The organism is Caldimonas hydrothermalis (assembly GCF_056746695.1).
The window spans coordinates 1-115343 of sequence record NZ_JBWQXA010000005.1; the positions used below are offsets into that span (position 1 = coordinate 1).

General features: G+C 67.9%; 99 protein-coding genes and 2 tRNA genes (1 of these 101 running past the window's edge). 51 read left to right on the forward strand and 50 right to left on the reverse strand.

Annotated features, from left to right (window positions below):
• From AC1ECW_RS07985 to AC1ECW_RS08000, 4 genes are all read right to left on the reverse strand, one after another.
• A partial coding sequence (locus AC1ECW_RS07985; RefSeq protein WP_481201585.1) for a methyl-accepting chemotaxis protein occupies positions 1–993 on the reverse strand: 993 nt, incomplete at its 3' end.
• 53 nt (positions 994–1046) lie between these two features.
• Positions 1047–3206, reverse strand: coding sequence for a chemotaxis protein CheA (locus AC1ECW_RS07990; RefSeq protein WP_481201586.1), 2160 nt, complete (start codon positions 3204–3206; stop codon positions 1047–1049).
• 60 nt (positions 3207–3266) lie between these two features.
• A complete protein-coding gene (locus tag AC1ECW_RS07995) occupies positions 3267–3629 on the reverse strand; it encodes a response regulator (RefSeq protein ID WP_409704402.1) in 363 nt (120 codons plus the stop codon).
• Positions 3630–3698: 69 nt separating this feature from the next.
• Entirely contained in the window at positions 3699–4157 is a 459-nt protein-coding gene (locus AC1ECW_RS08000) for a hypothetical protein (protein WP_409704400.1), read from the reverse strand.
• A gap of 166 nt (positions 4158–4323) precedes the next feature.
• On the opposite strand from AC1ECW_RS08000, the gene AC1ECW_RS08005 reads away from it, so the two are divergent.
• The gene (locus AC1ECW_RS08005) at positions 4324–5493 is read left to right on the forward strand and encodes a hybrid sensor histidine kinase/response regulator (protein WP_409704398.1); all 1170 of its coding nucleotides are present in this window, start codon (positions 4324–4326) and stop codon (positions 5491–5493) included.
• A complete protein-coding gene (locus AC1ECW_RS08010; RefSeq protein WP_481201587.1) occupies positions 5490–6119 on the forward strand; it encodes a response regulator in 630 nt (209 codons plus the stop codon). The genes AC1ECW_RS08005 and AC1ECW_RS08010 overlap by 4 nt, the downstream gene beginning before the upstream one ends.
• Positions 6120–6158: 39 nt before the next feature.
• On the opposite strand, the gene AC1ECW_RS08015 is transcribed toward AC1ECW_RS08010, so the two are convergent.
• From AC1ECW_RS08015 to fliF, 15 genes are all read right to left on the reverse strand, one after another.
• On the reverse strand, positions 6159–7232 hold the full coding sequence (locus AC1ECW_RS08015; protein WP_409704394.1) for a response regulator: 1074 nt from the start codon (positions 7230–7232) through the stop codon (positions 6159–6161).
• On the reverse strand, positions 7229–10414 hold the full coding sequence (locus AC1ECW_RS08020; RefSeq protein ID WP_481201677.1) for an MHYT domain-containing protein: 3186 nt from the start codon (positions 10412–10414) through the stop codon (positions 7229–7231). The genes AC1ECW_RS08015 and AC1ECW_RS08020 overlap by 4 nt, the downstream gene beginning before the upstream one ends.
• Before the next feature lie 187 nt (positions 10415–10601).
• On the reverse strand, positions 10602–11360 hold the full coding sequence (gene fliR / locus AC1ECW_RS08025; RefSeq protein WP_481201588.1) for a flagellar biosynthetic protein FliR: 759 nt from the start codon (positions 11358–11360) through the stop codon (positions 10602–10604).
• A gap of 18 nt (positions 11361–11378) precedes the next feature.
• Complete coding sequence (fliQ, locus tag AC1ECW_RS08030) at positions 11379–11648, reverse strand: flagellar biosynthesis protein FliQ (protein WP_409704390.1); 270 nt, start codon at positions 11646–11648, stop codon at positions 11379–11381.
• A gap of 16 nt (positions 11649–11664) precedes the next feature.
• Positions 11665–12459, reverse strand: coding sequence for a flagellar type III secretion system pore protein FliP (gene fliP / locus AC1ECW_RS08035; RefSeq protein WP_409704388.1), 795 nt, complete (start codon positions 12457–12459; stop codon positions 11665–11667).
• Entirely contained in the window at positions 12459–12791 is a 333-nt protein-coding gene (locus AC1ECW_RS08040) for a FliO/MopB family protein (RefSeq protein ID WP_481201589.1), read from the reverse strand. The genes fliP and AC1ECW_RS08040 overlap by 1 nt, the downstream gene beginning before the upstream one ends.
• Positions 12792–12931: 140 nt before the next feature.
• A complete protein-coding gene (gene fliN, locus AC1ECW_RS08045; RefSeq protein WP_409704384.1) occupies positions 12932–13381 on the reverse strand; it encodes a flagellar motor switch protein FliN in 450 nt (149 codons plus the stop codon).
• Entirely contained in the window at positions 13371–14378 is a 1008-nt protein-coding gene (gene fliM / locus AC1ECW_RS08050) for a flagellar motor switch protein FliM (RefSeq protein ID WP_409704382.1), read from the reverse strand. Before fliM ends, fliN begins: the two co-directional genes overlap by 11 nt.
• 37 nt (positions 14379–14415) lie before the next feature.
• On the reverse strand, positions 14416–14988 hold the full coding sequence (locus AC1ECW_RS08055) for a flagellar basal body-associated FliL family protein (protein ID WP_409704380.1): 573 nt from the start codon (positions 14986–14988) through the stop codon (positions 14416–14418).
• A 150-nt stretch (positions 14989–15138) separates the two neighbouring features.
• Positions 15139–15597, reverse strand: coding sequence for a flagellar hook-length control protein FliK (locus AC1ECW_RS08060; protein WP_481201590.1), 459 nt, complete (start codon positions 15595–15597; stop codon positions 15139–15141).
• Between the two features lie 718 nt (positions 15598–16315).
• Complete coding sequence (gene fliJ / locus AC1ECW_RS08065) at positions 16316–16789, reverse strand: flagellar export protein FliJ (protein WP_481201591.1); 474 nt, start codon at positions 16787–16789, stop codon at positions 16316–16318.
• A 27-nt stretch (positions 16790–16816) separates the two neighbouring features.
• Entirely contained in the window at positions 16817–18235 is a 1419-nt protein-coding gene (gene fliI / locus AC1ECW_RS08070; protein WP_481201592.1) for a flagellar protein export ATPase FliI, read from the reverse strand.
• A complete protein-coding gene (locus AC1ECW_RS08075; RefSeq protein WP_481201593.1) occupies positions 18232–18945 on the reverse strand; it encodes a FliH/SctL family protein in 714 nt (237 codons plus the stop codon). Before AC1ECW_RS08075 ends, fliI begins: the two co-directional genes overlap by 4 nt.
• Positions 18946–18962: 17 nt before the next feature.
• Positions 18963–19958: a flagellar motor switch protein FliG gene (fliG, locus tag AC1ECW_RS08080; RefSeq protein WP_409704370.1), complete on the reverse strand. Its 996-nt coding sequence runs from the start codon at positions 19956–19958 to the stop codon at positions 18963–18965.
• A 37-nt stretch (positions 19959–19995) separates the two neighbouring features.
• Positions 19996–21696 carry a flagellar basal-body MS-ring/collar protein FliF gene (gene fliF / locus AC1ECW_RS08085; RefSeq protein ID WP_409704368.1) on the reverse strand — a complete coding sequence of 567 codons (1701 nt, stop codon included), beginning with the start codon at positions 21694–21696 and terminating at the stop codon, positions 19996–19998.
• A gap of 228 nt (positions 21697–21924) precedes the next feature.
• Here fliF and fliE point away from each other — a divergent pair, with 228 nt between their 5' ends.
• On the forward strand, positions 21925–22257 hold the full coding sequence (fliE, locus tag AC1ECW_RS08090; RefSeq protein ID WP_409704366.1) for a flagellar hook-basal body complex protein FliE: 333 nt from the start codon (positions 21925–21927) through the stop codon (positions 22255–22257).
• Positions 22258–22289: 32 nt separating this feature from the next.
• Here fliE and AC1ECW_RS08095 read toward each other — a convergent pair whose 3' ends face one another.
• The 7 genes from AC1ECW_RS08095 to AC1ECW_RS08125 form a co-directional block, all read right to left on the reverse strand.
• Positions 22290–22919, reverse strand: a complete 630-nt coding sequence (locus AC1ECW_RS08095) for a protein phosphatase CheZ (RefSeq protein ID WP_409704364.1) — start codon at positions 22917–22919, stop codon at positions 22290–22292.
• Between the two features lie 8 nt (positions 22920–22927).
• A complete protein-coding gene (gene cheY, locus AC1ECW_RS08100) occupies positions 22928–23320 on the reverse strand; it encodes a chemotaxis response regulator CheY (RefSeq protein ID WP_409704362.1) in 393 nt (130 codons plus the stop codon).
• A 40-nt stretch (positions 23321–23360) separates the two neighbouring features.
• Positions 23361–24326, reverse strand: coding sequence for a flagellar motor protein MotB (gene motB / locus AC1ECW_RS08105; protein WP_409704360.1), 966 nt, complete (start codon positions 24324–24326; stop codon positions 23361–23363).
• Positions 24327–24338: 12 nt separating this feature from the next.
• Positions 24339–25202 carry a flagellar motor stator protein MotA gene (gene motA / locus AC1ECW_RS08110; protein WP_409704358.1) on the reverse strand — a complete coding sequence of 288 codons (864 nt, stop codon included), beginning with the start codon at positions 25200–25202 and terminating at the stop codon, positions 24339–24341.
• A gap of 201 nt (positions 25203–25403) precedes the next feature.
• Entirely contained in the window at positions 25404–25937 is a 534-nt protein-coding gene (gene flhC, locus AC1ECW_RS08115; protein ID WP_481201594.1) for a flagellar transcriptional regulator FlhC, read from the reverse strand.
• Positions 25938–25981: 44 nt separating this feature from the next.
• On the reverse strand, positions 25982–26311 hold the full coding sequence (gene flhD / locus AC1ECW_RS08120) for a flagellar transcriptional regulator FlhD (RefSeq protein WP_409703961.1): 330 nt from the start codon (positions 26309–26311) through the stop codon (positions 25982–25984).
• Positions 26312–26487: 176 nt separating this feature from the next.
• Positions 26488–31854 (reverse strand): glycosyltransferase, encoded by a 5367-nt coding sequence (locus AC1ECW_RS08125; RefSeq protein WP_481201595.1) that lies wholly within the window; start codon positions 31852–31854, stop codon positions 26488–26490.
• 490 nt (positions 31855–32344) lie between these two features.
• Between AC1ECW_RS08125 and AC1ECW_RS08130 the strand changes: the two genes are divergently transcribed.
• From AC1ECW_RS08130 to AC1ECW_RS08195, 14 genes are all read left to right on the forward strand, one after another.
• Complete coding sequence (locus AC1ECW_RS08130; protein WP_409703991.1) at positions 32345–33280, forward strand: flagellin N-terminal helical domain-containing protein; 936 nt, start codon at positions 32345–32347, stop codon at positions 33278–33280.
• Between the two features lie 200 nt (positions 33281–33480).
• Positions 33481–34419, forward strand: a complete 939-nt coding sequence (locus AC1ECW_RS08135) for a flagellin N-terminal helical domain-containing protein (RefSeq protein WP_409703965.1) — start codon at positions 33481–33483, stop codon at positions 34417–34419.
• A gap of 107 nt (positions 34420–34526) precedes the next feature.
• A complete protein-coding gene (fliD, locus tag AC1ECW_RS08140) occupies positions 34527–35915 on the forward strand; it encodes a flagellar filament capping protein FliD (protein WP_409703967.1) in 1389 nt (462 codons plus the stop codon).
• Positions 35916–36063: 148 nt separating this feature from the next.
• Positions 36064–36465: a flagellar export chaperone FliS gene (gene fliS / locus AC1ECW_RS08145; RefSeq protein ID WP_409703969.1), complete on the forward strand. Its 402-nt coding sequence runs from the start codon at positions 36064–36066 to the stop codon at positions 36463–36465.
• A 65-nt stretch (positions 36466–36530) separates the two neighbouring features.
• Positions 36531–36833, forward strand: coding sequence for a flagellar protein FliT (locus tag AC1ECW_RS08150; RefSeq protein ID WP_409703971.1), 303 nt, complete (start codon positions 36531–36533; stop codon positions 36831–36833).
• 53 nt (positions 36834–36886) lie between these two features.
• Complete coding sequence (locus AC1ECW_RS08155) at positions 36887–37657, forward strand: flagellar brake protein (RefSeq protein WP_409703973.1); 771 nt, start codon at positions 36887–36889, stop codon at positions 37655–37657.
• 115 nt (positions 37658–37772) lie between these two features.
• Complete coding sequence (locus AC1ECW_RS08160) at positions 37773–38936, forward strand: EscU/YscU/HrcU family type III secretion system export apparatus switch protein (RefSeq protein WP_409703975.1); 1164 nt, start codon at positions 37773–37775, stop codon at positions 38934–38936.
• Entirely contained in the window at positions 38936–41038 is a 2103-nt protein-coding gene (gene flhA / locus AC1ECW_RS08165; protein WP_409703977.1) for a flagellar biosynthesis protein FlhA, read from the forward strand. Before AC1ECW_RS08160 ends, flhA begins: the two co-directional genes overlap by 1 nt.
• Entirely contained in the window at positions 41035–42588 is a 1554-nt protein-coding gene (gene flhF, locus AC1ECW_RS08170; protein WP_409703979.1) for a flagellar biosynthesis GTPase FlhF, read from the forward strand. The genes flhA and flhF overlap by 4 nt, the downstream gene beginning before the upstream one ends.
• The gene (locus AC1ECW_RS08175) at positions 42581–43390 is read left to right on the forward strand and encodes a MinD/ParA family ATP-binding protein (RefSeq protein WP_409703981.1); all 810 of its coding nucleotides are present in this window, start codon (positions 42581–42583) and stop codon (positions 43388–43390) included. Before flhF ends, AC1ECW_RS08175 begins: the two co-directional genes overlap by 8 nt.
• 17 nt (positions 43391–43407) lie before the next feature.
• Positions 43408–44121 (forward strand): RNA polymerase sigma factor FliA, encoded by a 714-nt coding sequence (locus AC1ECW_RS08180; RefSeq protein ID WP_409703983.1) that lies wholly within the window; start codon positions 43408–43410, stop codon positions 44119–44121.
• A 43-nt stretch (positions 44122–44164) separates the two neighbouring features.
• Entirely contained in the window at positions 44165–45520 is a 1356-nt protein-coding gene (locus tag AC1ECW_RS08185) for a methyl-accepting chemotaxis protein (protein ID WP_409703985.1), read from the forward strand.
• A 38-nt stretch (positions 45521–45558) separates the two neighbouring features.
• The gene (locus AC1ECW_RS08190; RefSeq protein ID WP_409703987.1) at positions 45559–45720 is read left to right on the forward strand and encodes a hypothetical protein; all 162 of its coding nucleotides are present in this window, start codon (positions 45559–45561) and stop codon (positions 45718–45720) included.
• A 115-nt stretch (positions 45721–45835) separates the two neighbouring features.
• Positions 45836–51814 carry an amino acid adenylation domain-containing protein gene (locus tag AC1ECW_RS08195; protein WP_481201596.1) on the forward strand — a complete coding sequence of 1993 codons (5979 nt, stop codon included), beginning with the start codon at positions 45836–45838 and terminating at the stop codon, positions 51812–51814.
• Positions 51815–51860: 46 nt separating this feature from the next.
• On the opposite strand, the gene AC1ECW_RS08200 is transcribed toward AC1ECW_RS08195, so the two are convergent.
• From AC1ECW_RS08200 to flgA, 3 genes are all read right to left on the reverse strand, one after another.
• Entirely contained in the window at positions 51861–52277 is a 417-nt protein-coding gene (locus tag AC1ECW_RS08200; RefSeq protein WP_481201597.1) for a hypothetical protein, read from the reverse strand.
• Positions 52278–52426: 149 nt separating this feature from the next.
• Positions 52427–52735, reverse strand: a complete 309-nt coding sequence (gene flgM / locus AC1ECW_RS08205) for a flagellar biosynthesis anti-sigma factor FlgM (protein WP_481201598.1) — start codon at positions 52733–52735, stop codon at positions 52427–52429.
• A gap of 94 nt (positions 52736–52829) precedes the next feature.
• Positions 52830–53585 (reverse strand): flagellar basal body P-ring formation chaperone FlgA, encoded by a 756-nt coding sequence (gene flgA / locus AC1ECW_RS08210; protein WP_481201599.1) that lies wholly within the window; start codon positions 53583–53585, stop codon positions 52830–52832.
• Positions 53586–53786: 201 nt separating this feature from the next.
• On the opposite strand from flgA, the gene flgB reads away from it, so the two are divergent.
• From flgB to AC1ECW_RS08280, 14 genes are all read left to right on the forward strand, one after another.
• Positions 53787–54200 (forward strand): flagellar basal body rod protein FlgB, encoded by a 414-nt coding sequence (gene flgB / locus AC1ECW_RS08215; protein ID WP_409704858.1) that lies wholly within the window; start codon positions 53787–53789, stop codon positions 54198–54200.
• Between the two features lie 11 nt (positions 54201–54211).
• Entirely contained in the window at positions 54212–54628 is a 417-nt protein-coding gene (gene flgC / locus AC1ECW_RS08220; RefSeq protein ID WP_409704856.1) for a flagellar basal body rod protein FlgC, read from the forward strand.
• Between the two features lie 23 nt (positions 54629–54651).
• A complete protein-coding gene (locus AC1ECW_RS08225) occupies positions 54652–55299 on the forward strand; it encodes a flagellar hook assembly protein FlgD (protein ID WP_481201600.1) in 648 nt (215 codons plus the stop codon).
• A 37-nt stretch (positions 55300–55336) separates the two neighbouring features.
• Entirely contained in the window at positions 55337–56689 is a 1353-nt protein-coding gene (flgE, locus tag AC1ECW_RS08230; RefSeq protein WP_409704852.1) for a flagellar hook protein FlgE, read from the forward strand.
• A 28-nt stretch (positions 56690–56717) separates the two neighbouring features.
• Positions 56718–57449, forward strand: coding sequence for a flagellar basal-body rod protein FlgF (flgF, locus tag AC1ECW_RS08235; RefSeq protein ID WP_409704850.1), 732 nt, complete (start codon positions 56718–56720; stop codon positions 57447–57449).
• 13 nt (positions 57450–57462) lie between these two features.
• Positions 57463–58245, forward strand: a complete 783-nt coding sequence (gene flgG, locus AC1ECW_RS08240; protein ID WP_409704849.1) for a flagellar basal-body rod protein FlgG — start codon at positions 57463–57465, stop codon at positions 58243–58245.
• Between the two features lie 19 nt (positions 58246–58264).
• Positions 58265–58939 (forward strand): flagellar basal body L-ring protein FlgH, encoded by a 675-nt coding sequence (locus AC1ECW_RS08245; protein ID WP_409704848.1) that lies wholly within the window; start codon positions 58265–58267, stop codon positions 58937–58939.
• Between the two features lie 43 nt (positions 58940–58982).
• Positions 58983–60116 carry a flagellar basal body P-ring protein FlgI gene (locus tag AC1ECW_RS08250; protein WP_481201601.1) on the forward strand — a complete coding sequence of 378 codons (1134 nt, stop codon included), beginning with the start codon at positions 58983–58985 and terminating at the stop codon, positions 60114–60116.
• Positions 60116–60973 carry a flagellar assembly peptidoglycan hydrolase FlgJ gene (gene flgJ, locus AC1ECW_RS08255; protein ID WP_409704844.1) on the forward strand — a complete coding sequence of 286 codons (858 nt, stop codon included), beginning with the start codon at positions 60116–60118 and terminating at the stop codon, positions 60971–60973. Before AC1ECW_RS08250 ends, flgJ begins: the two co-directional genes overlap by 1 nt.
• A gap of 9 nt (positions 60974–60982) precedes the next feature.
• Positions 60983–62872 carry a flagellar hook-associated protein FlgK gene (gene flgK, locus AC1ECW_RS08260; RefSeq protein WP_409704842.1) on the forward strand — a complete coding sequence of 630 codons (1890 nt, stop codon included), beginning with the start codon at positions 60983–60985 and terminating at the stop codon, positions 62870–62872.
• A 28-nt stretch (positions 62873–62900) separates the two neighbouring features.
• Positions 62901–64109 (forward strand): flagellar hook-associated protein FlgL, encoded by a 1209-nt coding sequence (gene flgL, locus AC1ECW_RS08265; RefSeq protein ID WP_481201602.1) that lies wholly within the window; start codon positions 62901–62903, stop codon positions 64107–64109.
• A 49-nt stretch (positions 64110–64158) separates the two neighbouring features.
• Positions 64159–65364: an EAL and HDOD domain-containing protein gene (locus AC1ECW_RS08270; protein ID WP_481201603.1), complete on the forward strand. Its 1206-nt coding sequence runs from the start codon at positions 64159–64161 to the stop codon at positions 65362–65364.
• 169 nt (positions 65365–65533) lie between these two features.
• Entirely contained in the window at positions 65534–69178 is a 3645-nt protein-coding gene (locus tag AC1ECW_RS08275; RefSeq protein ID WP_481201604.1) for a PAS domain-containing sensor histidine kinase, read from the forward strand.
• 84 nt (positions 69179–69262) lie between these two features.
• Complete coding sequence (locus AC1ECW_RS08280; protein ID WP_481201605.1) at positions 69263–69865, forward strand: ANTAR domain-containing response regulator; 603 nt, start codon at positions 69263–69265, stop codon at positions 69863–69865.
• Here AC1ECW_RS08280 and AC1ECW_RS08285 read toward each other — a convergent pair.
• Positions 69849–71606, reverse strand: a complete 1758-nt coding sequence (locus tag AC1ECW_RS08285; protein WP_481201606.1) for a sensor histidine kinase — start codon at positions 71604–71606, stop codon at positions 69849–69851. The genes AC1ECW_RS08280 and AC1ECW_RS08285 overlap by 17 nt on opposite strands.
• Positions 71607–71813: 207 nt before the next feature.
• On the opposite strand from AC1ECW_RS08285, the gene AC1ECW_RS08290 reads away from it, so the two are divergent.
• Genes AC1ECW_RS08290 through AC1ECW_RS08300 form a run of 3 tightly spaced genes read left to right on the forward strand, consistent with a single transcriptional unit; the run spans position 71814 to position 79255 of the window.
• The gene (locus tag AC1ECW_RS08290; protein ID WP_481201607.1) at positions 71814–75140 is read left to right on the forward strand and encodes a response regulator; all 3327 of its coding nucleotides are present in this window, start codon (positions 71814–71816) and stop codon (positions 75138–75140) included.
• An 8-nt stretch (positions 75141–75148) separates the two neighbouring features.
• Positions 75149–77389, forward strand: a complete 2241-nt coding sequence (locus AC1ECW_RS08295) for an EAL domain-containing response regulator (protein ID WP_481201608.1) — start codon at positions 75149–75151, stop codon at positions 77387–77389.
• A 12-nt stretch (positions 77390–77401) separates the two neighbouring features.
• Positions 77402–79255: a GGDEF domain-containing protein gene (locus tag AC1ECW_RS08300; protein ID WP_481201609.1), complete on the forward strand. Its 1854-nt coding sequence runs from the start codon at positions 77402–77404 to the stop codon at positions 79253–79255.
• A 43-nt stretch (positions 79256–79298) separates the two neighbouring features.
• Here AC1ECW_RS08300 and AC1ECW_RS08305 read toward each other — a convergent pair.
• Positions 79299–79386 (reverse strand) — tRNA-Ser (locus tag AC1ECW_RS08305).
• A 189-nt stretch (positions 79387–79575) separates the two neighbouring features.
• Here AC1ECW_RS08305 and AC1ECW_RS08310 point away from each other — a divergent pair.
• Genes AC1ECW_RS08310 through ftsH form a run of 3 tightly spaced genes read left to right on the forward strand, consistent with a single transcriptional unit; the run spans position 79576 to position 82744 of the window.
• The gene (locus tag AC1ECW_RS08310) at positions 79576–80556 is read left to right on the forward strand and encodes a DnaJ C-terminal domain-containing protein (protein WP_481201678.1); all 981 of its coding nucleotides are present in this window, start codon (positions 79576–79578) and stop codon (positions 80554–80556) included.
• Positions 80553–80858 carry a chaperone modulator CbpM gene (locus tag AC1ECW_RS08315; RefSeq protein WP_409710501.1) on the forward strand — a complete coding sequence of 102 codons (306 nt, stop codon included), beginning with the start codon at positions 80553–80555 and terminating at the stop codon, positions 80856–80858. The genes AC1ECW_RS08310 and AC1ECW_RS08315 overlap by 4 nt, the downstream gene beginning before the upstream one ends.
• A 26-nt stretch (positions 80859–80884) precedes the next feature.
• Positions 80885–82744: an ATP-dependent zinc metalloprotease FtsH gene (gene ftsH / locus AC1ECW_RS08320; protein ID WP_409710504.1), complete on the forward strand. Its 1860-nt coding sequence runs from the start codon at positions 80885–80887 to the stop codon at positions 82742–82744.
• On the opposite strand, the gene AC1ECW_RS08325 is transcribed toward ftsH, so the two are convergent.
• On the reverse strand, positions 82739–83575 hold the full coding sequence (locus AC1ECW_RS08325; protein ID WP_481201610.1) for a symmetrical bis(5'-nucleosyl)-tetraphosphatase: 837 nt from the start codon (positions 83573–83575) through the stop codon (positions 82739–82741). The genes ftsH and AC1ECW_RS08325 overlap by 6 nt on opposite strands.
• Positions 83576–83645: 70 nt before the next feature.
• Between AC1ECW_RS08325 and AC1ECW_RS08330 the strand changes: the two genes are divergently transcribed.
• Positions 83646–84980 (forward strand): hemolysin family protein, encoded by a 1335-nt coding sequence (locus tag AC1ECW_RS08330; protein WP_409709110.1) that lies wholly within the window; start codon positions 83646–83648, stop codon positions 84978–84980.
• An 88-nt stretch (positions 84981–85068) separates the two neighbouring features.
• Here the strand turns inward: AC1ECW_RS08330 and AC1ECW_RS08335 are convergent.
• The 6 genes from AC1ECW_RS08335 to AC1ECW_RS08360 all read right to left on the reverse strand — a co-directional run bounded on the left by AC1ECW_RS08335 (position 85069) and on the right by AC1ECW_RS08360 (position 92757).
• Positions 85069–85144 (reverse strand) — tRNA-Thr (locus AC1ECW_RS08335).
• 40 nt (positions 85145–85184) lie between these two features.
• Positions 85185–86201 (reverse strand): class 1 fructose-bisphosphatase, encoded by a 1017-nt coding sequence (locus AC1ECW_RS08340; RefSeq protein WP_409709107.1) that lies wholly within the window; start codon positions 86199–86201, stop codon positions 85185–85187.
• A 26-nt stretch (positions 86202–86227) separates the two neighbouring features.
• Entirely contained in the window at positions 86228–88903 is a 2676-nt protein-coding gene (pepN, locus tag AC1ECW_RS08345) for an aminopeptidase N (protein ID WP_481201611.1), read from the reverse strand.
• An 11-nt stretch (positions 88904–88914) separates the two neighbouring features.
• A protein-coding gene (gene prfB, locus AC1ECW_RS08350) for a peptide chain release factor 2 (RefSeq protein ID WP_481201612.1) occupies positions 88915–90019 on the reverse strand; the annotation gives its coding sequence in 2 pieces (ribosomal slippage) (positions 88915–89937 and positions 89939–90019; 1104 coding nt in all).
• 80 nt (positions 90020–90099) lie between these two features.
• Complete coding sequence (locus AC1ECW_RS08355; RefSeq protein WP_481201613.1) at positions 90100–91023, reverse strand: alpha/beta fold hydrolase; 924 nt, start codon at positions 91021–91023, stop codon at positions 90100–90102.
• Between the two features lie 3 nt (positions 91024–91026).
• On the reverse strand, positions 91027–92757 hold the full coding sequence (locus tag AC1ECW_RS08360; protein WP_409709154.1) for an ABC transporter ATP-binding protein: 1731 nt from the start codon (positions 92755–92757) through the stop codon (positions 91027–91029).
• Positions 92758–92910: 153 nt separating this feature from the next.
• Here AC1ECW_RS08360 and AC1ECW_RS08365 point away from each other — a divergent pair, with 153 nt between their 5' ends.
• Positions 92911–94638 carry an acetate--CoA ligase gene (locus tag AC1ECW_RS08365; RefSeq protein WP_481201614.1) on the forward strand — a complete coding sequence of 576 codons (1728 nt, stop codon included), beginning with the start codon at positions 92911–92913 and terminating at the stop codon, positions 94636–94638.
• Positions 94639–94660: 22 nt separating this feature from the next.
• On the opposite strand, the gene AC1ECW_RS08370 is transcribed toward AC1ECW_RS08365, so the two are convergent.
• On the reverse strand, positions 94661–95488 hold the full coding sequence (locus AC1ECW_RS08370; RefSeq protein ID WP_481201615.1) for a universal stress protein: 828 nt from the start codon (positions 95486–95488) through the stop codon (positions 94661–94663).
• Between the two features lie 172 nt (positions 95489–95660).
• Positions 95661–96479: an acyl-CoA thioesterase gene (locus AC1ECW_RS08375; RefSeq protein ID WP_409707923.1), complete on the reverse strand. Its 819-nt coding sequence runs from the start codon at positions 96477–96479 to the stop codon at positions 95661–95663.
• A gap of 315 nt (positions 96480–96794) precedes the next feature.
• On the opposite strand from AC1ECW_RS08375, the gene AC1ECW_RS08380 reads away from it, so the two are divergent.
• Complete coding sequence (locus AC1ECW_RS08380) at positions 96795–97232, forward strand: BON domain-containing protein (protein ID WP_409707920.1); 438 nt, start codon at positions 96795–96797, stop codon at positions 97230–97232.
• 57 nt (positions 97233–97289) lie between these two features.
• On the opposite strand, the gene AC1ECW_RS08385 is transcribed toward AC1ECW_RS08380, so the two are convergent.
• The 3 genes from AC1ECW_RS08385 to cspE all read right to left on the reverse strand — a co-directional run bounded on the left by AC1ECW_RS08385 (position 97290) and on the right by cspE (position 99640).
• Positions 97290–98324, reverse strand: a complete 1035-nt coding sequence (locus AC1ECW_RS08385; protein WP_481201616.1) for an NADP-dependent oxidoreductase — start codon at positions 98322–98324, stop codon at positions 97290–97292.
• A gap of 78 nt (positions 98325–98402) precedes the next feature.
• Positions 98403–99317, reverse strand: a complete 915-nt coding sequence (locus tag AC1ECW_RS08390; RefSeq protein WP_409707914.1) for a gamma-glutamyl-gamma-aminobutyrate hydrolase family protein — start codon at positions 99315–99317, stop codon at positions 98403–98405.
• A gap of 113 nt (positions 99318–99430) precedes the next feature.
• Positions 99431–99640, reverse strand: coding sequence for a transcription antiterminator/RNA stability regulator CspE (gene cspE, locus AC1ECW_RS08395; protein WP_409707911.1), 210 nt, complete (start codon positions 99638–99640; stop codon positions 99431–99433).
• Between the two features lie 226 nt (positions 99641–99866).
• On the opposite strand from cspE, the gene AC1ECW_RS08400 reads away from it, so the two are divergent.
• The 3 genes from AC1ECW_RS08400 (at position 99867) to AC1ECW_RS08410 (ending at position 102073) form a co-directional block, all read left to right on the forward strand.
• Positions 99867–100064, forward strand: coding sequence for a hypothetical protein (locus tag AC1ECW_RS08400; protein WP_409707908.1), 198 nt, complete (start codon positions 99867–99869; stop codon positions 100062–100064).
• Between the two features lie 8 nt (positions 100065–100072).
• The gene (locus AC1ECW_RS08405) at positions 100073–101272 is read left to right on the forward strand and encodes a glycerophosphodiester phosphodiesterase (RefSeq protein ID WP_481201617.1); all 1200 of its coding nucleotides are present in this window, start codon (positions 100073–100075) and stop codon (positions 101270–101272) included.
• Positions 101273–101344: 72 nt separating this feature from the next.
• Positions 101345–102073 carry a 2OG-Fe dioxygenase family protein gene (locus tag AC1ECW_RS08410; RefSeq protein WP_409707926.1) on the forward strand — a complete coding sequence of 243 codons (729 nt, stop codon included), beginning with the start codon at positions 101345–101347 and terminating at the stop codon, positions 102071–102073.
• Between the two features lie 4 nt (positions 102074–102077).
• Here AC1ECW_RS08410 and AC1ECW_RS08415 read toward each other — a convergent pair whose 3' ends face one another.
• From AC1ECW_RS08415 to AC1ECW_RS08430, 4 genes are all read right to left on the reverse strand, one after another.
• Positions 102078–104492: a putative bifunctional diguanylate cyclase/phosphodiesterase gene (locus tag AC1ECW_RS08415; protein WP_481201618.1), complete on the reverse strand. Its 2415-nt coding sequence runs from the start codon at positions 104490–104492 to the stop codon at positions 102078–102080.
• A gap of 105 nt (positions 104493–104597) precedes the next feature.
• A complete protein-coding gene (locus AC1ECW_RS08420; RefSeq protein ID WP_409710651.1) occupies positions 104598–105353 on the reverse strand; it encodes an SDR family NAD(P)-dependent oxidoreductase in 756 nt (251 codons plus the stop codon).
• A 21-nt stretch (positions 105354–105374) separates the two neighbouring features.
• Entirely contained in the window at positions 105375–105848 is a 474-nt protein-coding gene (locus AC1ECW_RS08425) for a protein-tyrosine phosphatase family protein (protein WP_409710654.1), read from the reverse strand.
• A gap of 130 nt (positions 105849–105978) precedes the next feature.
• Positions 105979–106905: a Tim44 domain-containing protein gene (locus AC1ECW_RS08430; protein ID WP_481201679.1), complete on the reverse strand. Its 927-nt coding sequence runs from the start codon at positions 106903–106905 to the stop codon at positions 105979–105981.
• 408 nt (positions 106906–107313) lie between these two features.
• Here AC1ECW_RS08430 and minC point away from each other — a divergent pair, with 408 nt between their 5' ends.
• The 3 genes from minC to minE are packed head-to-tail and all read left to right on the forward strand — an operon-like array spanning position 107314 to position 109182.
• The gene (gene minC, locus AC1ECW_RS08435; protein WP_409709498.1) at positions 107314–108057 is read left to right on the forward strand and encodes a septum site-determining protein MinC; all 744 of its coding nucleotides are present in this window, start codon (positions 107314–107316) and stop codon (positions 108055–108057) included.
• A 45-nt stretch (positions 108058–108102) separates the two neighbouring features.
• Positions 108103–108918, forward strand: a complete 816-nt coding sequence (gene minD, locus AC1ECW_RS08440) for a septum site-determining protein MinD (protein ID WP_409709479.1) — start codon at positions 108103–108105, stop codon at positions 108916–108918.
• 3 nt (positions 108919–108921) lie between these two features.
• The gene (gene minE / locus AC1ECW_RS08445) at positions 108922–109182 is read left to right on the forward strand and encodes a cell division topological specificity factor MinE (RefSeq protein ID WP_409709482.1); all 261 of its coding nucleotides are present in this window, start codon (positions 108922–108924) and stop codon (positions 109180–109182) included.
• Between the two features lie 32 nt (positions 109183–109214).
• Here minE and AC1ECW_RS08450 read toward each other — a convergent pair whose 3' ends face one another.
• A complete protein-coding gene (locus AC1ECW_RS08450) occupies positions 109215–109676 on the reverse strand; it encodes a CopD family protein (RefSeq protein ID WP_409709485.1) in 462 nt (153 codons plus the stop codon).
• Positions 109677–109842: 166 nt separating this feature from the next.
• On the opposite strand from AC1ECW_RS08450, the gene AC1ECW_RS08455 reads away from it, so the two are divergent.
• Positions 109843–110061 carry a hypothetical protein gene (locus tag AC1ECW_RS08455; protein ID WP_409709488.1) on the forward strand — a complete coding sequence of 73 codons (219 nt, stop codon included), beginning with the start codon at positions 109843–109845 and terminating at the stop codon, positions 110059–110061.
• Between the two features lie 85 nt (positions 110062–110146).
• Positions 110147–110467, forward strand: coding sequence for a hypothetical protein (locus tag AC1ECW_RS08460; RefSeq protein ID WP_481201619.1), 321 nt, complete (start codon positions 110147–110149; stop codon positions 110465–110467).
• A 6-nt stretch (positions 110468–110473) separates the two neighbouring features.
• Here AC1ECW_RS08460 and AC1ECW_RS08465 read toward each other — a convergent pair whose 3' ends face one another.
• The gene (locus AC1ECW_RS08465; RefSeq protein WP_481201620.1) at positions 110474–112531 is read right to left on the reverse strand and encodes a glutamine--tRNA ligase; all 2058 of its coding nucleotides are present in this window, start codon (positions 112529–112531) and stop codon (positions 110474–110476) included.
• Positions 112532–112679: 148 nt separating this feature from the next.
• Here AC1ECW_RS08465 and AC1ECW_RS08470 point away from each other — a divergent pair, with 148 nt between their 5' ends.
• The gene (locus AC1ECW_RS08470; RefSeq protein WP_409705102.1) at positions 112680–112814 is read left to right on the forward strand and encodes a hypothetical protein; all 135 of its coding nucleotides are present in this window, start codon (positions 112680–112682) and stop codon (positions 112812–112814) included.
• Positions 112815–112988: 174 nt separating this feature from the next.
• Positions 112989–113366, forward strand: coding sequence for a hypothetical protein (locus AC1ECW_RS08475; protein ID WP_481201621.1), 378 nt, complete (start codon positions 112989–112991; stop codon positions 113364–113366).
• Between the two features lie 189 nt (positions 113367–113555).
• Here the strand turns inward: AC1ECW_RS08475 and AC1ECW_RS08480 are convergent, their stop codons facing one another.
• Positions 113556–115064: a helicase HerA-like domain-containing protein gene (locus tag AC1ECW_RS08480; protein WP_481201622.1), complete on the reverse strand. Its 1509-nt coding sequence runs from the start codon at positions 115062–115064 to the stop codon at positions 113556–113558.
• Positions 115065–115181: 117 nt separating this feature from the next.
• On the opposite strand from AC1ECW_RS08480, the gene AC1ECW_RS08485 reads away from it, so the two are divergent.
• A protein-coding gene (locus AC1ECW_RS08485; RefSeq protein ID WP_409705111.1) for a YebC/PmpR family DNA-binding transcriptional regulator crosses the window boundary here: on the forward strand, positions 115182–115343 show its start. It continues 564 nt past the right edge of the window; 162 of the gene's 726 nt are visible here — the first part of the coding sequence; the start codon lies at positions 115182–115184; its stop codon lies off the right edge, out of view.

The window sequence follows — 115343 nt, forward strand, 5'->3', positions numbered from 1 at the left end:
GCGCTGGGCGACGCTGGATGCTCCTGCGGCGAGCTGGTTGGCCTGGCGGGCGGCGTCGGCGGAGTGTTTGACGGTGCCGGCGATTTGCTCCATGGACGAGGCGGTTTGCTGCAGGCTGCTGGCGGCCTGCTCGGTGCGGCTGCTCAGGTCCTGGTTGCCTTGCGCAATCTCGGCGCTGGCCGTGGCGATGCTGTCGGTGGACAGGCGCACCTGAGTCACGGTGTCGCGCAGCGCTTGCTGCATCTGTGCGAGGGCTTGCATCATCTGGCCGATCTCATCGGCACGGCCGCTGTGCACGGGGGTGGCCAGGTCGCCTTGCGCGATGTTGCGCGCAGCGGAAATTGCACGGTGCAGCGGATCGCGGATGGAGCGTACCAGCCACCACGTGCCGGCGGCCAGCAGGCTCAACACCAGCAGGGCGGCAATACCGGCCATTGCGATCGTGGCCTGGCGCTGCGCCTTGAACTCAGCCTTGAACTGGGCGGCCGAGGAGGCGATGGCCTTGAGCAGGGCCTGGTGGATGTCGTGGTTGCGGACGGCCGACGCCGCGATCTCGCCACCCAGCAGGCCGTCCAGGGCCGTGGCATCGCCGCCGGTGCGCAGCTGGACGACGCGCTCGCTCAGGCGGGCCAGTTGTGCATGGTGTTCGCGGGCCTGCTGCAGGGCTGCCCGCTCCTGCGCCGACAGCGTGGCGGCATCGAGCCGGGCGGCCAGGGCCTCGATGTCACGGTGGCTCGCACCGATGGCGGCCTGGAGGTCCTTGGCCTGGGGGGCTTCAGCCGGTGCGAGCGCCAGGGCCTGCAGGCGGGCCGCAAAGGCCTCGCGTTGCGCTTGCCACTGCATGGCCGCGTCGAGCTTGGCTTCATGGGCCGCCTGGTGGGTTTCGAAGAACTGCGTGGACGAGGCCGAGCGCACGCCCGAGACCGCCACGAGACCAAGCTGGCAGGTGGCGATGAGGGCCGTGGCGCACCACAGCTTGGTTCCGATCTTCATGGGGAGTGCGTCAACGTGAGGGAGCCCTGAGGGGGGCGCGGGGGGCGGGCGCGTCAGTGGCGCGAGCGCCGCACCAGGCTGCCCACGTCGAGGATGAGGGCCACACGCCCGTCGCCCAGGATGGTGGCGCCGGAGACGTCGGGCACTTTGCGGTAGTTGGCTTCGAGGTTTTTCACCACCACCTGCTGTTGGCCCAGCAGCTCATCGACCATCAGCGCCACGCGTCCGCCTTCGGCCTCGACCACCACCATGATGGAGCTCACATGCTCGAAGTCGAAGCGCGGAACCTGGAAGACCTGCTCCAGTTCGATGACGGGCATGTATTCGGAGCGCACTTCGACCACCCGGCCGCTGGTGCCCACAGTCTTGATCATGCCCGGCTCGACTTGGAAGCTTTCGACCACCGACGACAGCGGCAGGATGTAGCACTCATCGCCCACCCCAACGCTCATGCCGTCCATGATGGCCAGCGTGAGCGGCAGGCGCACCGAGACACGCATGCCGTAGCCCTCGGCGGAGTCGATCTCGACGGTTCCGTTGAGCGAGGCGATGTTCTTCTTGACCACGTCCATGCCCACGCCGCGGCCGGACACGTCGGTGACCTGCTCGGCGGTGGAAAAGCCTGGCTCGAAGATGAGGTTCCACACTTCCTGGTCGGTGAGCGTGTCAGGGGCATGGATGCCACGCTCGCGGGCCTTCTTCAAAAGCTTTTCTCGATTGAGGCCGCGACCGTCATCGCGCACTTCGATGACGATGGAGCCACCCTGGTGCGAGGCCGACAGCGTGATCGTTCCGGTCTCCGGCTTGCCGGCAGCCACGCGCTCGGCGGGCAATTCGATGCCGTGATCGCAGGAGTTGCGCACCAGGTGTGTCAGTGGATCGGTGATTTTTTCGACCAACCCTTTGTCCAGTTCGGTGGCTTCGCCGTGGGTGACCAGCTCGACTTTCTTGCCCAGTTTGTTGGCCAGATCCCGAAGCATGCGAGGGAAGCGGCTGAACACCGTGGACATGGGGATCATGCGGATCGACATCACGGCTTCTTGCAGGTCGCGCGTGTTGCGGTCCAAATCGGTCAAGCCGGCCAGCATTTGCTGGTGCAGCACCGGGTCCAGACCGCGGCTGGTTTGCGCCAGCATGGCCTGGGTGATGACCAGTTCGCCCACGAGGTTGATGAGCTGATCGACTTTTTCGACCGAGACGCGGATGGTGGACGCATCCAGCGAGGCGCTGGCGCGTCCTTCGCTGCGTGCGGCGGGCTGGCGCGGGCTTGCCGCGGGTTTGGCCGTTGCCGGCGTTGGGTTGGCCGAAGGGGCGCCCGGTGCGTTTTCGAAGAAGCCGTAGCCAGGATCGGCCGCAGCCGCGCGCGGCTGCGGCGCCCCGGGCGCGTCGTCGAAGAATCCGTATCCGGGGTCGGCCGATGCGCTCGCCGCCGGCGGCTGGGTGGCCGCTGGCTTGGCCGCTTCGCTCAGGGGGACAAAGCGCACATGCTCTTTCGAGACGTGGAACGTGAACAAATCCAACAGCTCGGATTCGGCGCTGCGGGTGACGACTTTGAAGCGCCGCACCCCCTCTTGCGCGACCCCGCCGTCCAGGGCTTCGATGTGACCCAGGTCGGTGATTTCCTTGAAGAGCTCGACCAGGTTGTCGGCCACCGAAGGGTCGGGCAAGGGGCCCACGCGCAGCTCCAGTGTGCGCTCGCCATCTGTGGGGGCGCTGGCCGGCGCCGGCGCAGCGGTCACGGCGGGCATCACAGCAACGGCCGGGGCCGTGACCACGGGCACCGGCGGGGCTTCGCCGGCGGCCATGGCCCGGATGTTGAACAACAGCTCGGTGGTGTCGACTTCGTCGCCGGCACCGGTCTGATGCCGGGCGATCTGCGCTTTGAGGGCGTCGCCCGAGGCCAGCAGCACATCGACCATGGCTGCAGTCGGTTGCAGTTCGTGGCGGCGCAGCTTGTCCAGCAGCGTCTCCATCTGGTGGGTCAGTTCGGCCACGTCGGAAAAGCCGAAGGTGGCCGCGCCGCCTTTGATCGAATGGGCGCAGCGGAAGATGGCATTGAGTTCCTCGTCGTCGGCCGCCTCGATGTCCAGGTCGAGCAGGAGCTGCTCCATGCGTTCGAGGTTCTCGGCGGCTTCTTCGAAGAAGACCTGGTAGAACTGGCTCAGATCGAAGCCGGCGCTCAGTTGGGAGCCTTCGGAAGTCATTTCGCCCACGGCGTACTCCTGATGCGGTCGGTTGGGTGAACGGGGGGCCCGAATGGGCGCGCGGCTGATTTACTTGATCACTTTCTGGATCACTTCGATCAGCTTGTTCGGGTCGAAGGGTTTGACCAGCCAACCCGTGGCCCCGGCAGCGCGGCCCGCTTGCTTCATCTGATCGCTCGACTCGGTGGTCAGAATCAGGATCGGCGTGCTCTTGAACTGGGGGTTTTCCCGCAGCTTGCGCGTCAGGCTGATGCCATCCATGCGCGGCATGTTCTGGTCGGTGAGCACCAGGTCGAAGCTGCGGCTGCCGGCCTTTTCATAGGCATCCTGGCCATCGACGGCCTCCACCACGTGGTAGCCGGCGTTCTTCAGAGTGAAGGCGACCATTTGGCGCATGGAGGCGGAATCGTCTACCGCAAGGATGGAATGCATGGCTTTCTCTCCGGGATGTCTGGCTGGGTATCGGTGCCTGGGGCGAAAACTTGAGCTCGGAATCAGGAATCAGAACAGTTCGATCGAGCCCGCGTCCATCTCGGACTGGGTGACCGGGTTGGGGCGAAGGGGGGGCTCCTCGACGACGGCTTGGCCGTCTTCGTCATCGCCCATGGACTCGCGCGCGATGCGATCGGCGCAATTGCGCAGACGGCGGTTGGTGTGGGCGATCAGCTGGGAGGCCATGTCCTGGAACTGCAGCGCCGTGACGGCCGCGCCCAGGTTTTGCAGCACGGGAGCCAGCTCGCTCGTTTGGATGCGATGGTCGCTGGCGGCGTGCATGAGCCCTTCCATCTGCTGTACGGCGGTCGAGAAACGCAGCATGAGGTTGTCGCAGGCGTCGGCCAGCAGACCCTGTAGACGCTCCAAGTCGTTGGTGGCCGTCATCAGATGGTCCTGCAAGTCGGCGGCCACCAGCAGGGGTAGGGCGGGGCTCGATTCGGAGCTGGGCGGTGGGTTCATCAGCATGGGGTCTCCATGGCTTGGACGAGGCGTGATGGCATTCATGAGGGCCGGCGCTAAAATTTTCGGCAGTCCATTGCACGACTTGAGCGCGGACCTGGCGGTCCGGACCTGTGTGCTTTTTCGGCCGCCCAGTGGTCCACTGTAGGTCTCGAGCGGGAAAACTTCTCACATGCCCACCTTGGAAATTCCGCGCTTGATCCGGGTTCTGCACATCGAGGACTCGCAGCTGGATCACGAGCTCATGCTGATTCAGATGCAACGCGCCGGCTTGACGGTGCAGGCGCGCCGCGTGGAGACGGCCGCGCAGTTCGAGGCGGCGTTGTGCGAGGGGGCGCCACCGTGCTGGGATGTGATTCTGTCGGACTACAGCCTGCCAGGCTTTTCGGGACTGGTGGCGCTGGAAATGCTCAAAGCCCGTGATGATTTGACACCGTTCATCATCGTTTCGGGCGAGATTGGCGAGGACACGGCGGTGCAGGCCATGCGCAACGGCGCGGCCGACTATCTGCTCAAGAACAACCTCGCGCGGCTGGTGCCGGCCATGCTGCATGCCATCGAAGCGCACCAGGCCCTGCGCGACAAGCGCCAGGCGGACGCGGCGCTGGCGCAGTCTCAGGAGCGCTTGCGCGAACTGGCCCAGCATCTGCAAACCAGCGTGGAGCGAGAGCGCGCGGCCATCGCCCGTGAAATCCACGACGACGTGGGCGGTTCCTTGACCGCACTCAAGTTCGACCTGGCCTGGATCGCCCGCCATGCCCAGGAGCCGGCCATCGTGCAACGCGCCCATGAGGCCCTGGAGACGGTGAGCCAGGCGCTGGAGTCCAGCAAGCGCATCATGCACAACCTGCGCCCGGCCATCCTGGAGCAGGGCCTGGTGGCCGCGCTGCAGTGGATGACGGCCACGTTCGAGAAGCGTACCGGGATTGAGACGCGTTTCCGTTCGAGCCAGGAGCAGCCGCGCCTGCCGGCCGGCGTGCCGTTGGTGGCCTACCGCACCGCGCAGGAGGCGCTGACCAATGTGGCCAAGCACGCCCAGGCCACGCGGGTGAACGTCGACCTGACGATCGCCGCCGGCGTGCTCTCCCTGGAGGTCAGCGACAATGGGCGGGGCCTGAGCCGCGCCGACCTGGCCAAGGCCCGCTCCTTCGGAATCCGCGGGCTGCACGAGCGGGCCGGCACGGTGGGGGGCTGGGTCGACCTCAGCAGCGGGCCGCACGGCACCACGCTGATCCTGTCGGTGCCTCTGCGGGGTGGGGCGGCCCGCGCGCACGAGGAAGACATGCCGCGTCTGCATGATGTACGCTCGGGCGAAGACCCGACCTTCTGGGGGGAACTGTGATTCAAGTGATCCTGTGCGACGACCACGCACTGATCCGCCGGGGGATCCGAGACACCCTGTCCGATGCCCCGGACATCGAGGTGGTGGGCGAGGCGGGCGATTACGGGGAGTTGCGTGCCCTGATGCGGCGCCAGGGCTGCGATGTGCTGGTGCTCGATATCAACCTGCCCGGACGCAGCGGGCTGGACGTGCTGCATGCGCTCAAGGAAGAGGGCTCGCCGGTGAAGGTGCTGGTGGTGTCGATGTACCCCGAAGACCAGTACGCCATCCGTGCCTTGAAGGCCGGGGCCTACGGGTACGTGAACAAGGGCGGCGACCCGGCCCAGCTCGTCGCGGCGGTGCGCATGGTGGCGCAGGGCCGCAAGTACGTCACGCCCGAGATGGCGCAGACGCTGGTGGAGAGCCTCACGGCCCCCACGACCGAGGCCCCACACGAGCGTTTGTCGGACCGGGAGCTGCAAACGCTGGTGATGATCGCCTCGGGCAAGCGCCTGTCCGACATTGCCGAGGAACTGACGCTCAGCCCCAAGACGGTGAGCGTGTACCGCGCGCGGGTGCTCGAAAAGCTCGGCCTGAACAACAATTCGGAACTGACGGTTTACGCCATCCGCAATGGGTTGGTGTGAGCACCGCCCAAGCGGGTGCTGCGGCGGGTCTCGAAGATCTCAAGTGGTTGGGCTGGAGGGTGTATCGCTCGGCGCGTCGGCCCATTCGATGGCGATCTGACGGCACGCCGATTCCTGACGCAGCAAGGCATCGATGGCCAGCGGCCAGAAGTGTTTTCCGCTTTGCTCTTGCAGCCATTGCAGGGCCTTTTCCCAGGGCCAAGCGGGTTTGTAGGGGCGTTGACTGGTCAGGGCGTCCAAAACGTCGGCCACCGCCACGATGCGAGCCTCGATGCTGATGGCGTCGCCGCGTAGCGCGCGGGGGTAGCCGCAGCCATCCCATTTTTCGTGATGCTCCAAGGCGATGCGCTTGGCCATTTGGATCAGATCGCTGGGATCGTCGCCCAAAATGTCTGCACCCATTTGGGGGTGTTGTCTCATCACCGCCCACTCGCGTTCATCGAGCTTGCCGGGTTTCAGCAAGATCTGGTCGGGGATGCCGATCTTGCCAATGTCGTGCATGGGTGCGGCCGCTTCCAGCAGCTCACAGTAGCGAGGTGGCGCGCCCAAGGCCTGGGCGATCAGGCGGCTGTAACGGGCCATGCGCAATACGTGTCGGCCTGTTTCGTTGTCTTTGAACTCGGCCGCCCGCCCCAAACGGTGGATGACGGCCAATCGGGTTTGCTCCAACTCTTCGCGTTGCACCAAGGCCAAATGAGTCGCGATGCGGCAGCGCAACACCGCTGGTGAGATCGGCTTGGTGACATAGTCCACCGCGCCCAAAGACAAGCCGTAAGCTTCGTCTTCGTCCTGACCCAAAGCCGTGCAGAACAGAACAGGGATGTGGGCCGTCGAAGGATCGCGCTTGAGTTCGATCAGGACTTCATGGCCGCTCATGCCCGGCATCATCACATCGAGCACGATCAGTCGCGGACGAGCCGTTCGCGCCAACTGCAGGGCCTGCGGTCCATTGCGAGCGAACGACAAGGGATACTGATCGCCCAACACCCGCTTGAGCAGTTGAAGATTGGCCGGTTCGTCGTCGACCAAGAGCAAGGGCGATTGCGGCTGCCATGCGGACCAGTCCACGTCTGCGGCTGGGTGCGCATGCATCGGCAGGTCGGACATCATCATGATCGGGCCTCCTTCGGCTCCAGAGCACTGCGCCAATCGGTCAGCATTTGCAGCGCAGCATCGAAGTCAAACGTTTCACAGGCTTGGCGCAGCGCATGGGCATGGCCGCTGCCGAGGGCGCACAGCGCCTCGAGGGCATCGTCGTCGATTTGACCCCTTTGCAAGGCTTTTTCCAAGCGGTCGATCCAGCGTGGAGCGTCTTCAGTGGAGACCACCGGCCCGCTGGGTGTCTGCGCGGCCGGCTCGGGGGCAAGTGGATCGTGCCGCTGTAACCATGTGCGCAGTTCGTCCCAGGCGTGGTCGATCAGCGTCAGATCGACATCGTGCCCCTGGGCGGCGCTTCGTTCGGCCTGGCGGGCGGCTAGCGTCAGGGCTGGCAGTGCCAAATTGGCGGCCACGCCGGCGATGCGATGCCACTGCGCATGTCCCCAGTGCTGCCGCTGCGGCCATTCGGCTTCGGTTTGGCGAACCCAGCGGCGCACCTGAGGCCGCCAGTCCTGCCCCCACAGCGACGTTCCCCGCCGCTCGTCAACCACCGCCGGCGGGGGGGAGGAGGCATCGTCACCTTGCGCGGCTGTGGGCCTGTCAAGCGGCGCGTGGGCGACGCGTGCGAGCGCCTCGTGCAAGGCGTCCACATTGATGGGCTTTTCGAGAAAGCCGTTCATCCCGCTGGCCTGGGCTTTGCGGCGGTCGTTGTCCATGACGCTGGCCGACAAGGCCAACACGGTGATGGCAGGCAATCCCTGCTCGCGCTCAAAGTCTCTGAGCAGCCGGCAGGTGTCGAACCCGTCGAGCTCGGGCATTTGCAAGTCGAGCAAGACGGCATCCCACGCGCCGGGGTCTTGGCGATACCGGGCCAGCAGCTCCTGGCCGCTGGCCACGATGCACGCCGTGTGGCCGCTGCGCGCAAGCAGGGTCTGCAACAAGTCCCGGTTCTGTGCGACATCGTCTACGCACAGCAGCCGCAAGCGGGGGAGGATCGGCCGTTGGGCTTCGGATGACCCGCTCGAGGAATAGTCGCCGGGGTCTTCTTCGGGCAATGGGGTCAAAGGCAGGTGAAGGCGCACCGTGGTGCCTTGTCCGGGCTGGCTGTGCAATTCGATGCGGCCACCCATGCGCTCGCAAAGCCCTTTGACGATGCTCATGCCCAGCCCGGTGCCGCCGTATCGCCGTGAGGTGCCGCTGTCGGCCTGCACGAAGGGTTCGAAGATGGCCTGCTGTCGATCGGCCGCAATGCCGATGCCGCTGTCGTCCACTTGCAGCAGCAGTGCGCCCTCGTGCAGCCCGATGCTCAGGCTGACGTGCCCGGCCTGTGTGAATTTGATGGCATTGCCCAGCAGATTGGCCAGCATTTGCCGGATGCGGTCGGCATCGCCCAACCAACGGGTGGGCAGGTGTTCTTCAATGTGCAGTCTCAGATCCAGCCCTTTGGCGCCGGCGATCGCTCCAAACTGCGAGATCAATCCATGCGCCAGCGCATGGATGCCAAAGGGGGCTTCGACGATGGAAAACTCGCCCCGCTCGAGTTTGGCTGCATCGAGCAGATCGTTCAGGATGCGCAACAAACTGCCAGAGGCATCGACGATGGCCTGGGCTTGTTGCTGGGCTGGACCAGGCGCAAGCGTTTCGGCGAGCAAGCGCGCGTATCCGACGATGGCGTTCATCGGCGTGCGGATCTCGTGGCTGACGTTGGCGAAGAATGCGCTGCGACTTTCCATGGCCTGTCGCAATTGCGCCTCTTTCTGCACCAGCTCTTGCAGGTATCGTGCGCGTTCGGTGCGGTCAATGGCCAGCTTGAGAATCGCCCGCACTTGTGAGCTTGCCGGGTCGATCAGCGGCTGGTACCAGCCCACCAAATGTCGGGCGCTGCCGTCTTTGGCCCGCCGTACGAACTCGCCGCTGCGTGCCTGCCCGTGACGAAGATCCTCCCAGAACTGACGCATGCTTTCGCCGTCTTGGCTTTCATGCCAAATGAGACGGTGGTGCTGGCCAAGGAGCTCTGTGGGGGTGTAACCCAAACTGGCGGACAGCGGCGGGTTGACGTCGAGAAAATAACCATCGGTGCTCAACAGTGCACGGCCGATCAACTGGTCGATGGCTTGTACCAGCTCGGCTTGTTCCCGGCGGCTGAGGTGTTGCGCGGTGATATCGGTCAGATACAAATCCACCACGGTACGGTCTGGCCGGACTTTTCGCGCATGCACCCGCACGTCGACCCATCGGCGTTGGCCCTCAGCGGTGAGCATCTGGATCGTGGCGCTTTTCGTTTGGCCCTGCTCGATGGCGGCGCGCAGCAGTTCATGGGCGGCTTCGACGTCGTGGGCATCGATGGCGTCGAACAAGGACCACTGGCCGGCTTGGTAGGCTTGAGCGCTGCGACCAAGCAAATGCTCCAAGGATGTCGAGGCGAGCACTCTGTGGTACTCATTGCCCATGATGCTCAAGCGAATGATGCCGCTGGGAATGTGGTCCAGGATGTCTTGAAGCAAACTGCCGCGCTCTTTGAAGCGTCGGGCCAGGTGCTGGTAGGTGGCGATGCCGACCACCCCCCAGGCGCAGCCGAAGATCGCCACGGCGATGGACGCGATGATCGAGGCCAGTTCCAGATGACGTCCGCTTCCCCGTAAGAAGGGCGTGTCCAGCGGCCCGACGAAGACGGCCGAGGCCATGGCCGTGTAGTGCATGCCGCTGATGGCCAGCCCCAGGATCGCGCCACTGCTTCCCACGATCAGCCAGCGTGGCCAGCGGGTGTGGTTGCTCAGGAGCTGGCGGCACGCCAGCGCGCCTATGGCTAACGTGACGGCCACGACGAGCGAGGCGACGAACAGCAGCGGGTCATAGGCCAAGCTGCTTTGCATGCGCATGGCGCTCATGCCGGTGTAGTGCATGGCGCCGATGCCAGCGCCCAGGCACAGGCCGGCGCCGACGATGGCCAGCGGTCGATTCCATCGATCGATGAACACCCGCAGGCCGATGGCCGACGCGATGACAGATGGCACGACGGAGCCTGCCGTCACCCAAGGGTCGAACCGCACGGGTTGGCAGATGTCCGTGGCCAGCATGCCGATGAAGTGCATGCACCACACGCTGCCGCCCAGCACGATGGCCGAGACCCAGCGCGCCGTCGCGCTCAGCCGCGGGCCGAATTTTTCCGGGTGCCTTGCGATGCCCACCATTTGCATGGACGCAATGCCGCCCAGCGTCGCGATGACCACCGACAGGCCGACCAGCCACGCGTTGTAGTACACCGGCGCGACGGGAGCATTGCCGCTTTGAGCCGTCCAGAACTCGATCAAAGCCACTCCTCCTGCAAAATGGGGCTTGACGGATATCGGCCGGCTGCGGGCGGCCTTGAGTTGCAAACGGGGGCTAAAACCGGCCCAGGGCGGCCATCAAAGCCGATTCGAAGGGTTGGCGCATCCAAGGCAGGGTCAGCAACAAGCCGACGAGCCCCACCGACACGGTGATGGGAAAGCCGATGGCGAAGATGTTCATCTGCTGGGCCACGCGCGAGATCACACCCAGCACCAGGTTGACGAACAGCAGCATGGCCATGAGGGGCAGGGCGATCCACAGGCCGAGCTTGAACACTTCGGCCCCCCAGGTGTGGACCTGCAGCATGCGCACGAAGGCCATCGGCTCGGGGCCCACGGGGAAGGCCTGGAAGCTCTGGACCACGGCGGCCACCAGGATGAGATGCCCGTTGATGACCACGAAGAGCAAGGCGGTGGTGGCGCCGAAGAAGCGGCTCACTGCGTTGGCTGCGCCGCCCTGGGCGGGGTCGAAGAAGGCGGCGAAGCCCAGCCCCATCTGCAAGCCGATCAACTCGCCCGCATACTCGACGCCCGCGAAGATCAGACGTACGGCGAATCCGATGGTCGCGCCGATCAGGAGCTGCTGAACCAGCACCAGCAGGGCTTCAGGGGCATCCAGCGGGATCGGGGCCACCTGCGGCATCGAGGCCTGGGCGGCCAGTGCCACGAAGAAGGCCAGCGCGACCTTCACGCGCGCGGGCACGGAGCGCTGCGAGAACACCGGCACGGTCATGAACAGCGCCAGCGCGCGAAAGAAGGGCCACAGCACCGGCGAGAGCCAGGCGCTGAGCTGGGCATCGGTGAAGGTCAGCATGGTGCAGGCCGGGGCGGCTCACTGCACCATGCCGGGAATGCCGGTGAGCGTGCGCTGGATGAACTCGACCAGCGTGGTCATCATCCATGGGCCGGCGACCCCCAGCACGATCACCGCCCCCACCAGCTTGGGCACGAAGGACAGCGTGGCCTCGTGGATCTGGGTGGCCGCCTGGATGATGCTGACCACCAGGCCGATGGCCAGCACGGTCAGCAGCAGGGGCGCGGAGAGCATCAGCAGGATGTACAGCGCCTGCTGGCCGAGGGTGAAGACGTGGGTGGCATCCATGGGGGTGTCGTGTCGTTCAGGTCACGAAGCTGGCCGCGAGAGAACCGAGCAGCAGGTTCCATCCATCGGCCAGCACGAAGAGCATCAGCTTGAACGGCAGGGCCACCAGCACGGGCGAAAGCATCATCATGCCCAGGCTCATCAGCACGCTGGCGACGATCATGTCGATGATCAGAAAGGGAATGAAGATCATGAAGCCGATCTGGAAGGCGCTCTTGAGCTCGCTGGTGACGAAGGCCGGCACGAGCACGCGAAAGGGAGCGTCCTGGGCTGTCACCGACGGGTCGAGCTTGGCCAGCTTGGCAAAGAGCGCAAAGTCGGATTCGCGCGTTTGCTTGAGCATGAATTCGCGCACCGGCACCTCGGCGCGCTGCAAGGCGGTGTTGAAGTCGATCTGCTGGGCCGAGTAGGGCTGGTAGGCGTCGGTGTAGACGCGGTCGATGGTGGGGCCCATCACGAAGAACGTGAGGAACAGCGACAGGCCGATGATGACCTGGTTGGGCGGCGCCGACTGGGTGCCCAGGGCCTGGCGCAGCAGGCTCAGCACGATGACGATGCGGGTGAAGCTCGTCATCAGCAGCAGCGCGGCCGGGATGAAGCTCAGGGCGGTGAAGAAGAGCAGGGTCTGGATCGGCACCGAGTAGCTGGTGCCGCCAGGGCCCTGGCCGATCACCAGCGGCAGCGAGCCGCCGCTCACGCCGGGGGCAACCTGGGCTAAAGCGGCTTCAGGAAAGGCCGATACCAGCGACAGGACCGCGAGCATCCCGAGAGATGCGAGGCGGCGCAGGGCGGGGGAGGGTTCGGGCTGCATCAGCGATCCTTGCGCGCCTTGTGGAACAAGGTGGCAAATGTCGGGGCCTGGGGCGCCGGCGCTGCGGCCGGCAGGTCTTGCGCGGGCAGGCTGTGCAGGGTCTGGATGCTCTGGGCAGTGACGCCCAGCACCAGCCAGCGGCGCGACTCGCCCTGGCCGACCTCGACCGTCACCAGCCGTTGGGCGGGGCCCACGGAGGTGCTGGAGATGATGCGGGTGGTCTGCACGCCGCCCAGTGCACCCACGGGGCTGCGCTTGAGGAGCCACAGCGTCAGCGGGATGGCCGCGACAATGAGGATGAACCAGACGAGGAAGGAGCCGGCAGAGGGCATGGACAGCACCGACAGTGGACCGTGGTTAGCCATTGTCGGCAGCCCGGTTCGCCTCAGAAGCCAAAAAGAAAGGGGCCGATGGCCCCTTGCTCTTGGCTTTGCTCAGCGGCTCGTGCACTGCGTCACGGGGCTCCTCGGCCTCACATGCCGCGACTGAGGCGGCGCATGCGCTCCGACGGCGTGACGATGTCGGTCAGGCGGATGCCGAACTTGTCGTTGACGACGACCACCTCGCCCTGGGCGATGAGGTAGCCGTTGACCAGCACGTCCATCGGTTCGCCGGCCAGGGCGTCGAGTTCGATCACCGAGCCCTGGGCGAGCTGCAGGATGTGCTTGATCGGGATGCGGGTGCGTCCCAGTTCCACGGTGAGCTGCACCGGGATGTCCAGGATCATGTTGATGTCATTGCCCGCAGCGTTCGAGGTGGTGGGCGTGAAGTTCGTGAACGACGCCGGCGCCACCTGCTCGGCGGGCGTGGCCATCAGTTCGTCGGCCGCACCCCCCGAGCCCTTTTGTTGGGCCAGGGCCGCCTCCCATTCCGCGGCCATCGCATCCTGTTCGTCGGTGGTCTGCTGATTCTCAAGTGACATGATGGGGTTCTCCCAACCAGCCGAAGTCCTGGCCGGTCAACAGTTTCTCGATGCGGATGGCGTATTTGCCGTTGGAGGTGCCGTATTGGCATTCGAAGACGGGCACACCGTCGACCTTGGCCTCGATGGCCGGGGCCAGGTCGAGTTCCAGGAAGTCGCCGGGCTTGAGCGACAGGAGCTGCTCCACGGTGGCCGGGGCGGTGCCCAGCTCGGCGACGAGCTCGACCTCGGCGGCCTGGATCTGGTGGGTGAGCAGCTTGACCCACCGGCGGTCAGGTTCGGCCGAATCGCCCTGCACGGTGGAGTACAGGATGTCGCGGATGGGCTCCAGCGTGGCGTAGGGGATGCAGAAGTGCACCGTGCCGGTGGTGTCGCCGATCTCCAGTGTGAACGAGGTGGTGACGACGATCTCGCTGGGCGTGGCGACGTTGGCGAATTGGGGCTGCATCTCCGAGCGCTGGTATTCGAGATCCAGCGGGTAGATGCCCTGCCAGGCCTTCTTGTACTCCTCGCGGATGACCTCGACCAGACGGTTGATGATGCGTTGCTCGGTGGGTGAGAAGTCGCGGCCCTCGATGCGGGTGTGGAACTTTCCATTGCCGCCGAAGAGCGAGTCGATCACGGCGAACACCAGCGTGGGGTCGCACACCACCAGGCCCGAGCCGCGCAGGGGCTTGACCGACACGATGTTGAAGTTGGTGGGCACGACGATCTCGCGCAGGAAGGCGCTGTACTTCTGCACCTTGATGGCCCCGACGGACACTTCGGGGCTTTTGCGGATCAGGTTGAACAGGCCGATGCGGATGTTGCGTGCGAAACGCTCGTTGATGATCTCCATCGTGGGCATGCGCCCACGCACGATGCGTTCCTGGCTGGCGATGTCGTAGTCGCGGATGCCACCGGCCGGAACCTCCTCTTCCTCCAGCTTCTGGCTCTCGCCGGTGATGCCCTGCAGCAGGGCATCGACCTCGTCTTGCGACAGGATCTGCTGGTTCATCGGGGCATCTCCATGCGCACTGCGGGCAGCCGGGGGCTCACTGAATAATGAAGTTGGAAAAATGCACGGCCAGGATCGGGTTGTGAACGGCCGCTCGCTTGCGGTTCTTGCCGTTGTTGGCCTCGCTTGCTTCGTCTTCCAGATCGATGCCCAGCGGTTTGACTGCTTCGCGCATGATTTCCATGGCCAGTTGCTCTTTGCCGGCGCGATCGTGCAGCTCCGTGGAGGTTTTCTGCGACAGCAGCATCAGGATGTTGCTGCGGATGGCCGGCATGAAGGCTTTGAGCTGTTCAACTACTTCGGGAGATTCGACTTCGAGCGTGACGCCGACCTGGGCGTAGCGTTCTGCCGGACGATCGGCCAGGTTGACGGTGAAGGTGTCCAGCGGTAAGAAGGTGGGAACGACGGCGGCCTTTTTCTTCTTGGCGCTTTGCGTGGCTGCAGGCCGCTCATCCAAGGCCTCCTCGTCGTCTTCGGCGTTGTTTTTCTTGAGCAGGAGCACGGCCGCCACGGCAGCCAGCGCCAGCACGACCACGCCAATGACGACGAACAGTATGAGCTTTTTGCCCCCTTTGGCCGGGGCGGCATCGGTGGCTGCGGCAGCGGACATGGTGTGTTCCTTCGAAACGGGGTTCGGGTCACCGAGGTGGTCTGGCGGATGTGGCTCCGATTATTCGGCGCGATGCGCGGGGCGAAACCAGGAATAGGGGGGGAAATTCGGGTTTGGCGTGCGCTTTCCCCGGTTCTGGCCTCGGGATGCTCAGACATACAGATCCAGCCGGCCCGCCGCAGACGCGATGTGGGTTCGCAAGGCGGCGGTGGGCGGCGGCGTGTCGTTGCTGCGGTCGACGCCGGGCACGGGCTGCGCGCTTTGGGCTTGGCGGCGCGGCAGGGTATCGCGGGACACGCCGCCGCCGGTGAGGGTGAGGCCGGCCTCATGCAAGGCCGCAGCCAGGTGGGAGAAACTGGCTTCCAGGGCGGCGCGGGTGGCGCTGGCGCTGGCGGCGAATTCAACCTGGGCTTGCTGGCCGGCGACGGCGATGTGCACGCTTACCATGCCCATATCTGCCGGGTTGAGTTGGAGCTGGGCTTCCTGGATGCCTTGGCGGACGAGCACGGTGATGTGCTGGGCCAGGGCTTGCGGGAAGTCCGGGTCGTACACGGGCGTGGGCACCGCGGTGCTCGGCGTGGCCACACCGGCGCTTGTGTGGGCTGCCATCGTGGGCGCGGCCGATGTCGCCGCGCTGACCCAGGGTATCGGGGGGCTGGCTGGGCTTTCGGCAAGCGGCGTGCTGTGGAACGCTGTGGCCCTCATCGACGCGGCGGCCCAGTCATCGGTGGGAGGCTGCGTGTCCAGCAGCGGCTGACCGAGTTCGTCAGGAGAGGCGGCCGCAGGCGTGTGCGCCGCCGGTTCGAACCGAGAAGCGTCGGACTGCTGGGCCTGACGGTGGGTGCCAGACTTGGCCGTCGAGCCCAGCGATTCCACCGTTTCCAAGCCGGTGTCATCGGTGCCGACGGGCCCTTCGTCGCTTTGTGCGACGGTGGCGGGTGCTTCAGGCTCAGGCGGACGCCACCACCAGGCGATGGACGGCTCGCCGGCGGCTGTGGGTTCGTCGCGCTCGCTCGGTTCGCAAGGGGCCTCGGTTTGGCCTTCGGCATCAGCGCTCGAAGCGGGGACCGGCGGTGGCGGGCTGGGCTCGTTCGCGTCTGGCCGCTGCGCTGGCGGCCTGCATGGTGGGGGCGAGGTCTGGGGGGCTGTCTGCGGCCCAGTGCGTGTCGGTGAGGGGCTGGGTTGTGCACGTTGCAGCCAGTGTCCGAAGCTGGCCGTGGCCGCTTCAGTGCGGGCATGGCCGGTGCGAACGGGTGGGGTGGCGCCGACGCCGCCCGGGGAGGGCGTCAGCGCAAAGGGCAGGGCGGTGACGGACATGCGAGGTCTCTCAAGCCAAGGCCAGGTCGCCGGGGCCGGCGGGGCGGCGGGACCAGGCCATGCGCGAGGCCTGTTCGTCGGTGAGCTTTTGCTCCTGGCGCTGAAGGGCCAGCGCCAGCTCGCCTTGGCGTCGCTCGATCAGCTTGCGGATGGATGCGGCGCGCGTCTCACGTTCGCGCAGCACTTGCAGGGCTTGGTCGAGGTGGTGCTGCAGGCGTTGCACAGCCGCCTGCTGCTGGGTGCCGGCCTGGTCCAAGCGTGCCATGAAGCTCTGGTAGCACTGCATGATCGGCACCGTGCCTTCGATGCGAAAGCGTTCGCCCCAGCGCTGCTGGTAGTCGCGCCGGTAGTCATCGAGCTGGCGGGCCTGCGCGCGGGCGGCGTCCACCTGGTGCTGCAGGCGCAGCACGGTCTGACGGGCCTGTTCGCAGTCCTTCTCGGCCACTTCGAGGGCCAGGTTCAAGGGGTGGAGCTTGGGGTGCATGGCGGGTCCTGTGCGCAAGGCGGGCGATCAGCGAGGGGGAAGGCAGTCCATCATCCGGCGCACGCTGTCGGCCAGAGTGGCGCCCTCGTGCATGTCCTGCTGCAGCAGGGCGCGGATGGCCGGCCAGGCCTGGACGGCTGCATCCAGCTCGGTGTCCTGCCCGGGCACGTAGGCGCCCAGTTGCAGCAGATCGCGGCTGCGGTTGTAGCGGGCGAGCATCTGGCGCAGGCGGCGGGCGGCCTCGAGGTGGTCGGGGCTCACGACGTTGTGCATCACGCGCGAGGCGGACTTTTCCACGTCGATGGCGGGGTAGTGGCCGGATTCGGCCAGCTCGCGGGTGAGCACGATGTGCCCGTCGAGGATGGCCCGGGCGGCGTCGGCGATCGGGTCTTGCTGATCGTCGCCCTCGCTGAGCACGGTATAGAAGGCTGTGATCGAGCCCATGCCGTTGAGCCCGTTGCCGCTGCGCTCCACGAGCTGCGGCAGCTTGGCAAAGCAGCTCGGTGGGTAGCCTTTGGTGGCGGGGGGCTCTCCGATGGCCAGGGCGATCTCGCGCTGGGCCATCGCGTAGCGGGTGAGCGAGTCCATCAGCAGCAGGACGTGCCGGCCGCGGTCTCGGAAGTGTTCGGCGATCGCGGTGGCGTAGGTGGCGCCTTGCATGCGCATCAGCGGCGGTGCATCGGCCGGTGCGGCCACCACGACCGAACGGGCCAGGCCTTCTTCGCCGAGGATGTCCTCGATGAACTCCTTGACCTCGCGGCCGCGTTCACCGATGAGGCCCACGACGATGACGTCGGCACGGGTGTAGCGCGCCATCATGCCCAGCAGCACCGACTTGCCGACGCCGGAGCCGGCGAACAGGCCGATGCGCTGGCCGCGGCCCACCGTCAGCAAGGCGTTGATCGCACGCACCCCGGTGTCCAACGGCTCGCGCACGGGGTCGCGGTCCATCGCGTTGATGGGACGGCGCACCAGGGGTTCGTTGTGCACATCGGCGATGGGCCCGTTGCGGTCCATCGGCCGGCCATGCGGGTCGACCACCCGGCCGAGCAGCCCGTCACCCATGGGCAGGTGCAGGCTGCGGTCTTCGCTGCGGCGCCAGGGGTGGCTGACCTGACCGAGCCTCGGTGGCGTGATTGGGCTGGCCAGCGGCACGACGCGGGCCCCGCTGGCCAGGCCGTGGACTTCGCCCGTGGGCATCAGGTAGGCGCGGTCGCCGGCGAAGCCCACCACCTCGGCCTGCACCGGAGGCTGGCCGTCCATGCGAACCTCGCATACTGAGCCCACGGGCACCCGGATGCCGGCGGCTTCGAGCACGAGACCAGCCACCTTGACCAGGGTGCCCTGGGCCTCCAGGCCCAGCGGCGCGGCGGCGAAGGCCCGCAAGTCCTCGAGGTACTGGTGCCACGCCCCCAGTTTGACGGCAGCGCTGTCTGGGCCGCTCATGCCTTGTCCTCCCCGCGCTCAGAAGTGTCGTCGGGTTGCCAGGGGCTGTCGTGGCCCAAGGCGGCGGCGGCCCGGCGCCAGCGGGTCTCCACGGTGGCGTCGATGAGACCGATGTCCGATTCGACGATGCATCCTCCCCGGCGGATGCTCGGGTCGCTGAGCAGCCGCGCTCCGCGGCTGTCCAGGTCGAGCTGGCCTTGCTGGGTGAGGAACTCATGGTCCTCGGGATGCAGGCGCACGCGGATGTGACGGGCCGAATGCACCAGGGCATTGAGGGCCTCCTGGGCCACCGCCTCGATCAGCTGCGGCCGGGTGCTCAGCTCACTGCGCACCGCCTGGCGAGCAATCTCCACGGCCACCTTCGACAGGCCCTGGGCGAGCTGTTGCTCGATCGCGTCGAGCTGGGCCTGGAAGGCTGCCACCACGGCGGCCACCTGGGCCGTGACCTGGGTGGCATAGCTCTGCTTGAAACCATCGAGTGCGACCAGCCCGTCGCGGTAACCGTCCTTGTAGCCGGCCTGCCGGGCCTCGGCAATCTGCGCCTGCAGCTGTGCCTCGCGTTCCTCGGCCGTGGGCGCGGGCGGGGGCGCCGGCGGCATGCCCGGGGCCGGCGCGGCGGCCGACTCACCGGAAAAAGAGTCCGGGCTCCAGGCGGAGAAGGAGTGCAGCTCCTCGCGCGGGATGAAGCGGTTGTACAGCGGTGTTCCCATGGACTGTAGCGACTGGATCAGATGAAGCCGTCATCGCCGCCGGTGGCCAAAATGATCTGGCCTTCGTCAGCCAGGCGGCGCACGATCTTGAGAAGCTCCTTCTGCTCGGCTTCGACCTCGGACAAGCGCACCGGACCCCTAGACTCCAGGTCTTCGCGCAGTGTTTCGGCAGCGCGCGAAGACATGTTGCTGAAGATCTTCTCGCGCAGCTCCGGCGAGGCGCCTTTGAGGGCAATGATGAGCGACTCGGTTTGCACCTCCTTGAGCAGCGTCTGAATGCCTCGGTCGTCGATCTTCATCAGATCGTCGAAGGTGAACATGTTGTCCATGATCTTCTGCGCCAGATCGGGATCGATCTGGCGGATGTAGTCGAGCATCGGTCCTTCGACGGTGGAGCCCATCAAGTTGATGATCTCGGCGGCCGTCTTGACGCCGCCGAGTGAGGCTTTGCGCAGCTTGTCACCGCCGGCCAGCACCTTGGAGAGCACCTCGTTGAGGTCTTTCAAAGCAGAGGGCTGAATGCCATCGAGCGTGGCCACACGGATCATGACTTCGTGGCGTTGTCGTTCGGTGAAGTGTTTGAGGACCTCGGCGGCCTGATCGAACTCCAGATGCACGATGATGGCTGCAATGATCTGCGGATGTTCGTTGCGCAACAGTTCGGCCACCGAAGCGGGGTCCATCCATTTCAGGCTCTCGATGCCGGAGACATCGCCACCTTGCAAGATGCGGTCGATCAACAGATTGGCCTTGTCCTCGCCCAGGGCCTTGCGCAACACGGACTTGACGTACTCATCGGTGTCGTTGACCAGCATGCTCTGGTCCGAGGCGTCGGCGGTGAACCGTTCGAGCACCGATTCCACCCGCTCGCGCGGGATCACCTTCATCTTGGCGATGGTCTCGCCAAGTCGTTGCACCTCTTTGGGAGAGAGGTGCTTGAACACTTCGGCGGCCTCTTCCTCGCCGAGCGACATGAGGAGGATGGCCGAGTCCTGCAGTCCGTCTTCGTCCATGGTGTCTTTCGGTTCAGTGGCAGGCGGCACCGACCGCTCAGGCGGCGGCCTCCTTGGTGACCCAGCTGCGCACGATGTTGGCCACGGCCGCGGGGTTCTCGCGAGCCAGCTGGCGGGCTGCTTCGAGCTTGTTGTGGTTGTGCGAAGCAGACAGCAAAGGCATTTCGGCGGCTTGCTCTGGACCGATCAGCGCGGGCAGGGCCTCAGGTTCGTCGACGATGGCATCGACCTTGGCCGGGGCCGGCGGTGGAGCCATCGCGGCCTTGAGCGCGGGACGTACCACGCCCAGCACCAGCGCCAGCGCCACCACACTCAAGGCCGCAGGCACAGCGATTTGCCGCAGCAAGTCCAAGATCTCGGGCCGTTGCCACAGCGGCGGCTCGACGGGCTCTTCAGGTTTGCTTACCTGGAACGGGGCGTTGATCACTTGCACGGAGTCCCCACGCTCGGCTGAAAATCCGATGGACTCTCGCACCAGGGTCGTCAGTTTCTGGAGCTCTTCTTCGCTCAGCGGCGCCTGCGTCGTGCGGCCGCGGGCGTCTGTCGAGGTGCGGTGGTTGACGACCACCGCGGCGCTCAAGCGCTTGATCGTGCCGGTGGCGTTGCGGGTGACGCGCACGGTCTTGTCCACCTCGTAGTTGGTCACGGCTTCGCGGCGAACTTGGGCGTTGCCCGTGCCGGTGCCGTTGGCCGCTTGCAAAGCCTGGGCCGGGCCATTGATCGGTGCCTGCGCCGGCACCGGCGGCTGGTTGGTGACTGCGCCAGGCACGCCCGTGGGGGTGCCGGCGTCGGTCTGGGTCGATTCCAAGTGCTGCATGCTGCGCACGGCCGCCGGCTCGCCGCCTTGGTTGGGGCGGAACTGCTCGGAGGTCGATTCGCTTTGCGAGAAGTCCACCTCGGCCGTGACCTGGGCGCGCAGGTTGTCACGGCCGACCACCGGTTCCAGGATGTCGGTGATGCGGCGCGTCAGCGTCGACTCGATCTGCGCCACATACTGGAGCTGATTGGCATCGAGCCCCTGGGTTTTGCTGTCCGGCGATTCGGTCAGCAAATTGCCGTTCTGGTCCACGACGGAGACGGCCTTGGGCGAGAGTTCGGGTACGCTGCTGGAGACCAAGTGCACGATGCCGGCGATCTGTGCATGGTCCAGGCTGCGCCCCGGGTGCAGATGCACCAGCACCGAGGCCGAGGGCTTTTGCTGCTCACGGAAGAAGCCGTTCTGGTTGGGCAAGGCCAGGTGCACCCGGGCGCTGCTCACGGCGGCCAGGGCTTCGATGGAGCGGGTCAGCTCGCCTTCGAGGCCTCGCTGGAAGGTCAGGCGCTCCTGGAACTGCGTGATGCCGAAGCGGGCGTTGTCCATCAGCTCGAACCCCACGGTCGAGCCCTTGGGCAATCCGGCCGAGGCCAAACGCAGCCGCACGTCGTGCACGCGGTCGGCCGGCACCAAGATGGCGGCTCCGCCGTCGGCGTGGCGGTACGGCACGTTCATCTGGGAAAGCTGCGCGATGATCGCGCCGCCGTCTTTGTCCGACAGGTTGGCGTAGAGCACCTTGTAGTCCGGCTTCACCGACCACAGCGACAGTGCCACGACGACCGCCACCAGTCCGGCCAGTCCAGCGGCCAGCAACAGCTTGCGTGGGGTCGGCAAGGCCTGGATGCGCTGAACGAGGCCGCCGGAGGCGGGTTGGGCGGCCAGGGCGGGCGGCAGGTTCTGAGGCAGGGCGACGGCGTTGTCCATCGTGCGGATTCCCGTGGTTCTGGGCAGACCCCGGCCTGCCAGGCGCCGGCCTGCGGTCCCCAGGGTGTCGTTGGGGACCGATTATTCGGAGGGGGGAGCCTCGCTCAAGGGCGGAAGAGGACGGCAAACGGCCGCCAGTTCGACGCATCGCGCAGACCCTGCGTGCCTACCATCGGTGTATCGGCAGGTGGGGCTCGCACTGGAGCCCTGCGTGCAGGAGATTGCACCATGGACGTCCGCCTCAAGCCCTTCAACTTCCAGCAGGCCCTGGCCAAGAGCGGCGTGGTGCTGCCGTCGCAGGCTGCACGGCCGGGCCAGGTCGAGCCGGGGCCTCCTGCCGTGGGCTTCTCACAGGCCCTGAACCAGGCCCTCAAGACGGTCAGTGCCACCCAGTTGCAGGCCTCGGAGATGCAGCGGCAGGTTCAACTGGGCAATCCCACGGTGTCCCTGGAGGAGACCATGGTCACGATGCAGAAGGCCCAGATCGGGTTCCAGGCCGCCTTGCAGGTGCGCAACCGCCTGGTGCAGGCCTACACCGACATCATGAACATGTCGGTGTGAGGCTTCGCATCGCGGGCCGGCCCGGTGGGGACTCAGAACCCGAGGCTGGCCAGCAGATCGTCGACCTGTTCCTGGCTGGTGACGACGTCGGTACGCCCTTCGGGGTTGACCACGGGCCCGTTCAGGAAGGTCTGTTCAACCTTGTGCACCTGGTCGGGCGGGGCGGTCTGCAGCAGGAGCTTGACGAGCTGGTCCTCGATGTCGGCGGCCAGCTTCACCACGCGGGCCACCACCTGGCCGGTGAGGTCGTGAAAGTCCTGGGCCATCATGATGTCGGTGAGGTGCTGGTCGATGCGCGCCGAGCGCGCTTCGACGTCGCTGACGAAGTTCATCACGCTGCCGCTGGCCACCGCGCGCACCGGATCGGCGACGATGGCCTGGGCAATTCGGCGCGTTTCGGCGGCGATGTGTTCGTGCTCGGCCTTGGCCTGGTCGACCAGGTTGAGCACCTTCTCGGCGGCTTCGCCGGTTTTGGTGGCGATGTAGGTCAGACGGCTGCGCGCATCGGGCAGGCTTTCCGTGATCTCGCCCAGCTTGGGCATGAAGCCGAGCTGCGCCAGCGTGTCGTGCAGGTTGCGGGTCATCTCGCCGATGCGCTGGAACACCTCGGGTGATGTGGTCAGGGGCGGGGTGGCGCCGTGGGGGCTGTGGGTCTCGCTCATGGCCTGCCTCACTTGCCCAGCTTCTGGAGGATCTTCTGCACCTTCTCCTCCAGCGTGGCCTTGGTGAAGGGCTTGACGATATAGCCGGCCGCGCCGTCTTGTGCGGCCCGCACGATGTCTTCCTTGCGGGCCTCGGCCGTGACCATCAGCACCGGCAGGTGCTTGAGCTTGTCGTCCTTCTTGATGGCCGACAGCAGCTCGAAGCCGTTCATGTTGGGCATGTTGATGTCACTGACCACGAAGTCGAAATGGCCGTTGTGCAGCATCTGCAGGGCCACGGCGCCGTCCTCCGCTTCCTCTGCGTTGTTGTAGCCGATCTCCTTCAGCAGGCCCCGCACGATGCGGCGCATGGTGGAGAAGTCATCGACGATGAGGAATTTCAGGTCGGTGGCGGTACTCATGGGAAGTGTCCTCGCGAGGAGAAAACAAGGGTTCGCAGGCTTATCGGCCGGGCGCCGGAAAACTGAAGCTCTGTGCGGCCGATGCCGGTGCGACGGCTTCTTGAACCGCCGGGGCCGTGCCGGCCTCGACATCGCCGCCGCGTTCGAAGCGCTCTTGTGCGTCCTTGTTCATCACGATGATGCTGATGCGCCGGTTGATCGGATTGAGCGGGTTGTCCTTGTCCAGCAGCGAGCTGGACGCCAGCCCCAGCACCCGCACCACCTGACCCTCTCTCAGGCCGCCGGCCACGAGTTCCCGGCGCGAGGCATTGGCCCGGTCGGCCGAGAGCTCCCAGTTGCTGTAGCCCCGCTCACCGCTGGTGTAAGGAGCCGCATCGGTGTGACCGGCCAGCGTCACCTTGTTGTCCACTTCCGACAGCACCTTGCCGATCTCGCGCAGGATCGCGCGCATATAGTCCTTCACCAGGGCGCTGCCGGAATCGAACATCGGGCGGTTGTGCTCATCGACGATCTGGATGCGCAGTCCATCTTGCGTGATGTCCAAGCGGATTTGCGAGCGGAACTGCACCAGCAGCGGATTGTTCGTGACGGATTGCTCGATGCGCTGCTTCAAACCTTCCAGGCTGGCCGCCTCGGCGCGCTCGATCTGTTCCTTCAGGGCTTGCAGGTTGATGGTCTTGCGCTCGGCTTCGATGTCGCCACGGCGCACCTGACCGGTGGTGCGGGTGAGGTCGGTGCCGCCGCCTTTGATCACGTGCGAGGCGTCGCCTGCGCCGCTGCCCCCGCTGAGCAGGGCGATCTTCAGCGGTGAGGAGAAGTAGTCGGCAATGCCCTTGCGGTCGCCCTCGGTGGTCGAGCCCAGCAGCCACATCAGCAAGAAGAAAGCCATCATCGCCGTCACGAAGTCGGCATAGGCGATCTTCCAGGCGCCGCCATGGTGGGCATGACCGCCCTTCTTGATCTTCTTGACGATGATCGGTTGCAGCTTCTTGGAGTCGCCGGCCATGGTGAGTCCCAATCAGGCCTTCTTGCCCTTGACGTGGCCTTCCAGCTCCGAGAAGCTGGGGCGCTCGGTGGAGTACAGCACCTTGCGGCCGAACTCCACGGCGATCTGCGGCGCGTAACCCTGCATGCTGGCCAGCAAGGTGGTCTTGATGCACTGCAGTTCCTTGGTGGCCTCGTCGTTTTTCTGCTCCAGCAGGCCGGCCAGGGGTTCCACAATGGCGTAGGCCAGCAAGATGCCCAGGAAGGTTCCCACCAGCGCCGAACCGATCATGGCCCCCAGCACCGCCGGGGGCTGGCCCACCGAGCCCATGGTATTGACCACACCCAGCACGGCGGCCACGATGCCAAAAGCGGGCAAGCCACCGGCCACTCGCTGAATCGCTGCCGCCGGTGCGTGCGCTTCGTGATGGTGGGTCTCGATCTCGCTGTCCATCAGCGATTCAATTTCATGGGCATTGAGATTTCCGGAGACCATCATGCGCAAGTAATCCGTGATGAACTCCACGACATGATGGTCACTGCCGACGGTCGCGTATTTTTTAAACAACGGAGATTCGTGCGGGGCCTCGACGTCCTTTTCGATGGACATCAAGCCCTCTTTGCGGGCCTTTTGCAAAATGTCATAGAGCAAGGCCATCAACTCCATGTACCGGGCTTTGGTGTACTTGGAGCCTTTGAGCAGCTTGGGGATGGCGCCAAACGTGGCCTTGAGCACTTTGGGTTGGTTGTTGACGATGAACGCGCCGAAAGCGCCCCCACCGATGACCATCAACTCGGTGGGCAGGGCTTTCAGAATCACGCCCATGTTGCCGCCGTGGATGATGAAGCCGCCGAAGATGCAGCCCAGCGCCACGATGTAGCCGATGATGACGAACATATTGCAGGTCTTTCCAGCGGGGGTTGGCGCGCTGTGGGGGCTCGCGCTCGAACCGGGTTCCACGGGGATATCGACCGCCGCGCGGCCGACTTGAGTCGTCCCGTCCCGGAAAAAAAGCACGGGCTCTCAGGGAGCCCGTGGTCAAGGCGCCGCGCGGGCGCTCAGGAGGAGACGACGGAGAGTCCTGCTGCGTGACCAGGCTCAGTGCAACTGCAGGCCGCCGGACTTGCCCTTGCCGGCGCGCGCCGGCGGGTTGCACATGCCGCACACGAAATGCTTGGCAATCTCATGGGGGTGGGTGACGAAGTGGCCGCCGCACTTCGAGCACGGGGTCATGCTCAGCATGCCGTTGTCGATGAACTTCACCAGGCGCCACGCGCGGGTGATGGACAGTTGCGGCTCCAGTCCCTGGGACTGGGTCTGCTCGAGGTACAGACGGTAGGCCTTGATGACCACGTCGATCTCGTCGAGTTCGACGGCCTTGTTCAGGTATTCGTGGATGTTCAGGAACAGCGAGGCGTGGATGTTGGGCTGCCAGGTCATGAACCAGTCGGTCGAGAACGGAAGCTGGCCCTTCGACGGCGACTTGCCGGCCACCTCCTTGTACAGGCGCAGCAGCCGCTCGTAGGACAGGTCGGTCTCGGACTCGAGCACCTGCAGGCGGGCGCCCAGCCGGATCAGCGTGACGGCGCGTTCGATCTGCTTGGCTTCGGTGAGGATGCTCTTGGTGCGCATGACGGGCTCCGTGGCTTTTGGTGGAAACGGCGGGCAGGGCTCGTTCAGGCGGCTTCCTGATGGCGGCCGGCCATCAGGATGCTGGCGTGCAGGCGGGCGGTGGCGTCGTTGGCGGCCGACTTGCCATGGTTGGTCAGCAGGCCCCAGACCAGGTCGTCGTCCATGCGGAAGCGGCACAGCAGCGTGTTGCCCGAGGCGATGCGCATGATCTGGGCCGGGCTCAGGGCGGCGATCAGATCGGCGGTCTCCTCGGAGATGCCCAGGCGGAACAAGGCTTCGGCACGGTCGGCGCGGATCAGGTTCTGCGCCAGCATCAGGTAAGACAGGTTGGCTTCGCGGATCTCGGCGAGGATCTGTTCGGTCTGCGGGTTCATGGTCGGCTCCGTTCTTCAGTCTGTCGATGTGCGGGGTGTTCCCGGGCTTGCTTTCGCTGACTGCGTGGAACGCACTTTAGGCAGACCGGAAATGAGCCGATATCAGGGCCTTTCTGTTCGCAGTGTCGCGGATTTCCGAGCGGGTGTCGGAGAAATTCCTACAAGGGGGTACGTGCTCACGCCTGTGTCCAGGCCGCCTTCCATTCATCGAGCGCGGCGCCTTCGAGCATCCACTGTGAGCGAACCGCCTGCCTGAGCGCGTCGCCTGCACGTGCGGCCGCATCGAGGTCATGGATGTGCATACGAATGGCGTCGACCCATTCCTTGTAGCGGTTCTTCACCCGTGTGACGGGAAGCGCGTCCTCTTGATAGCAGCGGATGTCGCTGCAAACCACGGGGTAGCCGCAGGCTCCATACTCGATCAGACGCAAATTGCTCTTGCACTCATTGAAAAGATGGTGTTCCAAGGGGGCCAAGGCGAGGTCCAGATCGAGGCTGGCCAGCTTGGCCGGGTACTGCTCGATCGGAACACCCGGGTGCACTTCGTGGACCACCGCCGATACTTCTTTCGGGCACAGACCAAAGAACACCCACTCCACCTCGTGCGCCAGCGCCTTGACCACATCGATGATCAAGCCAAGGTCGCCTGCGTGGCCCGCTCCACCGGCCCAGCCCACCCGTGGCTTTCGTCCGCGGCGTCGTTGCGGCTGGAGGTTGGACCACCATGCCGAGGGCAGCTTGTTCTTCACCACTCGGATGTCGCGGTGCAAGCCTTCGAAAGCCTCGGCCAGTGCCTCGGTCGATACCACGAATCGATCGACGTAGCCCAATGCCTGCCGCAAAGACTTGACCGCGTCTTTCGGAATGCCTTGGCGGTGCGCACTCTTGAGCGGAAGATTGGGCAGATAATCGTCCAACTCGTAGACCTTGAACGCCCTGGAAAACGCTTTGATGCGACGCATCGACTCCAATTGCGGCTCGCTGAGCTGACGTTGCAAAACGATGGCGTCGGGGTCCAGACGCGCCAGCTCGGAAGGCAGCAGCATGGTGTCCGACAGCAGCCCTTCGATGCGACCACTGTGGCGCATCGCTTCATAGGGTTGGATCACCCGGTAGTGACCGCACCCCCAATGATCGGCCATGTGGGCCAGCACAATGGGCGCGGGTCGCCATGTCAGTGGATGCCACACCAAGTCGACTCTTGATTCGAAAGAAAAGCCTTTGTCGTTCAGCGACAAATTGCGGTTGTAGGCCGGGTCGTTGGCGATCAGAGGCATCCATTTCGCATACAAAGCGTCTTGTTCGGCCGCAAACCGCTGGCGCTTGGCTTCGTGAGCTTGCGGATCGAGTTGCTTTTGGCTCACGCTACCCTCGTGCACGACCAAAGCGTGAGGTGTCCACACGTTCAGGTATCCTGCAGCCGCAACCTTCAGGCACAGATCCACATCGTTGTAAGACACCTTGAAGGCGACCTCATCCATGCCGCCGACTTCTTGGTAGACCGATTTGCGGATCATCAGGCACGCTGCGGTCAAGGCGCTGTAGTTCTGATCCACGCGCAGGCGCTGCATCGTGCCTGCAGCGTCCATCGGCTCGCCAAGGAAAGGATGGTCGGCGGGCCCTCGCAGGCCCAGCACCACACCGGCGTGTTGCACCGTGCCGTCAGGGTAGAGCAGCTTGGCGCCCACCGCGCCCACCTCCGGACGCAGGGCGTGATTGAGCATGGCATCGAGCCACCCCGGCTCGATGATGGCTGTGTCGTTGTTGAGCAGCACGACGACGTCCCCACGCGCATGCTCCACCGCCAGGTTGTTCATCGCCGAAAAATTGAACGGGTGGTCGTAGCGCAGCACCCGGATGCGGTTTTCTCCGAAGGAGGCCACGGCATCGAGCCACTGGCGGGCTTCCTCGGTGGTGCTTTGGTTATCGACGATGAGCAGTTCGTAGTGGGGATAGCGCGTTTTCTCCAGCAGGCTTTCGACGCACCGCCGCAGCAGATCGAGCTGATCACGCGTGGGAATGATGATGCTCACCAATGGTTGATGAGGATGCGCATACTCGATGCGGTACTGACGCGCAAGTTCCTGGTGAACCGTTGCGTTGCTGTAGCCGCGTCGAATCAAATGATTGAGGATCACGGCCTTTTCGTGCGGCTGATCGGCAACGCTTGGCGGATCGCTGATCAGCAGCGGCTCGGCCACATGGCCCAGACCGGCCAATCCGCCTTGCTCGATCATGCGCAGCACCAGGTCCAGTTCCGCGGCGCTTTCGGCTTGCGCATCCAAGCCATGCAAATCCAAGAACACTTCGCGCTTGAAGCACCAGTGCGTGGCCATGGCCGCTGGAAAGCTCAGCAATAGGTCCAGGTTGATGTCAGGCCGGAAGGCGGCTCCCAGCGATCCGTCTTGGCTTCGATAAAGCTCGTCCGCATAGACGGCCCGGCAGTGGTCGGCGCCGATGAGATCCAGCGCAAGAAGGGTCAAACCATTGGAAGTGAACGAATCGCCGGCGCGAGTCAACAAGACCCACTGTGCGTCGGATTGCTCAACGATCCGGTTGATGGCCGATATGCACTCTTGGGCCTTGGTGTAGTGCACACGGTAGGGGGTGGGCAGGGTAGGCGCGTGGGTGTCATCGTCCGCGAGGACGCACACCTCGACATTCAGTCCGAAGCGAAGCGCTTCGTCCAAGCTCCTCAGGGTCCGGGCCAGCGGCTCGTGCAGCGTGTCGCCGAGCGCCTGCACCAGGAGCAACAAGCGCGGGCCGCCACCGTGTTCACGGAGCTTGTTCCGTATGTGTTGCTCGTGGAAGGTTGTCAAGCGTCGCTGTTCCAGCCAGCGTTTGATGGTGTCGGGTTGCGCTGGCTCGCCTTCAAACTTGGCGTGCGGGCGCACGGGAAGGGTTCGGTAGAACCCTTCCACGCTGAACTTGATGCCTGTGACGGCTGCTTGCAGCTCGATTTCTTGCTGCAACAGTGCACGGGCATTGCACGGCTGTCCGCTCAGCAGCTGGATGACCTCTTCGGCCAGGGGGATCAGGCCCAGGGGCGTGTCAGGGCGGGGTTGCGCCACCGAGCCGAGTTTCGCAAAGCTGTAGTAAAGACCGCGCAGCAGCACATAGTCGAGGCGAACCTGTGGCCAATACGACCATTCAAGATCGAACAGGCGATATCTACCGTCGTATCCAATGAAGTTGAAGGGCGTGGCATCCAGATACCGACCCTCCAAGTAGCGCTCGCCCCGGACGAGCCGCGCGTGCGACGACAAATGCTGATACAAAGGCTGCATCCATTGCGCGATCAACCGAGCATGCCAGCCGGGCTGATTGACCAAGGGCAGCAGGCGGTTGAACAGCAGTTCGCCCTCCAGCAGTGGCTCGTCGGGCTCGACCGTCATCCACTTCGGTGTCGACGTTGCATACAACAGGCGTCGCTGAACGCGCAGTTCGCCGTCGATGCGACGGATGGCGATTTCTTTGGACAGATCCTTGCGGCGAGCGACCGAGTAGGTGAATGCCAGATCCTCATGGTCTTTTGCCGGCACAGGCGCATCCGAGGCTACGACGACGAACGCGTTGGCCAGCGCGCCAACCAGTCCGTTGTCGACCAGCGATCGGAATGCGCAGGCTTCGGAAAACAGCGGTCCTTGTCCTGCGCCAAAGCCGACGGTATGGATCGACGACAGAAGGTTGTAAAGCAGCTCAGGCGGTGCGCTCAAGGCATCATCGCTGAGCACCAGTTGCGAAGAATGGTGGTCGGGGAAGGGGTAGTAGAACTTGAAATGCGTCAACCCGTTCTTGCGTAAGGCCCGGACCAGTTCCTCCCGGCCGGGGGCGCCGGGCAGACCTTTGACCTGCAGGCCCTGGATGCCAGCGAAGTCCCACGGCGCATGGGATTGCGCGGCTCCCGCCCAGTGCCGCAGTCCCAGGCGATTGGCACTCATCACAATCAGGCAGCCGCCATGACGGAGGCATTGTCGGGCTTGGCGCAGCGCATCGTCCAGTTGCGCACGGGCTCCAGGATCGGAGATGAGCACCACGTCGTAGCCAGTGTCTGTCTCGAGGGCGAGTTCGAGATCCGAGGTGACCGTCACATTGGGAAGGTCGGCGCAGCGCAGCGCTGCAGCTTGCGCCATCACGGCGTGAGCTTCGTAAGCCGTCACCCGGGCGCCAAGCTCCCCGATGTAACGACTTGAGGTGCCGAAGCGAGCGCCGATCTCCAAAACCGTCCGTCCCGTCAGAAGCGTTTCCAAGGGGCGCAAGGCGTTGACGCATGCCGCACCGAGACTCTTGGCCAGGAGGGTATCGATACAGATGGCGCGGATGTCTTCCGAGGCGATCGAGCGGTCTTGCACCGACTGCAAGGCGACGAGGACTCGCTCTTCGGTGCTGCTTGAGCCGGCTGCGTCTTGCGTGCCCGTCGAGACTTGATCCACTGGCTGCGAAGACTCGTGGCCAAGGACTTTGGCGTTGTAGTACACCGACGTGTCGGCCGGCCGTTCGTAGACATATCCGTGCAACTGAAGATACTGATCGAGCAGTTGCTTGGCCTGGTGTGCTTCCTGAAGGTCGGCGGCGGATAACGGTGTGCGCGGCAAATGCGCACGCAGGTCGGGGTGGGTCGAGAGTTGGGCCAATCGTTGCGCGTACTCGTCCGAGATTCGAGGCTTGTGAATCAAAGCGTGGTACAGCAACGAGTAGAAATGGTCGCCAGCGCACGGCACGAAGAACCCGCCTTCATGCAAGGTGCGTCGCTCGAGCATCTCGGTTTGCCAGCGCTTTTCGTAATACCCATCGCCAACGAAGCGAAAATCGAAACGAAGTTCCTCGCCTGCGATGAAGGCGGCATAGTGGACGCGGCAAGGCTGAGCAAACACCCGGCGCGCATTCATCACGTATGCCATCTCCGCGTCGGACGTCGTCAGCAGATCAATGTCGCCGTGCGCGTCTGATTTGTAAGCTTCTGGAAACCCCTCGAAGTTGCGCAGCACCACGTATGGGATGGTTTCATTGAGCACGCTGAACAACTGGCGCAGATCTTTCCATCCCCCGGCGCCGACGAGGTCTACCGGCATCGGTGCAATTTGTCCGTTCCAGCGCTTGGGCAATCGCTGGATCAGCGCGGCCATCGGCATGCCGAACAGCAAGGCAACGTCGTGCCGCGCTTCGGTTTGACTGTCGGTGGCATGTACGCGATGGCCACCGCCCGTCCATTGACGGTAGCGCTGCTTGGCATCGAAGGTGTTGACGTTGACAAGACGCGGTCCTTTGGACGTCTCGCGCATCTCGTAGCGGGGTTGCGGATCCCGCAGAATCAGGGCAAGAAAGGGGCCGCGGCCACAGTGATCTTCCTTGAACGATCCGGGAGGCAGGTTCTGCCCATAAAAGCGCGTGAAATTCTCCGAAACCCGAGGCGGGCTCCAGGTGATCTCGAAGGCAGCCAGAATCTGCAGCCGACGCCCCACATCTTCGACGATGCGCTGTTGCTTGGGACGGGCGTGCTCCCACAGGATCATCAAATGGTGTTCGGCCGACGGTTGCGTCATGGTTTCTTGCCTGAGGAGGGGAGGGGCGGTCTTTGTCTGCGCGGGGATCTGCATTCACTATAGGCGCCAGCGTCATATCCAAAGATGGAATTAGCTGAACTTTTCCACCTTCTCTTCTACGCCAACGATGCGGTGTGGACAAGTTTTGCTCAAGCCGGCGGGGCGGGCGGCCGATAGTCCAAGAGATCAGGACGGTCGATCCGCTCCTTAGCGCGAAGAAGTTCCTTCTTCTTCGGCTTGACAAAGCCCTAAAGTTGGTATCGCACCTGTCGATAACTCGCTCAACGGGCCCGAGCAATCGGCAACCCGTGGTCCGGGGAACAGCCGGCCGACGGTTCGACGCGAAGCGCCGATCTTCGCTCGCATCTGAGGTGACTGCCGCCGGACGCAGCCAGCGCGAGCTGGCAAGGCGCAGCGGCTGCAAGGCCGCTGGGCTGAGGCAAAGCCGGCGTCCATGCCGGGAGTCATCGACATTGAAGGAGCACACATCATGGCTATGTCCGTCAATACCAACGTCGTTTCGCTCAATGCGCAACGCAACCTTTCCAGCACGGCGTCTTCGCTGGCGACTTCGATGCAGCGCCTGTCCTCGGGCCTGCGCGTCAACAGCGCCAAGGACGATGCCGCCGGCCTGGCCATCGCCGAGCGCATGGGCGCCCAGGTGCGCGGCATGAACGTGGCCATCCGCAACGCCAACGACGGCATCTCGCTGGCCCAGACCGCCGAAGGCGCCTTGGGCAAGATCGGCGACATGCTGCAGCGCATGCGCGAGCTGGCGGTGCAGTCGCGTAACGCCACCAACAGCAGCGGCGACCGCGCCAATCTGCAGAAAGAGTTCTCGGAACTGCAAGACGAGATCGGTCGCGTGATCCGGTCGTCGAACTTCAACGGCAAGGCGCTGTTTGACTCCAACGGCGCGGGTTACGAGGCGACGCTGTCGTTCCAGGTTGGCGCCAACACGTCGGCCAATGACCGCATCGATGTGACCTCGGTGAACCTGTCTGGCACGGCGGCCGAGGGCAGCACGATCACCAGCGCGACATCGGCCGACGTCGTCATGTCGACGGTGACCACCACAGCCGCCACGTCGGGCGCCAGTGGCATCGCCATCGGCGGCTGGACCACCGACCCGGCCAACGTTGGCAACGAAATCGATGAAGCCATCGACGTGATCGACCGCGCGCTCGATGTCATCAACGACCAGCGGGCAACCTTCGGTGCGGTGCAAAACCGATTCGAGGCGGTGATCCAGACCTTGCAGGTCAGCGTGGAGAACCAAAGCGCCTCTCGAGGACGGATCTTGGATGCGGACTTCGCGGCAGAAACGGCCAATCTCTCCCGTGCCCAGATCTTGCAGCAAGCCGGTACGGCCATGGTGTCGCAGGCCAACCAGCTGCCCCAGCAAGTGCTGTCGCTGCTGCGCTGACGTCCACGCACGCGGACCTCAACACAACCCGGCTTCGGCCGGGTTTTTGCTCGTTGGCCGGCCTATCGATCTGGGGGGTAAAAAGGCTGTTGTTTGGGGCTTTGTCTGAAGGGGTGCGCTCTCACAATCAAGCTGACCGTACTGGTGGAGCGCCGGCGCTCGAAGCCGGAGTCCGTTGTGATTCTTGAAGGAGAGCTGCCATGCCTCAGACCATCAACACGAATGTGGTTTCGCTCAACGCGCAGCGCAACCTCAATGCTTCTCAGTCCTCGCTGGCCACGGCCATGCAGCGCCTGTCGTCGGGACTGCGTGTCAACAGTGCCAAAGACGACGCTGCCGGATTGGCGATTGCCGAGCGCATGAATACCCAGATCAAGGGCATGAACGTGGCGATCCGCAATGCCAACGATGGCATTTCGCTGGCTCAAACGGCCGAAGGCGCGCTGGGCAAGATCGGCGACATGCTGCAGCGCATGCGCGAGCTGGCGGTGCAGTCGCGCAACGCCACCAACAGTGTGGGCGATCGCGCCAATCTCCAAAAAGAGTTCGCCGAGCTGCAGGAAGAAATCGCCCGCACCGTCAAATCCTCTCGGTTCAATGGCAAGTCGCTGTTCGATGGGACCGATGCCACGTTCGAGTCGACCTTGAGCTTTCAAGTGGGGGCCAACACTACGGCCAACGATCGCATCGATGTCAACTCGGTGAACTTGTCAGGAACGCCGGCCGAAGGCAGCACGATCACCAGTGCATCTTCCGCCGCCGATGTGGTCGCGACGGTGACGACCACGGCCACAGCCTCTGGCGCCAGCGGTATCGCAATCGGCGGGTGGACCACGGTGCCGGCCAACCCCGGGGATGAGATCGACGAGGCGATCGATGTGATTGACCGCGCCTTGGATGTGATCAATGACTTGCGGGCGACTTTCGGTGCGGCGCAAAACCGCTTTGAGAGCGTGATTTCCAACTTGCAGGTGGCCGCGGAGAACCAGTCGGCGGCCCGAGGCCGGATCATGGATGCCGACTTTGCGGCCGAGACGGCGGCGCTGTCCAGGGCGCAAATCCTGCAACAAGCCGGCACGGCCATGGTGTCGCAGGCCAATCAGCTTCCGCAGCAGGTGCTGTCGCTGCTGCAGCGTTAAAAATCACCGCTCAAGTCGGGTTGCGGTCTGCCGATAATCCGCTTCACGAGGCACGCTGCGCCCGAAGGGCGCCGCAAGCCGGTTCCTTGCGATGAGGAGTTTGACGGATGGCGACCATCTCGTCCCCGGGCATAGGCAGCGGGCTGGATGTGCAAAGCATCGTGTCGCAGCTCGTGGCGCTCGAACGGCGGCCGATCGACCTGCTCAAGCAGCAGGCAAGCCGTCTGTCGACGCAGTTGTCGTCGTTCGGTTTGTTGCGCAGCTACGTCAGCAACCTGCAATCGGCGGCCACGCAGCTCACACGCTCCAGTCTGTGGAGTCAAACGGCGGCGACGTCCTCGGACGCCGCGGCGGTGAGTGTGGCGGCCTCCTCCGGAGCTGCGGCGGGCAGCTACAGCGTGGAAGTCTCGCAGCTGGCGCGTTCGCAGTCCCTGGCCTCGTCAGCCTATGCAGACAGCTCGGTCGTGCTCGGGCAGGGGACGCTCACGTTCACCAAAGGTGACGGCAGCACGGCCAGCGTCACCATCGGCGCGTCCGACACAAGCTTGGCTGGCATCCGTGATCGCATCAACGCGGCCGGGGTGGGTCTTAGCGCGTCCATCGTGCGCGATGCGTCGGGCGCCCGTCTGGTATTGACGACGACCGCCACCGGCCTGGATGCGGCGATCACGCGCATCGACGTGACCGGTGACCCAGGGTTGCAAGCCTTGGCCTACGAGCAGGGCGTGCCAGGCGACGTGGAAGAGACGCAGCAGGCCCGCAATGCTTTGGCGCGCATCAACGGCTTGGACATCGAATCGGTTTCCAACACGCTGAGCGACGTGGTCGACGGGTTGACGCTCACGCTGTCGCGCACCACGACGTCCGCCGTCGAGGTCAAAGTGTCGGCCGATGACGAGGCCGTGAAGAAAGCGGTGCAGGATTTCGTCAATGCCTATAACGACCTCAGCCGCTTCGTGGCGAAAGAAACCGCCTACGACGAAGCCTCGAAGAAGGCCGGGGCTTTGCAAGGCGACCGCACGGCCGTGGGGCTTGTGACACAGCTACGAACCTTGGTGTCGCAGACCTCGGGGGCGTCGAGTGTGTTTGCCACCCTGTCCAGCGCCGGTGTTGAGCTGCAGCGCGACGGAACGCTCAGATTGAATGAATCGCGCTTCGCAAGCGCTTTGAACCAGCGCAATGAGCTGGCGCAAGCCTTCAGTCGCGCCGACACGCTGGATCCGAGCGTCAACGGCTTTGGTGAGCGATTTCGTTTGCTGACCAACTCGATCGTGGGCACTGAGGGCATGCTCACCGCCCGCACCGAAGGCTTGAGAGCGAGTATCCGGCGCAACGAGCAGCAGCAGGAACGTTACGAGGATCGCGTGGCTCTGGTGGAAAAGCGCCTGCTGCGGCAGTACCAGTCGCTGGACGCCAGCCTCGGGCAACTCAACAGCCTGAGCAACTATGTCAGCCAGCAGATGAACGCGATCAACAACTGGAACAAGGCGAAGTGAGGCCGCTCGGAGCTCGCCACACCTCGCCGGGGCCCGCTGTGCGGGCCCCCTGCGTTTGAGGGGGAAGCTGGGGCCCATTTCCGGCTCAAGTGGGGCGTAGGTCCGGCCGATATCAGTGCAAACGCATCCATCCCAGCGAGCAATGACCATGTTTGCACCCTTCCGAAGCCAAGCCACTGCCTATGGGCATGTCCAGGTGGAAACCGGTGTGGCCACCGCCGATCCGCACAAACTGGTGGAGATGTTGTACGACGGGGCCCTCGATGCCATGGCCCGCGCCCGCGGCGCGCTGGCCCGGGGCGACATCGAGGCCAAGGGCAAGGCCATCGGGCAAGCCGTGCGCATCATCGAGGAAGGTCTGCGCAGCGCCTTGAACCGCAAGGAGGGCGGCGAAGTGGCCGAGAACCTGAACCACACCTATCTCTACCTCACCGCCCGCCTCACCCACGCCAACCTGCGCAACGACGATGCGGCCCTGCAGGAATGCATCAGGCTGCTTGCACCCATCCGCGAGGCCTGGGTGGCCATAAAGCCATCGATCAAGTCCTGAGGGGAGCAGACCGAGCGATGCTGCCCACAACCCTCACGAACGCAAGCCCCGCACCGGAGCCTTCCATGGACGACAACGCGCTGCTGGAGTGCTACGAGGCCATCGAGCGTGCGAGCCAGGAGATGCTCGAAGCGGCGCGCAGCGGCGACTGGGACCGGGTGGTGCACCTGGAAGGGGCCTGCGCGGTGCTGATCTCGCACTTGAAGCAGGCGGCCGCCGGGCGCCAGCTCGACCCCGAGCAGGTCCGCGCCAAGCACCGCGTGATGCTGCGCATCTTGCACAACGACGCGCAGATCCGCCACCTGGCCGAACCCTGGTTGGACGACCTGGATCGACTCCTGGCTGCATCGCCGCGTACACTGCATTGAGCGCGTCGGCATCCGGGCGTCCGGGTGTCGCGAACGCGCCACGGGAGCTTGCCATGGAAACCATGCCCATGCCCCTGTCGCCCGAGGAGCCCGAAGCGCGCTCGGCCTTGGACGACTTCCGCATCACCGAACCCTTCGAGATCCTGTCCCTGCTGCGCCAGATGCAGGAGCAGAACGCGCTGCTGACGATCGCCACGCCGCGCGGGGCGAGCTTCGTCACCACCATCTTCGAGGTCAACAAGGCCAAGGGGGTGGTGCGCTTTGCGGTCGACGCCCACGAGCCCCAGCTCGAGCGGGTGCTCGACTCCGACGAGGTGGTGGCGGTGGGCTACCTGGACAGCGTGAAGATCCAGTTCGACCTGGACGGCTTGGTGCACGTGCACGGCGGTCAGGGGCAAAGCGCCCTGAACGGACGGTTGCCGCGTGAGGTGTTCCGCTTCCAACGCCGTGCAAGCTACCGGGTGCGTCCGCTGTCGAAGGAGGGGCCTTCGCTGCGCTTGCGTCATCCGGCCCTGGAGGAGGTGTGGCTGGACCTGCGCATCCTCGACGTCAGCATCGGCGGCCTGGCCGTCTTCGTGCCCGAGGGCACGCCGCTGCTGCAGCCCGGTACCTTCATCAGCCAGTCGCTGATCGAGCTGGATGACGACACCCGCTTCAACGCGAGCCTGCGGGTCGCTCACATCTCTGCCGTGAACGATGCGGCCCAGGGGGTGCGCATGGGCTGCGAGATGGAGGGCATGAGCGGCGAATCGCTGCGGGCCTTGCAGCGCTTCATCGACCAGACCCAGAAGCAGCGCCGCCTGATGGCCCTGGACCGGCCCTGAGGCCCTGCGCGCGGCCGCTTCGCGCAGCGCGAACTGGCGGGAATTCCGCCGCTATTTCGGCTCAAGTTCTCAGCCGGGCTTTTCACAATGGCGATGACGCAATCTGCCCATCGCCATGTCCAGCGACGCCCAAGACCGCAACCTGCCAGCCACCGAGCGCAAGATCCGCAAGGCGCGTGAGGACGGCCAGGTTGCGCGCTCACGCGACCTGGGGCATTTCCTCATCGTGGCCGGCGGCATCGCCGTGGTCACGATGGCCAGCCCCTGGATGACGGGCTGGATGCTGGACATGATGGCCACCGAACTGCGCTTTGCAGGGGCCGATGTCCGTGAGAGTGCACGCATGGCCGAGCGACTGTCCGGGGCGGCGGCGAAGTTCCTGGCCGTGACGGTCCCGCTGGGCCTGGTGGTGGCCGGCGTGGCTGCCCTGGGCGCCGTGCTGTCAGGCGGGTGGAACTGGACGATGAAGGCCCTGGCGCCCCGTTTTTCGAAGATCAATCCGGTCCAGGGGTTCGGGCAGCTCTTCTCCAAGGACAACCTCATCCAGGCGATCAAGGCCAGCCTGCTGGCACTCGTCCTGGGCCTCATCGGGGCGGTTTACCTCTACCGCCAGCTCGACGCGTTCCCGGCCGTGCTGGGCATGGCCCTGCCGGCGGCGGTGTCGCAGGCCACGCATCTCATCATCGTGGGCGTGGCCCTGCTGCTGCTGGCCCTGGGTGTATTCGCCGCCGTGGATGTGCCCTTGCAGCGCCACTTGCTGAAGAACCGGCTCAAGATGAGCCACCGCGAGGTCAAGGACGAGCACAAGGAGCTCGAGGGCAACCAGGAGGTCAAATCCAAGGTCAAGGCCTTGATGCGGGAGAACGTCAAGCGCCGCATGATCGCCGCCGTGCCCAAGGCCGACCTGGTGGTGATGAACCCCACGCACTACGCGGTGGCGCTGAAGTACGAGGAGGGCCGCATGAACGCCCCGCGCGTGGTGGCCAAGGGCGCAGACCTGCTGGCCCTGCGCATCCGCGACGTGGCCCGGGAGGCCAAGGTCCCGGTGCTGCAGGCCCCGATGCTGGCGCGCGCGCTCTACGCCCATGCCGAACTCGACCGCGAGATTCCCGCTGCCCTGTATGCCGCCGTGGCGCAGGTGCTGGCCTACGTGTACCAGTTGCGTGCCGCAATGGCCGGCCAGGCGCCGATGCCAGGCGAGCTGCCGGCCCTGCAGGTGCCGCAGGAGCTGGATCCGCACCACGGCAAGACGCCGGCCGATACCGCCGAGGCTGAATGATGAGCAACGCTTCCACCCCCGCCCTGCCACGCCCCTTGCAGGATCTCCTGGGCGGTCTGCCGCTGAAGGCCCTGGCCGCACCGCTGCTGGTGGTGCTGATCCTGACGATGATGGTGCTGCCGCTGCCGCCCCTCATGCTGGATCTGCTGTTCACCTTCAATATCGCCTGCGCGCTGATGGTGATGATGGTGTCGGCCTACATGGTGCGGCCGCTGGACTTTGCGGCTTTCCCCGCGGTGTTGCTGCTGACCACGATGCTGCGACTGTCGCTGAACGTGGCGTCCACGCGCGTCGTGCTGCTCGAAGGCCACACCGGCACGGGCGCGGCCGGCCAGGTGATCGAAAGCTTCGGCCACTTCCTGATTGGCGGCAACTTCGCGGTGGGCCTGATCGTGTTTGCCATCCTGGTGGTGATCAACTTCGTCGTGGTCACCAAAGGCGCCGAGCGTATCGCCGAGGTGGGCGCACGCTTCACGCTGGATGCAATGCCCGGCAAGCAGATGGCCATCGATGCCGACCTGAACGCCGGCCTGATCGACGAGAAGGAAGCCAAGCGCCGCCGCGCCGAGGTGGGCGAGGAAGCCGAGTTCTTCGGCTCGATGGATGGCGCCTCGAAGTTCGTGCGCGGTGATGCCATAGCCGGCATCCTCATCCTGCTGATCAACATCGTCGGTGGCCTCACCATCGGCATGGTCCAGCATGGGCTGAATGCGTCCCAGGCGGCCAACTCCTACATCCTGCTGGCCGTGGGCGATGCGCTGGTGGCGCAGATCCCGGCGCTGCTGATCTCGATCGCCGCAGCGATGGTGGTCTCGCGCGTGGGCAAGGAGCAGGACGTGGGCACGCAGATCACCGGTCAAGTGCTGCATTCGCCCAAGGCTCTGGGCATCACGGCCGGTGTCATCGGCGTGATGGGCGTGATCCCGGGCATGCCACACCTGGTGTTCATGGCCATCGCCGCCGGCCTGGGCTATGCGGCCTACCGCCTGCACCGGCGCCAGGAGCTGGCGCGGCTGCAGGCCCAGCGCACGCCAGCGGCGGCCCAGCAGGCCAGCCCGAATGCCGAGGCGAGCTGGGACGACCTGCAGCCGGTGGACATCCTGGGCCTGGAGGTGGGCTACCGCCTGATCCAGCTCGTGGACAAGGACCGCCAAGGGGACCTGCTGGCGCGCATCAAGGGCGTGCGCCGCAAATTCGCGCAGGAAGTGGGTTTCCTGCCGCCTTCGGTGCACATCCGCGACAACCTCGAGCTCAAGCCCAGCGTCTACCGCATCACGCTGCGCGGCGCCGTGGTGGGCGAGGGCGAGTGCTTTCCCGGCCTGTTCCTGGCCATCAACCCCGGCCATGCCAGCACTCCGCTGATCGGCACCACCACCACCGACCCGGCCTTTGGCCTGCCTGCGGTGTGGATCGAGGAAGCTCAGCGCGAAAGCGCCCAAATGGCCGGCTATACGGTGGTTGATTCCTCGACCGTCGTGGCCACCCATCTCTCACACTTGATGCAAGTGCATGCCGCCAAGCTGCTCGGCCGCACCGAAGTGCAACAGCTGGTGGATCACGTGACAAAGTTGGCTCCCAAGCTCATCGAGGACGTGGTACCCAAGATGGTCAGCATCCCAACGCTGCAGAAAGTGCTCCAGATGCTGCTGGAGGAATCCGTGCACATCCGCGACATGCGCACCATCGTCGAGACCCTGGCCGAACATGCCGCCACCGTCACCGATCCGGCCGAGCTGGTGCGCCGCATCCGAGTGAATCTGGCTCCGGCCATCGTTCAGCAGATCTACGGCCCCGTGAAGGAACTCGACGTGATCGCCATCGAGCCCGAGCTGGAGCGGCTGGTCACCCAGGCACTCACGTCACCGCATGGCGCCACCCTCGACCCCGGCGTGGCCGATCACCTGACCCAGTCGGCCGCACGCGCGAGCAAGAAGCAGGAAGACCTGGGCGTGCCCGCCTGCCTGCTGGTGCCCGATGCGATCCGCCCGGCCATGGCCCGGCTGCTCAAGCGTGCCGCGCCCCGCCTGGCGGTGCTGGGCCACAGCGAGATTCCTGACACTCACACCATCCGCATCGGCTCCGTGATTGGAGGCACCGCATGAACGTCAAACGCTTTGTCGCGAGAACGTCGCGCGACGCCCTGGTGCAGGTGCGCCAGGCTTTCGGCGAGGACGCCGTGATCCTGTCCACCCGCCCCTGCAAGGAAGGTGTGGAGGTGCTGGCGATGGCGCCCGAAAGCGTTGCCGCGCTGGAGACCTTCAGCCACCCGGCGCCGGCGGCGGCCGCTGCGAAGGCGCCTGCCACCACCGGTGGTGTCGCGCCGAAGGCCGTTCCCGCCGCCCCCGCGGTGGCCAAGGATGTGGAACAGCTCGCGATGAGCACGCTGTCGTTCCAGGACTATGTCCGCGAGCGCATGCTCAAGCGTCGTCAGGCGGCCCTGCAACAGCAGGCCCAGACGGCCGCAGCCGTCACGCATCCGGCCGCGATGCCCACGGCAGCCCCGACCGTGGCCGCCCCCTTGGCATCGAGCCTGCCCGTCGAGCAACGCCTGGCCGAGCGTGCTGCGCAACGCAAGGCCGGCCGCACGGCCGCCCAGGCCGGCGAGACCGGCGCCCCGGTGCGCACCGCAGCGCCGGCTCCGGTGGTGCCGGCGCTGGCCGACGAGGCCGCCTGCAGCGTCCCGGCGCCGGCCGCACCGGCGGCCGAGGACCGTGCCATGCTCGCCGAGCTGCGCGAGATGAAGGGGCTGATCGAGGAGCGCTTCGGTGCCCTGGCCTTCATGGAGAAGATGCAGCGCAACCCGGCCCAGGCCCAGCTCACGCAGAAGCTGCTCGATTGCGGTTTCTCGCCGGCGCTGATCCGCAAGCTCGCATCCCACATCCCGCATGACGCGGCCGATCTCAACGCCTGGGTGGCCGGCGTGCTCGAGCGCAACCTGCTGACGCTCGAAGAGGGGCCGGCCCTGGAGGACGAAGGCGGCGTCTACGCCCTGGTGGGCTCCACCGGCGTGGGCAAGACCACCACGACGGCCAAGCTGGCCGCGGCCTTTGCTGCGCGCTACGGCGCCTCGAACCTGGGCCTGGTGACGCTGGACGCCTACCGCGTCGGGGCCCATGAGCAGTTGCGTGCCTATGGCCGCATCATCGGCGTGGCGGTGCACACCGCGCACGACCGCGCCGCACTGGAGGACCTGCTCGAACTGCTGTCGTCGAAAAAGATGGTCCTGATCGACACGGCGGGCATCGCCCAGCGCGACACCCGTACGCAGGAGCTGCTGGAGATGGTCAGCCACCGCCGCATCCAGCGCGTGCTGGTGGTCAACGCCGCCGCGCAGGGCGAGACCATCGAGGATGTGCTCATCGGTTACCGTGCCCACCAGTGCAAGGGGGTGGTCCTGTCCAAGATCGACGAGGCCGTCAAGCTCGGCCCGGCGCTGGACGCCGTGATCCGCCACAAGCTGCCGGTGCTGGGCGTGGCCAACGGCCAGCGCGTGCCCGAGGACTGGCACCGCATGTCGGCTCAGGCCCTGGTGCATCGCGCTTTGCGGGGCGGGGGCAGCGCGGCCTACCGCCTGGACCGCGACGACGTGAACCTCGTCTTCACCGCGCCGCCAGCTCCACGCGCAGCGGCCCAGGGGGCGGTGCATGTCTGAGCGCGCCTACGATCAGGCCTACGGGCTGCGACGCCTGTTTGCCCACCACACCGTGCATCTGCTGCCGGTGGCTGCCAACCCGTTCGCGCGGGGAGCGCACATGCTGCTCGAAGGCCTGTGCCACGGCTTTGCAGCCCAGGATCTGCACACCCTGGTGGTGGATGCGGCCCCGAGCCCCTACACCACCGGCGTGGACGTGGCCGAGGCCGTGGCCCGCGACCTTGACCTGGGGCAGTGGATCGACCCCCTCGATGCCCACACCAGCGTGCTGGCCGCCAGCCCGACGCTGGCCTGGTTCGGCGAGGCCCCCGGCTCGGCCGCACTGCTCTTCGAGGCCCTGCGCGAAGCTGCGCCCAGCGCCGATGTCATCGTCTTCCACGCCGATGCGGCGCTGCTCAGCGGGCTGTTTGCCGGACGCCGCGTGCGGCCGCTCATCCTTGCGGGCGACGACGCGCCCAGCCTCACCGAGGCCTATGCGGCGATCAAGATCCTGCTGCAGTACGCCGGCCTGGGGGAGCACGCCGTCGTGATGGATCTGGCCACCCCCACCCTGGGCATGCCCGTCGCGGCGGCCCGCCTGGCGCAGTGTGTGCAGGATTTCCTGGGGGGCACGGTTCATCTCGAGGCCATCGCTTGCACGGCGGTACAGTCCGAGGCCGATCTGGCCCGGGCCTTGCACCCGCTGTCCACCACCTTGTTGCACCACGCCCTGCCGTTTTCGCTGCCAGACGGCGAAGGCGCAGGCTGGGCTGGGCCCGCCGGATCCGCGACGGCCCCGGCCCGCCCCCACGCGTTCAACTGATTCCGGAGCGCTTGCCCATGTACACCGCCAAAGGCCGCCTCGACAACCACGCGATGCTGCAGCAGTACAGCCCCCTCGTGCGCCGTCTGGCACACCAGATGATCGCCAAGCTGCCGGCCAACGTGGAGATCGACGACCTCATCCAGGTCGGCATGATCGGCCTGAACGAAGCGCTCAGCCGCTTCGACACCAGCCAGGGCGTGCAGTTCGAGACCTTCGCGACGCAGCGCATCCGCGGTGCGATGCTCGACGAACTGCGTGGGGCCGATTGGATGAGCCGTGGCGACCGCAAGCAGCAGCGCTCCATCGAGGCGGCCGTGCACCGGCTCGAACAGAAGCTGGGCCGCGCGCCGCTGGAAAGCGAGATCGCCCAGGAAATGGGCATCAGCCTGGCCGACTACCAGGAGCTGCTCAACAAGGTGCGCGGCACCCAGCTCGTCTACCTGGAGGACATGAGCGGCGACGAGGGCGACCACGATTTCCTGGATCGCCACGTGGCCGACAAGGAGGCCGACCCGCTGAGCCAGCTCAACGACCGGCGCTTGCGCGAGGCCCTGGTGGCGGCCATCAAGACTTTGCCCGAGCGCGAGCAGTACGTGATGAGCATGTACTACGAGCAGGACATGAACCTGAAGGAGATCGCGGCCGTGCTGGGCGTGACCGAATCGCGGGTGTGCCAGTTGCACAGCCAGTCGATCGCCCGCCTGCGCGTGAAGCTGCGCGAATGGTGAAACGCCCCGGGAAGGCCGGCACCACAGTGCGAGGAGAAGAGCCATGTTGACCTTGTTTCGAGGCCGTGAAGGCCAGGCCCAGCCCGCACAGGCACCGGCTCCGGCCGCTGGCGGCGTGGCGGACGCGCGCGCGCTGATCCAGTCTTTGCAGCAGGAGACCTCCGGCCTGGGCCGCGAGGCGGCCGAAGTGCGCGGCGTGCTCGACGACAGCATCCGCAGCGCCGAGCGCCAGCAGCAGGCCGTGTCCACGCTGGCCGAACACCTGCGCACCATCGTCAAGGCCCAGGACGGCATCGGCGAAGTCACCGAACACAGCCTGCAAGCCGTGGGCCGTGCGCGCGAGGCGGTGGAAGGCGTCGGCCAAGGCGTGGCCGGCGTGGTGGACACGCTGCGCGAGGTGGCCGAGGCCGCGCAGCAGATCACGCAGATCGCGATGCAGACCCGGCTTGTGGCCTTCAACGCCTCGGTCGAGGCCAAACGGGCCGGCGAGGCCGGCCGGGGCTTTGGCGTGGTGGCCGACGCCGTCAAGGACCTGGCCGCCAGGGTCGAAGCCTCGTCCAAGCAGATCATGGGCACGGTGGGCACGCTCGACGAGCGCATCGGCACCTTGGCGCGCGAGATCCGCAGCGAAGGCAGCGAAGGCCGCCAAGGCGCCTTCCATGCCGCGCTGGCTGAGGTCGAAGGCGGTGTGGGGCGCATCGCCCAGGCGGCGGCCCACAGCCGGCAGCTCAGCGCAGGCATGAACGAGGAGATGGCACTCATCGAGCGCGAAACCCGCCAGACCGCCCAGGCGCTGCAGCAGGCCCTGCAGCGCAGCGAGTCCTTCCTCAAGGTCAGCGAACACCTGATGGAACTCACCGCCGCCAGCGGCATCGAGACCGAAGACACCCCGTACATCCATGCCGCCCAGCAGGCGGCCGCTGAGATCGCCCTCCTGCTGGAGGACGCCGTGCGAACCGGTGCGATCAGCCTGGCCGAACTCTTCGACGAGCAGTACCGCCCGATCGCCGGCACCAACCCGCCCCAGTTCGAGACCCGCTTCGTCGCCCTGGCCGACCGGCTGTTCCCGCAGGTGCAGGAGAAGCTGCTGGAGCTGTCGCCCAAGGTGGTCTACTGCATTGCCGTGGACCGCAACGGCTATGTCCCCACCCACAACCGCAAGTACTGCCAGCCGCAGCGCCCCGGCGACGTGGTCTGGAACACCGCCCACAGCCGTTACCGCCGCATCTTCGACGACCGCACCGGCCTGGCCAGCGCCCGCAACCGTCGGCCCTTCCTGTTGCAAACCTACCGCCGCGACATGGGGGGCGGCCGCTTCGTCCTGATGAAGGAAGCCTCGGCGCCGATCGAGGTGCAAGGGCGGCACTGGGGCGGGCTGCGCTTGGCCTACCAGTTCTGATCGGACAGACCAACAGGGCGCAGCAGGCGCCCTTTTTCGTGAACGGGCGCACGAAAGGGCGGCTTCCGGCCGAGCGGGTCTCGCCGCTGTCGCCGCGCACGGCCTGGCTGCTCGTGCAACTGCGCCCGCTGGAGCCCCTGCCGGCGCGCGACCGCGTCCACGGCCTGCCGCTGGATGTGCCGTTGGGCCTGTGGTGGTGACCGGGTGGGGCCCAATCCCCCGGATGGAGGATGAAACCGGAGGGCGGCTGCCCCATCATCGGCGCTGACCGAGAAGTAGGGGGGCGGCGCAGGCAACCCTCCGCACCCGCTCCCGATGTTCCTGTCCGCACCCTCCGTCGAATCTCCCGCCTCCAGTCCTGTCCCGTGGGGGGCCGATGTCGGGCCTGACGCGACGCTGCCAGCCCTGTTCCTCTCGCGCTGCCGGGCCGATCCGCAGGCGCTGGCCTATGCCGGGCTCGACGAGCAAGGGGCGATCGCCTGGACGCGCACCCGTGCCGAATTGCTCGAGCGCACCACCTGCCTCGCGCGGGCCCTGCGGGACCGGGCCGCCGCGGGCGAGCGCGTGCTGCTGGCCTTTGAAGGCGGTGTCGAAGCCGTGGAGCTCTTCTGGGCCTGCCTGCTGGCCGGCCTGGTGCCGGTGCCGGCACCGCCGCCGGATCTGCGGCTGGGCGCGCGCGGCTGGGACCGCCTGAGCCGCATCGCCGAAGATGCCGCCGCCGTCCTGGGGGTGTGCAACCCGGCCGAAGGCCCCGGGGCGACGCCAGCCTGCGGGCCTGTGGCCTGGACGACACCGCAGCTCCTGCACGAGGCCGGAAAGCCCACCTCGCCGGACGAGGCCGCGCACGGCTCCACCGTGCGCCCGCAGGATCCGGCCTATCTGCAGTACACCTCGGGCTCCACCCGGGCACCGCGGGGTGTCGTGATCACCCATGCCCAGGTGCTGGCCCATGGCGCGGCGCTGGCAGCCGTCGTCGGGCGCCGGGTGGCGCCGCCCCCGCGCGCCCTGAGCTGGCTGCCCTGGTTTCACGACTACGGCATCGTGCTGGGCCTGATCCAGCCGCTGCTGCAAGACGGCGTGTCCTACCTGATGCCGCGGCGGGTCTTCATGCGCCGGCCCTTGCGCTGGCTGGAAGCGATTGCGCGTCATCGCATCACCGTCAGCGGTGCCCCGGACTTTGCCTATGCCGCCTGCGTGCGGGCCCTGTCGCGCGAGCCGGGATGGACCGCCGACCTGCGGAGCTGGCGTCTGGCCACCTGCGGGGCCGAACCGGTGCGCCCGCCCACGTTGTCGTCCTTCGAACAGGCCTTCGGCCCCCAGGGGTTCGACCCTGCGGCCTGGGCCCCGGCCTACGGATTGGCCGAGGCGGTACTGACGGTCAGCCTCTCGCCGCAGGCCGCGCCCCCGCGCCGCCTGGTGCTGTCGGCCGCCGCGCTGGAACAGGGGCAGGTGCGCCTTGCCGAACCCGGTGCGCCGGACGCCCGCAGCCTGGTGTCGTGCGGTCCGGTCCTGCCCGGGCTGGCGGTGCGGGTGGTGGACCCGGCAGGCCTGTCCCCGCTCGGCGAGGGCCGCGTCGGCGAGATCTGGGTGCGCGGCCCCAGTGTGGCGCAGCGCTACTGGCGCGAGGCGGCTCCCGAGCTCTTCTCGGCCCGGCTCCAGGGTGATGACGATGATCGGGGCTGGCTGCGCACCGGCGATCTCGGCTTCCTCGCCGACGGCGAGCTCTACCTGGCCGGACGCCTGAAGGACCTCATCATCGTGGGCGGGCGTAACCTGCATCCCCAGGACCTCGAAGCCGTGGCCTTGTCCGCCCACCCCGCGCTGGCCGACGGGGCCGCTTTGGCCTTCGGTGTGGAGGGGGCTGCGGGCGAGGCGGTCGTGCTGCTCACCGAAGTCCGTGGCCGGCCCCCTGCAACGGCCGCGGCGGCCATTGCCGAGGCCGTGCGCGCGGCCGTCGCCGCGGCCTTCGAGGTCGATGTGGCCGACGTCCTGGTCCTGCGCGGCGGCGTCCTGCCCCGCACGTCCAGCGGCAAGCCCCAGCGCGCCCTGGCCCGCGAGCGCTACCGGCACGACCGCTGGCAGTCGCAGGCCTGGCCGGCACGGCCCGGGGCAAGCGCGCCGGCTGGCACCGCGGTGCACCCGGCGGTGGCCGCTGCCTGGGAGGCCGTCCTCGGGGCCGGGCGGGCGGCCGATCCGCAGGCCCACTTTTTCGACCAGGGCGGGGATTCGCTCACGGCCACCCAGCTCGTATCGCGTCTGCGGGCCCTCACCGGGGTCGAGCTGTCCGTGCGTCAACTGTTTGAGTCGCCCACCCCGGCCGGACTGAGCCGCTGCCTGGAAGGCGCCGCCGCGGCCTCGCCGGCGCTGGACCTGCCGCTGCCGCGGGCTGCGCAGGAGGCGGTGCTGTCGTTCGCCCAGGAGCGCATGTGGTTCATGCAGCAGCTTGCACCGGCCAGCACGGCCTACCACATGCCGCTGGCCCTGCACCTGCGCGGCCGCCTGGACGGCCCGGCCCTGCAGGCGGCGGTGGACGAGGTGGTGGCGCGGCACGACATCCTGCGCACCGTTTTCGTGCTCGACGGCGAGACCGTGCGCCCCCGGGTCCTGGCCAGGGCGGCGATCGCCATCGACACCGTGACACCGCCCCCGCAGGCCCGCGGTCCCGACGACCCGGCCGTCCATGCGCTGCTCGCGCGCCTGTCCCAGCAGCCCTTCGACCTCGCGCGCGGGCCGCTCATGCGCCTGCACCTGCTGCCGCTGGGGGGCGACGAGCACGTGTTCCTGATCGTGCAGCACCACCTCATCGGCGACCAGTGGTCCTTCACCGTGCTGGCCCGCGAGCTGGCGGCGGCCTATGCCCGGCGGCTTGGCGGTCAGGCCGGCGGCGTGCCGGCCGCCCCGGCGCTGCAATATGCCGACTACGCCGCCTGGCACCGCCGCTGGTATGCCGGCCAGCGCCATGCCGAGGAGCTGGCCTATTGGCGCGAGCAACTCGCCGCTCTGGAGCCCTTGGAGCTGCCCACCGACCACCCCCGACCGCCGCAGCAGGGCCACCGCGGTGCGCGTGTGCGCTTGCCCCTGGCGCCGGCCCTGCTACAGCGGCTGGCCGAGTTGGGTGCGCGCCACCGCGCGAGCCTGGCCATGGTGATGATGGCCGTCTTCAAGCTGCTGCTGTACCGCCACAGCGGTCACACCGACCTGGCCATCGGTGTGCCCATCGCCAACCGTCACCACCTGGCCACTGAAGATCTGCTCGGCACCTTCGTCAACACCCTGGTGTTGCGCAGCCGGCTCGACGCACGCCTGGGCTTCGAGGCCCTGCTGGATCAGGTGCGCCACACCGCGCTGGAGGCCTATGCCCACCAGGACATGCCCTTCGAGCTGCTGGTCAGGGAACTGGGCGTCGTGCGCGACAACAGCCGCTCCCCGCTCTTCCAGGTGCTCTTCAACATGGTCAATGCCCCGCTGGGCGGGATCGACTTCCCGGGGCTCACCTGGTCCCGGGTGGACTTCGACCGCCAAGCCGCCCAGTTCGACCTGGCCGTCACCATCGACCCCGAGCTGGACCGCTCTGCCGTCTTTGAGTATGCGGTCGATTTGTTCGAGCCTTCCACCGTGCAGCGCCTGGCGCGCCACTACGAAGCCCTGCTCGAGGCCGTGCTGCGCACGCCGGGCCAGCCGGTGGCCACGCTGCCCATGCTCGCGCCCGACGAGCTGGAGACCTTGCGCACGCTGGCCTGCGGCCCGGTGCTGCCGCTGCCTGCCGGTGAGGTCTGGTCCTGGTTGGCCCCTGCCTTCGAGCAGCATGCCGCGCAGCCGGCCCTCGAATGCGCTGGCCAGGCGCTGTCGTATGGCCAGCTCGAGCGGCGCAGCGCGGCGCTGGCGTGCGCCCTGCGCCGGCGCGGCATCGGGGTGGGCCAGCGCGTCGGGCTGAGCCTGCCGCGCGATGCCGACCTGTTGGTGGCTCAGTTGGGCGTGTTGCGTGCGGGGGCGGCTTATGTCCCTCTCGACCCCGCCTATCCGAGCGCCCGTCTGGCCGACATGGCCGACGACGCGGCGCTGGCCCTGCTGATCGCTGGCGACACGGCGCCGTCCTGGGCGGCGGGCCTGGCGACCGCCGGCGTGCTGGCACTGGTGGAGGAGGGCCTCACCATGCCCCCGGATGAGCCCGCCTCGTGTGCCGGGCCGGGCGATCCGGCCTACGTGATCTACACCTCCGGCTCGACCGGGCGCCCCAAAGGGGTGGTCGTGCCCCATGGCGCGGTGGTGAACTTCCTGGCCAGCATGGCCCGCGAGCCCGGCCTTGGGCCAGGCGAGCGCTGGCTGGCCGTCACCACGCTGAGCTTCGACATTGCCGTGCTCGAGACCCTGCTGCCCCTCGGTCGCGGCGCCTGCGTCGTGCTGGCCACCGACGAGCAGGCCGCCAGCGGCAGCGCACTCAGACGCCTGCTCGAAGACGGCCGCATCACCGGCATGCAGGCCACGCCGTCGCGCTGGCAGATGCTGCTGGAAGCCGGCTGGACGGGCCCTGCCGGGCTGAAGGCCTTGGTCGGCGGAGAGCCCCTGCCGCAGGAGCTGGCCGCGCAGCTGCTGGCGCATGGGGCCGAGGTCTGGAACATGTACGGCCCCACCGAGACCACGGTGTGGTCCACCTGCATGCGCATCATGTCCGCGCGCCCTGAGCACCTGAGCATCGGCCGGCCCATCGCCAACACCCAGGCCTGGGTGCTTGACGCACAGGGCCAGCCCTGTCCTTGGGGCGTGGCCGGTGAACTCCACCTCGGGGGGGCGGGTCTGGCCCTGGGCTACTGGCGCCGTCCCGAACTCACTGCCGAACGGTTCATCGAATGGGCCGCCGACCCCGGCCACCCCCCGCTGCGGCTGTACCGCACGGGCGACCGGGTGCGCTGGCGCCGCGACGGCCGGCTCGAGCACCTGGGCCGGTTGGACGACCAGATCAAGCTGCGCGGCCACCGCATCGAGCCGGCCGAGATCGAGGCGGTGCTGGCCGCCCACGAGCAGGTGCACCGCGCCGTCGTTGTGCGCCGCGAAGACCGTCCGGGCGATGCCCGCCTGGTGGCTTACATCCACACCAACGCCCCGGCAGCGGCGCACGAGGACCTGCGCGACGTCCTGCGCGAGCGGCTGCGTGCCCGCCTGCCCGACTACATGCAGCCCCAGCACTTGGTCTTCATCGACCACCTGCCGGTGCTGCCCAACGGCAAGCTCGACCGCCGCAGCCTGCCGGCGCCGGCCGAGCCGGCGGCGTCCGTGCAGCGCGTGGCCCCTCGCAACGCGGCCGAACAGGCTCTGTGGGCGGTCTGGGCCGAGGTGCTCGGGCACCGCCGGTTCGGTGTGCACGAGGACTTCTTCGACCTGGGGGGGCATTCGCTGCTGGCCGCGCGGCTCGTCCATCGCATCGAGGCCCAGCTGGGGCTGCCTTGCAGCCTGGCGCAGGTCTTCGAGCACCCGACCGTGGCCACGCTGTGCGAGGCCCTGGACACCGGCCGCCGGCTGCACGAGGCCTCGATGGTGTGTCTGCAGCCGCAAGGCACCGCCCCGGCGCTGCACTGCGTGTGCGGCGTGCACATCTATCAGCCCCTGGCCGACGCGCTGGCGCCGCAGGTGCCTGTGTACGGCCTGTTCGTGCCGGCCGAGCTCGGCTTCCTCGATGCGCACGTGGACCCCCGGCACGGAGGCATCACCGTCGAGCGCATCGCTGCCGACTATGTGCGGTTGCTGCGCGAGCGCCAGGGCACCGGACCTTACCGCCTGGCCGGTCTGTCCTTCGGCGGACTGCTGGCCCTGGAGATGGCAAGGCAGTTGCGCGCGCTCGGCGAAGTGGTCGACTGTGTGCTGATGTTCGACACGGCCCGGCCCTTGGGCGTCCTGCCGAGCAGCTTGCAATGGCTGCACCGCCAGGGCCGGCGGCTGGCCCGGGGCCGTCTGCCCCTGGCCGGGCGCCTGCTGGGCCGCAGCCCGGTGGCAGTCGGCCCCATGCATGCCGCCGAGGTCCCTCAGGGTCCGGACCCCGAACTCATCCGTGCGCGCGACCGGCTGTACCAACGGGCGCGCCGGCTGTACCGCCCGCGCCCCTATGACGGCCTGGTGATGCTCGTGCGCGCGCTCGACACCGAGGGCCTGACACCGGACCTGGGCTGGCACAGCCTGCTGAGCCGGCTCGTGGTGCGCGAGGTGCCCGGGGACCATCTGGGCATCCTGCGCGCGCCCCAGGTCGACCGGCTGGCGGCCCATGTGCGGGAACTGCTCGCGCAATTGCCGCCCTCAGCGTGAAGCCCGGCGCTGCCGAGCACGCCGCCGAGGCGGCGCTTGCGGGCGATCAGGCGTGCAGCGAGCCGCGCTGTGCCGGGCCGAACGCGCGCCCCGGGGCGGCGCGGTAGACGGGTTGCGGCTCACTCGGCATCAACACCTCCATCGCACGATCCAGCGCGGCCGTCGCGCGCGACAGGCTCTCGCGCTGGGCCGCCACGGCACCGGTGGCCTGCACCAGACGCCGGCGCAGCGCAGTCGGCACCTGCGAGCCGTTGCGCGCCGCCTGGCTGAAGCGCGCCACCGCCTCGGTCAGCGCGCGGTGCAGCTCGCCCGCGCAGCGCTCCAGCGCCACGGCGTCGCGGGCCAGCAGCGCATCGCCCAGGGCCTGCAGCCGGGTCTCCACATCGGCAACGGCCGGCTCCAGGTCGCGGGGGACGGTGGCCGCCGGGGCGGCCGTCGGGAAGGTCAGGGCATGTGCAGACATCGGTGGCGCAGTCCGTATCGAAAGTCAGGAGCAGAAGCGCGGGCATGGGGCCCGCAGGGCCGGGTTTCGTCTCTCTCGACCCCCGGGGGGCTGGAGCCCCGCCTCCCGAAGGGGCCGCCGTCGGGCTTCGGGCAGCCAAGCGCCGGGCCTCAACGGCCCATGCGGTTCAGCAGCTCTTGTGCATTGGCGATCAGCTTGTCGGCGATGGCCTCGGCATTGGGCTTGAAAGTGCCGTCGGCGATGGCCTGGCGGATCGCAGCCACCTTCTCGGCGTCGAATTCGGGGGTGCTGGCCATGAGACCGGCCGCGGTGCTGGACAGCTTCACGGTGGCGCTTTCGCTGGGGGTGGAAGCCGCCGCCGCGGTAGAGCTTGCGGCAGCCGGTCGTGCCTCGCCAGCGGCCGGGCGAGCCTGGCCTGCCGCGATGGCAGCGGATTCCGTGGTGTGAACGATCTTCATGACCTGCTCCTGGACCGGATCCGGTCCGACATGATCGATGTATCGACCCTCGGACCGACAACTTGAGCCTGGATTCCGGAATTTTTACGTTCTGTCACAAATTCACCTCCAGCACCCCTTCGGCGCTGGCCACGCCGGTGACGATGCGGCCGTTGTCGGTGCGCACGCGGGCGATGCGCCCGTCCAGTCCTGGCGTCAAGGCCCGGCCCTGGCTGCTCACGGCAAAGCCCTCGCCGCGGGCGATCACGCGCACCGTGTCGCCGCTGGCAAACCACTGTATCGGCCGCAGATGGCCGTCCCTCAAGGGCTGGCCGGCGGGCAGCGGCCGCGCCAGCACCCGATCGGTCAGTGCGTCGAGGTCGGCGAGCACCGGCGAAGTCTCGGCCGCCCAGTCGGCCTCGACGGTGCGCAGCAGCGACGGCTGCAGCCGCGTGCCAGCCGGCAGCGCGCTGGCGGCCACGATGGCAGGACCGAACACACGCACCGTCACCGGCAGGAACACATTCCAGCGTGTGGGTCCTTCGAGGCAGCGCACCCCGATGCGGGTGCGGCCCCAGGGCCGCGCCCCGGCCGGCAGATAAGGCTCCATGCGTGCGCAGGGGGCCAGCTTCACCCGGCGGTCGAGCGCACCCACCTCCACCTCGATGCGGGTGGGGCGGGCTGCGGGGGCTCCCGCGGCACTCGACAGTTGCCGGTGATGCGCCTGGGCCAGTGAACGCACGTGAGTCTGGAGATCTTTGTCGATCTCGGCAGCCGTGGCCGGCATCCCCACGCAGGCGGCCCACACGAGCCAGCGTCCGACCGTCGGTCGGCGCAGCAGGCGGAGCGAGGGCGCGCAGGTGGGGTGCATGGCGTTGAGCGGTTCGACGCTTCGCACTGTAGGCCCGACCCGCTGGGCACAGGGCGGGAAATGGACAGGTTTTCGGCGGCTATTCCCGCTAATGTTCGACGGCTCGCAGCAGAACAATGGCCTCCAACCTGCCGGCCCTGCATCCCCACCGGGTTGCCGAGCCGGACGCCGCGCCCCGCATGGGCGCACGGAAATGGCGCCATGCTCGACCGACTCACCCAATCGCTGAACTTCCAGTCCGAGGCCCTGGTGCTGCGGGCCGAGCGCCAGCGCGTGATCGCCAGCAACATCGCCAATGCCGACACGCCCGGCTACGTGGCGCGTGACATGGACTTCGCCGCTGCGCTCAAGCAGGCCACGGCGGGGCAGGGCGGCCAGGGCAGCGCCCGCACGGTTGCCACCACCCATGCCGGTCACATCGCGCCCTCCCAGGGCACGCGCGCGCCCACCACGCTGCTGTACGCCCGGCCGGCCCAGACCAACCTGGACAGCAACACCGTGGACATGGACCGCGAGCGCGCCAACTTCGTCGACAACGCCGTGCGCTACGAGGCCACGCTGCGCTTCATCAACGGCAGCGTGCGCACCCTGCTCAGCGCCATCACCGGGCAGTGAGGGAGATCTCCATGTCGATGTTCAACATCTTCAACATCTCGGGCAGCGCGGTCAGCGCCCAGTCCCAGCGCCTGAACACCGTGGCCAGCAACCTGGCCAACGCCGACACCGTGGCCGGGCCCGACGGTCAGGCCTACAAGGCCCGCCAGGTGGTCTTTCAGACCGTGCTGATGGGCGCCCGCTCGGGCGACGCCTCAGCCGCAGGCGTGAAGGTCGTGCAAGTGACCGAAGACAACACCCCCGGCCGCCGCGTGCACGATCCGGCCCATCCCCAGGCCGATGCCGAAGGCTATGTCACTTACAGCAACGTCAACGCCGTCGAGGAGATGGTCAACATGATCTCTGCCTCGCGCTCCTATCAGAACAATGTCGAGGTCATGAACACGGCCAAGAACCTGCTGCTCAAGACCTTGCAGATGGGCCAGTGACCCCGTTCTCATGAAGGCACACCATGGACCTATCCTCCATCAACGGCACCACCAAGAGCAGCACTTCCGGGATCTCCGCGAGTAACGAGGTCGGTGCCCAGGATCGTTTCCTGAAGCTGCTCGTCGCGCAGATGCAAAACCAGGATCCCCTCAATCCGATGGACAACGCGCAGGTCACGAGCCAGATGGCGCAGATCCAGACGGTCACCGGCATCGAGAAGCTCAATGGCAGCTTGCAGACCATGGCCTACTCCTTCACCCAGGCGCAGGCCTTGCAGGGCGCGGCCCTCATCGGGCGCGATGTGTTGGTGACCGGCAATCACATGAACATCGTCGATGGCCAGGGGCGCGCGGCTTTTGAGCTGCACGGCGATGCCGACCTGGTCAACGTCGAAATCACCGATGCCTCGGGCCAGGTGATCGACCGTCTCAGCCTCGGCGCCATGGGCAAGGGCCGACATCACTTCTTCTGGACGGCGCCCGAGGGCACGCAGCCCTCGCAGGTGACGTTCAAAGTGAGTGCCGCTTCGGGCAAGACCCCGATCCAGGCCGACACCTTTGCGCGCGAGACCGTCGGCGCCGTGAGCACCACGGCCAACGGCCTTGAACTCGACCTCTTCAGCGGAAAGACCGTGCCCTACAACAAGGTCGCCGCCGTCGTCTACCACTGAAGCGCTCACGCTTTTCCACCCACAAGGACAACGCACCATGGGCTTCCAGCAAGGTCTTTCCGGTCTGAACGCCTCCAGCAAGAACCTGGACGTCATCGGCAACAACGTCGCCAACGCAGGCACCTTCGGGGCCAAGACCGCGCGCGCTGAGTTTGCCGACATGTACGCGGCCGCGATGAACGGCGCCGGCACCACCAACATCGGCATCGGGGTCAACCTGGCCGCCGTGGCCCAGCAGTTCACCCAGGGCAACATCACCACCACCGAGAACCCGCTGGACCTGGCCATCAACGGCTCGGGCTTCTTCCAGGTGGCCGATGTGGTGCGCGACCCCAATGCCGCACCCAATACACCGCCCACGATGGACGGGCCGCCGCTGTACACGCGTAACGGCCAGTTCAAGGTCGACCGCAATGGCTACATCGTCAACAATCAAGGCCAGGTCTTGTTGGGTTATGTGGCCAATGCCAATGGGGTGATCACGCCTCAACAGGCGCGCCCCATCCAATTGCCTACGGCCGGGATCAACCCCAACCCCACCAGCGCCATCGAGCTGGAGTTCAACCTCGACTCCCGTGCCGGCATCACCCGCCCAAGTGGTGGCGGCATCAACTTCAACGACCCCACCACCTTCAACAACGCCACCTCGGTCACCCTGTTCGATACGATGGGTCAGGACGTTGCGGTGACCTACTACTTCCAGAAGACGGCGGCCAACACCTGGGACGTGTACGCCACCGCCAACGGTGTGCCGCTGAGAGGCACGAGCGCCAGCCCCGCGCCGGTGGCCACGATCAACTATCCGCCCGCCTCGGGCGGCAACCCCACCGCCGCAGGCGGCGGCTCGATCACCTACTACATGGGCGGCGGCGGCACCTCGACCGATGGACGCATCCCCATCGACGTGCCCGCCACCGTGCGGCCCGACGGCAGCTCCACGCTGCCGATCGCCGGCATCCAGCTCAACATGGGCAACTCCACCCAGTACGGCACCACCTTCGGCGTGACCAACCTCACGCAGAACGGCTTCGCGGCCGGCCAGCTCGTGGGGGTGACCATCGACAACAGCGGTGTGATCATGGCCCGCTTTTCCAACGGCCAATCGCGCCCGGCCGGCCAGGTCGAATTGGCCACCTTCCGTAACCCACAAGGCTTGCAGCCCTTGGGAGGTAACGTCTGGGCCGCCACCTATGCCTCCGGGGTTCCGACCGTCAGTGCCCCAGGCTCGGGCAACATGGGCGTGCTGCAGGCCGGCGCCTTGGAAGAATCCAACGTGGACCTCACGGCCGAGCTGGTCAACATGATCACCGCGCAGCGGGCCTACCAGGCCAACGCCCAGACCATCCGCACGCAAGACCAGGTGCTGCAGACGCTCGTGAGCCTGCGTTGACCCTGATGCCTTAACTGCAGGAGCCTCCATGGACCGCATGATCTACCTGGCCATGTCCGGCGCCAAGGCCACGATGCAGCGCCAGGACGTGCTCGCGCACAACCTGGCCAACGTGTCCACCACCGGCTTTCGGGCCGAGTTGCAGGCTTTCCGGGCCGTGCCGGTGCGCGGCGACGGTGCCAGCACCCGGGTCTATGCGCTGGAGACCACCACCGGCTACGACGCCGCGCCGGGCCCGGTGCAGCACACCGGCCGGCCGCTGGATGTGGCCATGCAGGGCAACGCCTGGCTGGCCGTGCAGGCCCTGGACGGCACCGAAGCCTACACCCGCGCCGGTGCGCTCACGGTGGCCGCCGACGGCACGCTGATGACCCAGGGCGGCCTGGTCGTGATCGGCGACGGCGGCCCGGTGCAAGCCCCACCCAATGCACAGCTGAGCATCGCGCCCGATGGCACGATCAGCGCCCGCACCCCCAATGGACAGAACCTGCCTGTGGCCCGCCTGAAGATGGTGACGCCCGAGGCCCCGCTGCAGCGCGGGCCCGACGGCCTGTTCCGCAGTGCCGACGGCGAGGAACTGCCCGCCGACCCGAACGCACGCCTGCAAGACGGTGCACTCGAAGGCTCGAACGTGAGTGCCATCGAGACCATGGTGGCCATGATCTCCGCTGCCCGCCAGTTCGAGCACCAGATGAAGATGCTCAAGACCGCCGAGCAGAACGAAACCGCGTCGGCCAAGCTGCTGTCGACCAACGCCTGAAGGAGCCCCTGCCATGATGCGCTCGCTGTGGATCTCGAAAACCGGCATGGAGGCCCAGCAGGTCCAGTTAGACCATGTCTCCAACAACCTGGCCAACGTGGCCACCACCGGCTACAAGCGCTCCCACGCGCAGTTCGAGGATCTGATCTACCAGAACCTGCGCCAAAGCGGCGCCAACACCGCCGAGCAGGCCCAGTTGCCCACTGGATTGCAGGTGGGCTTGGGCACACGGGCCGTGGCCACCGCGCGCAGCTTCGCGCAAGGCAGCCTGCAGCAATCCACCAACCCGCTGGACGTGGCGATCAACGGCAACGGCTTCTTCGAGATCCAGATGCCCGACGGCACCTCGGCCTACACCCGCGACGGCTCGTTCAAGACCGACGCCAACGGCCAGCTCGTCACCAACAACGGCTTTCCCGTGGCCCCGGGCATCACCATTCCACCCAACACCCTCAGCATCACGATCGGGTCCGACGGGGTGGTCACCGCAGTGGTGCCCGGCTCGGCCCAGCCGGTGCAGTTGGGCACCTTGCAGCTCGTGAACTTCGTCAACCCGGGCGGCCTGGATCCCCGCGGGCAGAACCTGTACATCGAGACGGCCGCCTCCGGTCCACCCACGGCCGGCGTGCCGGGCAGCGAAGGCCTGGGCACCTTACAGCAGGGTTTTCTCGAGACCTCCAATGTCAACGTGGTCGAGGAGCTGATCGGCATGATCCAGACCCAGCGGGCCTACGAGTTGAACTCCAAGGCCATCCAGACCTCCGACCAGATGCTGCAGCGCCTGGCCCAGCTCTGATGCCCACCGTCGAGGATCCATGATGCAACGCCTGATCTCCTGCGGTGTGGTCCTGGGCGCCGGCCTGCTCGCCGGCTGCCAGACGATGGCGCCCAAGGTCGAGATGCCCGAAGCGATGACGGCCCGTCCTCAGCCCGTGGCCTACGCGCCGGCCAACAACGGGGGGCTGTTCCAAGCGGCCAGCTATCGGCCGCTGTTCGAAGACCACCGCGCACGCTTGGTGGGCGACAGCCTGACGGTGAACATCGTCGAGCGCGTGCAAGCCAGCCAGCGCTCGGCCTCCACGGTGGAAAAGACCGGCAGCATCAACGGCAGCATCACGGCGCTGCCGGGCATCAACCCCAATTCCTTCGGCCGCGCCAGCGTGGGCGGAAAATCCGAGAACACCTTCTCCGGCAAGGGCGGCACGGAAGCGGCCAACAACTTCACCGGCACCATCAGTGCCACCGTGCTGGAGGTGCTGCCCAATGGCCACCTCATCATCGGCGGGGAAAAGCAGATCGGCCTGAACCAGAATGTGGAAGTGATGCGCTTCACGGGCCGCGTCGATCCGCGCGCGATCCAGCCCGGCAACACCGTCAACTCCTCGCAGATCGCCGACGTGCGCATCGACTACCGCGGCCGCGGCCAGCAGGCCGAGGCGCAGGGAATTGGCTGGCTTGCACGCTTCTTTTTGAGCGTTATCCCCTTCTGAACGCGGCCAACAATGGCCTCAAGTTTTTGGGACTTGGGCCGAAATGAACACCCGCTACGACCGATTCCTGCGCATCGCCATCGCCGTGGCTGCCGTGGCGGCGAGCACCGCGCTGTGGTGGCCACTGCCTGCACAGGCCCAGCGCATCAAGGAAGTGGCCTCCGTCCAGGGCGTGCGGCCCAACCAGCTCGTGGGCTATGGCCTGGTCGTGGGGCTGGACGGCACCGGTGACCAAACCACGCAGACCCCGTTCACCGCCCAAAGCATCACCGCAATGCTGCAGCAAATGGGGGTGGCCATCCCGCCCGGGGTGAACATGCAGCTCAAGAATGTGGCCGCCGTGATGGTCACGGCCCAATTGCCACCGTTTGCGCAGCCCGGGCAGGCCATCGATGTCAATGTCGCGTCGCTGGGCAATGCCAAATCGCTGCGCGGCGGCACGCTGATCGCCACGCCGCTCAAAGGTGCCGACGGTCAGATCTACGCGCTGGCGCAGGGCCATCTCATCGTGGGTGGCGCCGGTGCCTCGGCCGGCGGCAGCAAGGTGCAGGTCAATCACCTCAGCGCCGGTCGCATTCCCGGCGGAGCCACGGTCGAGCGCAGCGTGCCCACGCCGCTGCACCAAGGCGAGTTCCTGCAGCTCGACCTCAACGCCGCCGACTTCCACACCGCGCGCCAAGTGGCTTTGGCCATCAACCGTGCCAAGGGTGAAGGCGTGGCCGAGGCGCTGGACGGTCGCACCGTGCGCGTGCGCGCCCCCCAGTCGCCCGGCGAACGTGTGGCCTTCCTGGCCGACATCGAGAACCTCAGCGTGCAGGGGGCGGCGCCGGCAGCCAAGGTCGTGCTCAATGCGCGCACCGGCTCCATCGTGATGAACCAGGCCGTCACCTTGCTGCCGGCGGCCGTGGCGCATGGCAACCTGTCGGTCACCATCAGCTCCACGCCGGTCATCAGCCAGCCGGCGCCGTTGTCTCGCGGCGAGACCGTGGTGGCCGAGCAGGCCGACATTCGCATCAAGCAAGACGGCGGCTCCCTGATCGAGGTGCCGGCCGGCACCCAGCTCACCGATGTCGTGCGTGCCCTCAACGCCTTGGGGGCCACGCCCATGGACCTGCTGGCCATCTTGCAGGCCATGAAGGCGGCCGGCGCCTTGCAGGCCGAACTCGAGGTGATCTGATGAACTCGCCCCTGGCGCTGCAGCATGGCCTGTCCGGCGACGTCAAGTCGCTGGACTCGCTTCGCGCACGGGCAGGACAGGACCCGCGTGCGGCGGTGAAAGAGGCCGCACGCCAATTCGAGGCCGTGTTCATGCAGGAGCTGCTCAAGAGCATGCGCGCGACCACGATGGCCGCCGGCCTCATCGACAACGCCGGCTCCGACCTGGGCACCGACCTGCTCGACCAGCAATACGCCGCCCGGCTCACCGGCCTGCCCGGCGGCCTGGCCGACCTGATCGCGCGACAGCTTGAGCGGCACATCGGCGCGCCGGCCACGCCCCCGGGGCCGGGCCCTTCGGCGCCGCGCCCGCTGCCGGCGGCGCTGTCCGCACCGCGGGCGGCCGGGCCGCAGGGCGAGTTCCTGCGCGAGCACTGGTCGGCCGCGCAGCTCGCCTCGCGAGAGACCGGCATCCCGGAGCACTTCATCCTGGCGCAGGCCGCCCACGAGTCGGGCTGGGGCCGTCGTGAGATCCGGAACGCCGACGGCACCTCCTCGCACAACGTGTTCGGCATCAAGGCCACGGCGGGCTGGCAGGGCAAGGTGGCCGAGGTCGTCACCACGGAGTACGTCAACGGCGAGCCGCGCAAGATGGTGCAGAAGTTCCGCGCCTACGACTCGCTGAACGACGCCTACCGCGACTACGCCCGACTGATCAAGAACAACCAGCGCTACGCCCGCGTGATCGAACAGGGGCACACGGCCCAAGGCTTCGCGCAAGGACTGCAGGACGCCGGCTATGCCACCGATCCGGCCTATGCCGAAAAGCTCACGCGCGTCATCAACACCACCTTGCGGCTGCAGCGCGCCATGAGTTAAGGATCCATCATGAGCGGACTCATCAGCCTGGGCACGCGCACGATGTTCGCCGCGCAGGCGCAGCTCAACACCACGGCGAACAACATCTCCAACGCCAACACGCCGGGCTATTCTCGCCAGACGGTGCAGCTCGAAACCGCTGGCGGACAGTTCAGCGGGGCCGGCTTCTTCGGCAAGGGGGTGAACATCACCACCGTCGAGCGCGCCCACAACGCCTTCCTGAGCGCCGAGGCGGCCCACACCGCCGCCGTGGCGGCCGGCGATGCCACGCGCCTGGACTATCTGCAGCGCATGGAGAAGGCATTTCGCATGGGCGAATCGGGCCTGGGCTTTGCTGCCGGTCAGCTGCTCAACGCCTTTGTCGACGTGGCCAGCAACCCCTCGGATTCCTCGGCCCGCCAGGTGGTGCTGTCGCGCCTGGAGTCCTTGGCCTCTGGCTACCGTTCGGCCGCGGGCGAGTTGACGGCCTTGCAACAAAGCATCACGCAAGACCTCAAAACCTCCATTGGCACCGTCAACGAACTGACCCGGCGCGTGGCCGATCTGAACCAGCAGATCGCGCGCGTCAAAGGACTGGGACACGAACCCAACGATTTGTTGGATCAGCGTGACCAGCTCATCGCCCGGATCAGCCAGTTCATCCAGGTCACCCAGATCCCTGCCGACGATGGCACGGTGGGCTTGTTCATCGCCGGCGGCCAGCGCCTGGTGCTGGGCAACGACGCCTTGCCGCTCACGCTGGTGCCAGACCCTTACGACAACAGCATCGGACGGCTGGGCCTGCGCGAGGCAGGGGTGGATCGCCCCCTGGTCGAAAGCAGCCTGGGCGGCGGGAGTCTGGCGGCCATGCTGCGCGTGCAAAGCCAGGATTTGCCAGCGGCCATCAATCAGGTCGGCCGCATGGCCGCGGTGCTCGCGGCCCGTCTGAACGAGCAGCAGGCCCTGGGCTACGACCTCAATGGCAATGCGGGAGGGCCGCTGCTGAGCGTGGGCGCGCCGCGCAGTTTGCCTCACGCTGCCAACACCGGAACGGCGCAGATCGCAGTGGCCATTACCGAGGCCACCGCGCTGCAGGCCACGGACTTGGAGCTGCGCTTTCAAGGCGGGGCCTGGCAGCTGCGCCGCCTGCCCGACGGGGCCTGGACGTCCTACACCCCCGGCACACAGGAAGCAGGCATCACTCTGACCGTGCCGGTTGGCACGCCCGCCGAAGGCGACCGCTTCCTGATTCAGCCCGTGCGCTTTGCAGCCAGCGACTTGCGCGCTGCGCTGTCCGATCCCATGGGCATCGCAGCAGCCGCTCCGGTGGTCGCGGTGGTCAGTCCCTCCAATCAAGGCACCATGGGGGTGGGCGTCCTGCGGCCCCGGCAGGCCGATCCCAACCTCGATGAGCCGCTGCAGATCGTCTTCACCTCGCCCACGACCTTCAGCATCGTCGGGCCGGTGAGCGGCACACCGAGCACCACGCTCGTGCCTGGCGAGCCCATCCGCATCAATGGCTGGGAGCTCACGCTCACCGGCGTGCCCCAGGCCGGCGACACGATCGAGATCCGCTCCACCTCGGCAGTGTCCGGCGCCCTGGCCAGCAACAATGGCAACGCGCTGGCCTTGCTCGACCTGCGCGATGAACCCATGGTGGGCGGCGAAACCCTGGCCAACGCCTACGCCAGCGTCCTGGCCGACGTGGGCATCCGTGTGCAGGGGGCCCAGGCTTCGGCCGACATGTCCAAGGCCATCGCCCGCGATGCCCAGGCTGCTCGCGACAACCTCTCCGGCGTCAACCTCGACGAGGAGGCTGCCCGGCTCATCCAGTTCCAGCAGGCCTACCAGGCTGCCGCCAAGGTGCTGCAAGTGGCTCAGCAAGTCTTCGACACCATCTTGCAGACCGCCGGGCGCTGACCTGTCCTGACCGATCGGAGATTTCTTCATGCGCATCGCCACCGCCACGGCGTACCAGAACGCGATCCAGAACCTGCAAGACCGTCAAGTCGACCTCACCGACACCCAGGTGCGTCTGACCAGCGGCAAGCGCGTGCTGCGCGCCAGCGACGACCCCACCGCCGCAGCGCGTGCCGAGCGTGCCGCGGCCGTAGTCGACCGCGCGCTCGTCTCGCAACGCGCTGTCGAGGCCAGCCGCTCGGCCATGACGCTGGCCGAAAGTGCGCTGGGCAGCGCCGTCAGTTTGTTGCAGTCGGCAAGAGAAACCCTGGTGGCCGCAGGCAACGGCAGCTACACCGCAGCCGAGCGGCGCGGCCTGGCAGCGCAACTGCAGCAAATCCGTGACCAGTTGTTGTCGATTGCCAACCGACAAGACGGCGCGGGCAATTACCTCTTTGCCGGGCAAGGCGCCTCGGGCGAACCCTTCGTCGATGGTGCGGCCGGCGTGCAGTTCGTGGGCATCGCCGGCGCCGTGTCCGTGGCCTCGGGCGAAGCGCTGCCATCCACGGTTGACGGAAACGCGGCCTGGATGAGCGCGGCCACCGGCAACGGGGTGTTCGAGACACAGCGCGTCAACGTGAACGGTGCGGCCTGGATCGATGCCGGTCGGGTGACCGATCCCTCGTTGATCCAAGAGCTGCGGTACGACGTGAGCTTCACCGTCACAGGGGCCGGGACCACCTACACCATCCAGCGGCGCGATCCCGGCACCGGCGCTCCCGTGGGGGCTGCCACGAGCGGCACCTACCAATCCGGCACGGCCATCTCGATCGACGGGATTGCGTTCAACATCAGCGGAACGCCCGCCAACGGTGATGAGTTCCGCATCATGCCCAGCACTCCCACGCTGAGCGTCTTCGAGGCCCTGGACCGCGCGATCGCGGGCCTGCGCGACGGCAGCGCCACCCCTTCCGAGGTGGTGCAGACCACCACCGACGGCCTGCGCAACCTCGATTCCGTGCTGGCGCGCATGCAAAGCGTGCGCAGTGCCGTGGGCGACACCCTCCACCGCATCGACGGTGTCGAAGACCGCTTGTCCGCCCTCAAACTCAATGCGCAAACAGATCGCTCGAATGCGGAAGATTTGGACATGGTGCAGGCCATCTCCGAGTTCCAGAACAAGCAAACCGGCTACGATGCAGTCCTCAAGACCTACGGCATGGTCCAGCGCATGAGCCTGTTCCAGTATCTGGGCTGAGCCGCCGCGGGCCCTGCCTTCCAACGACACTGCATCGAACCCGCTGCCCATGGACAACGACGTCCTGCGCAACATCGCGCTGAGCTATTCCCCGATGGTGGACCGCAGCCGCAAGATCGTGGCCACCCGTCTGACCGTGTCGTCGCTGCGCACGCAGGAGGCCTTGAAGGCCGACCACCTGCTGGCGGCGATCGCCGAGGTCTGGCCCGAAGGCGGGCAGCCGGTGTCGCTCAACGTCATGAGCGAGACCTTGCTCAACGACTTGCTGCGGGCCCGGCCGCTGTCGTCGGTGATGGTCGAGATCCCGTCGTTCATCGCCTGCGACCCGGCCAACACGCAGGTCATCGCCCAGCTCCATGCCAACGGCAACACCCTGCTGCTGCACGGCCGTCCGCCCTCGCTGCTGCCGCGCGAGATCCTGCCGTGCTTCAAGCATTCCATCATCGACCTGGCCGACGATCGCCGCAGGAACGAGGTCCCCGGCCATGTCGAACCCGGCGTGGCGCGCCACATGGGCTTCATCCAGAGCAATGTGCGCACCGTGGCCGAGATGGAGGGCAGCTTCGCGCGCGGGGCGCTGGCCGTGCTGGGCTGGCCGATCGAGGAGGTGACCGGCACGGCGGCCGCGTCGGGGGGGCGTTCCGGGCAGCCGGACATGGCGGTGCTGATCGAGCTGATCCGGCGTGTCGACGAGGGCGAGGACGTCGACAAGCTCGAGGCCGTGCTCAAGCGGGACCCCTCGCTCGCCTACCAGCTCATGCGTTACATCAACTCCCCGGCTTTCGGACTGTCGGTGGAGATCGGCTCCTTCCGGCACGCCATCATGCTGCTGGGCTACAAGCGCCTGAAGCGCTGGCTGGCCCTGCTGCTGGCCACCGCCAACAAGGACGCCAACATGCGCCCGGTCATGTACGCCTCGGTGCGCCGGGGCATCTTCATGGAGCAGCTCGTGGCCCACACGGGCGACGACGAGACCCGCGGCGAGGTCTTCATCTGCGGCGTCTTCTCGCTGCTGGACAAGATCTTCCAGAAGCCCTTCGACGAACTGCTCAAGACCATTCCCGTGCCCGAGCGGGTCTACCAGGCCCTGGTCGACGGCCAGGGGCCGCACCATCCCTACCTGGAGCTGGCCCGCGCGGTCGAATCCGAGACCGCGCCGGTGATCCATGAGCATGCCGAACACCTGCTGATGAGCCTGCAGGAGGTCAACCGCGCCGTGCTGGGCACGCTGACCATGGCCAACCAGCTCGAGTGAGGCCAAGCCCGGTGCTCGGCCGCCCGGGTTTGCGCAGCGGCGGGGCTGCTCTACACTGGGGCACGCACACGCCCCTCGCCGGCCGTCCGGGAGGGCCGACAGCGGTCTTTGCAAGCCACATGTCCATGACGGCTCCTCCCTCTCAGCCCCTGCGTCGCCTGCCGCCTCGATGAGCGCCGTCAACGCCGATCCGCCCTCCGACCAGGCCCCGGACTTCGAGCAACAGCCCGAGCCCGGCCTGTGGCTGGACGACACCGGCCGCGTCGAGCTGGCCAACCGGGCGGCGCGTGAGCGGCTGCGCACCGCACCGGGTGCGACGGTGCACACCCTGGTGGGTGCGCTGGGGCTGTCGGCCGTGCAGTGGGTGCTGGCCCAGTTGCGCCAGGCGGGGCGGCTGGCCCCTGCGGAGTCCCCCCAGGCCTGGATGCTGGGCCCGCGGGTCATGGGCCCTGGCGGGCAGGCCTGGCGGCTGGCCTTGGCCCAGCAGCCCGGCCGGCGCTGGTGGCTGCGTCTGAGCCCGGCGCAGACGGCGGCCAGCGTCCCCGCGGCCATGCCTGCCGAGCCCGAAGCGCTGCGCGAACTGCGGCGCATGTTCTGGGACTCTCCCTTTCCCGTCACCCTGCAGGATGCGCAACAGCGCCTGGTGGATGTCAACCAGGCCATGATCGACTACACCGGCTTTGCGCGCGACCAGCTCATCGGCCTGGACCCGATCGTGCTGCTGCACCCGCAGGACCGGGAAGCCCAGCGCGAGACCCGCCAGCAGCTCAGCCTGGCGCTGGGCGAAGGCGGCGACGCCTCGGCCTTCACGCAGCGCCGGCTCATCGACGCCAAGGGGCACACCCGCTGGTACCGGGCCGTCACCCATGTGATCCGTGGCACCGCGCCCGGCGCGTCCTGGCGCTTCTCGGTGCTGCAGGACTGCACCAGCGAGGTGCTCGCGCGCGAGATGGCCGAGCGCTCGGCGGCCGAGCTGGATCACTGGTTCGACCTGTCGCCGGTGGGCATGATGCTTTTCGACGAGGACGGTCTGGTGGTGCGCAGCAATCCGGCGCTGGCCCAGCTCGTGGGCGAGCTGCCGGCCTCGCTGGCCGACGTGCACAACAGCCTGCGCGACCTGCTGGGCTGGTACAGCGGCGGTCCGCTGGCCGGGCTGCACCCGGGCAGTCCGCCGCTGCTGCGCCATGGATGGGTCGAACATCCCGACGGCGAGGATCGCTCGCTGCGCGCCGTGGTGCGCTGTCTCGAAACCCATCAGGGGCGGCGACGCTTCATGTCCGTCATCGAGGACCGCACGGCCGAGGACGAGCTGGACCGAGCCCAATCGCAACTCGGTGCCCTCGTCGAGACCGCCCATGCGGGGCTGGCGCTCTTCGACGACCAACGCGGCCGCTTCCACCCCACCGGCGCGGCGGCTGCCGGGCAGGTGCTGCCGTCCAGTCAGCTCAAGGCCATCAGCCGCGAACTCGTGCGTTCCGACACGTTGGCCGACTTCGACCGCGTGCAGCGCGCGCTGCGCAGCGGCGAGCGTGCCGAGGCCCGCTACGCCATCGTCCACCCCGAGCTGGGCCTGCGCTGGCTGCTCACGCGCGTGGAGCCCCGGGTGCTCAGCTCGGGCAAGCGCAGCACCTCGGTGATCACGCTGGATGTGACCGAGCAGCACCAGGCCCAGCAGCGCAACGACCGGCTGTTGCGCGAGCTCACCACCATCCTCGAAAGCACCTCGGCGGGCATCGCCTACCTGCGCGGAGAGACCCTGCTGCGCTACAACCGCCAGTTCGAGCACCTGCTGGGCCTGGAAGGCAGCCCCCCGCTCGAACCGCGCCTGGGCGAGTTGCTGCGCGATGCCGGTCAGGACCAGGACCTCGCCCACGAGGCCCTGAACACCCTGGCCTCGGCCGGGCAGTTCGAGACCGAGATCGAGATCCGCCTGCCCGGGCGCGAGGCCCGCTGGTGCGCCCTGTCGATGCGCCGCATGGACAGCCCCGGGCCGGAGCTCGAGTCCATCGCGGTGCTGTCGGACATCACCCGGCTCAAGTCGCAGCAGATCGAGCTCGAAGCCGTGGTGCGCGACCGCGAGTTGATGTTCAGCCTGTCCGACGTGGGCATCGTGTTCCTGCGCCACGGCCGGGTGCAGCGGGCCAACGAGGGCTTCAGCCTGCTCAGCGGCTACCCCCTGGAGGAACTCGAGCAGCGCGCCGAGGCCGAACTTTTCGATACGCAGTGGGACCCGGACGGTCGTGAACACTCCGAGGCACGCGCCCTGGCCGACGTGGGGCACTGGGCCGGCGAGCGTGTGCTGTGCCGCAAGGACGGCCGGCTGCAATGGGTGCAGGTGAGCAAACGCCTGGTCGAACCCGGCCGGCCCGAGGGCGGGGTGATCGCGTCTTACGTCAACGTCGATGCCCGCCACCGCGCCGAGCAGGCCCTGGTGACCCAGGCCGAGCGCACGCGCGCCATCCTCGACTCGGTGTTCGTTGGCATCGTGACCGTGGGGCCTCACGGCATCGAGTGGATGAACCGCTCGGCGCGCCGCATGTTCGGGGGGGAACTGGCCGACTTTGCCGGACGGCCGATGAGCGTCGTGGCCCCCGACGATCCGACCCATCCCTTCCGCGACCAGGCACTGCTGACCCGGCTCGACGAGGGCCAGACCCACAACTTCGAATGCGAGGTGGCCGCGCGCGACGGCCGCCGCTTCTGGGTCGTTGGCAATGCCGTCGTCACCGGCGCGCACGCCCTGGGCGGGCGCGAGCTGACCTTCGCGCTGTTGGACATCGACAGCCGCCGCCAGGCCGAACGCCGCATCGCCCAGGCCCGCGCCTCGCTGCAGCGCATCATCGAGCTGGCCCCCCTGGCCATCACGCTGCGCGACGCCCGCACGCTCAAGGTCCTGCAGATCAACCAGACGGCCGCCGACATTGCCGGGCGGCGCATCGACGAGCTGGTCGGCACCACCCCCGAGGACGTCTACGGCCCGAAGGAAGCGGCGCAGTTCCGTGCCGACATGCAAGAGGCCCTGCGCAGCGAGGGGGTCACGCACAAGGAGTACCGCGTGAGCGTGAAGGGGCAGCCCACTGTCTGGGACGCCCGCTTCATGCCCCTGGCCCAGCCGGGCGAGCCTGCGGACCAGCTCCTGCTCGTGGCCACCAACGTGACCGAGCAGCGCGCCGCCGAGGAGGCCCGCCTGGAGGCGGCCATCGCCCAGCGCGAGCTGCTCGTCAAGGAAGTGCACCACCGCATCAAGAACAACCTGCAAGGCGTGGCCGGCTTGCTGCAGCAGATCGCTCAGCGCAAGCCCGAGATGGCCGGCCCGATCAGCGAGGTGGCCGGCCAGGTGCAGGCCATCGCGCATGTCTACGGATTGCAGGTCGGCGCCAGCGGCCCGCTGCGCCTGCGCAAGGTGGTGCAGGCCATCACCGGCTCGGTGCAGCGCACGTTCGATCGCACCATCGTTCTGCATGAGCAGGGCGAGGGGGCCGGCGAGTGGGTGCTGCCCGAGGCCGAATCCATCCCGATCGCACTCAGCCTGAACGAACTGCTGACCAATGCCGTCAAGCACAGCCCCGGCGGCGAGGTGCGCTGTGTGCTCGACAGCGAGGCCGATGCGGTGAGCCTCAGCGTGTGCAACCGCGGCCGGCTGCCCGAGGGCTTCTCGCTCGACCAGGTACCCGCCGGCGTCTCGGGGCTGGGGCTGATCCGGGCCCTGCTGCCGCGGCGCAGCGCCCGCTTTTCGCTGCAGCCCGACGGCGACGAGGGCGTGCGCGCCACGGTCCGGCTCGTGCCGCCCGGCGCCACGCGCCAACCCACGTGATTGCCGGCCGGAGTTGGACGACAATACACTTTCATCCGCACCCGGGCCCTCACCCCGGGCGCGAAGCAGGTGGCGAGGCACAGCGTGACGAACAAGGGCAAGATCCTCGTGGTGGATGATGACCGGCTGGTGCTGGCGACGCTCACGCACGGGCTGTCGCAGGCCGGCTACGAAGTCATCGACGCCGACAACGGCGACGACGCCATCTTGCTGGCCCGCGAGCACCGGCCCGGGTTGGCCTTGCTCGACATCCGCATGGAAGGCAAGAGCGGCTTCGACGTGGCCGAGTACCTGCGCACCTCGCTGCACACCCCCTTCATGTTCCTGTCGGCCTTCTCCGACGACGCCACCCTCGAGAAGGTCAAGGCGCTGGGCGCCGTGGCCTACCTCGTCAAGCCCTTGGACATCCGCCAGATCGTGCCGGCGGTGGAGGCTGCCTTCGCGCATCAGCAGTCGCGTCGGGCCGAGCCCTTGCGGCCGGCCAACGATCCGGGCGGCCCCGGGGGCGACGAGGCGCTGGAGCAGATCGTGGCCTTGGCGGTGGGCATTGCCATGCACCGCTTCTCGCTCGATCGGCGCCAGGCGCTGGAGCGGCTGCGCCGCCAGGCGGTGCACGATGGCCTGAGCCTGGACGAGCAGGCACGCCGCTTCGTCAGCGCCCTGGAAACCCTCAGCGCCCCGGGCTGAGCGTGCCGCCCGGGCGGGCCTCGCCCAGCGTGAAGTAAAAGCGCGCGCCGGCTCCGACCTCTGATTCCGCCCAGATCTGCCCGCCATGGCGGCGGATGATGCGCTGCACCGTTGCCAGCCCCACGCCGGTGCCGGGGTAGTCGTTGGCGCTGTGCAGGCGCTGGAACACGCCGAACAGCCGGTCGGCAAAGCGCATGTCGAAGCCCGCCCCGTTGTCCTTGACGTGATAGACCCAGCGCCCGTCCTGCAGCGTCGCCCCGAGCTCGATGCGTGCGTGCTCGTTGCGTGCCGAGTACTTCCAAGCGTTGCCCAGCAGGTTCTCCAGCACCACGCGCAGCAGCGTCGGATCGCCCTGGACGCTCAGTCCGTCCTGGATGATCACCTCCACCCGGCGCTGCGGGGCCTGGCGGCGCAAGTCCTCGACGATGTAGTGCGCCAGCTGACTCAGGTTCACCGGCTGCGCGACCACGGGCTTGGCCGTGAGCTGCGACAGTGCCAGCAGCGCGTCGATCATGCCGTTCATGCGCGCGGCCGCACCCAGCACCCGGTCGAGATGGTCGTTGCCAATGCGGTCGAGCGAGCGCGCGTAATCCTCCTTGAGAATCTTCGTGAAGCCCTCGATCACGCGGATGGGGGCACGCAGGTCGTGCGACACCGTATAGCTGAACGATTCCAGTTCCCGCTGCACCGCCAGGCGCTCGGCCTGGGTGGCCTCGTCGGCCGTGGGCTGGGCCTCGGTGCACACCAGCAGCAGGGCCTTGCGTTGCGAGCCCCCGTGCTCGAAGACAAAGGACTCCACCCGCATTTCCCAGCGGCGGTCCTGGGCGGTTGGCACCGGCTCGGCCTGCGGCGCCTGTCCCAGGGCTTGCAGCAAAGGTGTCAACGGCCAGAGGCGGGCCTCGCGGGCGGCCTCCAGCACATCACGTCCGATCAGCAACGCGGCCGATTGGCCGATGCAGCGCGCGGCCCGCTCGTTGCAGTAGCGGATGCGGTAGCCGCCTTGCCCATCGGCGGCGGATTCGGCCAGCAGCACCGCGCAGGGCACGGCATCGAGCAGCTTCAGGCCGATCTGTCGGTCGAATTGCAGTTCCACCCGCGCCGACACGTCGCGGGCCGTGCCCTGGTAGCCCACGAAGCGTCCCTCGGCATCGAAGCGGGGCCGGCCGCTCAGCAGCCACAAGCTGGTGCGTCCGTCGGCCTCGCGCCGGTGGGTGGGCAGGTCCTGGAAGGGGCGCTGACCGTCGAGCATGCGGCGGTGAGCCTGCCACAACCCCGCCCCGCTGCCGAAGTCTTCCCACAGCGGCCGGCCCAGACGCTGGTCGAAATGCCAGTCCGAGGCCGGGGCCTGCGGGGGCGGGCGCAGGCGCGTCAGGCAGTGCCGGGCATCGGTTTCCCAATACCAGAACGGCAGCAGTTCGAGCAGCTCGCGGGCCTGGGTGTGGGCCAGGGCCTGCGCACGGCGGGCCGCCTCGTCGCGTCGCACGAACCACCACGACACCCCCCCCAGCAGCACCAGCCCCAGGGCAAAAACCAGCAGCAGCACGTCCGAGCCCGCCACCGCCAGCCAGCCCTCGGCCCAGGAGGTGCGCATCCAGGCGGCGCCGGTCACGCTGAAGGCCAGCCACGCCAGCGTCAACCCGGCGCCCAGACCTGCGGCCACCAGCAGGCGGGCCCCCTGGAACGCGGACGGTGGGCGTGTCGATGGCGGGGCAGGGCAGGGGGCGGCGGGCCTTTCGCTCATGCGGCGCATTGTAAGGACGTGTCTTTGCCAACTCTTTCTCGGTTTTCCCCGTCTCCTTTCGCGGCCGGCGCATCACTGGCGCCAAGATCGGGCGCGCCCGGCCGCGCCGTCCCCCCACCTGGGCTCAAGTTGCTGCGGTTCGAGCCGAAGTTCCGACGAGTGCTTCCCGCATCGCCGCGGGGGGTTGGATGTGATCGACGCATGATGATGTCAGCTCCCGTTCCGCTGCCGGCCGGCTCCGAAGCCGTCACTGCCGTGCTCGACCGCGCTGCGGTCGAGCGCGCCGTGGTGGAGGCCGTGCTCGATGCCCGCGGATTGGGCTCGGCCCTCGCCGCGGTGGGCCGTTGCCTGGCCGGGCCCTTGCAGGCGCGGGCCTGGACGGTGTGGCGGGTGGACGACTGGAACGGCCGCGCCGGGTTGATCTATCCCTGGGAGGAAGACATTCGCGAAGCCCACAGCCACATTGATCTCGGGGCGCTGCGCCCGGTGCGCGATGACGACGGGCAGGCAGGGTCGGCGATCGCGCGCCGGGCACCGTGCTGGCCCGAAGATGGCGGCCGGGTGTGGGTGCCGGTGTGGGACGACCAGGCTCCAGCCGGCTTGCTCGAGCTGTTGGGTACGCGCATCGGCGACCCGGTGGCCGATGAGGCCCTGCTCAGGCTGGCCGGCCGTCAGCTCGGTTTGCTGGCCCGCATCGAGGCCGCCCGGCTCGGCCTGGAACGCCGCACCGAGCAAATCGAGCGCGAGCGCCGTTGGCTCGACGACCTCATCGAGCATCTGCCGGTGAGTCTGTTCGTGATGAACCCGCACGATCTGCGTTTGATTCAGGTGAACCGGCAGGCCGAGCGGGAGTTCGGCGTGCGGCGCGAGGCAATGATCGGCCGTCCGCCCGAGCAGGCTTACGGCCGCCAACTCGCAGCCATGCTGGGGCCCTCGGTGCAGCGGGCGCTGGCCGGAGGAGGCTGGATCGAGGATGACCTCGTCTGGAGAACCCGCCGGCGCGGCGAGCGCCATCTCAATGTGCGCTATCTCACGCTGCGGCGCCAGGACGGTGTGCCCCATGCCCTGGTGGTGGTGGCTCGCGATGTGACCGACAGCCGCCGGGCCCAGCAGGCCTTGCTGGAATCTGAGGCGCGTTTCCGGGAGCTCGTCGACACCTTGGACGACCATGTGTTCATCACCACCCCGGACCGCCGTCACTTCGAGTATCTGAGCCCTCGGCTGTACTCCTTTTGGGGGGTGACGCCCCAGGAAATGATCGAACACCCCGGTTGCGCCTTGGCCCGTGTTCCCAAAGAAGACCACCCCTTGCTGGTGCGGCGCCAGCAACTGGAGGAGCAACTGCAGCCCACCGATGTGGTGCACCGCGTGCACCACCCCGAGCGCGGCCTGCGCTGGCTGCGCACCCGCACCCGCAGCCAGCGCCGCGCCGATGGAAGTATCTGCGTCTACGGCATCAGCACCGACGTCACCGTCGAGCACGAGCGCGAGGCAGAGCTGCAGCGCGCACGCGACCAGGCCGAGGCGGCCAGCCTGGCCAAGAGCCAGTTCATGGCCAACATGAGCCATGAGATCCGCACGCCGATGAACGGCATCCTCGGCATGACCGAGCTGCTGCTGGGCACCGCGCTGACGGACACGCAGCGCCGCTTCGCGCAGGCGGTCTACCGCTCAGGCGAAAACCTGCTGGAGATCATCAACGACATCCTCGACTTCTCGCGCATCGAGGCCGGCAAGATGGAGCTGGCCGGCACCGACTTCGTGCTGCGCTCGGTGGTGGAGGACACCTTGGAGCTGCTGGCCCCGCGCGCCCACGAGAAGCGCCTGGAGCTCAGCTTCCGCGAGGCCGCGGGGGTGCCACCCCTGGTCCACGGCGACCCTCTGCGGCTGCGTCAGGTGCTCACCAACCTGGTGGCCAACGCGATCAAATTCACCGAGTCCGGCGAGGTCGTGGTCGACCTGCTGAGCCACGAGACACCGGGCGGCGCTTCGGACGGGGCGGCCGATGAGCGCAGGGTGGAACTGGAATTCATCGTCCGCGACACCGGCATCGGCATCGAGCCCGAGGTGCTGCCGCGCCTGTTCAGCCCGTTCACGCAAGCCAACAGCAGCACCACCAAGCGCTATGGTGGCACCGGGCTGGGCCTGGCGATCTCCCGCCAGCTTGTCGAGCTGATGGGCGGTCGCATCGACGTGCACAGCCAGCCGGGCCGGGGCTCCACATTCAGCTTCCGCGTGCCCGTCAGTGTCTCGCCCTTCTCGAACGCCGCGGCCGAGCTCGACGCGCTGGACATGCCCGCGCTGCGCGTGCTGGTCGTCGAGGACCACGAGACGAACCGTGCCGTGCTCGAGAACATGCTGGGCGCCTGGGGCCTGCAGGTGGGCGTTGCGGTGGACGGCCTGGCGGCCCTCGACCTCGTCGAGCGCGAGCACCGCGCCGGCCGACGCTTCGACCTGGCGCTGGTGGACATGCAGATGCCTCGTCTCAACGGTGTGCAGTTCGCACGCCGCTTGCGTCAGCATCCGGCCGGCACGACCACCAAGCTCATCTTGCTGTCATCGGTGTCCTCGCCGGACGATGTGCGGGTAGCGCACGAGGCGGGCTTCCAGCGCTTCCTGACCAAGCCGGTGCGCAAGGCCGAGCTGCGCCAGGCCATCCTGGGCGTGTCAGCCACGCCGGCCCGCTCCAGCGCGCCCGAGCCCCGCTTCCCGCACCGCGTGCTCGTCGTCGAGGACAACCCCGTCAACCAGGAGGTCATCCAGCAGATGCTGCGCCGCCTGGGCTGCCAGGTCCAGGTGGCGGCCTCGGGGCTGGAAGGCTTGCATGCCTTGTGCGAACATCGCTTCGACCTCGTGCTCATGGACATCCAGATGCCCGGCATGGACGGCGTGGACACCCTGCAATGGTTCCGGAAGGGCCCTGGTGGGCGATTCGCGTTCCTCACGCCGCCGCAGACCCCGGTGGTGGCCGTCACGGCCAATGCGCTGGGGGGCGACGAGGAGCGTTTCCTGGACCAAGGCTTCAACGACTACCTCTCCAAACCCTTCCGTCAGAATCAGCTCCTGGCCGTGCTGGCGCGCTGGCTGCCCGAGGCCGAGCCGCTGGCCGGCATTGCACCCGACGCCCCGCCCCCGCCTTCTTCTGCCCCTGCTGCGGAGACCGCCATGCGCAACCCGGATCCCGACGTCTTCGACCCCCAGGCCGTGCAGCGCCTGCGCGAGCTCGATCCCAAGGGAGACAACCAGCTTCTGGACCGGCTGTTCCGCACCTTCGAGGCCTCGCTGCAGCGCCTCATCCCCCAAATGGTGGAAGCGCACGAAGTGCAGGATCTGGCGACAATCCGCCTGACGGCCCACACGCTGAAATCCTCGTGCGCCAGCGTGGGGGCCCTGAAGCTGTCGGCCCAATGCGCCGAGATCGAGGCAGTGATCCGTGGCGGCGGCGCAGAACCGCTGGACGTGCGGATGGCCGCCGTGCGTGAGGAATCCGACCGTGTGCTCGCCAGCCTGAACGCCTATTTGCGCGACGCCTGAACCGCACCATGAGCTATTCGCCGTTCGCCGACGACATCGACCTGGAGCAACCCAAGGTGCTCCTGGTCGACGACGACGAGGTCAACCTCCTGCTGACCTCGATCGCCCTGCGCGAGCGCGGTTTTGCCATCACCGAGGCCTCCAGCGGCGAGAAGGCCCTGCGCATGCTGGCCGACTGGTCGCCCGACATCATCGTGCTCGACGCCATCATGCCCGGCATGGACGGCTTCCAGACCTGCCGGGAATTGCGTGCCACGCCGGGTTTCCATGCCATTCCGGTGCTCATGCTCACCGGGCTGGACGACGATGCCTCCATCACCCGCGCCTACGAGGCCGGCGCCACGGACTTCTTCGTCAAGTCCAACCAATGGAGCCTGCTGGCCGGCCGTCTGCGCTACCTGCTGCGCTCGGCCCGCACACGCCAGGCCCTGGAGCGCAGCAAGGCCCAGCTCGCCCGCGCGCAGGACCTGGCCCGCATGGGCAGCTTCGACTGGCATGTCGACAAAGGCACCCTGAGCTTCTCGGTCGAAGGGCTGCGGGTCTTCGGCATGGGCCCGGGCGATGCACTGGGCATGCGTGAAGTGCTGCACATGATCCCGCACGAGGAGCGCAAAGGCTTCCTGGCCATCTTGCGCGAGGTGCTGCGCCACAACACCGTGCTGTGCACCGACGTGCCCGTCCACCTCGCCGACGGTCGCCAGCGCATCGTGCACGTCGAGGCCGAGCCCGAATTCGACGAACACGGCAACCTCAGCCTGTACAACGGCATCGTCCAGGACGTCACCGACCGCCGCATCGCCGAGGACAAGATCAAGCACCTGGCCAACTTCGACTCGCTCACCGGATTGCCCAACCGCCGCCAGATCATCTGGCGGGCCGAGCGTGCGATCGAGCATGCCAAGCAGTTGCACCACCAGGTCGGCTTCCTGCTGATCGACCTCGACCGCTTCAAGATCATCAACGACACCCTCGGCCACGCCGCGGGGGACGACCTGCTGGTCGAGGTGGCACGGCGGCTGCGCGCCTGCGTGCGTCATTCCGACCAGGTCATCGACGCCCCGCTGGATGCCCTGGGTTCGCGGGCCCATCGCACGCTGGAGGCGGTGGGCCGCCTGGGCGGCGACGAATTCGTCGCCCTGCTGCCCGAGGTGGGCAGCGAGAGTGACGCCGAGCGCGTGGCCCATCGCATCCTCGAGGCCCTGCGTGAGCCGGTGCTGGTGGGCGGCCAGGAATGCTTCGTCACGGCCAGCGTGGGCGTGGCGCTGTTCCCGCGCGACGGGACCACGGTGGCTGACCTGCAGCGCAACTCCGACGTGGCCATGTATGCCGCCAAGAACCAGGGGCGCAACGCCTGCAGCGTCTACTCTCCACAGCTCGCCGGCATGGGGCGGGCCAAACTCGAACTCGAGTCGGCCCTGCACAAGGCCCTGGAGCGCGGCGAACTGGTGCTGCACTACCAGCCCAAGGTCGACGTGGCCACGGGCGCCATGATCGGGGCCGAGGCCCTGATGCGCTGGCAGCGCGGCGACCAGCTCATCTCGCCGGCCGACTTCATTCCCCTGGCCGAGGAGACCGGCCTGATCGTCCCGATGAGCTACTGGGCAATCAAAGAGGCCATCGGCCAAGCCTGCCGTTGGCAGCAGTCGCTCGGCACGGACCTGCCCGTGGCCGTCAACCTGCCCAGCCGCATGTTCCTGCGCACCGACCTCGTCGAGAGCATCCAGACCTCGCTGCAGGAACTGCAGGCCAGCCCCTGCTGTTTGCAGCTCGAGATCACCGAAACCGGGCTGATGAAAGACTTGCAGAACGTCATGCCCTGGCTGCGCCGGCTCAACCAGCTCGGCCTGGAGATCTCCATCGATGACTTCGGCACCGGCTATTCCTCGCTGGCCTACCTCACCACGCTGCCCATCGGCGAACTCAAGATCGACCGCTCCTTCGTGCGTGAGCTTGGCGTGCGTGCCGAAAGCGCCGCGGTGGTCACCGCCATCATCGCGCTGGCCCGCTCACTGAACCTGCGGGTGATCGCCGAGGGGGTCGAGACCATGCTGCAGATGGAAGTGCTCAGCCGTCTGGGCTGCAGCACCATGCAGGGCTATCTCTTCAGCCGCCCCTTGCCGGCGGCCGAGCTCGAACAGTGGCTGCGCCACACCGTGCTGCCGCGCCGGGCCGTCTGGATGCCAGCCCCCGAGGCCGCCGTGGCGGCCCCAGGCGCCACCTGGCCCGGGTCCCCCCGGGTGGCCTCCTGAGGCCCTTGCCCCATGAGCTCCCTGCCATCGTCTCCCGATCCACGCCCGTCCGGCAATGCCACCCAGCCCGCCCCGCTGGGGGCCGTCCAGACCCCGGCCCAGATCGCCAAGGCGGCGCTGCGCCGGCTGGCGCTGGACCGGCTGGAGCCCACCCCCGAGAACTACCAGCGCGCCTACCGCATCGAGGCCGGTGAACCCCCGGGCGCGCCGGCCCTGCCGCCGGCCGTGCAGCGCCTGATCGAGCGCCTGGCCCAGCGTCTGCCGGGCGGCCATGCCCCGCTGCTGGAGGCCCTGACCCAGGGGCGCTACGAGCAGGCCGAACGCTGGCTGACCGAAATCCCCGAAGGGGGCAGCGGCGACGCCCAGGTTTGGGCGGGCCTGATCCAGCGCCTGGTCAAGGGGGTGGAGCGCGGCGGCCGGCTGTGGACCAGCGCGCGCAAGAAGGACAGCCTGCAGCGTGTACTGGCCGCCAGCCGCGGCGATCCGGCGCGCCTGCAGCAGCGCCTGCAGCAGCTCGTGGCCGGCTGGGACAGCGACGGCGCCGGCGACGCGCCGGCCCTGGGCGACGACCCGGTGCTGGCCGAGGCCCTGGCGCGCGGCACGGCCCCGCCCACCCAGCCGGCACCGCTGGACGCACTGGCCGAGGCCGGCATTCCCAGCGGGCCCGAGGGCCTGGACCGCCGCTGGTCCGAGGTGGTCGCCGACCTGGCCCAGGCCATCGCGGCGGCCCTGCCCGAGGACGACCCCCGCTGCCTGCGCCTGCGCGCCCGGCTGGGCGACCTGCTGGCGCCGCTGGCCGAACTGCCCGACGAGGACCTGGCCGACGACTGGCGCGGCTGGGCCGGCGATGCCCGACGCCTGCTCGAACACCGCGCCCACCTTACCGACCAATTGCGCGGCCTGTGCGACGAACTCAGCGCCAGCCTGGGCGAGCTGGCCGAAGACGGCAGTTGGGTCCAGGGCCAGACCGGCCTGATGCGCGAGCGGCTGCGCGAGGGGCTCACCGCCCGCACCGTGCGTTCGGTCAGCCACCTGCTGCAAGCCACCCGCAGCCGCCAGGGCGAGATCAAGGCCGAGCGCGCCCGCTCGCGCGACATGATCAAGCAGCTCATCAACAGCATGGTCCAGCGCATCGGCGAACTCGGTGCGCACACCGGGCGCTTCCAGGACCGCATGGACCGCTATGTGCAGGTCATCGAACAGGCCGACACCCTCGAGAGCCTGGCCGGTGTCGTGAAGGAACTGGTGGAGGACACCCGCAGCGTGCAGACCGCGGTGCACGACACCCACGAGCAGTTGCGCAGCGAACACGCCCAGGCCGAGGCCCTGCAGCAGCGCGTGCGCGAACTCGAGGCCGAGTTGCAGCGTTTGTCGACCGAGGTCTCCACCGACCCGCTCACCGAGATCGCCAACCGCCGCGGCCTGATCCAGGCCTTCGAGGTCGAGCACGCGCGCATGCAGCGGCAGGGGGGCGAACTCGCCGTGGGCCTGCTGGACATCGACAACTTCAAGAAGCTCAACGACACCCTGGGCCACCAGACCGGCGACGAGGCACTCAAGTTCCTGGCCGCTCACGTGAAGCAGGCGCTGCGCCCCATGGACACCGTGGCGCGCTACGGCGGCGAGGAATTCGTCGTGCTGCTGCCCCAGACCACCGCCGAGGAAGCCCGCGTCGTGCTCACCCGGCTGCAGCGCACGCTGTCGGCCAACTTCTTCATGCACGACGAGCGCCAGGTCTTCGTCACCTTCTCGGCCGGCGTCACGGTGTTCCGCCCGGGCGAGCGCCTCGAAGAAACCCTGGACCGCGCGGACGAGGCGCTCTACGAGGCCAAGCGCACGGGCAAGAACCGCACGTGTGTGGCGTGAACGCGCCCGGCGGCCAGCGTCCCACGCCGGCCGTGGCCTTCAATGGCGGAAGCGGTGAGATTCGAACTCACGAACGGTTGCCCGTTGCCGGTTTTCAAGACCGGTGCAATCGACCACTCTGCCACGCTTCCTTATCTATTCCGATGTGCCGCCCCAAGACTCTGCGGGACTTGATCCGCGTCAAGCCCCTGCCAGCGTCTTGCGCCGACGATCATGGCAAGAACCGAAGTTTACCTGCCTGGCAGCGCCAGGAAGGGGCGGCAGGGGCTTGAAACGGCGGCCGGCGGCCGTCACTTGTCGGGGTGCGGAGAAGACCAATGGTGCAGTTCAAGGACTACTACCAAGTGCTGGGCGTGCCGCGCGACGCCACCGCCGACCAGATCAAGCAGGCTTACCGGCGCCTGGCGCGCAAGTACCACCCCGACGTCAGCCGGCAGCCGGATGCGGCATCGCGCATGAGCGAGGTCAACGAGGCCTATGCGGTGCTGTCCGACCCGCAGCGGCGGGCCGCCTACGATGCCGTGGGCGCCGGCCACCGGGCCGGTGAGCCCTTCACCCCGCCGCCGGACTGGGATGACGGTTTCGAGTTCAGCACCGAAGGTTTCGAAGGCGCCGACCTTGGCGACTTCAGCGACTTCTTCGCCGAGCTGTTCGGGAGGATGGGCGCACGCGCTGCCCCGCGTGGCGCCCGCCCCTCGGGCGCCCGGGGCGAGGACCACCATGCCCGCATCGTGCTCGATCTGGCCGACGCCTGGCAGGGCGCGCGGCGGGAGATCACCTTGCGCAGCCCGCAGCTCGATGCCGACGGCCGGGTGCGGCTGGCTGCCCGCACCCTGCAGGTGCAGATCCCGCGCGGGGTACGGCCGGGCCAGTTGATCCGCCTGGCCGGGCAGGGGGGGCCTGGCCGCGGAGGGGCACCGGCGGGCGACCTCTACCTCGAAGTGCAGTTCCGGCCCGACCCGCGTTTCCGCCTGGATGGCAGCACCCTGGTGACCGAGTTGCCGGTGGCGCCCTGGGAAGCGGCTCTCGGCGCCGTGGTGCCCCTGGCCCTGCCCGACGGCCACACCCTGCGCGTGCGGGTGCCGGCCGGGGCGCAGAGCGGACAGCGACTGACCGTGCGCGGCCAGGGGCTGCCGTCGAGTCCGCCCGGCGACCTGGAGCTGGTGGTGCGCGTCGTCCTGCCCAGCGCCCACCATCCGAAGGCGCGGCAGCTCTACGAGCAGATGGCCGCGGCGCTGCCCGAGTTCGATGCGCGCCGGCAAGCCGCGGCCGACGCCGAATCCGGAGGGAACCGCCCATGAGCCGAGATGTCCGTCCCGCGGTGGGGCCCGAGGAGGCCCTGCTCGACCTCGAGACCTTGTGCCGCTGCGCCCTCGTCAGCCCTGAATGGGTGCTCGAACGGGTGCATCGCGGTTTGATCGTGCAGGCCAGCGGCGAGTGCGCCTCGGCCTGGCGCTTCGACGCGGCCACATTGCGCCGCGTGCGCTGCATGGTGCATCTGGAGCGCCATTTCGATGCCGTGCCCGAGCTGGCGGCCTTGGTGGCGGATCTGCACGACGAAATCGACGCCTTGCGCCGCCGGCTCGCCCGTGCCGGCTTGTGAACTCCTGTCTGATGCCGAGGATGGCCATGGCGATGAAAACCCCCGATCCCCAGACCCGATGGAACATCGGTTACTGGCTGCTCGCCCTGCTGATCCTGCTGTCACTGCAGAACCTGTGGCAAAGCCAGCGCATCGTCGAGCCCGTGCCCTACAGCGAATTTGAGCGCGCGCTGGCCGAAGGCCGTGTGGCCGAGGTCGTGGTGGGCGAGACCACGCTGACCGGCAAGCTCAAGAACCCCGAGCCGCGTGGCAAGAGCGTCATCGTGGCCAACCGGGTGGAGCCGGCGCTGGCTGAGCGGCTGTCGCAGTACGGCGTACCCTACACCCGCGTGGTCGAGAGCACCTTCCTGCGCGATCTGCTGTCATGGGTGGTGCCGGCCCTGGTGTTCTTCGGGGTGTGGTTCTTCCTGGTGCGCCGCTTGGCCGAGAAGCAGGGCATGGGCGGCTTCATGAGCATTGGCAAGAGCCGCGCGAAGATTTACGTCGAGAAGGACACCGGCGTGACCTTCGCCGACGTGGCCGGCGTGGACGAGGCCAAGGCCGAGCTGCAGGAGATCGTCGCTTTCCTGAAGGACCCGCAGGGCCAGGGGCGGCTGGGCGCACGCAGCCCCAAAGGGGTGCTGCTCGTGGGCCCGCCTGGCACCGGCAAGACCTTGCTGGCCAAGGCCGTGGCCGGCGAGGCCGGGGTGCCCTTCTTCAGCATCTCCGGCTCGGAGTTCGTCGAGATGTTCGTCGGTGTGGGCGCCGCGCGCGTGCGCGACCTGTTCGAGCAGGCCCGCGCGAAGGCCCCGGCCATCATCTTCATCGACGAACTCGATGCCCTGGGCCGCGCCCGGGGGGCGGCCGGTGCCGTGGGCGGGCACGACGAACGCGAGCAGACGCTCAACCAGCTCCTGGTCGAACTCGACGGCTTCGACTCCACCTCCGGCCTGGTGCTGCTGGCGGCGACCAACCGGCCCGAGATCCTCGACCCCGCGCTGCTGCGCGCAGGCCGCTTCGATCGCCAGGTGCTGGTGGACCGCCCGGACAAGGCCGGCCGCGTGCAGATCCTGCAAGTGCATGTGAGGAAGATCCGCCTGTCGCCGCAGACCGATCTGGAGCAGGTGGCCGCGCTGACCACTGGCTTTTCCGGGGCCGACCTGGCCAATCTGTGCAACGAGGCGGCCCTGGCGGCCACGCGGCGGGGCGCCGCTGAAGTGGAGCTGCAGGACTTCACCGTGGCCATCGAGCGCATCGTTGCCGGGCTGGAGAAGAAAAACCGCGTGCTCAACCCGCGTGAGCGCGAAGTCGTCGCCTACCACGAGATGGGCCATGCGCTGGTGGCACTGTCGCTGCCGGGCACCGACACCGTGCACAAGGTCTCCATCATCCCGCGCGGCATCGGTGCGCTGGGCTACACCATCCAGCGCCCCACCGAGGACCGTTTCCTGATGACGCGCGAGGAGCTGGAACACAAGCTCATGGTATTGCTCGGCGGGCGCGCGGCCGAGAAGCTGGTGTTCGGTCACTGGTCCACCGGCGCGGCCGACGACCTGGCCCGCGTCACCGACATCGCGCGCGACATGGTCACGCGCTACGGCATGGTCGAAGACCTGGGCCATGTGGCCTACGAGGCGCAGCCCGCGCGCTTCCTGGAGGTGCCCGGGGCGCTGCAGCCGGCGCGCAACATCAGTCCGGACACGCAGCACCGCATCGACGAAGCCGTGCGCGAGATCGTCACGCGCGCCTTCGACCGCACCCTGGCGCTGCTGCGCTCGCACCGGGACCTGCTCGAGCGCGGCGCCCGCGAGCTGCTGGCGCGCGAGACCCTGGACGAGGCGGCCCTGAAGGAGTTGACGCGATCGCTGCGCGAGCCGGATCGTGAAGCGTCGCAGCCGGCCTCATGAGCCGGGCTCGCCGCCTGGCACCTGGGCCTGCGCGCACTCGACCTGCACCACCTCACGGCGGCCGCCGTCCACGCGCACGGCGGTGAGCCGGCCGCCCCACACGCAGCCCGTGTCGATGGCCAGCAGGTCTTCGCGCACCCGCAAACCCAGGGTGGACCAATGCCCGCAGGCGATCGGGGTGCCGGCCGTGCGTCGGCCGGGCACGTCGAACCAGGGGAACATGCCCGGTGGCGCGGCTTGCGCGCCGTCCTTGAGGCTCAGGTCCAGTCGGCCCTGGGCGTCGCAGAAGCGGATGCGCGTGAGCACGTTGATCACAAAGCGCAGCCGGTCGGCGCCGGCAAGGTCCTCGCGCCATTGCGCAGGCTCGTTGCCGTACATCACCTGCAAGAAGGCGCCCAGCTCGTCGCTGCGCAGATGGGCCTCGACCTCGGCGGCCAGCGCCAGGGTCTGGGCCGCATCCCATTGAGGCACCACGCCGGCGTGCACCATCAGCCAGCCGTGCGCCTGCACCGCCAGGTGCTGCCGGCGCAGCCAGTCGACCCAGGCCTGCCGCTGCGGCGAATCGAGGATGGGGCCCAGCGTGTCGCTGCGGTGGGGCCGGCGCACGCCATGGGCCAGCGCCAGCAGATGCAGGTCGTGGTTGCCCAGCACACAGGTGGCGGCCTCACCGAAGGAGGCCAGGCGCTGCAGCACCTGAAGCGAGCACGGGCCCCGGTTGACCAGGTCGCCCAGCACGTACAGGTGGTCGCGTGAGGGGGAAAAGCCGATTTCGGCCAGCAGCCGATCCAGGGCGTCGCAGCAGCCCTGCAGGTCGCCGATGAGGTAGATCATGGCCCCGATTCTGCTACGCTCCCCCGTTCCTGTGACCACTTCCCCGCCGCAGCTGCCCGCGGGGCACTGTATGGACGTTGCGTTACTGACCTTCCTCATCGTGCTCAACGGCGCCTTTGCCATGTCGGAGATGGCGCTGACCGCGGCGCGCAAGGCGCGGCTGCAGGTGCTGGTCGAAAGCGGGGCGGCCGGAGCCCCGGCCGCGATGGCGCTGCACGAGAACCCCACCAAGTTCCTCTCGACGGTGCAGATCGGCATCACCTCCATCGGCATCCTCAACGGCATCGTTGGCGAGGCGGCCTTTGCGGTGCCGCTGGCGACCTGGATGATGGAGGACTGGGGCCTGCAGGCCACGGCAGCCAGCGTGGTCTCCACCGGCTTCGTGGTGGTCATCATCACCTTCCTGACCATCATCTTCGGCGAGCTCGTGCCCAAGCGCCTGGGGCAGATGTACCCCGAAACCGTGGCGCGGCTGGTGGCACGCCCGATGGAATGGCTTTCGCTGGCCGCGCGGCCCTTCGTCGTGGTGCTGTCCTGGGCCACGGCCACGGTGCTGCGCCTGCTGGGCATCACCGACCAGCCCAACCGCGGCGTCACCGAGGAGGAGATCGCCGCCAGCCTGGAGGAGGGCGTCGATGCCGGCGTGATCGAGGCCCACGAGCACCAGATGGTGCGCAACGTCTTCCGGCTCGACGAGCGCCAGATCAGCTCGATGATGATCCCGCGTGGCGACATCGTCTGGCTCGACGCCCAGGCCCCCGTCGAGCAGGCCCTGGCCACCATCGCCCAGGCCGAGCACTCGCGCTATCCGGTGTGCCGCGGCGGGCTGGACGATGTGCTCGGCGTGGTCACCGCCCGCCAGTTGCTGCAGCAGATCGCCCAGGGCCGGGAGATCCGCCTCACCGAGAACCTGCAACCTCCCGTCTTCGTGCCCGAGACGCTCACCGGCATGGAGCTGCTCGAGAGCTTCCGCGCCTCGACCATGCAGATGGTCTTCGTGGTCGACGAATACGGCGAGATCCAGGGGGTGATCACCTTGCAAGACGTGCTGGAGGCCATCACGGGCGAGTTCCAGACGGCCGAGCCCGACGGCGCCTGGGCGCTCAGGCGCGAGGACGGCTCCTGGCTGATCGACGGCCTCATTCCGGTGCCCGAGCTGAAGGACCGGCTGGGTCTGAAGGAGGTGCCCGAGGAAGACCGCGGTCGCTACAACACCCTGGCCGGCATGGTGATGCTGCTGCTCGGGCGCCTGCCGCAGACCACCGACACGGTGGAATGGGGCGGCTGGCGCTTCGAGGTCATCGACATGGACGGCAAGCGCATCGACAAGGTGCTGGCGACAAGGCTGCCCGCAGACACCTTGCAGGACGAGATCTTCGGCACCGAGCCGCGTCGCCAGGGGTGAGCTCACCCCGATGGCGGCTCCGCGCCCAAAGAGACAGAAAGAAAACAGGGGCCCGACTCGCGTCGGGCCCCTGTTCATCGCAGGTGTGTGGTGCCGGTGACCGGATTCGAACTGGTGACCTTCGCATTACGAATGCGCTGCTCTACCAACTGAGCTACACCGGCAGCAAAGAATGTAATTCTAGCAAGAATCGTCCATAGCGGGTCAAGCGCCGCTGGCTTCGCGGTGGTAGGCCGTCACGCGCTCGACCTCGTTCTTCGATCCGAGGATCACGCTCACGCGCTCATGCAGCTTGGTCGGCTGGATGTCCAGGATGCGCTGGTGCCCGTTGGTGGCGGCGCCGCCGGCCTGCTCGACGATGAAGCTCATCGGGTTGGCCTCGTACATCAGGCGCAGCTTGCCCGGCTTGTCGGGCTCGCGCTTGTCCCAGGGGTACATGAAAATGCCGCCGCGGGTGAGGATGCGGTGCACGTCGGCCACCATCGACGCCACCCAGCGCATGTTGAAGTCCTTGCCCCGCGGGCCTTCCTTGCCGGCCAGGCATTCGTCGATGTAGCGCTTGACCGGCGGGGCCCAGTGGCGCATGTTGCTCATGTTGATCGCGAACTCCTTGGTGTCCTCGGGGATGGTCACGCCGTCTTGCGTGAGCACCCACGAGCCCTGCTCGCGGTCGAGGGTGAACATGGCCACGCCATCGCCCACGGTGAGCACCAGTGTGGTCTGCGGGCCGTAGATGCAGTAGCCTGCCGCCGCCTGCTTCGAGCCCGGCTGCAGAAAATCCTGCTCGCTCACGCCGGCATGGGCTTCGTCTTTCTTCAGCACCGAAAAGATGGTGCCGATGCTCACGTTCACGTCGATGTTGGACGAGCCGTCGAGCGGGTCGAACAGCAGCAGGTACTCGCCCTGGGGAAAGCGGTTGGGCACCAGGTAGATGCCGTCCATCTCCTCCGAGGCCATGGCCGCCAGGTGGCCTCCCCATTCATTGGCCTCGATCAGCACCTCGTTGCAGATCACATCGAGCTTCTTCTGAACCTCGCCCTGCACGTTCTCGGTGCCGGCGCTGCCCAGCACGTCGCCCAGCGCGCCCTTGTTGACGCTGATGGCGATGCGCTTGCACGCGCGCGCCACCACCTCGATCAGCAGGCGCAACTGTGCCGGGATGTGGCCGTGCATGCGCTGCTGCTCGACCAGGTACTGCGTCAGGCTGATTCTCTTGCCCATGTCGTGTTCCTCAGGGTTCCTTGAAATCAGTCGGCGAGGGCACGCGTGACGATCTCGCGCACGTCGTTGCTCAGCTCGGTCTTGGCCGCCACGCGGGCAATGGCCTCGCGCGCGGCGCTGCGGTAGGGCTCGGCGAGCTGCTTCCAGCGGTCCATCGCGCGGGCCACGCGGGCGGCCAGTTGCGGGTTGATGGCGTCGAGCTCCAGCACGCGGTCGGCCCAGAACACATAGCCGGCTGCATCAGCGCGATGGAAGGCGGCCGGGTTCATGAAGCACAGCGCGGTGATCAGGCTGCGCGCACGGTTGGGGTTGCGCAGCGAGAAGTCCGGGTGTGACAGCAGGGCACGGGCGCGCGCGAAGACGCGGCCGTCCTTCTCGCTGGCCGAGGCCTGGAGCGCAAACCACTTGTCGATCACCAGGGCCTCGTCGCGGAACATCGCGTGGAAGCGTTCGAGGGCCGGCGCGGCCAGTTCGGCATGGCTGTTGACCAGGGCGCTCAGGGCCCCCAGGCGGTCGGTCATGTTCGTGGCGTCCTTGAAGCGCTGGTAGGTGCGTCCAGGCCACACAGGATCCCCGGTGACCGAGGCCCCCAGGCACAGGTAGGCCAGCGCCAGGTTGGCCAGGGCGCGCCGCCCGGCCGAGACCGGGTCGGGCGAATAGCCGCCGCGCACCTGGTGGGCCTCGAAGGCCCATTCCCAGTCGTGATGCAGGGCCTGGGCCAGTTGCAGCCGGGCGGCCTCGCGCACCGTGTGGATGCGCTGCGGGTCGACCTCGTCGAGCTGCTCGGCCAGGTAGCCCTCGCTGGGCAGCGTGAGCACCAGTTCCTTGAAGGCGGCATCGAGCGTCGGGTGGCGCAGCACGCCGCGCATGGCCTCGAGGAAGGCGGCATCCAGGTGCAGGGCTTGGCCACCGCGGATGGCGCCCAGCAGGCGGTTCAGCGCCAGGCGCTGGCCGGCCTCCCAGCGGTTGAAGGGGTCGGCGTCATGGGCCAGCAGGTGCAGCAGTTCGGCGTCGCTCAGGCCATCGTCCAGCAGCACCGGCGCAGAGAAACCGCGCAGCAGCGAAGGCACCGGCGGAGCGTCCAGGCCCACGAACTCGTAGCGCTGGCGTTCCTCGTGCAGCACCAGCACGCGTTCGGTACCTACGGGAGCGTCCTCGCCCACGAGCTGCAGCGCAAGGTGCTCGCCTTGCGGGCCGATCAGGCCCATGGTCACGGGGATGACCCAGGGCTGCTTGACCGGCTGGCCGGGCGAGGGCAGGCCGTGCTGCGAGAGCTCCAGCGTGTAGGTGCGCGCATCGGCGTTGTAGTGGCCGCGGGCCGAGACGCGGGGTGTGCCGGCCTGGCTGTACCAGCGCTTGAAGGCATCCAGGTGTGTGGCCAGCGCGCTGCCAGGGTTGGCATCGGCAATGGCCTGGGCGAAGTCGTCGCAGGTCACCGCCTGGCCGTCATGACGCTGGACGTACAGCGTCATCCCCCGGGCGAAGCCCTCGCGGCCCACCAGGGTCTGCATCATGCGCACCACCTCGGCGCCCTTGTCGTAGACCGTGGCGGTGTAGAAGTTGTTGATCTCGACGTAGCTGTCGGGCCGCACCGGGTGGGCCATGGGGCCGGCATCCTCGGGGAACTGGTGCTGGCGCAGGGTGCGCACGTCCTCGATGCGCTTGACGGCCCGGGCGCTGGGGCTTTGCGCCAGATCCTGGCTGAACTCCTGGTCGCGGAAGACGGTGAGGCCTTCCTTGAGCGAGAGCTGGAACCAGTCGCGGCAGGTGATGCGGTTGCCCGTCCAGTTGTGGAAGTACTCGTGTCCCACCACGCTTTCGATGCCGGCGTAGTCAGCATCGGTGGCCGTGGCCGGGTTGGCCAGCACGTACTTGGTGTTGAAGATGTTGAGGCCCTTGTTCTCCATGGCCCCCATGTTGAAGTCGCTCACCGCCACGATCATGAAGCGGTCGAGGTCGAGCGACAGGCCGAAGCGGGCCTCGTCCCAGGCCACCGCGGCGATCAGCGAGTTCATTGCGTGCTCGGTCTTGTCCAGGTCGCCGGCACGCACATACACCTGCAGCAGATGCTCGCGGCCCGAACGGGCGCGGATCTTCTGCTCGCGGCACACCAGGTTGGCGGCCACCAGGGCGAACAGATAGCTGGGCTTGGGGTGCGGGTCGACCCAGCGCGCATAGTGCCTGCCCCCCTCGAGCGGGCCCTGATCGACGAGGTTGCCGTTGGACAGCAATACCGGGTACTTCGCGGCATCGGCCTTGAGCGTGACGCTGAAGGTGGCCATCACGTCGGGGCGGTCGAGGAAGTAGGTGATGCGGCGAAAGCCCTCGGCCTCGCACTGCGTGAAGAAGCCGCCGCCCGAGGTGTACAGGCCCGACAGTTGGGTGTTCTTCGCGGGCGCACAGGTGGTGCGCACCTCCAGCGTGAAGGGGGCCTCGGGCAGGTTCTCGAGCACGAGCTGCTGGTGTTCGACGCGGAAGGACACTGACTCTCCGTTCACCAGCACACGGGTCAGGTTGAGGTCCTCGCCGTCCAGGCGCAGGGGCTGGCCCGGCGCGGCGTCCGGATTGCGCTCGACCTGCATGCGGTTGACGACGAGGGTCTTGGCCGGATCGAGGTCGAAGCTGAGATCGACGCTGCGGATCCAGTAGGCCGGCGCGGTGTAGTCCTCGCGGCGGATCAGGGGGGAGCTGCCTTCGCGCATGGTCTTCCTTCTCAGATGCCTTGTTTGAGGCTGGCCTCGATGAACGCATCCAGGTCGCCGTCCAGCACTTTCTGGGTGTTGGAGATCTCGACGTTGGTGCGCAGGTCCTTGATGCGGCTCTGGTCGAGCACATAGGAGCGGATCTGGTGGCCCCAGCCCACGTCGGTCTTGCTGTCCTCGAGCTTTTGCTGCTCGGCCAGGCGCTTGCGCATCTCGTGCTCGTACAGGCGCGAGCGCAGCACGCGCCACGCCTCGTCGCGGTTGCTGTGCTGGCTGCGGCTGCTCTGGCACTGCACGACGATGCCGGTGGGCAGGTGCGTCAGGCGCACCGCGGAGTCCGTCTTGTTGATGTGCTGGCCGCCCGCGCCGCTGGCGCGGAAGGTGTCGGTGCGCACATCGGCCGGGTTGATCTCGATCTCGATGGAGTCATCCACCTCGGGGTAGACGAACACGCTGGCGAACGAGGTGTGGCGGCCACCGGACGAATCGAAGGGGCTCTTGCGCACCAGTCGGTGCACGCCCGTCTCGGTGCGCAGGTAGCCGAAAGCATAGTCGCCCTCGACCTTGATCGTGGCGCTCTTGATGCCGGCCACGTCGCCCGGCGATTCCTCCAGCACCTCGGCCTTGAAGCCCTTGCGTTCGCAGTAGCGCAGGTACTGGCGCAGCAGCATGCCCGCCCAGTCGCAGGCCTCGGTGCCGCCGGCGCCGGCCTGGATGTCGATGAAGCAGTTGCTCGGGTCGGCCGGGTTGCTGAACATGCGCCGGAATTCGAGCTGCTCGACCTCGTGGGCGAGTTCGGCGGTCTCGGCCTCGATGGCCTGCAGGCCGTCGTGGTCGTCCTCGGCGCGACTCATCTCGTAGAGCTCGAGGTTGTCGGCCAGCTCCCGCTCCAGCCGGGCAATGGTGTCGACCACGGCCTCGAGCGACTTCTTCTCGCGACCCAGCTCCTGGGCGCGCTTGGGGTCGTTCCAGACGGCCGGATCCTCCAGCGCGGCGTTGACCTCGCTCAGGCGGATGGACTTCTGGTCCCAGTCAAAGATACCTCCGTAGCTCGCCGGTGCGCTGGCGCAGGTCTTCCAGGGTGGAACCGATGAGGTTGATGCGTTCTGCTTCCATGGTGCTGTCCTTGTTCGTGTGCGGCGGCAAAGGCCGTGCCTCGCAGCGTTTGCTGCGAAAACGGGCATTTTCGCACGGGCTCAGCGCAGGAAGGCGTCGAGGTGGGCGGCCAGGGCCTCGGGCTGGTCATGGTGCAGCATGTGGCCGGCCGGCGAGAGCACGCGGCGTTCGAGCTGCCGGACCACCTGGAGCCGCTCCTCGAACTCGGCACGCGGGTAGCGCTCGCCCCACCATCGGGCCATGTCGGTGCGGTCGCCCTCCACCCACAGCACCGGGGCCGTGATGGCGGCCCAGCAGGCCAGGGCCTCCTCTTTGCGGTAGAGCACCGGGTTGCGCCGCTTGTGGGCCGGGTCCCCGAGGATCTCCCACAGGCCGTCGTCGCGCCGGCGCGACCAGTGTGGGGCCAGCCAGGCTGCGAACTCCGGGCGCAGCAGGGGGTTGTTCTGGCGCAGGCGCTGCACCACGGCCTGCAGGCTGGGGTAGGGGCGCAAGGCCTGCGGCGTCTTCAGCTCGTCCAGCCAGGCGGCGTAGTGCTTTGGCGCGCTGGTGGGCTGACTGGCGGGCAGGCCGAAACCCTCGAGGTTGACGAGCCGGCGGATGCGCTGGGGCCGGATGCCGGCATAGAGCATCGCCACATTGCCGCCCATGCTGTGGCCCAGCAGATCCACCACCTGCCCGGGCAGCAGGCGGTCGAGCAGGGTGTCGAGATCGCCCAGGTAGTCGGGAAACCAGTAGCTGTCGGCCTGGGGGGCCTCGCTGAGCCCGAAGCCGCGCCAGTCGGGGGCGATCACGTAGCGCCGCGAGGCCATGGCATCGACCACGAACTGGAAGGAGGCCCCCACGTCCATCCAGCCATGCAGCATCACCAGCGCCGGGCTGTCGGGGGTGACCCATTCCGGCGAGCCCCAGTGGTGCACGTGATAGCGCAAGCCGCGGATCTCGAGAAACTCCGGCCGCGACGGACGACGGGGAACATAAGAAGCGGGGGAGTCGTCCTGGCCCATCGTTCACTCCATGGCCTGTGCGCGCACCATGCCGGCATACAGCCCGCCTCGGGTCATCAGATCCTCATGCCGGCCGGATTCGACCACACGGCCTTCCGACAGCACGTAGATACAGTCGGCGTTGCGCACCGTGCTCAGGCGGTGGGCGATCAGCACCAGCGTCTTCTCGCCGCGCCATTGTTCGATGGATTGCTGCACGATGCGTTCAGATTCGCTGTCCAGTGCCGAGGTGGCCTCGTCGAAAACCCAGACGCGTGCATCCTTGTACAGGGCCCGGGCTATGGCCAGGCGTTGGCGCTGGCCACCCGAAAGTCGACTGCCGTTGGCACCGATGTTGGCATCCAGCCCCTCGGGCTGGCTGAGCACGAAGTCCCACAGGTTGGCCGCACGCAGCGCCGCCTCGATACGGGCGCGGTCCGGCGCCTGCGCATACGCCACGTTCTCTGCGATCGAGCCATCGAAGAGCACAATGTCCTGGGAGACCACTGCAAACTGCCGGCGCAACGAGGCCTTGCGGATCTCTTGGATGTCGATGCCGTCCAGTTCGATGCGTCCGGCCGTTGGGGCGACGAAGCCGAGCATGGCGTTGATGGCAGTCGTCTTGCCCGACCCCGACGGGCCGACCAGGGCAACGGTGCGCCCGGCCGGGATGTCGAGCGTGAGTTCACGCAGGGCAGGGGTCTCACTGCCGGGATAGGTGATTCGGACCTGGTCGAAACGGAGGTGTCCACGGCATCGGGCGGGATCGATCTCCCGGGTGCCCGGATCGGGCTCGGCCGGCGTGTCCATGAGCTCGAAGCAGGCACGCGCGCCGATGAGCCCGCCGATGATGGGTTGCATCACGTCGGTGAGGTGGCGCATCGGCGAGATCGTCATCAGCAAGGCTGCGATGAAGGCCACGAACTCGCCGACGGTGGCCGCCCCGCGGTGGGCCTCCACCAGGGCCAGGGTGAGGATGACGGCCACACCCAGGCTGGCCACCACCTGTGTCAGCGGCGTCATCGTGGCTGCGGCCGCGACGTTTTTCAGCGTGACGTGGCGCAGCCGCCGTGCCTCGGCCTCGAAGCGGCGGCGTTCGAATTCGCCGGCATCGAAGGTGCGCACGACGCGCCAGGCCCGCGAGATGTCATCGACGATGCGCACCAGGCGGATCTGCGACTCGTAGGCCTGGGTGCCCACCGAGAGCACGCGCCTTTGCACCTTGCGCACCACGAAGGCCAGCAGCGGCATGATCACCAGCGACAGCAAGGTGAGCTTCCAGTTGAGGTAGATCAGGTAGCCCAGCAGCGCGAAGAAGGTGGTGCCGTCGCGCAAGGCCGTCGTCAGGGCGCGTGACAACGAGGCGGTAGCCGCTTGCGGATCGTTGATCACCTTGGCGGCCGCCACGCCGGGACTCATGCGGTTGTACAGGCTCGCATCGGCGCGCATCAGGGCGCCCATCAGGTCCGAGCGCAGGGCCAGCACGGCGTGCGAGACCGACCAGTTGAACAGGTAGGTGCCGCAGAAGGCCAGCAGTCCACGCACCGCGAACAGACCGACCACCACCACGGGGACCAGCCACAGCGGGAACCCCAGCTCGGCCTTGAAGCCGCTGTCGAGCAACAGCTTGAGCAGGGCCGGCACCAGAGGTTCGACGGCAGCCGAGAGGAAAAAGCACACCACGCCCAGGCCCACGCCTGCCTTGTGGGGGCGCACGTAGGACAGCAGACGGACGGCAACGGTCTTCAGGCTCATGCAGCGGGTACGGGTCTGGTCTTCCGGGGACGCCGGACCGAGCCCCGGATTGTGCCTTGCCGGGGCCACCGGCTGGGACAACCCCGGGGTGCGGGCCGGCGCCGGCCCTGGCACCATCGGCGCCGGAACGAACCACACCCCGAGGATGGCCCCGTGACCGCCCACCGGCTCTTGCGCACCCGACGACCGGACCCTCACGAGCATCTGCACTGCGGATTCCGCTGGGCGGTGCCTGCGCTGTTCAACATCGCCCAGGCCTGCTGCCACCGCTGGGCCCAGGAATCGGGCGGGCGCACCGCCATCGTCTACGAGCATGAATCCGGTCGGCGCAGCACGCTGTGCTTCGCCGAGTTGCACTCGCAGGCCAACCGGCTGTCGCATGCGCTGGAAAGGCTGGGCGTGCAGCCGGGCGACCGTGTGGCGCTGGTGATGCCGCAGCGTCTGGAGACGGCGATCGCGCACATGGCCGTCTACCAGATGGGGGCGGTGGCGATGCCGCTGTCCATGCTCTTCGGGCCTGAGGCCCTGGCCTACCGGCTCGCGCACAGCGAGGCGGTGGTGGCCATCGTCGATGAGACCTCGATCGCCAACCTGCGCCAGGCACGTGCGCAGTGCCCGGCGCTGCGTCAGGTGGTGGCCGTGGGCGAGGCCAGCGGCCAGGGCGACCTCGACTGGGAGGCTGCGCTGGCGCGCGAGTCGGCCCTCTACGTGGCCCGGGCCACCCGGGCCGACGACCCGGCCGTGCTGATCTACACCAGCGGCACCACCGGCCCGCCCAAGGGCGCGTTGATCCCCCACCGGGCGCTGATCGGCAACCTGCCGGGCTTCGTAGCGAGCCAGAACTGGTTTCCCCGCGAGGGTGACGTGTTTTGGTCACCGGCCGACTGGGCCTGGACGGGCGGGCTGATGGATGCACTGCTGCCCACGCTCTACTTCGGTCAAACCATCGTGGCCTACCAGGGCCGCTTCAGCCCGGAAAAGGCCTTCGAACTGATGGAGCGCCACGGCGTGACCAACACCTTCCTGTTCCCGACGGCGCTCAAGGCGATGATGAAGGCCGTGCCCTCGCCGTGCGAGCGCTACCGGCTGAAGCTGCGCGCCATCATGAGCGCGGGTGAGGCGGTGGGCGATGCGGTGTTCGCCTACGGCCGCGAGCAGCTGGGGGTGACGATCAACGAGATGTTCGGCCAGACCGAGATCAACTATGTGGTGGGCAACTGCGGCGAATTCCGGGATGCAGCCGGGCGGGTCCACCCTGGCTGGCCGGCCAAGCCGGGCAGCATGGGCCGTCCCTACCCGGGCCACCGAGTGGCGGTGATCGACGACGAAGGCCGTGTGTGCCCGCCGGGCGTACCGGGCGACGTGGCGGTGCACCGCCGCGACATCCATGGCGATCCCGACCCCATCTTCTTTCTCGGCTACTGGAAGAACGAGAAGGCCACGCGCGCGAAGTTCACCGGCGACCCGAATGATTCCTGGTGCCGCACCGGCGACACCGCGGTGATGGACGAGGACGGCTACCTCTGGTACCAAGGGCGCAGCGACGACGTCTTCAAGGCAGCGGGCTACCGCATCGGGCCCAGCGAGATCGAGAACTGCCTGGTCAAGCACCCGGCCGTGGCCAACGCCGCGGTGGTGCCCAAACCCGACCCCGAGCGCGGTGCGGTGGTCAAGGCCTACGTCGTGCTCGCGCCGGGGCAGGTGGGCGATGCTGCTTTGGTCGAGTCGCTGCAGCAGCACGTGCGCGCCCGGCTGGCCCCCTACGAATACCCCAAGGAGATCGAGTTCATCGACGCGCTGCCGATGACCACCACCGGCAAGGTGCAGCGACGGGTGCTGCGCCTGCAGGAGGAGGAGCGCGCGCGTGCCGCGCGCGGCTGAGAGGGGGGCGTGCGGTGCCGGGTCAGTGCGACATCAGCACCGGCACCGTCATCTGGCCCAGCAGCGATCGCGTGACGCCGCCAAGCACCCATTCGCGCAGGCGGGAGTGACCGTAGCCGCCCATCACGATCAGGTCGCTGCCGTGGTCGGCCGCATACGACAGCAGGGCGTTGCCCACGTCGATCACCTGGGGTTGGCGTGAGGCCATGTGCCTGACACCATGGCGTGACAGCCATGCGCCCAGCGCGTCCAACTGCGCCGCACGGGTGGGGGCGTCCGCTTCTTCGAAGACCACCACGTCCACATGGGCGGCTGCCTGCAGCAAGGGCATCGCATCGGCCACGGCCCGGACCGATTCGCGCGTGGGCTTCCAGGCCAGCAGGATGCGCTGGCCGCAGCTGTCCGGGGCGCCGATGTAGGGCACCACCAGCACCGGCCGCCCAGACTGCATCAGCACTTGTTCGGCCAGCGTGTCGCCGCCGGTGGCCAACAGGTCGTCGGGATGGTGCTGTCCCACCACGATGAGGTCGTTGCATCGGCCATGCGCCACCACTGCCGAAGCGGATTCTTGTTCCTCGATCACGGTCTCGGTGCTACGCAGGCCCTGGACCCGCAGGCGGAAGTGCTCAACCGCTGCTTCCGCCCGGCGGCGCAGATGTTCCATCGACAACTGCACATAGTTGGGCGAGCCCAGGGCCAGGCCCACGTCCACCGGCATCTGGACCCAGCCGGTCGGTGCTAGACCTATGAGGTGGGCGTCGAAACGCCGGGCCAGCTCGCAGGCCAGGCTCAGCCGGGCTTCGCAGGCCGGGCTCGTGTCCAGATGGACCAGCAGTTGACGGATGCTCATGGGGCGACCCTCCTGTCGTGTGGCGCGCCACCCTCCCGAAGCCGGCGCCGTGGGCCTTTGCAGCGGCGGCACGGGCGGGCTCGTCGGCCCTGCGCGGCCCGGGATGAGGCGATGCATCCATTGTGCGACCGCCGCAGGGGGGCGGCTTGATCCGCCTCAAGCCGCAGGGAGGTCAGCCAAACACTGCCACCACCTGGTAGCCCAGTGCCGCCAGCCGTCTCTCGGGCGACCACAGGCGGGTGCTCTCGCTCACATAGCCACCCGCGCCAGCGTGCGTGTCCTTGTCCACGCGCCACCAGCCGGCCATGGCCGAGGCCTCATCGGGCAGGGCATGCGGCTGCAGCTCCAGCGACCACGACACCGAGCTGGCCGGTACGGGCGCGTTGAAACGGCTGATCGCCGGCGTGGGCGGGGCATCGGCCAGCAGGATGGACAGGAGCTCCGCGTCCACGCCCCGGGCGTCGTGCAGCCTCAGGTGGATGCGCGACAGCCAGGTGTCGGTGCCTGACGAGGGCCATCCCCCTTCGGCCCACCGGAAGTCCAGGTGCTGCGTGAAAGCGGGGGCCAGCCCGGGCTCATAAGGCCGTGCGGGCACCTCGTCCGGCCCCCGCGCCACCTCGGGGCGGCGCGGGTCCAGCGCCGGCAGGCGGGTCTCCCGGCTGGCGCCGAACACGCCGACCAGCACGGCAGCCACCTGGTCGCCCTGGGACACCCGCGCCTGCACCTGGCGCACGTGGCGCCCCGACCGCAGCAGCTCCACGGCCACCCGGACTTCGCCGGCACTCACCGGAGCGACAAAGTTGGTCTGCAGGGCCCGAAGGGGCCATGGGCTGCCGGTCACGTCGCGCATCGCGGCCACCCCGTACACGGCGATGAGGCCGCCGAAGGCCGTGCGGCCCTGCAGCCAATCCGGCAGGACGGGCAGGACGACGGCATCACCGTCGCGTCGGCGCTGCGCGAGCAGATGAGACAGAGGGGTGGGAGCGTCCATGGGAACCTTCGGATCGTTGACGAGCACCCATTATCGAACGATCGTTCGATTTTGTCCGCACCGTGTTCCGTCCGGGCCGCCTGCGACCGGCGCAGGGTCGAAGCCCCTTCTGAGACGGGCGAACTCGTTCCCAATCGTTACCACTGTCGGCACCGGCCGACAGGCTCGCCCGGGCAGGCGCCGACAGTGTGGGCGCCGCGGTGTTCCTAGAGTTCGTCTCAACCGCATCGATTCGATCGGTCCGAGCGTCGGGCCAAGACGGCCCGCCGCCCCCGCCGCGTCTTGCGGCACCAACGACTCGCAAGGAGAAACGCCATGAAGAAGACCACGTTCCTGGTCGTGCCCGTGATTGCTGCCCTGGCCCTGGTGGGCTGTGGCAAGTCGCAGGAGGGGCAGGCCCTGGTCCCGCAGGCCGATGCGACCGTCGCACAGGCAGAGACCTCGGTGCGTGAACTGGGTCAGGAAGCCCGCCAGGGCATGGAGCGCGCGGGCCAGGCCATCGGCGAGCAGGTCCGGCGCGCGGGCGAGGCGCTCGATGATGCGGCCATCACGGCCCAGGTGAGCGCCGCTTTGGCCAACGATCCCCAGCTGAGCGCGCTGGCGATCGACGTGGACACCACGGCCGGGCGCGTGAAGCTCACGGGCACGGCTCCCAGCCCCGAGGCGCGTGACCGAGCCACCCAGCTTGCCGCCGGCGTGCACGGCGTGCTCAGCGTGGACAACCTGCTGACGGTGGAGCCCCGCCCACAATGAGCGGGTTGTTCGCAGCGGCCGGTGTGCCCGCGTGCGCCGGCCGCCGGCGTGGGCCCTTCAGGCAGTGTTGTCGGCCACCTGCAGGACGAGCTTGCCGAAGTTCTCACCGTTGAACAGTTTGAGCAGCGTGCGCGGGAAGTTCTCCAGACCGCGCACCACGTCTTCGCGGGAATGCATGCGCCCTTCGCGCAGGTACCCCGCCATCTCGGCGATGGCCTGCGGGTAGCGGTCGGCATAGTCGAACACGACCATGCCTTCCATGCGGGCGCGGTTCACCAGCAGCGACAGGTAGTTCTTCGGGCCGGCCACCGGCGTGGTGTTGTTGTACTGGCTGATGGCCCCGCAGATGATGATGCGGGCCTTGCGGTTGATGCGGGTGAGCACGGTGTCGAGAATCTCGCCGCCCACGTTGTCGAAGTAGATGTCCACGCCCTGCGGGCAATGCGCCTTCAGGCCGGCGCGTACGTCGCCGTTCTTGTAGTCGATGCAGGCGTCGAAGCCCAGTTCGCGCACCACCCATTCACACTTGGCCGGCCCGCCGGCGATGCCCACCACGCGGCAGCCCTTGATCTTGGCCAGTTGCCCCACCGTCTGGCCGACGGCACCGGCTGCGCCCGAGACGACCACGGTCTCGCCCGCCTTGGGCTGGCCGATGTCCATCAGGCCGAAATAGCCCGTCATGCCGGGCATGCCCAGCACGTTGAGCCATTGCGTCCAGCTGCCGGCGCGCAGGTCGATGCGGGCCAGGCCGCTGCGGCGGATCTCGTGCTCCGGGATCAGGCAGTACTCCTGCACGCCCAGGCTGCCGCTCACGGCGTCGCCCACCGCGAAGTCCGGGTGGTTGGAGGCCACCACCCGGCCCACGCCGCCGGCGCGCATCACCTCACCGAGGCCGACTGGCGCAATGTAGGACTTGCCCTCGTTCATCCAGCCGCGCATGGCCGGATCGAGCGAGAGATAGAGCGCTTTCACCAGCACGCCGCCAGGGCCGGGCTGCGTCACGGGCTCGGTGGTGAACTGCCAGTTGCCGTCGGTGGGCAACCCCACGGGGCGCGAGGCCAGGCGGATCTGGTGGTTGACGGTGTGGGTCATGGTGTCTCCTAGGGGGTGTCGGGGTGGCCGCAGGCGGGCCGTATAGGCGATGACACCACGGCCGGCCGATGCGCGCCGTCACTTAGGCGACGCGGCGGCCGCCTGGGCCGGTGTCGCGGCCTCCCGGTCGGCGCGCAGCCGCAGCGGCGCGCGCGGTGGCCGGCGGTCGGGGCAGGCTGGATCGTCGAGCTTGCGCATGGCTGTTTGCGCCGCCACCTGCAGGAAGTCGAGCATGATGGGGGCGCTGTCGATCAGGTTGCCCCGGCCTTGGTGAAACTCGGGATGCCATTGCAGGCCGCGCGCGTAGCCCTCGCCGGTCCAGCGGATGGCCTCGACCACGCCGTCGAGCGAGGACACGGCCTCCACCACCACCTGCTTGCCCAACTGCGCCACGGCCTGGTGGTGGATGCTGGTCACTCGCAGTTGCGTGGCATTCGGGTAGAGCTGAGCGAGCTGCGAGCCCTGCAAGAAGGTGATGTCGTGCTCGAACTGGTCGTACAGCTCGGCATCCACGTGACGGTGGGTGTTGGGGCATTGCGTCTGCAGATCCTGATAGAGCGTGCCGCCGAAGGCCACGTTCAGCAGTTGGCAGCCGCGGCACACCCCGATGACCGGCTTGCCCTGGTCGAGGAAGGAGCGCAGCAGGGCGAGTTCATAGCGGTCGCGCACCGGGTCGCCGCTCCAGCGCGGGTCGATCGGCTCCTGGCCGTAGGTCTGGGGGGCGACGTCGGCACCGCCTTGCAGCACCAGGCCGTCGAGCTCGGCCACGTACTCGTCCACCGACAGGTGGCGGGCGGCGCGGCGGCTGTCCTCGGCCACCGCCGGCACCATGAAAGCCATGGCGCCGTGTTCCATGATCCAGTGGGCCAGCGATTGCTCGAGGTACTGCAAGGTCTTGTTGCGAAACCCCAGCTCGGGCGGAACCTGGTAGAGCAGACGCGCCGAGATGCCGATGCGCAAGGGCCGCGTCGGAAGAGGCGTGTAGCGGGTCATGCGCGATTGTGAGGCCAGCCTTGCAGCCTCGGTCAAGCCGGGCAATTGCAAGAGGCAAAAAAAACCGCAGCGGCTGCTGCGGCTTTTTGTGTCGGGCGCAAGCCCGAGGGGGATTACAGCGGGCGGATGTTGGCCGCCTGCAGGCCCTTCTGGCCTTGCTTGACTTCGAATTCGACGCGCTGGTTTTCCTGCAGCGTCTTGAAGCCCGTGCCCTGGATGTCGCGGAAATGGGCGAACAGGTCGGCGCCGCCGCTGTCCTGGGCGATGAAGCCATAGCCCTTGCTTTCGTTGAACCACTTGACGGTGCCGGTTTGGGTGCTCATGGAGCGTTCCTTTGAAAATGAAATGGAAAAAGCAGGCCTTGTACAGCGTGCACAGGGCACCTGCAGGAAACACTCTAGAGACGGAACCCGGGGATTCGAACGAGGCTTGCGCGGGCGAACCCTGGCAAGACGGGGAAGACCTCAAAGACCGACGGTCTGGCGTGTACCTGAAGCGTACTGTACACCATTTGCGCCGACCGTGCTCATTGGCGGCATCATGGGGCCCATGAAACTGTCCCGGTTGTTCAGGCCCCGTGACCCGATGTTTTGGCTGATGCTGGCCTTCAGCCTGTTGTCGTCGTTGTGCGCCTGGGCCCTGCAGGCCCTGCCGCTCACGCCCCTGGGCAGGGTGCTCGTCGGCATGGTGGGGCTGGTCAATGCGGGCGTGAGCGCGCTGCTGACATGGCGGCTGATCCGCGACTGAGCCGGGCAATGTCGCCCGATCGCCGCCGCTGGCTGAGGTCCGTGGGCTTGCTCGGTGCTGCGGCCTGGCTGTCGCCGACGTCACTTCACGCCCAGGGTGCCAGGGGGGTGCAGCCCGCGCCGCTGGCCGATCCCTTGGTGATCGCCCACCGCGGTGCCAGCGGCGAGCGGCCCGAGCACACGCTCGCGGCCTACGCGCTGGCCATCGAGCAGGGGGCTGATTACATCGAACCCGATCTGGTGATCACCCGGGACGGGGTGCTGGTGGCGCGCCACGAGAATGCCTTGGCCTTGCTTGGCCCGGGTGGCGCGGTGCGCGAAGCCACCACCGACGTCGCCGAGCGCCCGGAGTTCGCCGCACGCTGCACCACCAAGACCATCGACGGCCAGCGCATCACCGGCTGGTTCACCGAGGACTTCACGCTGGCCGAGCTCAAAACCCTGCGCGCCCGCGAGCGCATTCCCCAACTGCGACCGGGCAACACGCGCTTCGACGGCCTGTTCGAGATTCCCACCTTCGAGGAGGTGCTGCAGCTCGTCGACCAGGCCAACGCGCGGCGCCGGCTGCAGGCGCATGACGACGCCCGCAGCCCGGGCCGCCCCGTGCCCTTCAGGCCCGTGGGCATCTACCCCGAAACGAAGCATCCGAGTTACTTCCGCGGCATCGGCCTGCCGCTGGAGGAACCCCTGGTCACGCTGCTGGACCGCCATGGCTACCAGGCCCCCGATTCGCCAGTTTTCATCCAGTCCTTCGAGGTGGGCAACCTGCGCCGCCTGCGCCAGATGACGCGCGTGCCGCTGGTGCAATTGCTCGCTGCCCGCGGGCAGCCCTACGATTTCGCCGCCGGCGGCGACGTCCGCACCTACCGCGACCTTGCCCAGCCAGCCGGCCTGGCCGAGATCGCCACCTATGCCCAGGGCATCGGTGCCCACACCCAACTGATCATTCCGCTGGCCGGCCGTCGCCTCGGCCCCCCCACCACGCTGGTGCGCGATGCCCATCAGGCCGGCCTCGTGGTGCATGGCTGGACCGTGCGCGCCGAGAACTCCTTCCTGCCCGATGACTTCGACGTCGGCGACGACCCGCGTGGCCTGGGCGACATGGCCGGATGGGTCCGCGCCCTGCTGGCACAGGGCTTGGACGGCTTCTTCACCGACCACCCCGAGGAGGGCCGGCGGGCCCGTGATGCCTTCGTTGCCGGGCGCTGAGCGCCTGCTCAGCCTGCACGCTGGCCGGCGCGGCGCTACAGTGAGGGCCTGTCTGCCTGCTGCCGAATGCCCATGTTGCTGCCTGCGCCCCTGACCCCGCCCACCCTGGTGGAGGATGCCCTGCGCGAGCGGGGCTTTGCCGTGCTCGATGCCGCCGGCCTGGCCGCCTTCAGCGGCGTGGCCGAGGGCGGCTTTGCCGACTTGTCGCCCTTGTGGGACGACCTGCCGGCCGATGCCTATCTGCGCGACGGCGGGCGCTATCGCCGGCGCCGACACGCCTGCCTGGTGGTCGAGGGCGGCCGCCACCGCACGGTGCCCCATCGGGCCCATTGGCAGCCAGTGGAGTACAACGCCCTGCACGGGGGCCTGGAGCGCTGGTTCGAGCCGGTGTCCCTGCAGATGCTGGAGGCGCCGGCCTTTCTTCATCTGATCCACGCGCTGGCGCGCTGTGCCAGTCGGCTCAAGGGGGAGCAGCCCTGGTACGTGGAGGTGCACCAGTTCCGCATCGACACGACCGACGGCATCGGCCGCCCCACGCCCGAGGGAGCGCACCGTGACGGCGTCGACCTCGTCGCCGTGGTGCTGGTGGCGCGCTCGGGCATCAAGGGCGGCGAGACGCGGGTGTTCGAGGCGCACGGCAGCCACGGCATCCGCTTCACGCTCACCGAACCCTGGTCAGCCCTGCTGCTGGACGATGAACGCGTGATCCACGAAAGCACACCCATCCAGCCACTGGACGGGCCCGGTCATCGCGACACGCTGGTCGTGACGCTGCGCGCCCGCGGCTTCCAGGGGCCTTGAAAGCTCAGCGCCGTCGTGCAGGCCGATGCTCGCGGATCCAGGCCTCGAAGGCCGGCTGGGGCAGCGGCAGGCTGATGGCTTCGCCCTGAAGGGCTTCGCAGCCCTGCGCCAAGAGGAAGCTGCGCTGGGCGGTGGTCTCCACCCCCTCGGCGACCACCCCGTGGCCGAAGTGGCGCGCCATTTGGATGATCGCGCAGGCGATAGCGGCCGAGTCGGCGGCCTGCGGCAGATCGCGCACGAAGGAGCGGTCGATCTTGACCTTGTCCACCGGCAGTTCGCGCAGGTAGCGCAGCGAAAAGTAGCCGGTGCCGAAGTCGTCGACCACGATGTGCGCCCCCAAGGCCTTCAGGCGCGACAGCCGCTGCTTGACCTGCGGCACGTCATTCATCAGCAGCCGCTCGCTCAGTTCGAACTCCAGCCATTGCCCGCCGGCGCCTTCGTCGGCGAGCAGCCGCTCGATCCCGTCGACGAAGCCCGCGGCCTGGAACTGCACCGCCGACAGATTGAGGGCGATGCGGGCGTCGGTCAGCCCCTGCTCGCGCCAGCGCCGCGCAGTGCGCAGGGCCTGTCGGACCACCCATTGGCCGATCGGTTGCATCAGTCGCTGCTGCTCGGCCACCGCAAGGAAGTCGCCCGGCATCAGCAGCCGGCCGTCGGGGTGCTGCCATCGCAGCAGGGCCTCCACGCACACCAGCGTGCCGTCGTGGGTCAGCACCTGGGGTTGGAAATGCAGTCGGAACTGGTCTTCGGCCAAGGCACGGGACAATTGGCTCTCCAGTTCGAGCGCCTCGAAGGCAGCGCTGGCCAGCGAAGGGTCGAAGAAGCGGTAGGTGGCCCGCCCGTGGGCCTTGGCCTGGTACATCGCGCTGTCGGCATTCATGATCAGCTCGCCGGGCGACTGGGCATGCGCGGGAAAGAGCGCGATGCCCACCGACGGGGTGACGCTGAGCCAGCGAGCGTCGACCTCGATCGGCCGCTCGATCGCTTCGAGCAGCTTGCGGGCCACGTCCTCCACGTCGGCGCGCGTGTGCACGCCGCCCAGCAGCACCATGAACTCGTCGCCGCCGAAGCGGGCCACGCGATCGCTGCCGCGCAGGCTGTCGGTGATGCGCTGGGCGACGGTCTGCAGCAGCCTGTCGCCGACGAGGTGTCCCAGCGAGTCGTTCACGCGCTTGAAGTCGTCCAGGTCGATGAAGAGCAGGGCCAGCGATTCGTCGGCCCGGCGCGCCTGGGCCATGCGCTGATCCAGGTGCTCCATGAAGGACATGCGGTTGGGCAGTCCGGTGAGCGCGTCATGGTGGGCCAGATGATGGATGCGCGCCTGCGCTGCCTGCCGGTCGCGGATGTCCCGCACGATGGACATGCGCAGCCGCTGGCCGTTGCGCATCATCGTGCGGCCGATGAACTCCACAGGAATGCGGTAGCCGTCGCGGTGGATGATCTCACTCTCGTAGGTCGCATCCTGCGCGGCGGCCAGCAGGGCCAGCACCTTGGGGTGGTATTCCGGTGGCACGAAGTCCAGCGCGTAGCGGCCGATCAGCTCCTCGCGGCTGCAGCCGGTGAGGTCGCACACGGGTTGGTTCACGTCCTCGATGATGCCGTTGCTGTGGAAGACCACGCCCTCGGCACTGGCGTGCATGAAACGCGCCATGCGCTCCTCAGACTCGCGCAGATCCTGCTCGGCCTGGCGCTGCTGCGTCACGTCGGTGATGAGCACCAGGGCCGCCTGCGGTGTGCCCGAGGCGTCCAGGTGAGGCATCAGGTTCACCTTGATCCATTGCGCCGATCCATCGGGACGCACGGCTCGGCGCTCGTAACTGATCGAGCGGCGCTCGTGCAGCATGGCTTGGACGTGGGGCTCGATCTCGCGCGCCGCCTGCGCGCCGATCACCTCGGCGAAGGTGCGCCCAACGATGGACTGCTCGTCCCAGCCGAAACCCTGAGCGTAGGTGCGGTTGGCGAAGATGCAGCGGAAGGTGTGGGCATCGTAGTAGGCCAGCGCCGAGGGCACGTTGTCGGCCAGCAGTCGCAACTGCTCGGCCTGCGTGCGCGCCGAGCGCATCAATGCCGTCACGTCGTGCAGCAGGCACAGGTAGTGACCTTCGTCCGGCAGCCAGTGCGCGGCCCATTCGATCCAGTGATCGCTGCCGTCATGTGGGCGCAGCGCCAGCCGCACGGTGAAGCTGCTGCGCCGGGGCAGCAGCTCGTACAGGACCTGGCGGGAGGCTGGCTCCAGGGCGGCATCCCAGCCGGTTCCGCGGGCCGCGTCGAGCGCGGTCCCGGTGAGCCCGGCGTAGGCTTCGCTGATGAACAGGCCCTGACCCTCGGGCGTGAGGACCACCACCAAGCCCGGAATGCGCTGCCACAGTGCCGAGGCATCGACCAAGGCGGTGACGAGGGAATGGGGGGCGGGCTGCATCGGAGTCCAGCGGCTGCTCTGGGCAGATGATAGGCCGCCGGGGCGGGTGATCCCAGGACTGCGGCCTCCCCCAGGGGTGGGACATCGCACCCCCCATGAGGGGGATCAGACCTCGCGCACGTCGGCCACCGGCTGCGCGCCGAAGTCCGGCCGGGCCAGGTGCTCGAGCAGGCGACGGGCGGCCTCCTCGGGCGAGCTGAGCAGCCCCTGGGCCTGCAGCTGCACGAAGCGCTCACGGTCGGGGAAGCTGGCCGGGTCGCTCTGGCGAAGCTGCACCTGCATGTCCGTGTCGATGACCCCGGGGGCGAGCGAGACGATGCGTGCCCCGTGGGGAAGACGGGCCTGCTCCAGTGCGACGCAGCGGCTGAAGTGGTCCATCCCGGCCTTGGCCGCGCAGTAGGCGGCGCTGCCGGCCATGGCGCGCCGACCCAGGCCCGAGGAGACGTTGAGCACCTTGCGGGGGGCCGTCCAGTCCCTCGTGGCTTGCAGGAAGGCACCGGTCAGCAGCAGCGGCGCCTCCAGGCCCACGCGCAGCGCGTGGGCCAGGTCGTTCGGTTCGCTGTCCTCCAGCGGGCCCACGCGCGAGATCACGCCGGCATTGTTGATGAGCGTCGCGCTGGCCACGGCCCGCGGGTCGTGGCCGCTCAACCAGGTGGCCAGGCGCTGCGCCGCAGCAGGCGCCTCGGCCAGGTCCTGGCGCCATTGCTCACAGGAGGCCCCGGCGGCGCGGGCCTGTTCGGCCAGGGTGTCGTTGACCTGGCGCGACAGGCACAGCAGGCGATGCGCGGGCGAGAGCAGTTGGCGTGCCAGGGCCAGGCCCAGGCCCCGCGAGGCGCCGGTGATGATATAGAGATGGTGCATGGTTTCGTCGGGCGGGGGGGCTCAGAACCAGTGGACCAGCCCCGATTGCTGAGCGTTCTGAGGGTTCGAGCCGGCGGCGATCACCTGCTGCAGCGCGGTCTGCGCCGGCCAGCCGAGCTGCTTGAGCACGCAGGCGGCCACCGTGCCGGTGCGTCCGATGCCTGCAGCGCAATGCATCAGCACCGATTCACCATGGGCCAGCGCGGCGGCCACCGCCTGCACCCGTTCGCGGAACCCGGCTTCATCCAGCGGCAGGCCGAAGTTGCGTATCACCAGTTGTTCCCACCGGCACGGCAGGGTGCCTTGTCCAATGGCCTGGGCATAGGATGGGGACAGCGCCGCCACCTCCTCGAGGCTGGTCAGGCAAAGGATGCGGTCCAGGCGGCAACGTGCGGCTTCGGCCAGGAAGTCGCTCCAGGGCTCGAAGCGGCCGGGCATGGCGTGCAGCCACAGCGCACCGGCAACGCCCGCGGGCAGGGCCAGGGGACGGAACATGGTGATTCGACAGGCCAGGTTCGGGACGGGGGGAGATAGGACCCATGTCCATTGTGCCCCGGACGGGCCGGTTCGCGGGAGGAAAGCAAAAGGCGGCCCGAAGGGGCCGCCTGGGCAGGCTCGGTGTCGCTCAGTGCAGGGCCGACGGGGCTGCGTTCTGCGTGATCCCCGCGATCTCCCACTCGCGAGTGCCATCGAGCGGCTTGACGAAATGCCACAGCTCGTCGAACGGTTCGGCGGCGGCATCGGCCGCTTCCCGGATCAGGCCGTGGAAGCGCACGCTGACGATTTGCTGCCCGTCCTCGCGGGCCACGTCGACCACCTGGGCATTGAGCTGCAGCACATCGGTCTGCTGCGCCGCGCCTTGGCGGTCGTGCAGGTCCAGGCGCACCGCGGCAAAGAGCTCGGGCGTCGTGAACTTGCGCAGATCTTCGAGTTCGCCGGCATCATGGGCCGCCTGCATGCGGATGAAGAGCATCTTGGCGATGCGCTCGAAACTTGCGGCGTCGAAATCGGCCGGCAGCGCTGCGGCAGCGGCGACCGACCGGGTGTTCGGGGCGTCACCTGCCGATCCGGAACCGGCCGGTGCGGCCGCCGTGCCCCCCCAGGAGGGCATCGTGCCCCCCGAGGCCGGGGCGCCCGCATACTGCAGGCCCCCCTGGGCGGGCTGAGGCGCCATGCGGCGCAGGATCCAGCGGATCGCCACGAAAGCCACCAGGGCCAGCAACGCCAGCATCATGAAGTTGGCCAGGCCCTCGCCAAAACCGAGGTGGCTGGCCAGGGCCGCCAGGCCCAGGCCGGCGGCCAGTCCGGCGATCGGCCCCATCCACGAGCGCTGCCCTGCGGCGGCAGCCCCGCCGCTGGTCTGCGCGGGGTTGGTCGCGGTGTTGCCGGGTTGTTGCGCCGGACGTGCCGGGGTGGCGTCGGCCGGGCGGGGAGGCGGCGCCTGCCGTTGCATGCCCACCGATCCACCGCCGCCGAGGCGACGCGCCTCGGCGTCGATCGGGGCCACGCCCAGACTCACGCCCGCCAGGACCATCGAGATGGCAACCAGCACTGCTTTCAATCCGCTCTCCTTCCGTGTCGTCGTTTGGGACGAGGGGGCGGCAGCCGCCCCCTCATGCAACGGCGATTCGACCAAAAGCCGCGCCGAAGGTTCACGAAGCCCCCAGAGCCGCCAGGATATTTCCCCGAGGCTTGACAGGCCCGCCCTGGACAGGCCCATAGGCGGCCGTGGCCGCCTGGCTCGTACGGCAGCACCAATGCCAGCGGCGGCCCCGGCCGGGCCCGTGCCGGCCACGGCCGGGGCCCCGGGGCGCCGGAGCGCGGTCCATCCGTGTGATCGTGTGAGCGCGTCGTGTAGGGCGCGACCGGATGTATCCGGGCGGCGGCATCGTCGCGTCGAGCCGGTAAACTGGGCGCCCTTTGCATCCTCCTTGGCATGACCGTCCGCACGACCGATCCGATGGCCGCAACCACCGGCACTCCCGCGTCCGCCCCGTTCGAACTGCGCAGCGCTTCGCTGACGCTGGAGGCTGTGTCCCTGCGCACCCGCGACCTGGGCGTCCTGAAGGGGGCGCTGGAGGCGCAGCTCGGTGCCACCCCCGGGGCCTTCGACGGCGAGCCGGTGCTGGTCGACCTCGGCCCGGTCGCGGGCGATGTGCCGCCGCTGGATCTTGCCGCACTGGTGGCATTGCTGCGGGCCCATCGGATGCAGCCGGTGGCCGTGCGCGGCGGCACCCCTGCCGACCGCGAGGCGGCGCGTGCGCTGGGGCTCGTCGAGGCACCGGAATCCTCGGGGGTGCGCGAGCCGCGCACGGTGGTCCGGGAGGTCGTGCGCGAGGTGCGCGTGGAGGTGCCCATCGAAGTGCCGGTGGAGGTGCCCACGATGGTGATCGACAGGCCGCTGCGCTCGGGCCAGCAGGTCTATGCCAAAGGGGGGGACCTCATCGTGCTGGCGGCGGTGAATTTCGGTGCCGAGGTGATTGCCGACGGGCACGTGCATGTCTACGCCCCGCTGCGCGGCAAGGCCATTGCCGGGGCACGCGGCAACACCCGGGCCCGCATCTTCAGCACCTGCCTGGAGCCCGAGCTGGTGGCGATCGCCGGCACCTACCGCACCACCGAGACGCCGCTGCCCGCCGAGGTGCTGGGCAGGCCGGCCCAGATCCGGCTGGAAGGCGACCGTCTCGTCTTTCAGCCTGTGTGACCCCTTTCAACGACGACCCGTTCTCAGACACAAGGACTGCCTTCCATGGCCAAAATCATCGTGGTGACCTCCGGCAAGGGTGGCGTGGGCAAGACCACCACCAGCGCCAGCTTCGCCTCGGGCCTCGCGCTGCGGGGCCACAAGACCGCCGTCATCGACTTCGACGTGGGGCTGCGCAACCTCGACCTCATCATGGGTTGCGAGCGTCGCGTGGTCTACGACCTCATCAACGTCATCCACCAGGAAGCCAATCTCCATCAGGCGCTCATCAAGGACAAGCACTGTGAGAACCTTTTCGTGCTGGCGGCTTCGCAGACGCGCGACAAGGAAGCGCTGACGAAGGAGGGCGTCCAGCGTGTGCTGGCCGAGCTGGAGGAGATGGGCTTCGAGTACATTGTCTGCGACTCGCCGGCGGGCATCGAGACCGGTGCGCTGATGGCCATGCATTTTGCCGACGAGGCCCTGGTGGTGACCAATCCCGAGGTGTCCTCGGTGCGTGATTCCGACCGCATCCTGGGCATGCTCAACTCCAAGACCCAGCGGGCGATCGACAAGCGCGAGCCGGTGAAGGAGCACCTGCTCATCACCCGCTACAACCCCCATCGCGTCGAGGGAGGACAGATGCTTTCGCTGGAGGACATCCACGAGATCCTGCGCATCCCGCTGATCGGCGTGATCCCCGAGTCCGAGACCGTGCTCAATGCCTCCAACCAGGGGGTGCCGGCCATCCACATGCAAGGCAGCGACGTCTCCGAGGCCTACAAGGACGTGGTGGCCCGCTTCCTGGGCGAGGACAGGCCCATGCGCTTCGTCGAAGCGGCCAAGCCGAGCTTCTTCAAGCGTCTGTTCGGAGGGAAATGACCCATGGGCTTCCTCTCCTTCTTCCTCGACAAGAAGCCCAGTTCGGCCAGCACGGCCAAGGAACGGCTGCAGCTCATCCTGGCACACGAGCGCGGCGGCCGCAGCCGCAGCCCGGACTACCTGCCCGAGTTGCAGCGCGAGCTGATGGCCGTCATCTCGAAGTACGTGGCCGTCAACCCCGAGGACATCAAGGTGCATCTGGAGCGGCAGGACAACCTGGAGGTGCTCGAAGTCAAGATCGAGCTGCCCGAGGGCGCTCGCTGAGCCGCTGGGCGGCACAGCGGCCGGGTACAGATTCACAGGGTCCGCCCCACCAGGGCCATGAAGTAGACGCCCACGCCCAGCGTCAGGTTGAAGGCCACCAGGCGGCGGATGCCATCCAGCACCGGCGCGGCGGCTTTCCAGTTGCCTTGCGCCACCGAGCGCTGCAGGCGGGGATAGGCCGCCCACCGGATGACCGCGAACACGGCCATCATCACCAGGCCCAGGCCGAACATCGCATGCACGCTCCAATGGGCCGCGGCGAAGCCGCCGCGCCCGAGGACCAGGGCCAGGCCGGTGAGCAGCACCACGACGATGGCCCACAGCACCCCGGCGAAGAAGCGGCCGAGCGCTGCCGTCATGAAGGGCAGGCGCTGCGCAGGTTGCAGTGTGGTCACTGCCGACGGACGCACCGCGAAGTGCATGCAGGCCATGCCGCCCACCCAGAAGCTGGCGGCCAGCAGGTGCAGGGTCAACACGAGCGCAGACAGGACCATGGGCAGGGTCGTGAACCGTGTCACGGACATTGTCATTGGATGTCGGCGATTTTCCGACACCGCGCATGGACGGACACTGACCCCGCGCATGGGGGTGCGGGCAGTGAAGTCCCCCGCGGCGGCGACTAGATTGATCTCATCGGACCATCGCATCGGGGAGTTCACCATGGATGCCGTACTAGACCGTCAGGCCCCGCTGGCCTGCTATGAGTTGAGATTCCAGTCGCTCTTCCAGCCCGGGCGTGGGCTGTGCTTTCCCTGTGATGCGCAGGGCCGCGTGGACCTCGATGCCTTGAGCGAGCGCGCACGCGAAAACTACCTCTACGCCCGCGCCGTCGTGGGCCGGGAGTACGCGGTCCCCTCGGTCGTGCCCCGCGACGGCTGAAGACTCCCGGCTCGCCGCTGGCCCGTCTTGAAAACGCCAGCCACCGCCCCCAGTTGCTGGGCGGGACAGCGTTTGCAATTCAGCCATGAACGACACGACCATCCAGGTGCCGGCCCGCCTGCTGGGCCTCGTGATGATGGCGCGACTGCTGCAGCGGCTGGACACCAGCCGCGAGCCCGTGGATGCCCGGCAGTACCGCGACGTGGTGCGGCGCTTGCAGGACCTGCTGCGCACCGCACCGGCCGATGACGCCCTCAGGGCCGTGCTGAGCGCCTATCCGGCCGCGGGCGAGGTCTACGAGAACCTGCGCTACGAACACGCCGGCCTGTGCCTGCAGCCGCTGGAGCGTTCCCTGGGTACCGAACTGCAGGCCCGCGAGGCGCTGCGCCGGGCGGCCCGGGCGTGAAGGGCCTCACTTCCCCCAGCCGTCCTTCAGACCGGCGATCCGGTTGAACACCGGCCGGCCGGCAGCGTGATCCTTGCGGTCCGTGCCGAAGTAGCCATGCCGCTCGAACTGGAACCGCTCCTCGGCCTGCGCTTGGGCCAGCGACGGTTCCACGTAGGCCGTCACGACCTTCAGGCTGGCAGGGTTCAGCGCGGCCTTGAAGTCCTTGCCGCCGGCATCGGGCTGGGGGTCGGTGAAGAGGCGGTCGTACAGGCGCACCTCGGCCTGCACGGCGTCGTGCACGCCCACCCAGGTGATGGTGCCCTTGACCTTCACCGCGTCGGCTCCCGGGGTGCCACTCTTGGTGTCGGGCAGCACCGTCGCGAGCACGGCGGTCACGCGGCCTGCGTCGTCTTTTTCGCAGCCGGTGCATTCGATCACGTAGCCGTACTTGAGCCGCACCTTGTTGCCGGGGAAAAGACGGAAGAAGCCCTTGGGCGGTTGGTCCGTGAAGTCCTCGCGCTCGATCCAGAGCTCGGGGCCGAGGCTGAAGTGGCGCTGGCCGAGTTCCGGCCGCTGCGGGTGGGCCGGCGCGGCGCAGGGTTCGCGGTGGCTGCTGCTGCCGAACACGTCCGCCCAGTTGCTCAGCTTGAGCTTGACGGGATCGAGCACCGCCATCGCGCGCGGGGCCTTGCCTTCCAGGTCGTCGCGCAAGGCGATCTCGAGGTTGCCGTAGTCGATCCAGCCGCCGGCCTTGCTGACGCCGGTGCGCTCGCAGAACAGGCGGATGGCCTCGGGCGTGTAGCCACGGCGGCGCAATCCGGCGATGGTGGGCATGCGCGGGTCGTCCCAGCCGCTGACGATGCCTTCGTCCACCAGTTGCTTCAGTTTGCGCTTGCTGGTGACCACGTAGGTGAGGTTCAGCCGCGCGAACTCGTACTGATGGGGCAGGTTGAAGGGCTCGATCTGGTGCTCTTCCAGGGCCGAGGCCAGCAGCGGGGTGAATTGGTGGGCCTGGGTCTTCAGCAGCGCGAAGAACTCGGGCAGGTCGCGCAGCACGGCCTGCCGGTCATGCTCCCAGCGGGTGAACAGCTCGCGCATGCGCTGCTCCGGCTCGGTGTTCAGGCCGAGCTTGTGCGCGTGGTTGTGGCAGTGCAGCGCGAATTCCTTGCCCGCCTCCAGTCCCTGCTGCTCGATGCGCTCGATCAGTTGCTTGGCGCGCTCGAACTGCGGGGCGCGCAGCACAGGCACGATGCGTTCGAGCAGCCAGTCGTAGAAGGGGCGCTGGTCCTCGAATTCCAGCGTGCAGATGCTGTGGGTGATGTTCTCCAGCGCATCCTCGATGGGGTGCGCGAAGGTGTACATGGGATAGATGCACCAAGCGTTGCCGGTGTTGTGGTGCGTGGCGTGCTTGATGCGGTAGATGGCCGGGTCGCGCAGGTTGATGTTGGGCGAGGCCATGTCGATCTTGGCGCGCAGCACCATCGCCCCGTCGGGAAACCGGCCGGCGCGCATCTCCCGGAAGCGCTCGAGGCTTTCCTGGGGCGGGCGGTTGCGGTAGGGGCTGTCGATGCCCGGCTCGGTGAGCGTGCCGCGGTTGGCGCGCATCTGCTCGGGCGTCTGTTCGTCCACGTAGGCGTGGCCTGTCTCGATCAGGTGCACGGCCGCGCGGTACATGAAGTCGAAGTAGTTGCTGGCGTAGTAGAGGTGGCTGGTGCCGTGGGCGTCCCAGCTCCAGCCGAGCCAGCGCACCGCATCGACGATGGCGTCGACGTACTCCTGCTCCTCCTTCTCGGGATTGGTGTCGTCGAAGCGCATGTGGCACACGCCGCCATACTCCTGCGCCAGGCTGAAGTTCAGCCAAATGCTCTTGGCGTGGCCCACGTGCAGGTAGCCGTTGGGCTCGGGCGGGAAGCGCATGCGCACCCGCGCCGGGTCGACCCCGCCGCGCTCCTGGTGGGCGCCGTCACCGGGGCCACCGGCCCAGCGGCGGCCGTGGTAGCGGCCCTGGAGCAGGTCGCGCTCGATCACCTGGCGCAGGAAGTTGCTGACTTTGGTCTCGTCTTTCGGGGCAGGGGCCGACATGGGGCAGGTGTGTGACTCGGTGTGACTGAACAGTCATTCTATCGAGCGGCTTCCCCCATCAGAGGGGGGGTGGATCCCCCTTTTGGTCGAGGCGCAGCCGGCGGCTGCGGCTTAGAGTCTCTGGGTGGACACACGACAGAGGTGCGCCATGGAAGAGCAGGACTTCGACAAGCAACTCACTGACACCCGGGGCGAGGTGATGGCCCTGTGGGCCGGGGTGGTGGGCCTGGTGCTGGTGGCCGCCCTGGGACTCGTGCTGATCGGCCTTCAGGTCCCGTGGTGAGTGCGTGCTCTCGGTTCGGGCCTGTGGCTGGGCCGATGCCCGTGCGCCCGGCCGGGCTCTATTGTTTGCAATTGCTTGCAAGGTAAAAAAAAGCGAATTCGGACCACCAAAGCGCCGGACGGTGCGTTAATTTGGCGAAGGCCCACCCGGAAGAAGGGCCGAAGGAGTAACGCTATGAACCGACGCACCGTCTTTGCCAGCCTGGCCCTTGCGGCGACCGCCCTGGGCGCCGCCGCCCCGGCCCATGCCGACAAGGTTTACTGGTCCATCGGCATCAGCTCGCCCGGCGTGACGACCACCGTGTCCAACGCCCGCCCGATCTACCACGTCCCGCCGCCGGCGGTGGTCTATCCGCCGGTGGTCTACCACGCCCCCACCGTGGTCTACCCGGCGCCCGCGGTGGTCTACCGCCCGGCTCCGGTGGTCGTGCATCCCGCCCCGGTGGTGGTCTATCCCCACCCGCACGCCCATTGGAAGGAGCACAAGCACTGGCGGCGCCACCATCGAGAGTGGGAGCGGGCGCACTACGGTCGCCATCGCCACAACGATTGATTCCAGCCGCGGCTGGTCCGTCACATCGCCTTGAAGCGGTGGGCGTCGGCGAGGAAGGTTTCAGGCGGCGGTCATGCACGCCCAGGTCCGGCGGCCTTGCCTTGAAGAAAACCGGCCTGGCCGACCAGCAGCAAGGCCAGCCCCAGGCTCAGCACGACGCCGAGAAGGCGACGCAGCCAGGGCATCGGCTCAACGGCGGCGGCCGCCCAGCAGCCCGCCCAGCACGCCGCGGATGATCTCGCGGCCCACGCTGCTGCCGATGGAGCGGGCGGCCGACTTGGCCAGGGCATCCACGACGCCCTCACGCCGGCCGCCGCGCGGGCCGGTGGAGCCGAACAGCACGTCGCTCAGGCTGCCGAGCACGCCGCCTCCGGCGCTGGACGACGCCGGGGCCGCCTCGGACTGGGCCCGCTCAGCCCCCGCCTGGGCACGGGCCTTGAGGTGCTCGTAGGCCGACTCGCGGTCTTGGACCTTCTCGTACACCCCGGCCACCAGCGAACGCTGGATGAGGGTGCGCCGCTGCTCGGGCGTGATGGGCCCGATCTGGCTGCCCGGCGGCAGCACGAAGACGCGCTCGGTCATGCTCGGGCGTCCCTTCTCGTCGAGGAAGCTGACCAGGGCCTCGCCCACGGCCAGTTCGGTGATGGCGGTCTCGAGGTCGAGCGCGGGGTTGGCGCGCATCGTGCTGGCGGCGGCCTTCACGGCCTTCTGGTCGCGGGGGGTGAAGGCGCGCAGCGCATGCTGCACCCGGTTGCCGAGCTGGGCCAGCACGGTGTCGGGCACGTCCAGCGGGTTCTGCGTCACGAAATACACCCCCACCCCCTTGGAGCGCACCAGGCGCACCACCAGCTCGATGCGCTCGATCAGGGCCTTGGGCGCATCCTTGAAGAGCAGGTGGGCCTCGTCGAAGAAGAACACCAGCTTGGGCTTGTCCAGATCGCCCACCTCGGGCAGGGTGTCGAAGAGTTCCGACAGCATCCACAGCAGGAAGGTGGCGTACAGCCGCGGGGCATTCATCAGCCGGTCGGCGGCCAGGATGTTGACGACGCCCTGGCCGCCCTCGGTCTGCATGAAGTCGCCGATGTCGAGCATGGGCTCGCCGAAGAAGCGGTCGCCGCCCTGTTCCTCGATGCGCAGCAGACCGCGCTGGATGGCGCCCACGCTGGCGGCGCTGATGTTGCCGTATTCGGTGGTGAACTGCCTCGCGTTATCGCCCACGAACTGCAGCATCGACCGCAGGTCCTTCAGATCCAGCAGCAGCAACTGGTTGTCGTCGGCGATCTTGAACACCAGCGTGAGCACACCCTGCTGCGTTTCGTTCAGCTCGAGCATGCGCCCCAGCAGCAACGGGCCCATGTCGCTGACGGTGGCACGCACCGGGTGGCCCTGTTCACCGAACACGTCCCACAGCGTGGTGGGGCACATCCAGGGCTCGGGCGCGCTCAGGCCCCGGTCGGCCAGGATCTTCGCCACCTTCTCGGGCAGGCTGCCACGCTGCGAGATGCCGGTGAGGTCGCCCTTGACGTCGGCCATGAAGACCGGCACACCGATCTTCGAGAAATTCTCGGCCAGGGTTTGCAGGGTGATGGTCTTGCCGGTGCCGGTGGCCCCGGTGATCAGGCCATGGCGGTTGGCCAGGGCGGGCAGCAGGTGGCATCGGATGTCACCGCGCTGGGCGATCAGGAGAGGGTCGGCCATGGCAGTAAGGGGGGAGGGTGGCACAAGTAAAATCGCAGTCTATCCAACAAATCCACATTGCAGGCACCGTGCCGGCGGTCTTTCCCGCCCGCGCCGCCTTCCAGGAGCATTCCGATCATGGCCGGACATTCCAAATGGGCCAACATCCAACACCGCAAAAGCCGCCAGGACGAAAAACGCGGCAAGGTCTGGACCCGCGTGATCCGCGAGATCATGGTGGCCGCCCGCCAGGGCGGCGGTGACCTGAGCGCCAACCCGCGGCTGCGCCTGGCCGTCGAG

Coding starts and splice junctions, on each gene's coding strand:
- AC1ECW_RS07995 (WP_409704402.1), bottom strand. CDS start 3,629: ATGCATTCCATCCTTGCGGTAGACGATTCCGCCTCCATGCGCCAAATG.
- AC1ECW_RS08000 (WP_409704400.1), bottom strand. CDS start 4,157: ATGCTGATGAACCCACCGCCCAGCTCCGAATCGAGCCCCGCCCTACCC.
- AC1ECW_RS08005 (WP_409704398.1), top strand. CDS start 4,324: ATGCCCACCTTGGAAATTCCGCGCTTGATCCGGGTTCTGCACATCGAG.
- AC1ECW_RS08015 (WP_409704394.1), bottom strand. CDS start 7,232: ATGATGATGTCCGACCTGCCGATGCATGCGCACCCAGCCGCAGACGTG.
- AC1ECW_RS08020 (WP_481201677.1), bottom strand. CDS start 10,414: ATGCAAATGGTGGGCATCGCAAGGCACCCGGAAAAATTCGGCCCGCGG.
- fliR (WP_481201588.1), bottom strand. CDS start 11,360: ATGCTGACCTTCACCGATGCCCAGCTCAGCGCCTGGCTCTCGCCGGTG.
- fliQ (WP_409704390.1), bottom strand. CDS start 11,648: ATGGATGCCACCCACGTCTTCACCCTCGGCCAGCAGGCGCTGTACATC.
- fliP (WP_409704388.1), bottom strand. CDS start 12,459: ATGCAGCCCGAACCCTCCCCCGCCCTGCGCCGCCTCGCATCTCTCGGG.
- AC1ECW_RS08040 (WP_481201589.1), bottom strand. CDS start 12,791: ATGCCCTCTGCCGGCTCCTTCCTCGTCTGGTTCATCCTCATTGTCGCG.
- fliN (WP_409704384.1), bottom strand. CDS start 13,381: ATGTCACTTGAGAATCAGCAGACCACCGACGAACAGGATGCGATGGCC.
- fliM (WP_409704382.1), bottom strand. CDS start 14,378: ATGAACCAGCAGATCCTGTCGCAAGACGAGGTCGATGCCCTGCTGCAG.
- AC1ECW_RS08055 (WP_409704380.1), bottom strand. CDS start 14,988: ATGTCCGCTGCCGCAGCCACCGATGCCGCCCCGGCCAAAGGGGGCAAA.
- AC1ECW_RS08060 (WP_481201590.1), bottom strand. CDS start 15,597: ATGGCAGCCCACACAAGCGCCGGTGTGGCCACGCCGAGCACCGCGGTG.
- fliJ (WP_481201591.1), bottom strand. CDS start 16,789: ATGCACCCCAAGCTCCACCCCTTGAACCTGGCCCTCGAAGTGGCCGAG.
- fliI (WP_481201592.1), bottom strand. CDS start 18,235: ATGAGCGGCCCAGACAGCGCTGCCGTCAAACTGGGGGCGTGGCACCAG.
- AC1ECW_RS08075 (WP_481201593.1), bottom strand. CDS start 18,945: ATGGGAACACCGCTGTACAACCGCTTCATCCCGCGCGAGGAGCTGCAC.
- fliG (WP_409704370.1), bottom strand. CDS start 19,958: ATGGACGAAGACGGACTGCAGGACTCGGCCATCCTCCTCATGTCGCTC.
- fliF (WP_409704368.1), bottom strand. CDS start 21,696: ATGGACAACGCCGTCGCCCTGCCTCAGAACCTGCCGCCCGCCCTGGCC.
- fliE (WP_409704366.1), top strand. CDS start 21,925: ATGGACGTCCGCCTCAAGCCCTTCAACTTCCAGCAGGCCCTGGCCAAG.
- AC1ECW_RS08095 (WP_409704364.1), bottom strand. CDS start 22,919: ATGAGCGAGACCCACAGCCCCCACGGCGCCACCCCGCCCCTGACCACA.
- cheY (WP_409704362.1), bottom strand. CDS start 23,320: ATGAGTACCGCCACCGACCTGAAATTCCTCATCGTCGATGACTTCTCC.
- motB (WP_409704360.1), bottom strand. CDS start 24,326: ATGGCCGGCGACTCCAAGAAGCTGCAACCGATCATCGTCAAGAAGATC.
- motA (WP_409704358.1), bottom strand. CDS start 25,202: ATGTTCGTCATCATCGGCTACATCGTGGCGCTGGGCTGCATCTTCGGC.
- flhC (WP_481201594.1), bottom strand. CDS start 25,937: ATGCGCACCAAGAGCATCCTCACCGAAGCCAAGCAGATCGAACGCGCC.
- flhD (WP_409703961.1), bottom strand. CDS start 26,311: ATGAACCCGCAGACCGAACAGATCCTCGCCGAGATCCGCGAAGCCAAC.
- AC1ECW_RS08125 (WP_481201595.1), bottom strand. CDS start 31,854: ATGACGCAACCGTCGGCCGAACACCATTTGATGATCCTGTGGGAGCAC.
- AC1ECW_RS08130 (WP_409703991.1), top strand. CDS start 32,345: ATGGCTATGTCCGTCAATACCAACGTCGTTTCGCTCAATGCGCAACGC.
- AC1ECW_RS08135 (WP_409703965.1), top strand. CDS start 33,481: ATGCCTCAGACCATCAACACGAATGTGGTTTCGCTCAACGCGCAGCGC.
- fliD (WP_409703967.1), top strand. CDS start 34,527: ATGGCGACCATCTCGTCCCCGGGCATAGGCAGCGGGCTGGATGTGCAA.
- fliS (WP_409703969.1), top strand. CDS start 36,064: ATGTTTGCACCCTTCCGAAGCCAAGCCACTGCCTATGGGCATGTCCAG.
- AC1ECW_RS08150 (WP_409703971.1), top strand. CDS start 36,531: ATGGACGACAACGCGCTGCTGGAGTGCTACGAGGCCATCGAGCGTGCG.
- AC1ECW_RS08155 (WP_409703973.1), top strand. CDS start 36,887: ATGGAAACCATGCCCATGCCCCTGTCGCCCGAGGAGCCCGAAGCGCGC.
- AC1ECW_RS08160 (WP_409703975.1), top strand. CDS start 37,773: ATGTCCAGCGACGCCCAAGACCGCAACCTGCCAGCCACCGAGCGCAAG.
- flhA (WP_409703977.1), top strand. CDS start 38,936: ATGAGCAACGCTTCCACCCCCGCCCTGCCACGCCCCTTGCAGGATCTC.
- flhF (WP_409703979.1), top strand. CDS start 41,035: ATGAACGTCAAACGCTTTGTCGCGAGAACGTCGCGCGACGCCCTGGTG.
- AC1ECW_RS08175 (WP_409703981.1), top strand. CDS start 42,581: ATGTCTGAGCGCGCCTACGATCAGGCCTACGGGCTGCGACGCCTGTTT.
- AC1ECW_RS08180 (WP_409703983.1), top strand. CDS start 43,408: ATGTACACCGCCAAAGGCCGCCTCGACAACCACGCGATGCTGCAGCAG.
- AC1ECW_RS08185 (WP_409703985.1), top strand. CDS start 44,165: ATGTTGACCTTGTTTCGAGGCCGTGAAGGCCAGGCCCAGCCCGCACAG.
- AC1ECW_RS08195 (WP_481201596.1), top strand. CDS start 45,836: ATGTTCCTGTCCGCACCCTCCGTCGAATCTCCCGCCTCCAGTCCTGTC.
- AC1ECW_RS08200 (WP_481201597.1), bottom strand. CDS start 52,277: ATGTCTGCACATGCCCTGACCTTCCCGACGGCCGCCCCGGCGGCCACC.
- flgM (WP_481201598.1), bottom strand. CDS start 52,735: ATGAAGATCGTTCACACCACGGAATCCGCTGCCATCGCGGCAGGCCAG.
- flgA (WP_481201599.1), bottom strand. CDS start 53,585: ATGCACCCCACCTGCGCGCCCTCGCTCCGCCTGCTGCGCCGACCGACG.
- flgB (WP_409704858.1), top strand. CDS start 53,787: ATGCTCGACCGACTCACCCAATCGCTGAACTTCCAGTCCGAGGCCCTG.
- flgC (WP_409704856.1), top strand. CDS start 54,212: ATGTCGATGTTCAACATCTTCAACATCTCGGGCAGCGCGGTCAGCGCC.
- AC1ECW_RS08225 (WP_481201600.1), top strand. CDS start 54,652: ATGGACCTATCCTCCATCAACGGCACCACCAAGAGCAGCACTTCCGGG.
- flgE (WP_409704852.1), top strand. CDS start 55,337: ATGGGCTTCCAGCAAGGTCTTTCCGGTCTGAACGCCTCCAGCAAGAAC.
- flgF (WP_409704850.1), top strand. CDS start 56,718: ATGGACCGCATGATCTACCTGGCCATGTCCGGCGCCAAGGCCACGATG.
- flgG (WP_409704849.1), top strand. CDS start 57,463: ATGATGCGCTCGCTGTGGATCTCGAAAACCGGCATGGAGGCCCAGCAG.
- AC1ECW_RS08245 (WP_409704848.1), top strand. CDS start 58,265: ATGATGCAACGCCTGATCTCCTGCGGTGTGGTCCTGGGCGCCGGCCTG.
- AC1ECW_RS08250 (WP_481201601.1), top strand. CDS start 58,983: ATGAACACCCGCTACGACCGATTCCTGCGCATCGCCATCGCCGTGGCT.
- flgJ (WP_409704844.1), top strand. CDS start 60,116: ATGAACTCGCCCCTGGCGCTGCAGCATGGCCTGTCCGGCGACGTCAAG.
- flgK (WP_409704842.1), top strand. CDS start 60,983: ATGAGCGGACTCATCAGCCTGGGCACGCGCACGATGTTCGCCGCGCAG.
- flgL (WP_481201602.1), top strand. CDS start 62,901: ATGCGCATCGCCACCGCCACGGCGTACCAGAACGCGATCCAGAACCTG.
- AC1ECW_RS08270 (WP_481201603.1), top strand. CDS start 64,159: ATGGACAACGACGTCCTGCGCAACATCGCGCTGAGCTATTCCCCGATG.
- AC1ECW_RS08275 (WP_481201604.1), top strand. CDS start 65,534: ATGAGCGCCGTCAACGCCGATCCGCCCTCCGACCAGGCCCCGGACTTC.
- AC1ECW_RS08285 (WP_481201606.1), bottom strand. CDS start 71,606: ATGAGCGAAAGGCCCGCCGCCCCCTGCCCTGCCCCGCCATCGACACGC.
- AC1ECW_RS08290 (WP_481201607.1), top strand. CDS start 71,814: ATGTCAGCTCCCGTTCCGCTGCCGGCCGGCTCCGAAGCCGTCACTGCC.
- AC1ECW_RS08295 (WP_481201608.1), top strand. CDS start 75,149: ATGAGCTATTCGCCGTTCGCCGACGACATCGACCTGGAGCAACCCAAG.
- AC1ECW_RS08300 (WP_481201609.1), top strand. CDS start 77,402: ATGAGCTCCCTGCCATCGTCTCCCGATCCACGCCCGTCCGGCAATGCC.
- AC1ECW_RS08315 (WP_409710501.1), top strand. CDS start 80,553: ATGAGCCGAGATGTCCGTCCCGCGGTGGGGCCCGAGGAGGCCCTGCTC.
- ftsH (WP_409710504.1), top strand. CDS start 80,885: ATGGCGATGAAAACCCCCGATCCCCAGACCCGATGGAACATCGGTTAC.
- AC1ECW_RS08325 (WP_481201610.1), bottom strand. CDS start 83,575: ATGATCTACCTCATCGGCGACCTGCAGGGCTGCTGCGACGCCCTGGAT.
- AC1ECW_RS08330 (WP_409709110.1), top strand. CDS start 83,646: ATGGACGTTGCGTTACTGACCTTCCTCATCGTGCTCAACGGCGCCTTT.
- AC1ECW_RS08340 (WP_409709107.1), bottom strand. CDS start 86,201: ATGGGCAAGAGAATCAGCCTGACGCAGTACCTGGTCGAGCAGCAGCGC.
- pepN (WP_481201611.1), bottom strand. CDS start 88,903: ATGCGCGAAGGCAGCTCCCCCCTGATCCGCCGCGAGGACTACACCGCG.
- AC1ECW_RS08355 (WP_481201613.1), bottom strand. CDS start 91,023: ATGGGCCAGGACGACTCCCCCGCTTCTTATGTTCCCCGTCGTCCGTCG.
- AC1ECW_RS08360 (WP_409709154.1), bottom strand. CDS start 92,757: ATGAGCCTGAAGACCGTTGCCGTCCGTCTGCTGTCCTACGTGCGCCCC.
- AC1ECW_RS08370 (WP_481201615.1), bottom strand. CDS start 95,488: ATGAGCATCCGTCAACTGCTGGTCCATCTGGACACGAGCCCGGCCTGC.
- AC1ECW_RS08375 (WP_409707923.1), bottom strand. CDS start 96,479: ATGGACGCTCCCACCCCTCTGTCTCATCTGCTCGCGCAGCGCCGACGC.
- AC1ECW_RS08380 (WP_409707920.1), top strand. CDS start 96,795: ATGAAGAAGACCACGTTCCTGGTCGTGCCCGTGATTGCTGCCCTGGCC.
- AC1ECW_RS08385 (WP_481201616.1), bottom strand. CDS start 98,324: ATGACCCACACCGTCAACCACCAGATCCGCCTGGCCTCGCGCCCCGTG.
- AC1ECW_RS08390 (WP_409707914.1), bottom strand. CDS start 99,317: ATGACCCGCTACACGCCTCTTCCGACGCGGCCCTTGCGCATCGGCATC.
- cspE (WP_409707911.1), bottom strand. CDS start 99,640: ATGAGCACCCAAACCGGCACCGTCAAGTGGTTCAACGAAAGCAAGGGC.
- AC1ECW_RS08400 (WP_409707908.1), top strand. CDS start 99,867: ATGAAACTGTCCCGGTTGTTCAGGCCCCGTGACCCGATGTTTTGGCTG.
- AC1ECW_RS08405 (WP_481201617.1), top strand. CDS start 100,073: ATGTCGCCCGATCGCCGCCGCTGGCTGAGGTCCGTGGGCTTGCTCGGT.
- AC1ECW_RS08410 (WP_409707926.1), top strand. CDS start 101,345: ATGTTGCTGCCTGCGCCCCTGACCCCGCCCACCCTGGTGGAGGATGCC.
- AC1ECW_RS08415 (WP_481201618.1), bottom strand. CDS start 104,492: ATGCAGCCCGCCCCCCATTCCCTCGTCACCGCCTTGGTCGATGCCTCG.
- AC1ECW_RS08420 (WP_409710651.1), bottom strand. CDS start 105,353: ATGCACCATCTCTATATCATCACCGGCGCCTCGCGGGGCCTGGGCCTG.
- AC1ECW_RS08425 (WP_409710654.1), bottom strand. CDS start 105,848: ATGTTCCGTCCCCTGGCCCTGCCCGCGGGCGTTGCCGGTGCGCTGTGG.
- minC (WP_409709498.1), top strand. CDS start 107,314: ATGGCCGCAACCACCGGCACTCCCGCGTCCGCCCCGTTCGAACTGCGC.
- minD (WP_409709479.1), top strand. CDS start 108,103: ATGGCCAAAATCATCGTGGTGACCTCCGGCAAGGGTGGCGTGGGCAAG.
- minE (WP_409709482.1), top strand. CDS start 108,922: ATGGGCTTCCTCTCCTTCTTCCTCGACAAGAAGCCCAGTTCGGCCAGC.
- AC1ECW_RS08450 (WP_409709485.1), bottom strand. CDS start 109,676: ATGGTCCTGTCTGCGCTCGTGTTGACCCTGCACCTGCTGGCCGCCAGC.
- AC1ECW_RS08455 (WP_409709488.1), top strand. CDS start 109,843: ATGGATGCCGTACTAGACCGTCAGGCCCCGCTGGCCTGCTATGAGTTG.
- AC1ECW_RS08460 (WP_481201619.1), top strand. CDS start 110,147: ATGAACGACACGACCATCCAGGTGCCGGCCCGCCTGCTGGGCCTCGTG.
- AC1ECW_RS08465 (WP_481201620.1), bottom strand. CDS start 112,531: ATGTCGGCCCCTGCCCCGAAAGACGAGACCAAAGTCAGCAACTTCCTG.
- AC1ECW_RS08470 (WP_409705102.1), top strand. CDS start 112,680: ATGGAAGAGCAGGACTTCGACAAGCAACTCACTGACACCCGGGGCGAG.
- AC1ECW_RS08475 (WP_481201621.1), top strand. CDS start 112,989: ATGAACCGACGCACCGTCTTTGCCAGCCTGGCCCTTGCGGCGACCGCC.
- AC1ECW_RS08480 (WP_481201622.1), bottom strand. CDS start 115,064: ATGGCCGACCCTCTCCTGATCGCCCAGCGCGGTGACATCCGATGCCAC.